Origin of the sequence: Pseudomonas sp. FH1, from assembly GCF_000510895.2 — a bacterium.
GTDB lineage: Bacteria > Pseudomonadota > Gammaproteobacteria > Pseudomonadales > Pseudomonadaceae > Aquipseudomonas > Aquipseudomonas azotoformans_A.
Genome location: NZ_AOHM01000036.1, coordinates 56365 through 171707 on the forward strand (window position 1 = coordinate 56365; position 115343 = coordinate 171707).

The 115343-nt window shown below is 60.7% G+C and carries 96 protein-coding genes, 2 tRNA genes and 1 pseudogene (2 of these 99 only partly in view); 43 read left to right on the forward strand and 56 right to left on the reverse strand.

The window, feature by feature from the left end; genetic code table 11:
* The 4 genes in view from H096_RS12600 to edd are tightly spaced (at most 32 nt apart) and all read right to left on the reverse strand, a layout consistent with a single transcriptional unit that may run on beyond the window.
* Window positions 1-1295, reverse strand: partial view of an ATP-binding protein gene (locus H096_RS12600; RefSeq protein WP_161630237.1) — the 5' portion only. 133 nt of this gene lie to the left of the window's left edge; the window shows 1295 of its 1428 coding nt (coding positions 1-1295); it begins with the start codon at window positions 1293-1295; its stop codon lies off the left edge, out of view.
* 31 nt (window positions 1296-1326) lie between these two features.
* On the reverse strand, window positions 1327-2061 hold the full coding sequence (locus H096_RS12605; RefSeq protein WP_016975493.1) for a response regulator transcription factor: 735 nt from the start codon (window positions 2059-2061) through the stop codon (window positions 1327-1329).
* A gap of 32 nt (window positions 2062-2093) precedes the next feature.
* The gene (locus H096_RS12610) at window positions 2094-3050 is read right to left on the reverse strand and encodes a glucokinase (protein WP_033898534.1); all 957 of its coding nucleotides are present in this window, start codon (window positions 3048-3050) and stop codon (window positions 2094-2096) included.
* Window positions 3047-4873, reverse strand: a complete 1827-nt coding sequence (gene edd / locus H096_RS12615; RefSeq protein ID WP_033898536.1) for a phosphogluconate dehydratase — start codon at window positions 4871-4873, stop codon at window positions 3047-3049. The genes H096_RS12610 and edd overlap by 4 nt, the downstream gene beginning before the upstream one ends.
* A gap of 221 nt (window positions 4874-5094) precedes the next feature.
* Here edd and gap point away from each other — a divergent pair, with 221 nt between their 5' ends.
* The 7 genes from gap to H096_RS12650 all read left to right on the forward strand — a co-directional run bounded on the left by gap (window position 5095) and on the right by H096_RS12650 (window position 13917).
* The gene (gap, locus tag H096_RS12620) at window positions 5095-6096 is read left to right on the forward strand and encodes a type I glyceraldehyde-3-phosphate dehydrogenase (RefSeq protein WP_033898537.1); all 1002 of its coding nucleotides are present in this window, start codon (window positions 5095-5097) and stop codon (window positions 6094-6096) included.
* Window positions 6097-6187: 91 nt separating this feature from the next.
* A complete protein-coding gene (locus tag H096_RS12625) occupies window positions 6188-6706 on the forward strand; it encodes a sigma-70 family RNA polymerase sigma factor (protein WP_033898538.1) in 519 nt (172 codons plus the stop codon).
* A gap of 74 nt (window positions 6707-6780) precedes the next feature.
* A complete protein-coding gene (locus H096_RS12630; protein ID WP_033898539.1) occupies window positions 6781-7749 on the forward strand; it encodes a FecR domain-containing protein in 969 nt (322 codons plus the stop codon).
* 115 nt (window positions 7750-7864) lie between these two features.
* Window positions 7865-10438 carry a TonB-dependent receptor gene (locus tag H096_RS12635; protein WP_033898541.1) on the forward strand — a complete coding sequence of 858 codons (2574 nt, stop codon included), beginning with the start codon at window positions 7865-7867 and terminating at the stop codon, window positions 10436-10438.
* Between the two features lie 133 nt (window positions 10439-10571).
* The gene (locus H096_RS12640) at window positions 10572-11180 is read left to right on the forward strand and encodes a biliverdin-producing heme oxygenase (protein WP_033898543.1); all 609 of its coding nucleotides are present in this window, start codon (window positions 10572-10574) and stop codon (window positions 11178-11180) included.
* Window positions 11181-11237: 57 nt separating this feature from the next.
* Window positions 11238-11639 carry a YbaN family protein gene (locus H096_RS12645; RefSeq protein WP_033898545.1) on the forward strand — a complete coding sequence of 134 codons (402 nt, stop codon included), beginning with the start codon at window positions 11238-11240 and terminating at the stop codon, window positions 11637-11639.
* Window positions 11640-11778: 139 nt separating this feature from the next.
* Window positions 11779-13917, forward strand: coding sequence for a methyl-accepting chemotaxis protein (locus tag H096_RS12650; protein WP_033898546.1), 2139 nt, complete (start codon window positions 11779-11781; stop codon window positions 13915-13917).
* Here the strand turns inward: H096_RS12650 and H096_RS12655 are convergent.
* Window positions 13914-14477 (reverse strand): NAD(P)H nitroreductase, encoded by a 564-nt coding sequence (locus H096_RS12655; protein WP_016975503.1) that lies wholly within the window; start codon window positions 14475-14477, stop codon window positions 13914-13916. The two genes, H096_RS12650 and H096_RS12655, sit on opposite strands and share 4 nt — an antisense overlap.
* 139 nt (window positions 14478-14616) lie before the next feature.
* Between H096_RS12655 and H096_RS12660 the strand changes: the two genes are divergently transcribed.
* Genes H096_RS12660 through H096_RS12670 form a run of 3 tightly spaced genes read left to right on the forward strand, consistent with a single transcriptional unit; the run spans window position 14617 to window position 18240 of the window.
* Window positions 14617-16044 carry a di-heme oxidoredictase family protein gene (locus H096_RS12660; protein WP_033898547.1) on the forward strand — a complete coding sequence of 476 codons (1428 nt, stop codon included), beginning with the start codon at window positions 14617-14619 and terminating at the stop codon, window positions 16042-16044.
* Between the two features lie 31 nt (window positions 16045-16075).
* On the forward strand, window positions 16076-17140 hold the full coding sequence (locus tag H096_RS12665) for an imelysin family protein (RefSeq protein WP_033898548.1): 1065 nt from the start codon (window positions 16076-16078) through the stop codon (window positions 17138-17140).
* A 2-nt stretch (window positions 17141-17142) separates the two neighbouring features.
* Window positions 17143-18240, forward strand: a complete 1098-nt coding sequence (locus H096_RS12670) for a DUF1513 domain-containing protein (protein ID WP_033898650.1) — start codon at window positions 17143-17145, stop codon at window positions 18238-18240.
* 64 nt (window positions 18241-18304) lie between these two features.
* Here H096_RS12670 and H096_RS12675 read toward each other — a convergent pair whose 3' ends face one another.
* From H096_RS12675 to colR, 5 genes are all read right to left on the reverse strand, one after another.
* The gene (locus H096_RS12675; protein ID WP_028617789.1) at window positions 18305-18532 is read right to left on the reverse strand and encodes a hypothetical protein; all 228 of its coding nucleotides are present in this window, start codon (window positions 18530-18532) and stop codon (window positions 18305-18307) included.
* Window positions 18529-19248, reverse strand: coding sequence for a lipopolysaccharide kinase InaA family protein (locus tag H096_RS12680; RefSeq protein WP_033898549.1), 720 nt, complete (start codon window positions 19246-19248; stop codon window positions 18529-18531). The genes H096_RS12675 and H096_RS12680 overlap by 4 nt, the downstream gene beginning before the upstream one ends.
* A gap of 4 nt (window positions 19249-19252) precedes the next feature.
* The gene (locus H096_RS12685) at window positions 19253-19933 is read right to left on the reverse strand and encodes a class I SAM-dependent methyltransferase (protein WP_033898551.1); all 681 of its coding nucleotides are present in this window, start codon (window positions 19931-19933) and stop codon (window positions 19253-19255) included.
* Between the two features lie 189 nt (window positions 19934-20122).
* Window positions 20123-21403 carry a HAMP domain-containing sensor histidine kinase gene (locus H096_RS12690; protein ID WP_033898552.1) on the reverse strand — a complete coding sequence of 427 codons (1281 nt, stop codon included), beginning with the start codon at window positions 21401-21403 and terminating at the stop codon, window positions 20123-20125.
* Window positions 21393-22076, reverse strand: a complete 684-nt coding sequence (gene colR, locus H096_RS12695) for a two-component system response regulator ColR (protein ID WP_003175870.1) — start codon at window positions 22074-22076, stop codon at window positions 21393-21395. The genes H096_RS12690 and colR overlap by 11 nt, the downstream gene beginning before the upstream one ends.
* A gap of 201 nt (window positions 22077-22277) precedes the next feature.
* Here colR and H096_RS12700 point away from each other — a divergent pair, with 201 nt between their 5' ends.
* From H096_RS12700 to H096_RS12710, 3 genes are all read left to right on the forward strand, one after another.
* Window positions 22278-24227 (forward strand): LTA synthase family protein, encoded by a 1950-nt coding sequence (locus H096_RS12700; protein WP_033898554.1) that lies wholly within the window; start codon window positions 22278-22280, stop codon window positions 24225-24227.
* Window positions 24228-24304: 77 nt separating this feature from the next.
* The gene (locus tag H096_RS12705) at window positions 24305-25003 is read left to right on the forward strand and encodes a response regulator transcription factor (protein ID WP_033898556.1); all 699 of its coding nucleotides are present in this window, start codon (window positions 24305-24307) and stop codon (window positions 25001-25003) included.
* The gene (locus H096_RS12710; RefSeq protein WP_033898558.1) at window positions 24993-26291 is read left to right on the forward strand and encodes an ATP-binding protein; all 1299 of its coding nucleotides are present in this window, start codon (window positions 24993-24995) and stop codon (window positions 26289-26291) included. Before H096_RS12705 ends, H096_RS12710 begins: the two co-directional genes overlap by 11 nt.
* Window positions 26292-26802: 511 nt before the next feature.
* Here H096_RS12710 and ltrA read toward each other — a convergent pair.
* The 6 genes from ltrA to H096_RS12740 form a co-directional block, all read right to left on the reverse strand.
* Window positions 26803-28494: a group II intron reverse transcriptase/maturase gene (gene ltrA, locus H096_RS12715; protein WP_071534438.1), complete on the reverse strand. Its 1692-nt coding sequence runs from the start codon at window positions 28492-28494 to the stop codon at window positions 26803-26805.
* 1034 nt (window positions 28495-29528) lie between these two features.
* A complete protein-coding gene (groL, locus tag H096_RS12720; RefSeq protein WP_028617795.1) occupies window positions 29529-31175 on the reverse strand; it encodes a chaperonin GroEL in 1647 nt (548 codons plus the stop codon).
* 50 nt (window positions 31176-31225) lie between these two features.
* Complete coding sequence (locus H096_RS12725; RefSeq protein WP_016975516.1) at window positions 31226-31522, reverse strand: co-chaperone GroES; 297 nt, start codon at window positions 31520-31522, stop codon at window positions 31226-31228.
* A gap of 247 nt (window positions 31523-31769) precedes the next feature.
* Entirely contained in the window at window positions 31770-32246 is a 477-nt protein-coding gene (locus H096_RS12730) for an FxsA family protein (protein ID WP_033898560.1), read from the reverse strand.
* Between the two features lie 66 nt (window positions 32247-32312).
* Window positions 32313-33044: a DUF2470 domain-containing protein gene (locus H096_RS12735; RefSeq protein WP_033898561.1), complete on the reverse strand. Its 732-nt coding sequence runs from the start codon at window positions 33042-33044 to the stop codon at window positions 32313-32315.
* 115 nt (window positions 33045-33159) lie between these two features.
* Window positions 33160-34167, reverse strand: a complete 1008-nt coding sequence (locus tag H096_RS12740) for a DUF481 domain-containing protein (RefSeq protein WP_033898563.1) — start codon at window positions 34165-34167, stop codon at window positions 33160-33162.
* Between the two features lie 145 nt (window positions 34168-34312).
* Between H096_RS12740 and H096_RS12745 the strand changes: the two genes are divergently transcribed.
* The 4 genes from H096_RS12745 (at window position 34313) to H096_RS12760 (ending at window position 39170) form a co-directional block, all read left to right on the forward strand.
* Window positions 34313-34675: an MGMT family protein gene (locus H096_RS12745; protein ID WP_033898565.1), complete on the forward strand. Its 363-nt coding sequence runs from the start codon at window positions 34313-34315 to the stop codon at window positions 34673-34675.
* 43 nt (window positions 34676-34718) lie between these two features.
* A complete protein-coding gene (locus H096_RS12750) occupies window positions 34719-36254 on the forward strand; it encodes an AmpG family muropeptide MFS transporter (protein ID WP_033898567.1) in 1536 nt (511 codons plus the stop codon).
* Window positions 36255-36480: 226 nt separating this feature from the next.
* Complete coding sequence (locus H096_RS12755; RefSeq protein ID WP_033898568.1) at window positions 36481-38196, forward strand: proline--tRNA ligase; 1716 nt, start codon at window positions 36481-36483, stop codon at window positions 38194-38196.
* Window positions 38197-38216: 20 nt separating this feature from the next.
* Window positions 38217-39170 (forward strand): hypothetical protein, encoded by a 954-nt coding sequence (locus tag H096_RS12760; protein ID WP_033898569.1) that lies wholly within the window; start codon window positions 38217-38219, stop codon window positions 39168-39170.
* A 6-nt stretch (window positions 39171-39176) separates the two neighbouring features.
* Here the strand turns inward: H096_RS12760 and dinB are convergent, their stop codons facing one another.
* Complete coding sequence (gene dinB / locus H096_RS12765; RefSeq protein WP_033898570.1) at window positions 39177-40238, reverse strand: DNA polymerase IV; 1062 nt, start codon at window positions 40236-40238, stop codon at window positions 39177-39179.
* Between the two features lie 279 nt (window positions 40239-40517).
* On the opposite strand from dinB, the gene H096_RS12770 reads away from it, so the two are divergent.
* The 4 genes from H096_RS12770 (at window position 40518) to H096_RS12785 (ending at window position 45095) form a co-directional block, all read left to right on the forward strand.
* Window positions 40518-40594, forward strand: a tRNA-Met gene (locus H096_RS12770).
* Between the two features lie 222 nt (window positions 40595-40816).
* Window positions 40817-40893: transfer RNA gene (locus tag H096_RS12775), tRNA-Met, on the forward strand.
* A gap of 279 nt (window positions 40894-41172) precedes the next feature.
* Window positions 41173-43815, forward strand: coding sequence for a bifunctional lysylphosphatidylglycerol flippase/synthetase MprF (mprF, locus tag H096_RS12780; RefSeq protein ID WP_033898572.1), 2643 nt, complete (start codon window positions 41173-41175; stop codon window positions 43813-43815).
* Window positions 43815-45095: an AcvB/VirJ family lysyl-phosphatidylglycerol hydrolase gene (locus H096_RS12785; protein WP_033898574.1), complete on the forward strand. Its 1281-nt coding sequence runs from the start codon at window positions 43815-43817 to the stop codon at window positions 45093-45095. The genes mprF and H096_RS12785 overlap by 1 nt, the downstream gene beginning before the upstream one ends.
* Before the next feature lie 178 nt (window positions 45096-45273).
* Here the strand turns inward: H096_RS12785 and recJ are convergent, their stop codons facing one another.
* Window positions 45274-46983: a single-stranded-DNA-specific exonuclease RecJ gene (gene recJ / locus H096_RS12790; protein ID WP_033898575.1), complete on the reverse strand. Its 1710-nt coding sequence runs from the start codon at window positions 46981-46983 to the stop codon at window positions 45274-45276.
* 96 nt (window positions 46984-47079) lie between these two features.
* Entirely contained in the window at window positions 47080-47622 is a 543-nt protein-coding gene (locus H096_RS12795; RefSeq protein ID WP_033898576.1) for a YaeQ family protein, read from the reverse strand.
* Between the two features lie 149 nt (window positions 47623-47771).
* On the opposite strand from H096_RS12795, the gene H096_RS12800 reads away from it, so the two are divergent.
* The gene (locus H096_RS12800; RefSeq protein WP_033898577.1) at window positions 47772-48971 is read left to right on the forward strand and encodes a CaiB/BaiF CoA-transferase family protein; all 1200 of its coding nucleotides are present in this window, start codon (window positions 47772-47774) and stop codon (window positions 48969-48971) included.
* A complete protein-coding gene (locus H096_RS12805) occupies window positions 48971-49837 on the forward strand; it encodes a TIGR02285 family protein (protein WP_033898578.1) in 867 nt (288 codons plus the stop codon). The genes H096_RS12800 and H096_RS12805 overlap by 1 nt, the downstream gene beginning before the upstream one ends.
* A gap of 170 nt (window positions 49838-50007) precedes the next feature.
* Here the strand turns inward: H096_RS12805 and H096_RS12810 are convergent, their stop codons facing one another.
* Window positions 50008-50292: a DUF3509 domain-containing protein gene (locus H096_RS12810; protein ID WP_033898579.1), complete on the reverse strand. Its 285-nt coding sequence runs from the start codon at window positions 50290-50292 to the stop codon at window positions 50008-50010.
* 314 nt (window positions 50293-50606) lie between these two features.
* On the opposite strand from H096_RS12810, the gene H096_RS12815 reads away from it, so the two are divergent.
* Window positions 50607-50816 carry a hypothetical protein gene (locus H096_RS12815; protein ID WP_033898580.1) on the forward strand — a complete coding sequence of 70 codons (210 nt, stop codon included), beginning with the start codon at window positions 50607-50609 and terminating at the stop codon, window positions 50814-50816.
* An 80-nt stretch (window positions 50817-50896) separates the two neighbouring features.
* Here the strand turns inward: H096_RS12815 and thrC are convergent, their stop codons facing one another.
* From thrC to xerD, 4 genes are all read right to left on the reverse strand, one after another.
* Window positions 50897-52306, reverse strand: coding sequence for a threonine synthase (gene thrC / locus H096_RS12820; RefSeq protein WP_033898581.1), 1410 nt, complete (start codon window positions 52304-52306; stop codon window positions 50897-50899).
* Between the two features lie 103 nt (window positions 52307-52409).
* The gene (locus tag H096_RS12825) at window positions 52410-53714 is read right to left on the reverse strand and encodes a homoserine dehydrogenase (RefSeq protein ID WP_033898582.1); all 1305 of its coding nucleotides are present in this window, start codon (window positions 53712-53714) and stop codon (window positions 52410-52412) included.
* A 129-nt stretch (window positions 53715-53843) separates the two neighbouring features.
* Window positions 53844-54575, reverse strand: a complete 732-nt coding sequence (locus H096_RS12830) for a thioredoxin fold domain-containing protein (protein ID WP_010207987.1) — start codon at window positions 54573-54575, stop codon at window positions 53844-53846.
* A 142-nt stretch (window positions 54576-54717) separates the two neighbouring features.
* Window positions 54718-55614: a site-specific tyrosine recombinase XerD gene (xerD, locus tag H096_RS12835; RefSeq protein ID WP_033898583.1), complete on the reverse strand. Its 897-nt coding sequence runs from the start codon at window positions 55612-55614 to the stop codon at window positions 54718-54720.
* Between the two features lie 107 nt (window positions 55615-55721).
* Here xerD and H096_RS12840 point away from each other — a divergent pair, with 107 nt between their 5' ends.
* Window positions 55722-57530: a sodium:proton antiporter gene (locus H096_RS12840; protein WP_033898584.1), complete on the forward strand. Its 1809-nt coding sequence runs from the start codon at window positions 55722-55724 to the stop codon at window positions 57528-57530.
* Here H096_RS12840 and H096_RS12845 read toward each other — a convergent pair whose 3' ends face one another.
* The 6 genes from H096_RS12845 to ffh all read right to left on the reverse strand — a co-directional run bounded on the left by H096_RS12845 (window position 57531) and on the right by ffh (window position 61598).
* The gene (locus H096_RS12845) at window positions 57531-57944 is read right to left on the reverse strand and encodes an acyl-CoA thioesterase (protein WP_016977715.1); all 414 of its coding nucleotides are present in this window, start codon (window positions 57942-57944) and stop codon (window positions 57531-57533) included. It abuts the gene before it with no gap.
* A gap of 82 nt (window positions 57945-58026) precedes the next feature.
* Window positions 58027-58377: a 50S ribosomal protein L19 gene (rplS, locus tag H096_RS12850; RefSeq protein ID WP_003175895.1), complete on the reverse strand. Its 351-nt coding sequence runs from the start codon at window positions 58375-58377 to the stop codon at window positions 58027-58029.
* 45 nt (window positions 58378-58422) lie between these two features.
* Window positions 58423-59196 carry a tRNA (guanosine(37)-N1)-methyltransferase TrmD gene (trmD, locus tag H096_RS12855; RefSeq protein ID WP_016977714.1) on the reverse strand — a complete coding sequence of 258 codons (774 nt, stop codon included), beginning with the start codon at window positions 59194-59196 and terminating at the stop codon, window positions 58423-58425.
* Window positions 59178-59714, reverse strand: coding sequence for a ribosome maturation factor RimM (gene rimM, locus H096_RS12860; RefSeq protein WP_033898585.1), 537 nt, complete (start codon window positions 59712-59714; stop codon window positions 59178-59180). Before rimM ends, trmD begins: the two co-directional genes overlap by 19 nt.
* Window positions 59715-59719: 5 nt before the next feature.
* Window positions 59720-59971, reverse strand: a complete 252-nt coding sequence (gene rpsP, locus H096_RS12865; RefSeq protein WP_003175899.1) for a 30S ribosomal protein S16 — start codon at window positions 59969-59971, stop codon at window positions 59720-59722.
* Window positions 59972-60221: 250 nt separating this feature from the next.
* On the reverse strand, window positions 60222-61598 hold the full coding sequence (gene ffh, locus H096_RS12870) for a signal recognition particle protein (protein WP_003193965.1): 1377 nt from the start codon (window positions 61596-61598) through the stop codon (window positions 60222-60224).
* Between the two features lie 229 nt (window positions 61599-61827).
* Between ffh and ccsA the strand changes: the two genes are divergently transcribed.
* From ccsA to H096_RS12885, 3 genes are all read left to right on the forward strand, one after another.
* Window positions 61828-62631, forward strand: coding sequence for a cytochrome c biogenesis protein CcsA (gene ccsA, locus H096_RS12875; RefSeq protein WP_175439646.1), 804 nt, complete (start codon window positions 61828-61830; stop codon window positions 62629-62631).
* Window positions 62632-62643: 12 nt separating this feature from the next.
* The gene (locus tag H096_RS12880) at window positions 62644-63882 is read left to right on the forward strand and encodes a transporter associated domain-containing protein (RefSeq protein ID WP_033898587.1); all 1239 of its coding nucleotides are present in this window, start codon (window positions 62644-62646) and stop codon (window positions 63880-63882) included.
* 222 nt (window positions 63883-64104) lie between these two features.
* Entirely contained in the window at window positions 64105-65418 is a 1314-nt protein-coding gene (locus H096_RS12885) for an MFS transporter (protein WP_033898588.1), read from the forward strand.
* A 108-nt stretch (window positions 65419-65526) separates the two neighbouring features.
* Here H096_RS12885 and purT read toward each other — a convergent pair whose 3' ends face one another.
* The 5 genes from purT to H096_RS12910 all read right to left on the reverse strand — a co-directional run bounded on the left by purT (window position 65527) and on the right by H096_RS12910 (window position 68834).
* A complete protein-coding gene (purT, locus tag H096_RS12890) occupies window positions 65527-66708 on the reverse strand; it encodes a formate-dependent phosphoribosylglycinamide formyltransferase (protein ID WP_017139720.1) in 1182 nt (393 codons plus the stop codon).
* Between the two features lie 69 nt (window positions 66709-66777).
* Complete coding sequence (locus tag H096_RS12895; RefSeq protein WP_015885703.1) at window positions 66778-67245, reverse strand: VUT family protein; 468 nt, start codon at window positions 67243-67245, stop codon at window positions 66778-66780.
* A gap of 213 nt (window positions 67246-67458) precedes the next feature.
* Window positions 67459-67674 carry a DUF1289 domain-containing protein gene (locus tag H096_RS12900; protein WP_033898591.1) on the reverse strand — a complete coding sequence of 72 codons (216 nt, stop codon included), beginning with the start codon at window positions 67672-67674 and terminating at the stop codon, window positions 67459-67461.
* Window positions 67671-68195 carry a gamma carbonic anhydrase family protein gene (locus H096_RS12905; protein ID WP_028617818.1) on the reverse strand — a complete coding sequence of 175 codons (525 nt, stop codon included), beginning with the start codon at window positions 68193-68195 and terminating at the stop codon, window positions 67671-67673. Before H096_RS12905 ends, H096_RS12900 begins: the two co-directional genes overlap by 4 nt.
* A gap of 36 nt (window positions 68196-68231) precedes the next feature.
* Window positions 68232-68834 (reverse strand): CoA pyrophosphatase, encoded by a 603-nt coding sequence (locus tag H096_RS12910; protein WP_033898592.1) that lies wholly within the window; start codon window positions 68832-68834, stop codon window positions 68232-68234.
* A 149-nt stretch (window positions 68835-68983) separates the two neighbouring features.
* Here H096_RS12910 and H096_RS12915 point away from each other — a divergent pair, with 149 nt between their 5' ends.
* From H096_RS12915 to nagE, 7 genes are all read left to right on the forward strand, one after another.
* Window positions 68984-69532 (forward strand): NUDIX hydrolase, encoded by a 549-nt coding sequence (locus tag H096_RS12915; RefSeq protein WP_033898594.1) that lies wholly within the window; start codon window positions 68984-68986, stop codon window positions 69530-69532.
* Between the two features lie 20 nt (window positions 69533-69552).
* Entirely contained in the window at window positions 69553-70056 is a 504-nt protein-coding gene (locus H096_RS12920) for a L,D-transpeptidase family protein (protein WP_033898595.1), read from the forward strand.
* Between the two features lie 262 nt (window positions 70057-70318).
* On the forward strand, window positions 70319-71077 hold the full coding sequence (locus tag H096_RS12925) for a GntR family transcriptional regulator (protein ID WP_016977704.1): 759 nt from the start codon (window positions 70319-70321) through the stop codon (window positions 71075-71077).
* Window positions 71078-71087: 10 nt separating this feature from the next.
* Window positions 71088-72194 (forward strand): N-acetylglucosamine-6-phosphate deacetylase, encoded by a 1107-nt coding sequence (gene nagA / locus H096_RS12930; protein ID WP_033898596.1) that lies wholly within the window; start codon window positions 71088-71090, stop codon window positions 72192-72194.
* Window positions 72187-73197 (forward strand): SIS domain-containing protein, encoded by a 1011-nt coding sequence (locus tag H096_RS12935; protein ID WP_016977702.1) that lies wholly within the window; start codon window positions 72187-72189, stop codon window positions 73195-73197. Before nagA ends, H096_RS12935 begins: the two co-directional genes overlap by 8 nt.
* Window positions 73198-73226: 29 nt before the next feature.
* Window positions 73227-75737 (forward strand): phosphoenolpyruvate--protein phosphotransferase, encoded by a 2511-nt coding sequence (gene ptsP, locus H096_RS12940; protein ID WP_033898597.1) that lies wholly within the window; start codon window positions 73227-73229, stop codon window positions 75735-75737.
* Between the two features lie 27 nt (window positions 75738-75764).
* Complete coding sequence (gene nagE / locus H096_RS12945) at window positions 75765-77462, forward strand: N-acetylglucosamine-specific PTS transporter subunit IIBC (protein ID WP_033898599.1); 1698 nt, start codon at window positions 75765-75767, stop codon at window positions 77460-77462.
* 149 nt (window positions 77463-77611) lie between these two features.
* Here nagE and H096_RS12950 read toward each other — a convergent pair whose 3' ends face one another.
* The 3 genes from H096_RS12950 to purL all read right to left on the reverse strand — a co-directional run bounded on the left by H096_RS12950 (window position 77612) and on the right by purL (window position 82409).
* Entirely contained in the window at window positions 77612-77905 is a 294-nt protein-coding gene (locus H096_RS12950) for a DUF6124 family protein (RefSeq protein WP_241495493.1), read from the reverse strand.
* A 291-nt stretch (window positions 77906-78196) separates the two neighbouring features.
* The gene (locus H096_RS12955; protein ID WP_033898600.1) at window positions 78197-78508 is read right to left on the reverse strand and encodes an NGG1p interacting factor 3 protein, NIF3; all 312 of its coding nucleotides are present in this window, start codon (window positions 78506-78508) and stop codon (window positions 78197-78199) included.
* Window positions 78509-78512: 4 nt separating this feature from the next.
* The gene (purL, locus tag H096_RS12960; protein ID WP_033898601.1) at window positions 78513-82409 is read right to left on the reverse strand and encodes a phosphoribosylformylglycinamidine synthase; all 3897 of its coding nucleotides are present in this window, start codon (window positions 82407-82409) and stop codon (window positions 78513-78515) included.
* Window positions 82410-82696: 287 nt separating this feature from the next.
* Here purL and mltF point away from each other — a divergent pair, with 287 nt between their 5' ends.
* The gene (mltF, locus tag H096_RS12965) at window positions 82697-84157 is read left to right on the forward strand and encodes a membrane-bound lytic murein transglycosylase MltF (protein ID WP_033898602.1); all 1461 of its coding nucleotides are present in this window, start codon (window positions 82697-82699) and stop codon (window positions 84155-84157) included.
* Window positions 84158-84216: 59 nt separating this feature from the next.
* Here the strand turns inward: mltF and H096_RS12970 are convergent, their stop codons facing one another.
* From H096_RS12970 to treP, 5 genes are all read right to left on the reverse strand, one after another.
* Complete coding sequence (locus H096_RS12970; RefSeq protein WP_033898603.1) at window positions 84217-84495, reverse strand: PTS transporter subunit EIIB; 279 nt, start codon at window positions 84493-84495, stop codon at window positions 84217-84219.
* Between the two features lie 2 nt (window positions 84496-84497).
* Entirely contained in the window at window positions 84498-87014 is a 2517-nt protein-coding gene (gene ptsP, locus H096_RS12975; protein ID WP_033898605.1) for a phosphoenolpyruvate--protein phosphotransferase, read from the reverse strand.
* A 49-nt stretch (window positions 87015-87063) separates the two neighbouring features.
* Window positions 87064-88284 (reverse strand): carbohydrate porin, encoded by a 1221-nt coding sequence (locus H096_RS12980; protein WP_033898606.1) that lies wholly within the window; start codon window positions 88282-88284, stop codon window positions 87064-87066.
* Window positions 88285-88353: 69 nt separating this feature from the next.
* The gene (gene treC, locus H096_RS12985) at window positions 88354-90000 is read right to left on the reverse strand and encodes an alpha,alpha-phosphotrehalase (RefSeq protein WP_033898607.1); all 1647 of its coding nucleotides are present in this window, start codon (window positions 89998-90000) and stop codon (window positions 88354-88356) included.
* Window positions 90001-90030: 30 nt separating this feature from the next.
* Window positions 90031-91473 carry a PTS system trehalose-specific EIIBC component gene (gene treP, locus H096_RS12990; RefSeq protein ID WP_033898609.1) on the reverse strand — a complete coding sequence of 481 codons (1443 nt, stop codon included), beginning with the start codon at window positions 91471-91473 and terminating at the stop codon, window positions 90031-90033.
* A gap of 239 nt (window positions 91474-91712) precedes the next feature.
* Between treP and treR the strand changes: the two genes are divergently transcribed.
* The 3 genes from treR to H096_RS13005 all read left to right on the forward strand — a co-directional run bounded on the left by treR (window position 91713) and on the right by H096_RS13005 (window position 95984).
* Entirely contained in the window at window positions 91713-92417 is a 705-nt protein-coding gene (gene treR, locus H096_RS12995) for a trehalose operon repressor (RefSeq protein WP_033898611.1), read from the forward strand.
* A gap of 94 nt (window positions 92418-92511) precedes the next feature.
* On the forward strand, window positions 92512-93411 hold the full coding sequence (locus tag H096_RS13000) for an alpha/beta hydrolase (protein ID WP_082461545.1): 900 nt from the start codon (window positions 92512-92514) through the stop codon (window positions 93409-93411).
* 269 nt (window positions 93412-93680) lie between these two features.
* Complete coding sequence (locus tag H096_RS13005; RefSeq protein ID WP_033898612.1) at window positions 93681-95984, forward strand: autotransporter outer membrane beta-barrel domain-containing protein; 2304 nt, start codon at window positions 93681-93683, stop codon at window positions 95982-95984.
* 64 nt (window positions 95985-96048) lie between these two features.
* On the opposite strand, the gene guaA is transcribed toward H096_RS13005, so the two are convergent.
* The 4 genes from guaA to H096_RS13025 all read right to left on the reverse strand — a co-directional run bounded on the left by guaA (window position 96049) and on the right by H096_RS13025 (window position 100655).
* A complete protein-coding gene (gene guaA / locus H096_RS13010) occupies window positions 96049-97626 on the reverse strand; it encodes a glutamine-hydrolyzing GMP synthase (protein WP_016977685.1) in 1578 nt (525 codons plus the stop codon).
* An 80-nt stretch (window positions 97627-97706) separates the two neighbouring features.
* Window positions 97707-99176: an IMP dehydrogenase gene (gene guaB / locus H096_RS13015; RefSeq protein ID WP_016977684.1), complete on the reverse strand. Its 1470-nt coding sequence runs from the start codon at window positions 99174-99176 to the stop codon at window positions 97707-97709.
* Window positions 99177-99280: 104 nt separating this feature from the next.
* The gene (locus H096_RS13020; RefSeq protein ID WP_021492272.1) at window positions 99281-99829 is read right to left on the reverse strand and encodes a hypothetical protein; all 549 of its coding nucleotides are present in this window, start codon (window positions 99827-99829) and stop codon (window positions 99281-99283) included.
* Window positions 99830-99887: 58 nt separating this feature from the next.
* On the reverse strand, window positions 99888-100655 hold the full coding sequence (locus H096_RS13025; protein ID WP_033898614.1) for a sulfite exporter TauE/SafE family protein: 768 nt from the start codon (window positions 100653-100655) through the stop codon (window positions 99888-99890).
* 99 nt (window positions 100656-100754) lie between these two features.
* Here H096_RS13025 and H096_RS13030 point away from each other — a divergent pair, with 99 nt between their 5' ends.
* From H096_RS13030 to leuA, 4 genes and pseudogenes are all read left to right on the forward strand, one after another.
* Window positions 100755-101645, forward strand: a complete 891-nt coding sequence (locus tag H096_RS13030; protein WP_033898615.1) for a LysR family transcriptional regulator — start codon at window positions 100755-100757, stop codon at window positions 101643-101645.
* 9 nt (window positions 101646-101654) lie between these two features.
* Window positions 101655-103034 carry an exodeoxyribonuclease VII large subunit gene (xseA, locus tag H096_RS13035; protein ID WP_033898617.1) on the forward strand — a complete coding sequence of 460 codons (1380 nt, stop codon included), beginning with the start codon at window positions 101655-101657 and terminating at the stop codon, window positions 103032-103034.
* Between the two features lie 3 nt (window positions 103035-103037).
* Window positions 103038-103859: pseudogene (locus tag H096_RS13040) on the forward strand (peptidoglycan DD-metalloendopeptidase family protein).
* A gap of 324 nt (window positions 103860-104183) precedes the next feature.
* Window positions 104184-105863, forward strand: a complete 1680-nt coding sequence (gene leuA, locus H096_RS13045) for a 2-isopropylmalate synthase (protein WP_033898618.1) — start codon at window positions 104184-104186, stop codon at window positions 105861-105863.
* Between the two features lie 62 nt (window positions 105864-105925).
* Here leuA and H096_RS13050 read toward each other — a convergent pair whose 3' ends face one another.
* From H096_RS13050 to pilW, 9 genes are all read right to left on the reverse strand, one after another.
* Complete coding sequence (locus H096_RS13050; RefSeq protein ID WP_033898620.1) at window positions 105926-106717, reverse strand: amidohydrolase; 792 nt, start codon at window positions 106715-106717, stop codon at window positions 105926-105928.
* A complete protein-coding gene (locus H096_RS13055) occupies window positions 106705-107853 on the reverse strand; it encodes a pyridoxal phosphate-dependent aminotransferase (RefSeq protein ID WP_033898621.1) in 1149 nt (382 codons plus the stop codon). Before H096_RS13055 ends, H096_RS13050 begins: the two co-directional genes overlap by 13 nt.
* Before the next feature lie 121 nt (window positions 107854-107974).
* Window positions 107975-109444: a ribosome biogenesis GTPase Der gene (der, locus tag H096_RS13060; RefSeq protein WP_016977675.1), complete on the reverse strand. Its 1470-nt coding sequence runs from the start codon at window positions 109442-109444 to the stop codon at window positions 107975-107977.
* A gap of 134 nt (window positions 109445-109578) precedes the next feature.
* A complete protein-coding gene (gene bamB, locus H096_RS13065; RefSeq protein WP_033898622.1) occupies window positions 109579-110730 on the reverse strand; it encodes an outer membrane protein assembly factor BamB in 1152 nt (383 codons plus the stop codon).
* Entirely contained in the window at window positions 110723-111364 is a 642-nt protein-coding gene (locus H096_RS13070) for a tetratricopeptide repeat protein (RefSeq protein WP_016977673.1), read from the reverse strand. Before H096_RS13070 ends, bamB begins: the two co-directional genes overlap by 8 nt.
* A gap of 41 nt (window positions 111365-111405) precedes the next feature.
* Window positions 111406-112695, reverse strand: a complete 1290-nt coding sequence (gene hisS / locus H096_RS13075; RefSeq protein WP_033898623.1) for a histidine--tRNA ligase — start codon at window positions 112693-112695, stop codon at window positions 111406-111408.
* 23 nt (window positions 112696-112718) lie between these two features.
* Window positions 112719-113828 carry a flavodoxin-dependent (E)-4-hydroxy-3-methylbut-2-enyl-diphosphate synthase gene (ispG, locus tag H096_RS13080; protein ID WP_003175952.1) on the reverse strand — a complete coding sequence of 370 codons (1110 nt, stop codon included), beginning with the start codon at window positions 113826-113828 and terminating at the stop codon, window positions 112719-112721.
* Between the two features lie 2 nt (window positions 113829-113830).
* Complete coding sequence (locus tag H096_RS13085; RefSeq protein ID WP_033898624.1) at window positions 113831-114826, reverse strand: RodZ family helix-turn-helix domain-containing protein; 996 nt, start codon at window positions 114824-114826, stop codon at window positions 113831-113833.
* Window positions 114826-115343: the 3' portion of a type IV pilus biogenesis/stability protein PilW gene (gene pilW, locus H096_RS13090; RefSeq protein WP_033898625.1), read on the reverse strand. Its footprint extends 241 nt past the window's final position; 518 of the gene's 759 nt are visible here — the last part of the coding sequence; the start codon falls outside the window, past its right edge; it ends in the stop codon at window positions 114826-114828. Before pilW ends, H096_RS13085 begins: the two co-directional genes overlap by 1 nt.

Consider the following 115343-nt stretch of genomic DNA (forward strand, 5'->3'; position numbering starts at 1 on the left):
TGCCCGGCCAGGCGGAAGTGCGGTTCGAAGACTTGCTCCAGGCGTTGCTCGGGTACGCCGGGGCCTTCGTCATCCACATGCAGGATAAATTCCACGCCATCGTCTTCGATGCGCAGATGGGCGTTCTGGCCGTACTTCAACGCGTTGTCGATCAAGTTGCCGATGCATCGCTTGAGCGCCAGCGGCTTGCCCGGATACGTCGTCAACGCCCGGCCATGCTGGGTCACGCGACCATTGCCGTTCGGCGCCAGATACGGTTCCACCAGGCAGTCGAGCACATGGTTCAGGTCGACCGGCTCGATGTTTTCGTGGATATCCGTGTCTTTCACGCATTGCAGCGCGCCCTTCACCAACAACTCCAGCTCATCCAGGTCGCGGCCGAACTTGGTTTGCAGGTTCTCGTCTTCCAGCAATTCCACACGCAGGCGCAGGCGGGTGATCGGTGTGCGCAAGTCGTGGGAAATCGCGCTGAACAACTGGCTGCGCTCGGTCAGGTAACGGCTGATGCGCTCGCGCATGGCATTGAACGCCCGCCCCACTTCCACCACTTCGCTGCCGCCACCTTCGGCCACCGGCTCTACGTCGGCGCCCAGCGACATGTCCCGCGCGGCCCGCGCCAAGCGCTTGAGAGGGCGACTTTGCCAGTGCACCAGCAGGCCGATGAACAGCAACAGGAAACCGCTGGTCAGCACGATAAACCACACCTGCTGGGACGGCAGGCCTTGTTCTTCCAGACTGGTGTAGGGCTCGGGTAGTAGCGAGGCGATGTACAGCCATTCGCCGGGCGCGAGCTGGATTTGGGTGACCAGTACCGGCGGGTTTACCGGTTCTAGGGTCAATGCGTAGTGGGCCCATGAACGCGGCAATTCATCGAGTTTGAGACCGGCATTGAAGATGCGCAGGTCTTCGGCGCTGACGAACTCCACCGAGATATGCACATCGGCGCCGAGGGTCTGTTTCAGCACTTCATCGACCGCTTCAAGCACGGCCTGCTTACGCGGGGTCTGCGGCAGGATGGCCATGTCCAGCGGACGATCATTGAGGGTCACGACGAAACGCGTGCCGCCCATGCTGCGCAATTGGTCGAGGACCAATGGGCGATAGGCCACCGGCAATGAACGGAAATAACTCACGCTGGCGGTCATCGAATGCGCCAGGCTGCGGGCGCTGGTGACCAGGCCTTCGAGCTGGGTGGCACGCAACTGCGAGACCCAGATCACGCTGGACAGCGCCTGGGCAAACAACACTGCCAGCAGCGTCAGCAGCAGCATGCGCCCCAGCAAAGAACGGGGCACCGGGAAGCGGCGGCGGCGCTCAGTCAGATGTTCAGTGGGCATTGCCGGCAACCACGCTGGCTGCCAGTTGATAACCGCTGCCGCGCACGGTACGGATCAGCCTCGGGGGTTTTTCAGTGTCGCGCAGGCGTTGGCGCAAGCGGCTGACGGCCATGTCGACGATACGGTCCAGCGGCATCAGGTCACGGCCACGGGTAGCGTTGCCGATGGTGTCGCGGTCGAGGATCTGTTGCGGGTGGTCGAGAAACAATTTGAGCAGGGCGAAATCGGCCCCGGAAAGGATCACTTCCTCGCCATCCACATGGAACAGGCGGTGGCTGATCATATCCAGGCGCCATTCATCGAACACCAACACTTCGCCACCACTGCTGCGTTCCTGGCCAAACTGGCAGCGACGCAACAGAGCTTTGATCCGCGCCTGCAACTCGCGGGGGCTGAAAGGCTTGCCGATGTAGTCGTCGGCGCCCAGCTCCAGGCCGATCACGCGGTCGGCCTCGTCGGAACTGGCGGTGAGCATGATGATCGGCACCTGCGCCTGGCGTGGGTGCTGGCGGATCCAGCGGCAAAGGCTGAAGCCGTCTTCGTCCGGCAACATCACATCGAGGATGACCAGGTCGCATGGCGCCTCGTTCATCGCCTGGCGGAACCCCGCGCCATCCGGCACGCCACGCACCTGGAAACCGGCGCGACTGAGGTAGGTCTGCAGCAATTCGCGGATTTCCTGGTCGTCGTCGACGAGGAGAATCGATTTACTGATTACGCTCACGGGGTCCTCCTTGTTGTTATAAGTGTTGCAGGTCAGGCAAACGCCTGTTCCAACGCGACGCCGGCCCCGGTCAACCCGGAATACGGCGCGGTTACCAACCACACCGGAATGCCCTTGAAGTAGTCGCTCATGCAGCCCTTGTCGGCGAAACTCTTGGCAAAGCCGCTGTTGATAAAGAAGTCGGCAAACCTCGGTATCACCCCACCCACGATGTACACGCCACCGCGTCCACCGGTGGTCAGCACATTGTTGCCGGCGACGCGGCCCAGCCAGATGCTGAACTGGTCCAATACTTCCATCGCCACCGGGTCGCCGGCCAAGCCTGCGGCCGTGATGGCCTCGGGGGTTTCCAGTACCGGCGTGTGGCCGTCGACCGCGCAAATGGCACGGTACAGACGCGGCAACCCGCCACCGCTCAAGGCGGTTTCGGCGCTGACGTGGCCGATCTCAGTGTAGATGTGCTGCCACAGCTGGGTTTCACGCGGGCTGCTCAGGGGCAGGTCGACATGCCCGCCCTCCCCCGGCAACGCCGCAAAACGACCTGCGCCGAGGTCCAGCAGCGTCCCGACTCCCAGGCCTGTGCCAGGGCCAATCACTACCGCCGGGCGCAACGGCTCCGGCGTACCCTCGCACACCACACGGAATTCGTCGGGCTTGAGGCGGGTCATGCCCAGGGCCATGGCCGAGAAGTCATTGACCAGCAGCAATTCATCGACCTGCAACGTCTTGCAAAACGCAGTCTTGCTCAGGCGCCAGTGATTGTTGGTGAACTTAAATTCATCACCGCTCACCGGCCCGGCCACCGACAGGCACACCGCACCGATTTCGCCGATTTGCAGGCCTTCCTCGTTGAGGTAAACCTTGATCGCGTCTTCAGGGCTGGAGTGATCCGCCGTGGCATGCACGCGGATCGAATGCAGTTCCTGATCGCGCCACAACGCGAAACGGGCGTTGGTGCCCCCGATATCACCGACCAGCGCAAGCTTCACTTAAGCGTCTCCAAGGCAGAGGTAAAGGCGCTGGCGCCCTGCTCTGCGGAGCTTGCGGCCAAGCGCATAAATGCAAACAGCTCGCGACCGGCCCCCACGTTATTGCCCAACAGGCCCGTGGCAGGCGCGCGCGCTGCAAATTCGTCGGCGTCCACCTTAAGCTCCAAGGTGCCCTTCACGCCATCCACGCGAATGATATCGCCATCGCGCACCCGCGCCAGCGGCCCGCCGCTCTGGGCTTCGGGGTTGACGTGAATCGCGGCGGGGATCTTACCCGACGCGCCGGACATGCGCCCGTCTGTTACCAGTGCGACTTTAAAGCCACGGTCCTGCAACACACCGAGGAACGGCGTCATCTTGTGCAATTCGGGCATGCCATTGGAGCGCGGGCCCTGGAAGCGCATGACGGCCACGAAGTCTTTTTCCAACTGGCCGGCCTTGAACGCGTCGGCCAGGTCTTGCTGGTCCTGGAACACCACCGCTGGCGCTTCAACAATCTGGTGCTCCGGCGCCACGGCTGACACTTTCATCACGCCGCGACCGAGGTTGCCTTCCATCACACGCAAGCCGCCTTCCGACGAAAACGCTCGGGCCACGGGACGCAGGATGCTTTCATCGAGGCTTTCGATCGGGCCATCGCGCCATATCAGTTCGCCGTCGACCAGGAAGGGTTCCTGGGTGTAGCGGCTCAAGCCAAAGCCTGCCACGGTGTTGACGTCTTCGTGGAGCAGGCCGGCCTCAAGCAGTTCGCGGATCAGGAACGACATGCCGCCCGCCGCCTGGAAGTGGTTGATGTCGGCCTTGCCGTTTGGATACACGTGGGACAGGGTCGGCACCACCTCGGAGAGGTCGGCCATGTCGTCCCAAGTGAGGATGATGCCCGCCGACATGGCGATGGCCGGCATGTGCAGGGTGTGGTTGGTCGAACCGCCGGTGGCGTTGAGGGCGATGATGGAGTTGACGATGGATTTCTCGTCGACGATCTCGCCGATCGGCATGAAGCTGCCGTTGGCTTTGGTCAGGCGCGTGACCTGGTGCGCGGCTTCGCGGGTCAGCGCATCACGCAGCGGCGTGTACGGGTTGACGAACGAGGCGCCCGGCAGGTGCAGGCCCATCACTTCCATCAGCAGCTGGTTGGTGTTGGCGGTGCCGTAGAAGGTGCAGGTGCCGGGGCTGTGGTAGGACTTCATCTCCGATTCCAGCAGCTCTTCGCGGGTGGCCTTGCCTTCGGCATAACGCTGACGCACATCGGCTTTCTGCTTATTGGAGATGCCCGACGGCATCGGCCCGCCCGGCACGAAGATCATCGGCAGGTGGCCGTAGCGCAACGCGCCCATCATCAGGCCGGGGACGATCTTGTCGCAAATGCCCAGCATCAGCGCGGCGTCGAACATGTTGTGGGACAGCGCTACCGCCGTGGACATGGCAATGACTTCACGGCTGAGCAGGCTCAGCTCCATGCCAGGCTCGCCCTGGGTCACGCCATCGCACATCGCGGGAGTGCCGCCAGCGAACTGGCCGACCGAGCCGACTTCGCGCAAGGCTTTCTTGATTTGTTCAGGGAAATGCTCGTACGGCTGGTGCGCCGAGAGCATGTCGTTATATGACGAAACAATTGCCACGTTGGCGGCATTCATCATGCGCAGACTATTTTTATCTTCAGTACCGCAACCGGCCACGCCGTGGGCGAAGTTGGCGCATTGCAGCTTGCCGCGCATCGGACCGTCGGTGGCTGCACCGCGAATGAGCGCAAGGTAGGCCTCGCGGGTGGCGCGGCTACGGGCGATAAGCCGTTCGGTGACCTCAAGAACGCGGGGATGCATGTGTAGAACTCCAGGCTAACGGATGTGGCGACCTGAGTGTCTATGCTGATCAAACGCCCGCAGCGCATGGGATGGCAGGGAGTCGTTTGGATCATCGGACCAGTTGATTCAGGTCACTCGTTGTAGATTGAACAAAATATTGCCACTAAAAAGGCTTGTTTTCTATTTTTATGCGAATAATCTTGTAATTCTTACAACAAATCGACGACAGGCACTTTCCAATGACTCTTCGTATCGCAATCAATGGTTTTGGCCGTATCGGCCGTAATGTCCTGCGCGCACTGTATACCCAAGGCTACCGCCAGGATTTGCGGATCGTCGCCATCAACGATCTGGGCGACAGTTCGATCAACGCCCACCTGCTCAAATACGACACCGTGCATGGCACTTTCGACGCAGAGGTCGCCCACGATCAGGAAAGCCTGACCGTCAATGGTGACCGGATTGCCGTCAGTGCCATTCGCAACCCCGCCGACCTGCCGTGGGCTGCGCACAAGATCGACGTGGTGTTCGAATGCACCGGTCTGTTCACCGACCGTGACAAGGCTGCCGCCCATATTACCGCCGGCGCGCGCAAGGTGATCATCTCGGCACCGGCCAAGGGCGCGGACGCCACCGTGGTCTACGGTGTGAACCACGACATTCTGCGCCAATCCCACCAGATCATCTCCAACGCGTCGTGCACCACCAACTGCCTGGCGCCTGTGGCCCAGGTGCTGCACCGCGAGTTGGGCATCGAAAGTGGCCTGATGACCACGATTCACGCCTACACCAATGACCAGAACCTGACCGACGTCTACCACACCGACCCGTACCGTGCGCGTTCGGCCACCCAGAACATGATCCCGAGCAAGACCGGCGCAGCTGAAGCCGTCGGCCTGGTGCTGCCGGAACTGGCGGGCAAGCTGACCGGCATGGCGGTGCGTGTACCGGTGATCAACGTGTCGCTGGTGGACCTCACCGTGCAGTTGAAGAAAGAAGCCACTGCCGAACAGGTCAATGCGTTGCTCAAGGATGCCAGCCAGCATTCCAAGATCCTTGGTTACAACACCTTGCCGCTGGTTTCCAGCGACTTCAATCACAACCCGTTGTCGTCGATCTTCGATGCCAATCACACCAAAGTCAGTGGCAAATTGCTGAAAGTGTTGGCTTGGTATGACAACGAGTGGGGCTTCTCCAACCGTATGTTGGATAACTGCCTGGCGCTGTGTAACGCCGAATAACCCTCACGGGAAAAGGCTCACAGAAATAGCTACTTGCCATTTGCGTTGATGATAAGCATTATCATTCACTGCAAATCGGTCTGGTATCACTGTGAGCCAATCTCGCTTCAACCACGTTTTTCTCACCCAACGGGTGGTTCTGCTTCGCACCTTGCAGCGGATGGTGAATAACCACAGCACCGCCGAGGACCTGTTGCAGGAAACCTACCTGCGCGTGACTCGGGCCCTGAGCGAGCGGCCGATCGATCACCTTGAACCTTTTGTCTATCAGACGGCGCGCAACCTGGCGCTGGATCATCTGCGCGCGCGCAGGATCCAGGCCCGCACGCTGCAGGAAGATGTCCCGCTGGATGTCCTGCAAAGCGTCGCTGCCCCCATCAGCACACCCGAAGATGCCACCCAGGCCGAGCAAATGCTTGAAGCCTTGAGCGTCAGCCTGGGCCAGTTGAGCGCCCGCCAACAGCAGATCTTCATCCTCAGCCGCCTGCATGGTTGCAGCTACCAAGAGATTGCCGATCAGCTGGAAGTGTCCTTGAGCACCGTGCAAAAGGAACTCAAATTGATCATGGCCATCTGTGTAGGTGTGGCCGAACGGCTGGATCGGCCTTAAGCTTCACCCGAAAGAAGCGTCGACCCAGGCTGTAGGAAAGTTGAATAGAACGTGGCGAAGACCCGAGGAACACCGTGACGGACCCGAATAAACTGCAGCCCCATGAGCTGGCTCATGAGGTGTTGCAAGACACGGCTATGGATCAAGCCCTCGACTGGCTGATCGCCTTGCAGTGCCCGCAACCCGGGCAGCAAGCCGAATTCGAAGCCTGGCTGGCCAGCGATCCCGCCAACGTTCATGCTTTCGCCAAGGCACAGGCCGCTTGGGGAGGCGCGCCGGTGCACAGTGCCGCCGTCGCACTGGCGGTACCGCGCAAGCCCAGCGCCTGGCGCCGCATCAAACCGCATTGGAAACCACTGGCTACCGCCGCCGTGCTGCTGATCGGCTTGTTCAGCTTCAGCAACCTGCCGATACGCCTGCAGGCCGACCACCTCACCGTGGTGGGCGAACGCCAGCGCCTGCAACTGGACGACGGCTCCAAGGTGCTGCTGAACACCAACTCGGCGTTTTCCAGCAGTATCAAGGACCACCAGCGCATCGCCCGCCTGTACCAGGGCGAGGCGTTTTTCGAAATCGTGCCCAGCCACGGCCTGCCCCTGGAAATCGACGCCGGCCCTGTCCGTGCCAGCGTGCGCGATACGGCTTTTGCTGTGCGTTACCTGAATGGCGAAGCCCAGGTGCAAGTGCAACGCGGCGATGTCGACCTGAGCAACACCTTCGATGATGCCCGCGTGCGCCTGAGCGCCGGTGAAAGCATCCGCATCGGGCCCAAGGGCTTCGGCCAGCCGGCCAAGCTGGACGCCAACAAGGACCTGGCCTGGGTGCAAGGACGGCTGATTTTCGAAAACTGCCCGATGAGCGAAGTGCTCGCCGAGTTGCGTCGCTATTACCCGGGTTGGATCGTCAACACCAATGACCAACTGGCCAGTGTCGCCGTCACCGGCAATTATCGCCTCGACCAGCCTCTGGATGTGGTGCGATCCCTGGCCCACATCACCTCGGCCAAGCTGTCGGAATACCCGGCGCTGGTGATCTTGAACTAAATGAGAATTATTTTTACTCGATAGCTGAGGGTGGTACGTCTCGTCTTAGCCAATGCAACTGATTCCTATTTGTTTCAGTTCGCAACTATAAGATTCGTACCCCGGAGCGCTCTCGATGTCCTCTTGTTTCAACCGCCGGTCCTCTTCGCCCGTCCTGTCCTTGCTGACGGCCGCCATTCTGCTGGCCGGTGCGCCAGTGATGAGCGCCACCGCCGCCGAACCTGCTGCGCGCAGTCACGGAAACTACAACTTCAGCATCGAGCAGCAATCGCTGGTCTCGGCCCTCAACGCCTTTACCGCCGTGACCGGCTGGCAAGTCGGCCTGCCCGCTGAGTTGGGCCAGGGTGTGTCGTCCCCTGGCGTGCGCGGCCCGCTGCCGCCGGAAAAAGCCTTGGACCGGCTGTTGGTGGGGACCAACCTGAGCTATCGCAAATTGGGCAGCAACAACATCGTTCTGGAAAAACGCGCAGCGGGCAGCACCCTCAACCTGCAACAGGTGACCATCAGCGCCACCCGCAATGAGCAGGACGTGAGCAGCGTACCGAGCACCGTCAGCGTGCATGACCGCGAAGAGCTGGACCGCCAGAACGTCAATACCATCCGCGAGCTGGTGCGCTATGAGCCCGGCGTTTCGGTCGGTGGCGCCGGCACCCGTGCCGGTAACGCCGGTTTCAACATTCGCGGCATCGACGGCGACCGCATCCTCACTCAGGTCGATGGCGTGGAAGTGCCGGATAACTTCTTCAACGGCCCCTACGCCAAGACCCGTCGCAACTACGTCGACCCGGAAATCGTCAAGCGCGTCGAGATCCTGCGGGGTCCGGCCTCGGCCCTGTACGGCAGCAGCGCCATTGGCGGCGCAGTGAGTTACTTCACCCTCGACCCGGACGACATCATCAAGCCCGGCAAGGACGTCGGCGCCCGTCTCAAGACCGGCTACAGCTCCGCCGATGAAAGCTGGCTGACCTCCGGCACCTTCGCCGGCCGCGTGCAGGACTTCGACGGTTTGCTGCACCTGAGCCAGCGCAACGGTCATGAAATGGAGTCCTACGACGGCAACAACGCCACCGGCCTGGCCCGTACCGGCGCCAACCCGGAAGACGCGCGCACCACCAACATCCTGGCCAAGCTGGGCTGGAATTATGGTGAAGACAATCGCCTCGGCCTGACCTACGAGAAGTACAAGGACGATCGCGACACTAACCAGAAGAACGCCATAGGCGGGCCGTTCAACACTGGCGCCCCCGTCTCCCCCAACCTGTACCGCGCACGCTCGGGCAACGACACCATCACCCGTGAGCGCTTCGGCCTGGAAAACAGCTTCGCGCTCGAATCGCCGATTGCCGACCGCATCAAGACCAGCCTCAACTATCAGATTGCCAAGACCGACCAGACCACCGCCGAGATCTACCAGGCAGGCCGTCGCGTGCTGCGGACCCGCGATACGCTCTACCAGGAAAAACAATGGGTATTCGATGCCCAACTGGACAAGGCCTTCAGCATCGGTGACACCGATCACCAAGTGACCTACGGCACCACCCTCAAGCAGCAGAAAGTCACCGGGTCCCGTGAAGGTGCCGCCACCTGCCTGGCCGTCGGCAGCGGTTGTACCGCCATCGGCGCCCCCAGCCCGTCCGCCACAGACAGCGTGAGAAAGGCCAGCGACTTCCCGGACCCGACCATCAATACCTATTCGCTGTTTGCCCAGGACCAGATCGCCTGGAACAACTGGACCTTCCTGCCCAGCGTTCGCTATGACTACACCCAGCTCAAACCCAAGCTGACCGAGGACTTCCTCAACGCCACCGACCCGAACCGGATCTACCCACACGACGACGACACCAAGACCTGGCACCGTGTTTCGCCGAAATTCGGCCTGACCTACGCGCTGACTGACCACTACACCTGGTTCGGCCAATACGCCGAAGGCTTCCGCACGCCGTCAGCCAAGGCCCTGTACGGCCGCTTTGAAAATATCCAGCAAGGGTACGTGGTCGAGCCAAACCCGAGCCTCAAGCCGGAAACCAGCAAAGGCATCGAGACCGGGATTCGCGGTAACTTCGACGCGGGTAACTTCGATGTCGCAGTGTTCTACAACAAGTACAAAGACTTCATCGACGAGGACAACACCTCTGTCGCCCCCACCGGGACGATCTTCCAGCCGTTCAACATCAAGCGCGCCACCATCAAGGGCATCGAAGCCAAGGGCCGCATGAACCTGGACGCGTTTGGCGCGCCCCAAGGCCTGTACACCCAAGGTGCGGTGGCGTACGCCTATGGCCGCAACGACGAGACCGGCGAGCCCCTCAACAGCGTCAACCCGCTCAAGGGCGTGTTCGGTCTGGGTTACGACCAGGAACAATACGGCGCGCTGGTCAGCTGGACACTGGTCAAGAAACAGAACCGCGTCGACAGCACCACCTTCTTCTCGCCAGACGGCGACAAGTCCAAGGGCCCGTTCAAGACCCCAGGCTTTGGCATCGTCGACCTGACCGGCTTCTACAAGGTCACCAACGACGTGACCCTCAACGGCGGCCTCTACAACCTCACCGACAAGAAGTACTGGAACTGGGACGACGTACGCAGCTACGACGGCGTCGGCGAAGCCGGCGTGACCTCCCCGGCCAACCTCGACCGCCTGACCCAGCCGGGTCGCAACTTTGCGATCAACGTGATCTGGGACATCTGATCCACCCCACTCACCTCGTCGAAATTTCATCGACGAGGTGAGGATTTTTTACTGTGCCGCGTCTTCTTGTTCGTCTAGTTGATAACAGCTCTCTTTAGGGCACCCAGGCGCTCCCCTTCTCAAGGACTTTTTCATGACCGCTTCTCCAACCGCAGAACGCCCAAACCTTCGCTCCCAGCGCCTGAACCAGATCACCAACGAGCCACACACCAAGCTCGACGCCCTGGTCAAAGCCCACGCGCCGTTTGAAACCCAGGCCAATTTCGCGCGTTTCGTGGTCGCGCAGTACCTGTTCCAGTCGGAACTGGTGGCGCTGTACAACGATGCCGAGCTGATCAAGATCGTGCCGGACCTGGCCGAGCGTTGCCGCGCCGAAGCCGCCAAGCTGGACCTGGGCGACCTCGACACCGAAGTGCCTGCACCGGTCGCCGGCGCCGTGAAGAACCCGAGCAAGGCCGAAGCCCTGGGCTGGCTGTTCGTGTCCGAAGGCTCCAAGCTGGGCGCTGCGTTCCTGATCAAGCGCGCCGTGGGCCTGGGCCTGAGCGAAACCTTCGGTGCCCGTCACCTGGGCGAACCGGCCGGTGGTCGTGCCGAAGGCTGGAAGCGCTTCACCCGTACGCTCGATGCCCTGGAATTCAGCGCCGAGGAAGAGGCTGCGGTGGAAAAAGGCGCAATCGACGCGTTTGTACGCTTCACCGTCTTGCTGGAACAAGCGTACGCTAGCGCCCCTGAACTGGCCTGATACCCTGTAGGAGCGGCTTCATCCGCTCCTGCTTCCTCGACTCTGTAAATCGCTCCCATGACCGGCAAAACCCAATCCACCTCGAAAATCGCCCGGATCCTCTTCGGCCTGCTGGCCTACGTCAGCCTGGGCATCGGGTTGGTGGCGATTGTCGTGCCGGGGTTGCCCACCACCGAATTCATCCTGCTCGCCGCCTGGGCCGCCACCAAAAGCTCACCGCGCCTCAGCGCCTGGCTGGAAAACCACCGGCTGTTCGGGCCCATCCTGTTCAACTGGCGCAACGGCAAGATCATCGCCCGCCGGGCCAAAGTCAGTGCCACGGTGAGCATGCTGCTGTGCGCCATCCTGATGCTGGTGATGCTCGATCATGGCTGGCCGATCTACCTCGCAATCGCCGGAATGAGCCTGGGCAACCTGTGGATATGGTCACGCCCGGAACGGCTTGCAACGCCCATATAACGGCGCGTGTAGGGTTTTTCCTACCGCTCATCGCCTCTCTCTCATGAATTGATTCATGACGCCGATGTTTCAGACATAGCGCTGAATGGACTTGGCCTGCACTGCGTGCTTTCCAACAAGTCCATTCGTGAGTGAACCTATGTTCGACACCCTCTCCATTCGCTTGAAAATCGTGCTGCTGTCGGGCCTTTGCCTGTTGGGGGTGATCGCGCTGGTCGTCGGCATCAACATCTACAACACCAACCAGAACGATCAACTGGTCAGCGACTCCAGTTCGCGCATGCTCACCGCCAGCGTTGAGCAATTGCTGCAGGCCAAGGCTGCCGAGCAAGCGGTGCAGTTGCAGAAAACCTTCAGCGATAGCCTGGTGGCCGTGACCGCACTGGCCGACCAGATCAAGGACTTGCGCAAGCTGGCCACCCAGCGCGGGCTTGAAGCTGGGGCGTTGCGCGAGGCGCTCAACCAGAGCCTGAAAACCGCCTTTGACCGTAACAATAAGGTTTTGGGCATCTGGCTTTCATTCGAACCCAATGGCCTGGACGGCAGGGACAGCGAGTTCATCGACGACAAAGCCCGCGTCTCCAACGAAAAAGGCCGCTTCTCCAGTTACTGGAGCCGCGCCGCAGGCGAAGGCCTGAACACCATCATGGTCGAGGACGACTTGACCAAGACCACCCTCAACCTCAGCGGCACGCCCTACAACATTTGGTACACCTGCCCACGCGACACGCGTAACACTTGCCTGCTGGACCCGTACGAAGACACCGTGGCCGGCAAACCCGTGTTGATGACGACCATCTCGCTGCCGCTGATCGTGGACGGCAAGGTTATCGGCGTGGTGGGCGTCGACATCGCCCTGAATGCGTTGCAAGCCACCACTGATATCGCACAGAAAGACCTGTTCAATGGCGCCGCACACCTGGAAATCCTCTCAAGCACCGGCCTGATCGCGGCCTACAGCGGTGAGCCGGCCAAGGTCGGCAAGAACCTGATCGACACGCTTGGCGCCGAAGGCAAGGAAATCGTGCAGTTGCTGGCCAGTGACAACCGCATGATCCGCGAACAGGACGGCACCATTCGTGCCGTGTACCCGGTCAAGCCGATTGCCGACGCCAAAGCCTGGGGCGTGGTGATCAAGCTGCCCAAAGACGTGATGCTCGCCGATAACGCGAAACTGCAAGGCGTACTCGACGACGCCCAGGCCGCCGGCACCCTCAAGGCGCTGCTGGTGGCCGCCGCGGCCGGCTTGCTGGGCCTGCTGCTGATCTGGCTGACCGCCACCGGCGTAACTCGCCCAATCAACAGCGTGGCCGCCATGCTCAAAGACATCGCCAGCGGCGACGGCGACCTGACTCAACGCCTGGCTTACGCCAAGAAGGACGAGTTGGGTGAACTGGTCAACTGGTTCAACCGCTTCCTCGACAAGCTGCAACCGACCATCGCCCAGATCAAGCAAAGCATCACCGAAGCCCGTGGCACCGCCGATCAGTCCTCCGCCATCGCGCGCCAGACCAGCGAAGGCATGCAGGTGCAGTTCCGCGAGATCGACCAGGTGGCCACGGCCTCCAACGAAATGAGCGCGACTGCCCACGATGTCGCCAACAGCGCCTCCAATGCCGCCAGCGCGGCACGCGGGGCCGATCAGTCGGCGCGCGAAGGCATGTCGATCATCGAGCAGAGCACTCGCGACATCACCACCCTGGCCGAAGAAGTCAGCAAGGCCGTGGGCGAAGTCGAAGCCTTGGCGGTCAACAGCGAGCAGATTGGTTCGGTACTGGAAGTGATCCGCAGCATCGCCGAGCAGACCAATTTGCTGGCGCTGAACGCCGCCATCGAAGCGGCACGCGCTGGGAAGAGCGGCCGTGGCTTTGCGGTGGTGGCCGACGAAGTGCGCAACCTGGCCAAGCGCACCCAGGACTCCGTGGAGGAAATCCGCCTGGTGATCGAACGCATCCAAAGCGGCACCCGTGGCGTGGTGGCGACCATGCATTCAAGCCAGAGCCAGGCCCAGAGCAATGCCGGGCAGATCCATCAAGCGGTGCAGGCCTTGGGTAAGATCAGCGATGCGGTGACCGTAATCAGCGACATGAACCTGCAAATCGCCAGCGCCGCCGAACAACAGAGCGCCGTGGCCGAAGAGGTCAACCGCAATGTCTCGGCGATCCGCACTGTGACCGAAACCCTCACCGGCCAGGCCACCGAGTCGGCGGCCATCAGCAGCCAACTCAATGCGTTGGCCAGCCAGCAGATGAAGCTGATGGATCAGTTCAGGGTTTAAACGCCGGTCCAGGCACTGACAAACGCCGCCACATCTTCCTTGGGCGCTGTGCGCGGTGGATTCTGCGGCGTGCCCAGGTAAAGGAAGCCAATCACTTCCTCGTCTGCCGTCAGCCCCAGGCCTTTGGCGACATGGGCCGAATAGGACAGTTCACCCGTGCGCCAAACGGCGCCAATTCCCTGGGCATACGCCGCCAGCAGGATGCCGTGGGCCGCACAGGCGGCTGCCAGCAATTGCTCGGATTTCGGCACCTTGAAGTGTTCCTGCAAACGGGCAATCACCACCACCACCAACGGCGCACGCAACGGGCCGTTCTGGGCCTTGTCGATGGCGGCTTGTGGCGCGTCGGCGTCTTGCAGGCGCGCAGCCTCGGCCAGCAGCGTGCCCATTTGCTCACGGGCGGCACCTTCAACGGTGAGGAAGCGCCAAGGGCGCAATTGACCGTGGTCGGGGGCGCGCATCGCGGCGGCGAACAGCACGTCGCGCTGCTCCTGGGTCGGTGCCGGTTCCAGCAGACGCGGCACGGAAACACGGTTGAGCAAAGCGTCGAGAGCCTGCATTGGCCACCTCCAGAGAAAAATGTGCGGCCATTCTAGCGGGAATGAATCGGATTCGACCAAACGATAATTGCTCTTATTCATTGCGCCCCGCCCTGTTAGACTTTGCGACCTTATTTTTCGCCATCGTCCGGGAAACTCGATGCTCCGTTCGCTTTTTCGCCTGTCCGCAGCCGTGCTGGCCTTTAGCCTGGCAGCCTGCGATGACGCGCCCAGGTTTACCAAGGCCGAGCCGGGTGAATCACGGGCGGGCGGTGCTGCAACGGTGAACAAGCGCGACCAGAATGCGTTTTCCCTGCCCTCGGCCAACCTGTCGCCTACCCGCCGCCTGGATTTCAGCGTGGGTAACAGCTTCTTTCGCAGCCCCTGGGTGATCGCGCCGTCCACCACCACCGCGCGTGATGGCCTGGGACCGCTGTTCAACACCAATGCCTGCCAGAACTGCCATATCAAGGATGGCCGTGGGCACCCGCCGCTGCCCGACGCACCGAATGCAGTGTCGATGCTGGTGCGCCTGTCGATTCCGGATGCGGCGCCCTATGCCAAGCTCATCGAACAGGTCGGCGTGGTGCCCGAGCCGGTCTACGGCGGGCAATTGCAGGACATGGCCGTGCCGGGCGTGCAGCCTGAAGGCAAGGTGCGGGTCGACTACACACCGGTCAACGTGACGTTCAAGGACGGCACGGTGGTCGAGCTGCGTAAGCCGGACCTGCAGATCACCCAGCTCGGCTACGGCCCGATGCATCCGGATACACGCTTCTCCGCACGCATCGCCCCGCCCATGATCGGCCTGGGCCTGCTCGAAGCCATCAGCGACGCCGATATCCTGCGCAATACCGACCCGAAGACCGCCGACAAAGAAGCCATCGTCGGCCGCGCCAATTGGGTCTGGGACGACGCCCAGCAAAAAACCGTACTCGGGCGTTTTGGCTGGAAAGCCGGGCAACCCAACCTCAATCAACAAAATGTTCACGCGTTTTCTGGTGATATGGGCCTCACCACCTCTTTGAGACCCTTCGATGACTGCACCGATGCCCAAGTCGCCTGCAAGCAGGCCCCCAACGGCAATGGCCCCGATGGCGAGCCGGAAGTCAGCGACAACATCCTGCGCCTGGTGCTGTTCTACACCCGCAACCTCGCCGTGCCGGCGTGCCGTGGCGTCAACACGCCGCAGGTGCTGGCCGGCAAGAACCTGTTCTACCAGGCCGGTTGCCAGGGTTGCCACACGCCCGCGTTCACCACGGCGGCCAATGCCGCTGAACCTGAGCTGGCCAACCAAGTGATTCGTCCGTACAGCGACCTGTTGTTGCACGACATGGGCGAAGGCCTGGCCGACAACCGCAGCGAATTCAAGGCCGGTGGCCGCGACTGGCGTACGCCGCCGTTGTGGGGCATTGGCCTGACACAAACCGTGAGTGGCCACACCCAGTTCTTGCATGACGGCCGCGCCCGCAACCTGCTGGAGGCCGTGCTGTGGCACGGCGGTGAAGCACAAGCGGCGCAGCAGCATGTGCTGTCCTTTAATGCCGAGCAGCGCGCTGCGTTGCTGGCGTTCCTGAATTCTTTATAAGCTTCGCCCCACTTACAGAAGGGAGCTCGACATGTTCCGTCCCAAGTTGTTGTTCACCAGCCTGGCCGCCCTCGCCCTCGGCGCCTGCTCGCCGCAAGACCCGCAAGCGGTGACCTCGGCGGCCATCGCCAAGCAAGTGATCCTGCCGACCTACAGCCGTTGGGTCGAAGCCGACCGCCAACTGGCCGTCAGCGCCCTGGCCTACTGCCAAGGCAAAGAGAGCCTGGACACTGCCCGTGCCGACTTCCTGCACGCGCAAAAGGCCTGGGCCGAGCTGCAACCGCTGTTGATCGGCCCGCTGGCCGAGGGCAACCGTTCGTGGCAGGTGCAGTTCTGGCCGGACAAGAAGAACCTGGTCGGCCGCCAGGTCGAGCAACTGGTCGCCAGTCAGCCGCAGATCGATGGCGCCGCCCTGGCCAAGTCCAGCGTGGTGGTGCAAGGCCTGTCGGCCTACGAATACATCCTCTATGACGCCAAGACCGACATCGCCGACGACGCGCAAAAAGCCCGTTACTGCCCGCTGCTGGTGGCCATCGGCGACCGTCAGAAGGCCCTGGCCGAAGAGATCCTGGCCAGCTGGAACAGCACCGACGGCATGCTGGCACAGATGACCAAGTTTCCGAACCAGCGCTACGCCGATTCCCACGAAGCCATTGCCGATCTGCTGCGCGTCCAAGTGACCGCACTGGACACCCTGAAGAAAAAACTCGGCACGCCAATGGGCCGCCAGACCAAGGGCATCCCGCAGCCCTTCCAGGCCGATGCATGGCGCAGCCAGTCGTCCCTGCAAAGCCTCGAAGCCAGCCTCGCCGCCGCCCAGACCGTATGGGTCGGCGTCGACAACAAAGGCCTGCGTGGCCTGCTGCCGTCCGAGCAGAAGCCGTTGGCCGACAAGATCGACGCCGCCTACGCCGCGTCCCTCAAACTCTTCGCCAGCAACCAGCGCACCCTCAATGAATTGCTGGCCGACGACGCCGGGCGCCAGCAGCTCAACGATCTCTACGACAGCCTCAACGTCGTCCACCGCCTGCACGAAGGCGAGCTGGCTAAGGCGCTGGGGATCCAACTGGGCTTTAACGCCAACGACGGTGACTGATGATGCTCAGGCGACAGGCTTTGGCGGTTGGCAGCGTGCTGCTCAGTGCGCTCACGTTGGGCGGCTGGACGCTGTTCAAAGGGAAAGACAAGGGCCCGCTGCTGCTCTCGGCGCGGGATGATGCAGACGGCAAGCACTATGCCGTGGGCTATCGCCTGGACGGCAAGCCGGTGTTTGCCACCCAGGTCGGCCAGCGCTGCCACGACATCATCAACCACCCGACGCTGCCGATTGCACTGTTTGTCGCCCGTCGCCCAGGCACCGAGAGTTACCTGATCGACCTGCGTGATGGCACGCTGCTGCAAACCATCACCTCCAAGGCGAATCGCCATTTCTATGGCCACGCGGTCATTCACAAGAGTGGCGACTGGCTGTACGCCACCGAGAACGACACGACCGACCCCGGCCGTGGCCTGCTCGGTGTGTATAAGTTCGAAGGCGAGCGGCTGGTGCATACCGGCGAGATGTCCACCCACGGCATCGGCCCGCATCAGGTGTCGTGGATGCCCGACGGCGAAACCCTGGTGGTGGCCAACGGCGGCATTCGCACCGAAGCCGAAAGCCGCGTGGAAATGAACCTCAACGCCATGGAGCCAAGCCTGGTGCTGATGCACCGCGACGGCAGCCTGATCAGCAAGGAAACCCTGGACCAGCAGATGAACAGCGTGCGCCATATGGGGATCGCCAGCGATGGCACCATCCTCACCGGGCAGCAGTTCATGGGCGCGTCACAGGAGCGTTCCGAGTTGCTGGCAATCAAGCGGCCGGGCCAACCCTTCGTGGCGTTCCCGGTGGCGGATGAGCAGTTGCAGGCCATGGGGCACTACACCGCCAGCGTCGCGGTGCACAGCGATTTGCGCCTGGTGGCGTTGACGGCTCCACGGGGCAACCGCTTCTTTATCTGGGACATGGACAGTGGCGAGCTGCGCCTGGATGGACCACTGCCCGACTGTGCCGGTGTCGGCGCCGTAGAGGATGGCTTTGTCGTGACCTCGGGCCAAGGTCGTTGCCGGTTCTACGATTGTCGTCAGAAACCGTTGGTGGCAAAGCCGTTGGAATTGCCCGCCGGGCTCTGGGATAACCACCTGCATCTGATCTGAGCTGGCGCACAGCAAAAAAAAGGGCCTCGCATCGCAAGGCCCTTTCCTGGGGGTTTGAATCGTTTCAACTCTGTGGCCTCATCCCTTGAGACATGCCAAACATGAACAGCAACAACTCATGATCAGGCTTGGCTGCGGTGCTCGCCTTGGCGACGCGCGGCAACAGGCATTGCGCGCCACCCTGCGTTGCACTGAGCACCTGTGTGCGAGGCTGTTCCCAGGCCGCCAGCGCCAAGGCTGCAACGCCCAACGCCCCGACCAGGAACAAACCTCGTGCTATTTCTAGCTTCATCTGGTTAAACCCTTGATAGCGCTGCCAAACGCCGTCTCGTAAAAGTAGCTGAGTTTCTTCCAGTCCGTGTCGTTCCACGACGAATGGCGGCGCAGTTGCAGCATGTCATGGGAAGCGGCCCGATAAGCGGTCAAGCGTTGGCGGCATTTCTCGAAATCCAGCAGCGCCACTTCGACGTTGGCCGAGTCGCCCTGGCCGGTCACTCTTACAAAAATGTGCTTGATGTACAGGCAGCCATGCTGCCAGCGCCCACGGTGCATACGCGCCAAGGTGCCAGCAAGCTCCTTGAGCACGCGCTCATGCACAAGCTCGCCGTACTGTTCACGACCACCGGCGGCATACCAGTTTTCGATTTCGTCGAAGCCATCGAGGGCCGCAGTCACCAACAGTGCCTGCCAGTGGTGCTCAGGGTCGCGGCGCGCCTCGCAAAAAACCATCTCGGGTACGCGTACATCCAACAGGCGCAGGCCCTTGATGGCATCCCGCTCACGCAACACAGTGGGACGGCCAAACGGGTGCAACCAACTGCGGTAGATGTGCCCGGTCTGGCGCTTGCTGTAGAGCAAGCGTCCATTGGCACTCATCACGCGTTGCACACCACTTTCACCACCACGCCGACGGTTGGGTTCTTCGACCCACTCGCCTTGCTGGCGCCAGAAATAATCAAAGCGTTCTTCGGGCGCTACATGACTGCCTGCTACGCACTCAACTGCCATCCTGTTACCTCTTGCGCAATACATACACTCGCCACATGGCGTAGAGCGGAATGAAGTCCAGGGACTCCTGAACACGGAAACCGGCTTCTTCGAATTCTGCTTCAACAGTAGCAGCCGGTAACACAAATCTGTTTTGGTAACCTTCCTGCTCACCTTTTTTGCGACGCTGCTCTTCGAGACGCTTGCGTTTCCAGGCTTTGAAATTGCCATCGACCCACAGCGAAACGATCACGCTGTCACGGGTAACGCGCTGAAACTCCCGCAATATCGCCAGTCGGTGCGCCGGATCACCAATGTGGTGCAACAGGCGCATGCAAAAAATGCTGTCGACCGAGTTATCCGGCAGATCGATATCAAACGCAGATGTCTGCAAGGGTCGTACCCGTTTCACCACATCGGCGGGCTGGGCAGCCGTTGCGACCTTCAACATCGACGCCGAGTTGTCGGCGCCAATGATGACGCGATTGGGCTTTTCGGCCAGCAGCGGCCAGAAACGCCCGGCGCCGCACGGCAAGTCGAGCACCAGGCCAGGCTCACCGGCCAACGCCAGCGCACCACGGGCCAATTGCTCGTCGCGTTTGTGGGACAACCGGCGGGCCAGATTGTCCTGATGCTTGAGCAAATACTCTTGGGCGTGTTCGTCGTCGTACTTTTCGGAAAATTCGAGTTTGGTCGGGGTAGACATCGACGGATCTCCAGTTGCTGATGCCTACAACCTTAAGCAGCAGTCTGTGATCAACAGGTCAACCCGTTGTGAAAAACTTGTCCTGTCCAATCCCCATACATTTCAAGACTTTACAGACACAAGCAATGGCATGGGGCCATCTTCGCCGAATGACGGTGATCTCTGGCAGGATAGCGGCAGAGGGTGGAGTCAGGCGTTGACCTGACTTAGTTGCACATGAAAGCGGCAGCCATTGGGCTCCATGGTGCTGAGGCTCACGGTCCAGCCCTGGTTCTCGCAGATGCGCTGGACCAGCGACAACCCCAGGCCCAGGCCTTCTCCGCGCTTCTCGCTGCCGCGTACAAACGGCTCGAACATCGCCTCACGTTTGTCTTCGGGAATACCGACCCCGCTGTCTTCCACCACAAAGCCCGTGGGTTCCAGGGTCAGGCGGATAAACCCGTGTTCGGTGTAGTGCAGGGCGTTGCGCAGCAGGTTGCCCATGACGGCGTGCAGGAAGGTGGTGTTATAGCGCGTGTCCAGGGGGTGACCGGGGTTGTAGATCAGCTCCAGGCCTTTTTGCTCGATGGGCTCGCGCCAGATACCGAGCAGATCATCGGCCACCTGCGCGAGGCTGACCTGCGGCGACATGGCCGACTCATCATGCTGGGCACGGGCCAGCATCAGGAAGGTCTGTACCAGTTCGCGCATCTCTTCGCAGGCCCGGGCGATACGCAGCACCTGGTTGCGCCCACGCTGGTCGATGGCCGGGTTTTCCAGCAGCAGCTCGCAGGAGCTGGCCAATACCATTAACGGTGTGCGCAATTCGTGGCTGACATCACTGGTGAACAACTGCTCACGGGACAGCGCCTGACGCAGGCGTCCCAGGGTGGCATCGAAGGCCACGGCCAGTTCACCCACTTCATCCGCCGCGTAATCCGGTGCCAACGGCGGAGCCAGGCCCAGCAGTTGGTCACGGTGACGCACCTGACGGGCCAGCCGCACGACCGGCGCCATCACTTTGCGCGCCAGCACCCAACCGAGGAATACCGCCAGCGCCAGGCTGAGGACGAAACCCACCAGCACCACGGCAAACAGCACGCGCTCGCGCTCTTCAAAATCGCTTTGATCCTGCAGCAACACGTAGCGCCGGCCGTCGACCACTTCGACCATGGCGTGGTACGACAGCGCTTCGCGGAACACTTCATGGAAGCCGGGCTCAAGGTGGCGCAAATCCTTGGGCAACTCAAAATCCCCAGGGCCACCGCTGAAGTAAAACAGCTGATCCGGCTCGGGCCGGTGCCGCCAGTCTTCGACCGTGTCCATCAGCAGCAAGCGCTGCAGGTCACCGCCCAGGCCCGCCGAGATCAACTTCTCTTCCACCAGGTGCACCGTCGCGACGATGCCCATGGCGAAGGCCCCCGCCACCAACGCACTCATCAACGCAAAGGCGATGATGATCCGTTGGGCAAGGCTTTGCTTAAACTCCATCACGACCCTCGGCCAGGCGATAACCGACACCGTGCACCGTTTGCAGCAACGGCTTGGCGAACGGTTTGTCGATCACTTGGCGCAATTGGTGGACGTGGCTGCGCAGGCTGTCGCTGTCCGGGCAGTCGTCGCCCCACAGGGCTTCTTCGAGAATTTCGCGGCGCAACACGTGCGGGCTCTTTTGCATCAGCACCGCCAGCAGTTTCAGGCCAACTGGGTTGAGCTTGAGCAGGCGGCCTTCGCGGGTCACTTCCAGGGTGTCGAGGTCGTAGCTCAGGTCACCCACTTGCAGGGCGCGGCGCCCGCCACCCTGGGCACGGCGCAGCACCGCTTCGATGCGCGCGGCCAGTTCCGACAGGGCAAACGGTTTGAGCAGGTAGTCATCGGCGCCAGACTTGAAGCCCTGCAACCGGTCATCCAATTGGTCGCGGGCGGTGAGCATGATCACCGGCGTGTCGCGGCGCGCATCTTCACGCAGGCGTTTGCACAGGGTGTAGCCATCGATGCCGGGCAGCATGATGTCGAGCACGATCAGGTCGTAATGCTCGGTGGCGGCCAGGTGCAGGCCCGACAAACCGTCCTGCGCACAGTCCACGGTATAGCCTTTTAGCCCCAGGTAATCGGCCAGGTTGGCCAGAATATCGCGGTTGTCTTCAACCAATAGAATTCGCATGGGCAGTGTCTCCGTACGCGGTAACGGCCGTGTTGGCTCGCGCAGCTTAAGGCCAACTGTGACTCAGGGATAGACCTGGAAGGCCCGTCGATTAAGGTTTTCAACCGATATTTTAGTTGAACGAGATTTTCACTATAGCTTCACAAGTTGACTACAGTGTCAGAGCGAAGATCGCCACCCATTGATATAAGGAACATAGACATGGGGTTTCTCAAAACAGCGCCTATGCGCTATTTGCTGTTGGTAACCGGTGCCTGGCTGGTTGTTTTCCTGCTCACGCGCAGCGTGTTGCTCATCACTCACCTGGATGAAGTCGGTGGCAACCTGTTGCCAGTGTTTGGCGTGGGCCTGCTCTACGACTTGGGTTTTCTGGCCTACGCGGCGCTGCCGTTGGGTCTGTACCTGCTGCTCTGCCCACCTGCGCTGTGGCGTCGTCGTGGGCACCGCTGGTTTTTGCAGGCGGTGCTGACGGTCAGCCTGTTCGCCATGTTGTTCACGTCGGTTGCCGAATGGCTGTTCTGGGATGAGTTCGGCGTGCGCTTCAACTTTATCGCCGTCGACTACCTGGTGTATTCCGATGAAGTGCTGAACAACGTGCTGGAGTCCTACCCGATCGGCAAGCTGCTGAGCCTGTTGGCGATGCTCGCGATTGTGTTGAGCCTGGCCCTGCGCAAACCGTTCAATGCCGCGATGAATGCGCCTTTGCCACCACTGCGTGGCCGCCTGGTCAACGCCCTGGGCCTGTTGGTGGTGGCGGGCCTCAGCCTGCAACTGATCAGCCAGGACAGCCCGCGCACCCTAGGCGGTAACGCCTACAAGAACGAGCTGGCAAGCAATGGCCCGTACCAGTTTTTTGCTGCGTTCCGTAACAACGAACTGGACTACACCCAGTTCTATAAAAGCCTGCCGGCGGACGTGGTTGCCAAACAGTTGCGCGCCGAGCTCAGTGAGCCCAACGCCCGCTTCATCGACAAAGACCCGCTGGATATCCGCCGTGCTATCACCAACCCCGGCACGTTGCGCAAACCCAATATCGTGCTGGTGACCATCGAAAGCTTCAGTGCCAAGTACATGGGCAGCAACGGCGACGAGCGCAACCTGACGCCCAACCTGGATGCCCTGCGCAAACAAAGCCTGTACTTCAATAACTTCTATGCCACCGGCACTCGCACCGACCGAGGCCTGGAGGCGATCACCCTGGCGATCCCACCGACGCCGGGCCGTTCGATCGTCAAGCGCATCGGCCGCGAAAGCGGCTTCGCCAGCCTCGGCCAGCAGCTCAGCGCCATCGGCTACGACAGTGTATTCGTCTACGGCGGGCGCGGTTATTTCGACAACATGAATGCATTCTTCAGCGGCAACGGTTATCGGGTCGTCGACCAGAGCAGCGTGCCCGAGTCAGAAATATCGTTTAAAAACGCCTGGGGCATGGCCGACGAAGACCTCTATAAACAAAGCCTGAAACTGGCCGATGCGGACTACGCCAAGCAGCAACCCTTCCTGCTGCAACTGATGACCACGTCCAACCATCGCCCCTACACCTATCCCGATGGGCGCATCGATATCAAATCCGGCAACGGCCGCGACGGTGCGGTGAAATACACCGACCATGCCATCGGCGAATTCCTGGAGGCTGCACGCCAGAAGCCGTGGTTCGACAACACGATCTTCGTGTTCGTCGCCGACCACACCGCCGGCAGCGCCGGCAAGGAAGACCTGCCGATCACCAACTACCAGATTCCGCTGTTCATCTATGCCCCCAAGCTGGTCGAGGCACGGGAGACCGCGCAACTGGCCAGTCAGATCGACTTGGCGCCGACCTTGCTGGGGCTGATCAACCTGAGCTACGAATCGACGTTCTTCGGTCGCAACCTGTTGCAAGACAACCCGCTGCCACCGCGTGTTGTGGTCGGCAACTACCAGCACCTGGGACTGTTTGACGGCAAAGACCTGGCGATCCTCAGCCCACGCCAGGGCCTGCGTCGCCATGACCAGGCGCTGGGGGAAAGCCAGGAGTTGCGGGTGGGCAGCGATGACCCGCTGATCCTGCGCGCCATCACTTACTACCAGGCCGCGAGCTATGGATTCAAACAGCAATTGCTGAGCTGGAAAGCGCCGAAGGACGTGACGCCGGCAATCAGCGCCCGCTGATCGTCACCCCGAGCCCTTGCCTGCGCAGGGGCAAGGGCGTAACACTTGCGCCCATTCTCCGGCGACGACGCCCTTTCATGTCCGACACCCTGCTGCTGATCGAAGATGACCGCCCTCTGGCCGCACTGACCGCCGAGTTCCTGCGCGCCGAAGGGTTTACCGTGTCGGTGGAGCATCGCGGCGATCGCGCGGCCCAGCGTATCCGTGATGAGCAGCCGGCGTTGCTGATTCTGGATGTGATGTTGCCGGGCATCGACGGTTTTACCCTGTGCAGACAGATCCGCGACCACTACCCCGGTTTGATCCTGATGATGACGGCGCTGGACGAAAACGCCGAGCAACTGACCGGCTTCAACGTTGGCGCGGATGACTATGTGGTTAAACCCGTCGACCCACTGCTGTTGCTGGCCCGGATCCGTTCGCTGCTGCGTCGCCATCCGCAAGCCCCGCGTGCTTATTACCAGTGGGGCACGTTTCGATTGGATCTCAACCACCACTTCGCCTGGCTCGATGAGGTGCCCTTGCAGTTTTCGGTAGCCGAGTTCGAGTTGCTCACGATTTTCGCCCGCCATTGCGGGGTGCTGCTGACCCGCGAAAAGCTCCTGCAAAACCTGCGTGGCCTGGAGTACGACGGGCTCAATCGTTCCGTGGACATGCGCGTGTCGCGTCTGCGCAAGAAGTTGATGAGCCTGGGGTGCCCGGTGACCATCCAGACCATCACGGCCCAGGGCTACCTGTTTGTCGAAATCCCGCAAGGCGCCCAGCATGCTCTCTAACGTACGACCCTGGATGGCAATCGTGGCGGGCACCAGTTGGGGTGCGTTGACGCTTTATCTGTTGTGGCTGTGCGCGAATGCCTCGGTGTTTGTCGGTGAATACAGCTTTTTGCGCTTGATGGCCGGGCCGGGTTATCTGGTGGCGGAGCAGCTCAAGCCGTTACCGGCCGAGCAGCGTGAAGCGAGCATGGACGCGCTGCGTGCGCGCTTCCAGTACCCGATCAGCCTGGTCAAGCTGGACGCGATCGAACTGCCGCCCGAGGCCCTGATCATGCTCAAGCACCAACAACCGGCGCAGAGCAGCGATGAAGACATCACCTACTTTCCGCTCGACGACACCACCCTGATCCAGTTCGGCCCGATGTGGGGAACGGCTGAGGTCAAGGACCTGCTGCAATTCCCGGTGTATGGCATCACCGCGTGCGTGGCTGGCCTGCCGTTGGTGCTGTGGATGTGGCTGGGTCTGCGCGCACGCCGCCAGCGTCGCGCCGATGTGGAAGCCCTCAATGCCTGCCTGGGCACCCTGGCTCGCACGCCCAACGCCATGCTGCCGGCCATGGGCAAGGAATGGACGCCGCTGCTGCAAACCGTGCAACAACATGCGCAGGACATTACGGCCATGAGCGAGCGTCACCGGGAGGTGTCCCAAGCGGTTTCCCACGAACTGCGCACACCCTTGGCACGGATGCGCTTCGCCTTGACCTTGCTGAGCAAAAGCGACGACTCACTCACCCGTACCCGCTTGCAGGAACGCCTGCAAACCGATGTGGAAGAACTCGAAGCCCTGGTCCGCGCCAGCCTGACCTTTGCCCGGATGGCCGGTGCGCCCACCGACTTGCAGCATGAACCCATTCCTATCCGTGACTGGCTGCATCAGGAATTTGCCTTGCTCGACGGGCACCAACGCCGCCTGAGCCTGGACACCGAGCCGGCGGACCTGCAACTGATCGGCGACCGCGCTTTATTGCACTTGATCGTACGCAACCTGTTGAGCAATGCCGTCACCTACGCCCGCGACCAGGTGTGCGTCAGCGCGGCCTGCCAGGATGAACACCATCTTGTGCTGCACGTGGACGACGACGGCCCTGGCATCCTTGCCGAAAACCGCGAAAAGGTATTCGAACCCTTTGTACGGCTGGCCATGGGCGGCGATGAGCCCGGCGGTTTCGGCCTCGGCCTGGCGCTGGCCAGGCGTGCGACCCAATGGCATAGCGGCAAGCTGTCCGTTACGCGCAGCCCTTTGGGCGGTGCACGCCTGACCCTGATCCTGCCCCTACGCCCACGCTAACCCGCGTGTTACAGCCTGTGACAGTGGACCGCTGGCATTCTCCGTAACCTCGCCACCTGATCCAGGATTAGCCCTGTGCCCTGGGTCCTGTCCTTTGGATCAGGTTGGAGAGCCCGTTCATGCGTCCCCCCAAGAAGCATTTGCTCACGTTGATGCTATCGCTGTGTATCGCCGCCAGTTCACTGCTGGCCTGCCACTGGGGGAGGCCCATACCCCGCACAAGCGCATATGTGCCTGCCGAAGGGCCTCTCGACAGTACGACTGCACCGTGGTCCGCTGCACGTGTGCTCTTTATCGGCCAACCCACCCTGGCCCGCGGGATGACATTCAAGAAGCTGTTGCGTCGACACGGGATTGGTTGAGTAGCAGTCGTCCACAAAAAAGCCCCGCCGGCATCACTGCAGGCGGGGCTTTTCAGTTAGCCGGGTAAGGCTGGCTGTCGGGTAAGAAACGGCCATTACTGACCGTCCCTCCCCTAAGAACTGTACGTGCGAGTTTCCCCGCATACAGCTCAAGCCTTTGTAAGCCCTTTCTCAGTTGAAAGAGCCGGTGCCGCACTGTGTAACTGTCGATGACAGTTGGGATGCAACAACACCAGATTGCCCAGCTCGTCGCATCCGCCCTTGTGCCGCTCGATAACATGGTGAATGTTCCACCCGCTTTCGAACGTAATCAACTGCTTGCACATCGGGCAGCGCTTGCTCTGGCCAAGCCACAGCGTCAGCGTCTTCCGCTTCCCCTCGTCCGAGCTTCGCCACGCATATTCCAGCCGTTGCTCGAAGTACATCTCGTCCTCTGGGGCGTATGGGTTAGCCTCCGCCTTGATCTTGGTGTGCCGCTTGATCGGCGTATCGCTGGCGTACAACAAGTGGAGCAGTTTGCCGCTGGGGTGTAGCCCGGAGAATACCCAACTACGTGTTCCCACGCGCTTGAAGTATTTTTCCTTGATCCAACGTTTGCAGCGATTCAGATGTCGCCGCCTGCACCATCGCCATAGCAATTTCCAGATCCTGTAATCCACGTAGTTGAAGGTCTGCTTGGCGACAATCGGCCGATGATAATTGGCCCAACCCCGAATAACTGGATTGAGCTGCTTGATCAACAGGCTGGCCGGTGCCGCTTTGTTCGCTTCAACCAACGCCTTAACCTTGGCCAGAAATGCTTTCACGTTCTTGTGGGCTGGCTTTATCAGCAGCTTGTCACCGTACTTGCGAATATTCTGACCGAGGAAATCGAACCCATCCGATACATGCGTGAACAACGTTTTCTCCACCGCAAGGCTCAACCCCCGCTCGGCCATGAAGGCTTCGACGAGTGGCTTCACCTCGTTTTCCAGCAGCTCTTTCGAGATGCCGGTGATGACGAAATCATCTGCGTATCGCACATAGTTGACCTTGGTCTTGTAGCTGGCTTTGGTATTACGCTGCCCGAACCGAGATTCGAGCTCCTTTTCCAGTCCATCAAGGGCCAGGTTGGCCAATACGGGCGAGATGATCCCTCCTTGCGGAGTTCCCGCCCCTGTCGGATTCAATCGACCGGATTCCAAATATCCCGCTTTCAGCCATTTCCTTAGAACCACTTTGTCCATCGGGACGTTAGTGATCAGCCAGTCGTGACTGATGTTGTCGAAACATCCCTTTATATCGCCCTCCATGACCCACTGCGCAGAATGCTTGCGACCGAGATTGACGAACAATTGCTCGATTGCATCTGCCGTGGAACGGTGAGGGCGAAAGCCATAGGAATTTCGGTCGGCTGTGGTCTCAGACACCGGTTCAAGTGCCAGCAGGTATAACGCCTGCATCGCTCGATCCAGCATCGTCGGAATCCCCAGCGGTCTACGCTGGCCATTTGCTTTGGGAATGTAAATCCGCCGCAGTGGCCGGGGCTTGTAGCCCCTGCGCTCTAACCGAAAAACTGCCTTCCATTTGCTTTCAGGCGTGCTCCAGGTTTCCCCATCGACGCCGGGAGTCCTGCGACCCCGGTTTTCAGTGACCCGTTTAACCGCCAATACCTTGGCGGCAAACGAGCGAACCAGCATACGCTGCAAGGTTTTCACCTGCCGCCATTGCTGATTCTTGGCTGCCTTCGCGATCCGTACCTGTAGCCCTCGCACCTGTCGATGACCTGTTTCCCAGTCTATCGAATGCCAACTGATGGCCAGATGGGAGGACGCAGGTACTTCTATTTCAGACGCACTCATCTTGCTTTTCCTCCAGAGAAGATTTCCCCAGAGGGCAGTAGACGCACGTCGCCCTTGTGGGGGAGTGAGTACACTGCCCCGCAAGGGATTTCTATGAGTTAGACGCAGCCGGTCAAACCGACAAACGTCTGTTCTTGATGGCTTTACAGGCCTTCTCGCGATCAAAGACCAGTCGGAAGTCAGCACCGTTTCCAGTCAGGGCAGAGCCCTTATCCAACCCCATTACAGGGAGGCATTCGCTTTTTCCGACATCCTCTACCCGCATTTTCAACAGTCTTCCTCACGGTCGACCTGCCTTGCCATACAGGCCAATGGCGAAAATACGGGCTTACCGAGTTCCATAACCGTCACAAGGATGGGTTAGGCCCTGCCTATTCACCGATGACTCAATGTCAGCGTGCCCCCAGATGTAAAAGGGACAACCAGTCATGCACCATTTTGGTCAAAGCCTATCAGCAACTTTGGCTCCATGCGGTTGACGGTGTTTATCAGCAGTTCACTTACGTTGGCCATACCAACCAGCCTAGCGTCTCACCCGCGTGTTGCTCGCAGGGTCTGCATGGTGCCTCGCGGCGACCACACACCACAGAATCATGGGACTACATTGTCAGGAAGCTTCGCACCCCGCCGTTACCAGCGACGCACTATCCCTAGGCTACTTTTGGCTGAACAAAAGGTCTCGCGCCCCTCTACCTTGCGGTTTCCGGGTGAGACAATGACAGCTATGGCTTGCGCCCTATAGATAGGAGCAGGCCAGCTCTTTGGACACGATTTCCCATACCTCCCTCGCAGTGATTCAAAATCTGCAAGCTCAGTACGCATATCGTTCTGATGATTTCCAGAGAGAAAATCACGATATATAGGCGACATTACGCCGAATTCTAAGCACCTTGTGAGTGCCGGAAATCCGGGTTTTGACGCCCGGACTTCGGGTTTTTTAAGCTGTTTCTGCGGGAAAGTGATCACCGGTTCAACCGGTGATCACCTAAGATGTAGCCCGCTAGGTGCTTCTACCTATAGCGACTCTCGTCGCACTACATCATGCCGCCCATGCCACCCATGCCGCCCATGTCTGGCATACCGCCGCCAGCTGCGCCTTCAGCCTTCGGCTTGTCGGCGATTGCAGCTTCGGTGGTCAGGATCAGACCGCCGATGGAGGCTGCTGCTTGCAGCGCGGAACGGGTTACCTTGGTAGGGTCCAGGATGCCCATTTCGATCATGTCGCCGTAGACGCCAGTCGCAGCGTTGTAACCGTAGTTACCTTTGCCGTTCTTGACTTCGTTGACCACAACGCTTGGCTCGTCGCCGGAGTTGGCAGCGATCTGGCGCAGTGGTGCTTCAACAGCGCGACGCAGTACGGCAATACCGACGTTCTGGTCAGCGTTGTCGCCGGTCAGGTTGGCCAGGGCTTCCAGAGCACGGATCAGCGCAACGCCACCGCCAGGTACCACGCCTTCTTCAACGGCTGCGCGGGTTGCGTGCAGGGCGTCTTCAACGCGGGCTTTCTTCTCTTTCATTTCAACTTCGGAACCGGCGCCAACCTTGATCACTGCAACGCCGCCGGACAGCTTGGCCAGGCGCTCTTGCAGTTTTTCACGGTCGTAGTCGGACGAAGTCTCGGCAACCTGGGCACGGATCTGGGTGATGCGAGCCTGGATGTCCTGCTCTACGCCAGCACCGTCAACGATGATGGTGTTTTCTTTGGAGATGGTCACGCGCTTGGCACTGCCCAGGTTTTCCAGGGTGGCGCTTTCCAGGCTCAGGCCGATCTCTTCGGAGATAACGGTACCGCCGGTCAGGACGGCGATGTCCTGCAGCATGGCCTTGCGACGGTCGCCGAAGCCTGGCGCCTTGACGGCTGCGACTTTAACGATGCCACGCATGTTGTTCACAACCAGCGTTGCCAGGGCTTCGCCTTCAACGTCTTCGGAAACGATCAGCAGTGGGCGGCCAGCTTTGGCAACGGCTTCCAGTACTGGCAGCATTTCGCGGATGTTCGAGATCTTTTTGTCGACCAGCAGGATCAGCGGGCTGTCCAGCTCGGCAACCATGGTTTCTGGCTTGTTGACGAAGTACGGGGACAGGTAGCCACGGTCGAACTGCATGCCTTCTACAACCGACAGTTCGTTTTCCAGGCCAGTGCCTTCTTCAACGGTGATCACGCCTTCTTTGCCGACTTTTTCCATGGCTTCGGCAATGATGTCACCGATGGAGCTGTCGGAGTTGGCAGAGATGGTGCCTACCTGAGCGATAGCCTTGGTGTCAGCGCATGGCTTGGACAGGTTTTTCAGCTCGGCAACGATAGCGATGGTCGCCTTGTCGATACCGCGCTTCAGGTCCATTGGGTTCATACCGGCAGCGACGGCTTTGTAGCCCTCGTTGACGATGGCCTGAGCCAGGACAGTGGCGGTGGTGGTGCCGTCGCCTGCGTCATCGTTGGCACGGGAGGCAACGTCTTTGACCAGCTGCGCGCCCATGTTTTCGAAACGGTCTTCCAGTTCGATTTCTTTGGCTACGGAAACGCCGTCCTTGGTGATGGTCGGAGCGCCGAAGCTCTTCTCGATGATCACGTTACGGCCTTTCGGGCCCAGGGTCGCTTTTACTGCGTCAGCCAGGATGTTGACACCGGTGAGCATTTTCTTGCGGGCGGAATCGCCGAATTTAACTTCTTTAGCAGCCATGATCGATAATCCTTAAATACTTTGGAGTAACGGGAAAATGAGCGGGAAAATTACGCTTCCAGTACGGCGAGAATCTCGTTCTCAGCCATGACCAGCAGGTCTTCGCCGTCAACTTTCACAGTGTTGCTGCCGGAGTAAGGGCCGAATACAACCTTGTCACCGACTTTAACGGCCAGAGCACGCACTTCACCGTTTTCCAGGGTTTTGCCTGGGCCAGCAGCGACGATCACACCGTGGTTGGCTTTTTCAGCAGCCGAACCTGGCAGAACGATCCCGCCGGCGGTTTTCTTTTCTTCTTCGCTGCGACGGATTACGACGCGGTCGTGCAGAGGACGAAGCTTGCTCATTGTCGATCTCTCCTAATTGTGTTTTTCATCGGCCGGTGTCAGTACCGGCGGGTTGTATTCCGGCTGTGCCGGTCGCGCCTCGCCAAGCAAGACGCGGAAGTCTGTCTGGTGTCACCACCAGAAACCTTGCGGTGACCGTTACATAAGGGCGCATAAGCTTATTACAAGGGGCCTCGGCGTAATTTTTTTGCGTGTGCCGACGGCTCAAAGCAACACGGCACCCAGAGGTGCCGTGCCAGTGAAGCGGTTATTTACTGTCGCGGTGTTCGAACTCGCCTTCGATCACATCACCTTCACGCCCCAGCGGCTGGCGCGGAGCCGGACCGCCACGGGGTTGCAGGTCGTCGGCGAACGCACGCTGGCGAACCGCAGCCTCTTCGGCGCGCTGGCGCATCTTGCCGGCCAGCAGTTTGCGGGTGAACGGCAGCAACATCACCAGGCCCGCCACGTCGCTGATGAAACCCGGCAGGATCAACAGGCCACCGGCCAGGGCCATCATCAGGCCTTCGAGCATGGTCTGGGCGGGCAGTTCGCCGCGATTCAGGCTTTCACGGGCACGCAACGCCGTGGCCAGGCCGGCGACGCGCAGCACCAGGACGCCGAGCATCGAGCCGAGAATGATCAGCAACAGGGCCGGGAAAAAGCCGATCGCACTGCTGACTTGAACGAATACGAACAGCTCCAACACCGGGAACAGCAGAAAGAGCAATAAAAAAGGGCGCATCAAATGGTTCCTCAACGCAAGAATGCCTTGCCAGTCCACCTTAGATGACGTCGCCGTTTCGTGAATTCAAGCGTCAGCGGCTTCTTTTTTCGGCCAGACCTCGGCGTGAGCCAATGAAACCAAGGCTTCGCGTACTTGTGTCGGCGTGTTGCAAGACGCCGCAAACGGCAACCAATATAAGGATTGGCCTATACGCAAGTGCATGCCTTCGCTGTCGATGCCAGCCAACTGGGCAGGCTCGGAGGTCGGCAGGCCGGTGAGGTCGACGTAATGGGCAATGGCCTTGGTGTGATCGCTGTTCATGTGTTCGATCATGCTGCGCTCGGCCTTGCCCGCGAACGGGTTGGCCAATGTCAGCTGGTCGACCCAATGAATCGCGCCAAAGCCGCCGATGTAACGGTGACGCACCGGCTTGAGTACCCAGAAGTCGAAGTCGTGGGCCTTGTGATAGTTGGCTGAATCGGGGAAATAGCGGTAATAACGCTCTGCAGCCGCCTCGATGGCAGCGCCCTCCTCCAGTTTTTCGGCTTCGGCCAGGTAGGTCAGGCGCCCGACGGCCTGCACGTCATCCGCCTCGCGCTCACCCACCAGCAGCGAGCACTTGGGATCTTTCTGCAGGTTGTGGGTGTGCTGGGCAATGCGGCTGATCAGGATCAGTGGGCGGCCCTGCTCATCCAGGCAATACGGCACGACCGAACCGAAAGGGAAACCAGGCATGGCTTTGGACAGTGTGGAGAGAGCCCCACGGTATTCCTTGAGCAACAGCTCTCGGGCGTTCTTGGCAACCTGTGCGCTCAACGTATGACTCCTCGGATAATCAGCCGCCCACGGCCTACGGGGCCTATGGGAATGAATCTCAACGCAAGGTAATCATTATCGGCAAAGGTTGCCAAGCAGGTTTTGTTCGCCCGTGTTACCAGGCCACGCCGAAGCCTGCGGTGTAGCGGGTCTTGCTCAGGCTGCTGTCGGAGTCGCCACTGATGATGTCGCGCTCGGCCTTGAGGTTGAGCGAAGCCCACTCGGTGACTTTGTAGCGCAGGCCCATTTCTGCATCCAGCGAGTATTCGGCCGGGCCGCCGATAGGCTTGCCCACTTCGCCGTTGGTGAAGAACTCGACGGTCTTGCCCACCAGGTAGCGGTTGTAGTTCCACTTCATGGCCAGGGAATAGAAGTTGTCCTTGCCACCGTCGGCGTATTCATAGTCGGTGCGGTTGACCAGCGAGCCCAGGGAGAACGCGCCCAGTTCATCGTCCCAGAACTGATAGCCGGGGCCGGTGCCGACGGTGCGTTGGCGGGACAGGTCTTCAACCTTGTCGCGCTTGTAGGTCAAGCGGCCCTGCCAGAACCAATGCTCGGTCAGGAAGCGGTCGAGGTCGTATTCCAGGGCCCAGTTGTCGGTGGTGGTGACATCATCCTGGAACTCGCGGTTGTACTCGCCCTGCCCGGTGTGACGCCATTGGCCATGGCGGGCGGTGGTCTTGAAGTCGATGTCGTAGTCGTTGGTGTCTTTGTCGGCGCGTTTATAGTCCAGCGCCATGTCCACGTTGCCTTTCCACACCAGGTCTTCGATCACCGGCTTGGGCTTGATGATCTGTTGGATGCTGGCCAAATCGACGGTCTTGGGCGCTTCACCGTTGGCCAGCACCACCTTGCCGTCATCCGCTGCTTTCAGCGACTTGGCCTTCTCGCCGGTGTAGGCGTCCTGCTTGACCAGCAGCTCCTGGTCACTCTCCAGGGTTTTCACCTGTTTCCAGTCCACCGGGATGGCGCCTGCGTAATCGGTCTGGATCAGCAGCTTGCCACCGTCGAAGACCTTGATCTTGCCGGTCAGGCGGTCACCGTTCTTCAACCAGACGGTATCGGCGAGCAAGGGCGTGGAGGCGCTGAAAACAGCGAGGCACAGCAGGGTTCTGGACAACATAAGCGGATCGGGAGCTCAAGGTTGGCAAAAAGGGGCGATTATCGTGTTAGATAGCTAGGACTGACTCAAGGATTTAAGTTGAGTTCAATTCTCATCAACACACTTACAGACCTTTCCTACAATTGTGCCGTCGGTATCAATGGATATGCCCACCTTGAATCAGCCCGCCGAAACGCCACAAAGCCCCGCCGAAATGCGCCGCACCGCGCTCTACCTGACCCTGGCCCAAGTGCCCGCAGGCTGCGTGGTGAGCTACGGCGAGCTGGCTCACTTGGCGGGCCTCGGCCGTGCGGCGCGTTGGGTGGGACGCACCCTCAGCCAACTCCCCGAAGACACCAAGCTGCCCTGGCACCGCGTGCTGGGTGCCGGTGGTCGGATAAGTCTGCCGGTGGGCAGTGCTTCGGGTGACGAGCAGCGGGCGCGTTTGCGCGATGAAGGTGTCAATATCCTGAACAATCGCGTTGATATTCAGCGCCATGGCTGGCGCCCGGTAGAGCACAGCGGTTAGAGTGCGCGCTTTGTTTCCGCAAACCTGAGGCAGACTCCAGCCCATGCCCCGTAAAACCTGGCGCGCCGCGCTCGCTGCCTATGCCAGCCCCTCGACGTTAGTCCTGTTGTTGCTCGGCTTTGCCGCCGGCCTGCCTTACATGTTGGTGTTCTCGACGCTTTCAGTGTGGTTGCGTGAAGCCGGTGTAGCGCGCGAGACCATCGGCTATGCGAGCCTGATCGGTTTGGCGTATGCCTTTAAATGGGTGTGGTCGCCGCTGCTCGACCAATGGCGCCTGCCGTTGCTCGGCAAACTGGGGCGCCGTCGCTCCTGGCTGGTGCTGGCCCAGTCGCTGGTGATCCTCGGATTGATCGGCATGGGTTTTTGCGACCCGCAGAAACACTTGTCCTGGCTGATCGCTATCGCTGTCATCGTCGCCTTCGCCTCCGCGACCCAAGACATCGCGGTCGACGCCTACCGCCTGGAAATTGCCGACGACAGCCGCCAGGCTGCTTTGGCCGCCAGTTACATGTCCGGTTATCGCATCGCCGCCTTGCTCGCCACGGCGGGTGCACTGTTTTTTGCAGAAGGTTTCGGCTCTACCGGCTTCAACTATAAACACTCGGCCTGGACCGGCACCTATGTGCTGTTCGGCGTACTGATGATCCCGGCGCTGCTGACCACCCTGTTCATGCGCGAACCCAATGTGCCACTGCGTACCCAGTTGCAGGCCGGGCGTTACAGCTTCGTGCATCAGTTGGCATCGGTGTTCGTACTGATCGTGTTGCTGGTGTCAGTGCCGGCGATGTTCACCCAGCTGTTCAACACCGATTTCGAAAGCGTGCTGTTCCACGGCATGAGCCTGTGGGACTTGCTCATGGAAGACCGTGCGTTCCTGCGCGCCATCCTCTATATCACCCTGACCTCCCTGTGCCTCTCGGCCATGGGTCGGCGTGGCCTGGCGCCGGTGCTGACGCCGGTCAATGACTTCATCCTGCGCTACCGCTGGCAGGCGTTGCTGCTGCTGGGGCTGATCGCCACCTACCGCATGTCCGACACTGTAATGGGCGTGATGGCAAACGTGTTCTACATCGACCAGGGCTTTACCAAGGACCAGATCGCCGGGGTCAGCAAGATCTTCGGCCTGATCATGACCCTGGTCGGCGCCGGCATGGGCGGCCTGCTGATCGTGCGTTTCGGCATCCTGCCGATCCTGTTCATTGGTGGCGTAGCGTCGGCCGGCACCAACCTATTGTTCGTGATGCTCGCCGACATGGGCCCGGACCTGCAGATGCTGATTTTCACCATTTCCCTGGATAACTTCAGCTCAGGGCTGGCGACCTCGGCATTCGTGGCCTACCTTTCGAGCCTGACCAACCTGAAGTTCTCCGCCACCCAATATGCGTTGCTCAGCTCGATCATGCTGCTGTTGCCGCGCCTGATCGGTGGGTATTCGGGGGTGATGGTGGAGAAGTTCGGCTATCACAACTTCTTCCTGATCACCTGCATGCTGGGTGTGCCGACGCTGGTGCTGATTGCGCTGCATTGGTTTCAGGAGAATCGGCGGGCGAAGTTGAATCCGCCTGCTGTTGAAGAATAACCCTTTAAAGGCTGGCTTTTTGTGGTGAGCAAGCTTGCTTGCGCTGAGGTGCGAAGCGCCCCTGAAAAAGCCGGCGACTGCTACGCAGTCGAACGGGAGCAAGCTCCCTCGCCACAGCAAGCTCTGCTCCTACAGACAGCCCTACATTCTGATGCCTGTACGGCGACAGTTTGCGCCCGTACAATCCAGAGTCATTTCAAGTCCAAGCAACCGACAACGGCCTACCATGCGTACCAGTCAATATTTGCTCGCCACACAGAAAGAAACGCCTTCCGACGCGGTCGTGATCAGCCATCAGCTGATGCTGCGCGCCGGCATGATCCGCAAACTGGCCTCCGGCCTGTACACCTGGCTGCCCATGGGCTTGAAGGTGATGCGCAAGGTCGAAGCCATCGTTCGTGAAGAAATGAACGCTGCCGGCTCTCTGGAAGTGTTGATGCCGAGCACCCAACCGGCTGAACTGTGGCAGGAATCCGGGCGCTGGGAAGAGTACGGCCCTGAGTTGCTGCGCTTCAAGGATCGTCATGGCCGCGATTTCTGCGCCGGCCCGACCCACGAAGAAGTGATCACCGACCTGATGCGCAACGAGCTGAGCAGCTACAAGCAGCTGCCGCTGAACCTGTATCAGATCCAGACCAAATTCCGTGACGAAATCCGCCCACGCTTCGGTTTGATGCGCGGCCGTGAATTCATCATGAAGGACGCGTATTCGTTCCACGCCGACCAGGCATCGCTGCAGGTCACCTACGACCGCATGCACCAGGCCTATTGCAACGTGTTCACGCGCCTGGGCCTGAAGTTCCGCCCGGTTGAAGCGGACAACGGCTCCATCGGCGGCGCCGGCTCCCACGAATTCCACGTGCTGGCCGAGTCCGGCGAAGACGACATCGTGTTCAGCAACGGTTCCGACTACGCGGCAAACATCGAGAAAGCCGAAGCCGTGCCACGGGAAACCTCCCGCCCAGCACCGGCTGAAGAGCTGCGCCTGGTGGACACGCCAGAGACCAAGACCATCGCGGCCCTGGTGGAAAAATTCAATCTGCCGATTGAAAAGACCATCAAGACCCTGATCGTGCGCGCCGAAGAAGAAGGCAAGCTGATTGCGCTGGTGATCCGTGGCGACCACGAACTCAACGAAATCAAGGCCGCCCAGCAACCTGGCGTGGCCAGCCCGCTGGTCATGGCTACCGACGCCGAACTGCGTGACGCCATTGGCGCCGGCGCCGGTTCCCTCGGCCCGCTGAACCTGCCGCTGCCAATCATCATCGACCGCTCAGTCGAGCTGATGAGCGACTTCGGCATCGGCGCGAACATCGACGACAAGCACTACTTCGGCGTGAACTGGGAGCGTGACCTGCCGGTTCCGACCGTGGCCGACCTGCGTAACGTGGTGGCCGGTGACCCAAGCCCGGATGGCAAGGGCACCCTGGAAATCAAGCGCGGCATCGAAGTCGGGCACATCTTCCAGCTGGGTAACAAGTACAGCCAGGCGATGAACTGCAAAGTGCTGGGCGAGAACGGCAAGCCGGTGATCCTGGAAATGGGTTGCTACGGCATTGGCGTTTCGCGCGTGGTGGCCGCTGCCATCGAGCAGAACAACGACGCGAACGGCATCATCTGGAGCGACACCCTGGCGCCATTCCAGATCGCCCTGGTACCGCTGCGCTATGAAACCGAGCAAGTACGCGAAGCCACCGACAAACTGTATGCCGATCTGACGGCCGCCGGTTTTGAAGTGTTGCTGGATGACCGGGACAAGAAAACCAGCCCAGGCATCAAGTTCGCCGACATGGAATTGATTGGCATCCCGCACCGGATCGTAGTCAGTGACCGCGGCCTGGCCGATGGCAATCTGGAATACAAGAGCCGGACCGAAGCCGAAGCCCAACCGTTGCCGGTGGCTGACGTGCTGTCTTTCCTTCAGGCGCGTATTCGTCGCTGAAAACCAGATCAAGAGAAGTCATGTTCAAGCGAAACACCAGAGCCCTGGGGGGCGCCACCTTGTGCGGTGCCCTGCTGGTCAGCGGCTGCGCCAACCAGATGTCGCAACGCAGTGAGCACGAGGAGCGGGTCGAGCGTAAGTTGCTCGACCACAGCCTGCAGATCGATGTAGGCGAACCCAAAGTGCTGGAACTGCCGCAACGCCGGGTACGGATTCACGAGCAGAAGACCTTTGAGGTCACCGAGTTCGAAGTCACCCGTCGTTACGACCGCTACACGCCCTACCAGCCCTGGCGCAAACTCTATGAGATGCCGTTGGGTGCCGTAGCCCTGGTGGCCGGCGCGGGCGCCAATGTGGTGAACGTCTTCGCCCTTGGCAACCTGCCGACCAGCGTGACGCGTGACTGGCTGACCTACGGCGTGGACGGTCTCAACCCGTTCATGAACGTGCAGTCCCACGGCCGTGCGCAACAGAACCTGGCGGGGATCGATGAAGTCCAGCGCGACAAGCGTGTGGAGTATTCGAGCCTGCCCTGGAGCGAACGCCCGGTGCAAGTCACCGCCGGCAAGCAGGTCCATGAGCTGACCACTGACCGTAACGGCGTACTGCGCCTGAACCTGTTGGACAGCCCGTTTGCCGAGCAGGACCTGAACCGCGTCACGACCTTGAAGATCAGCGTGGAAGATGGCCAGGACGACGTACATTCGGACTCCACGCTGGCGGTCAGTAGCACCTTGCGCAACAAGTTGCTGGAAGCCCACGGCCTGATCTACGACGACCTGGAAGACGACGAAGTCAGCCAGTGGGTGCACCGCGTCAAGCGCCTGTCTGAGCTGGGCCTGGAAGAAGAAGCCAGTGAGCTGGAACAAAGCCTGATCGAACTGACCCGCAATGATCCCGAGTTGCAGCAGGAATTCCTGCAAGCGCTGACCAAGGATGCGGGGCGGTTGGTAGCGGATCCTGGGGCTCGCTGAAAATGATTAGTGGCTGAACAGCTCCAGCTGTTCATTGCCACCACTCAGGTCCAGCAACCGCACCCCAATCCCCAGCAACCGCACCGGCTTCCCGCCGCGATTGAACGCCTGCGTCAGCAGCTGTTGATAACTCTCCAGATCCCGCCCTGCCCCCGCCTGCTCCAAGGTGGTCTGGGTAAAGTCATGAAACTTCACCTTAACGAACGGCTTGCCCGCGCGATAACTGCTGTCGATGCGCGCCATGCGTCCGGCCAGGGTTTCCATCAGTTCAGGGAGCTTGGCCAGGCAGCTTGAGAGGTCCGGTAAATCCACGTCGTAGGTATTTTCCACACTGATCGACTGGCGGCGACTGTCGTTCTGCACCACGCGGTCATCGATCCCACGGGCCAGGCTCCACAGCCGCTCGCCAAAACTGCCGAATTCGCGCACCAGCGCCAGCTTGTTCCACTCGCGCAACTGCAGGCAGTCTTCGATCCCCAGGCGCGCCAGCTTGTCCGCCGTGACCTTGCCCACACCGTGCAACTTGCTCACGCGCAACTGCGAGACGAAGTCTTCGACCTGGTCGGGAGTAATCACAAAGAGTCCGTTGGGCTTTTTCCAGTCGCTGGCGATCTTGGCCAGGAACTTGTTCGGCGCCACGCCGGCGGACACGGTAATGTGCAACTGGTTGGAGACACGCCGGCGAATATCCTGGGCGATGCGCGTGGCACTGCCGCCGAAATGTGGGCTGTCGGACACGTCCAGATAGGCTTCATCCAGCGACAACGGCTCGATCAGGTCGGTGTAGTCGCGAAAGATCGTCTGGATTTCCTTCGACGCTTCTTTATAAGCATCCATACGCGGCTTGACGATGGTCAGGTCCGGGCACAGCTTCAAGGCGTGGCGTGACGACATTGCCGAGCGCACGCCATAGGCCCGCGCCTCGTAGTTGCAAGTGGCGATCACCCCCCGTCGGTCGGCCGAGCCACCTACCGCCAGCGGTTTTTGCGCCAGGCTCGGGTCATCGCGCATCTCGATGGCGGCGTAGAAGCAATCACAGTCGACGTGGATGATTTTGCGCTGCGTCATATAAACGGGGTGTGTACCTACGGGTGGCCAGTATCGCATTCACACCTGTATATAGCACCAGTAGTTTGATTCTTCCGCTTGAGCGGTAGGAAAAATCCCAGATGAATTTATTTTCTCAATCGAATTTGGCTTGCTGATAGAGCTGGAACCCTCGGCCAGACTGGGCTGGCGGGGTATCGAGAGGCCTCCTTGGAGAGCTAACCGATTGAACCACAAGCGCTTTTCTTCGATTCACGGGTTGACACACCCGCGTTCCTCTGTAGAATGCCGACACACAGACGCGGGATGGAGCAGTCTGGTAGCTCGTCGGGCTCATAACCCGAAGGTCGTCGGTTCAAATCCGGCTCCCGCAACCAAACATCAAAAAAGGCTACTCGAAAGAGTGGCCTTTTTTGTGTCTGTCAGTTATGCAGGCTGCTTCGCAACCTGGCGCGGGGCAAGCCCGCTCACCACAGCAAGCCCGCTCACGACAAAAACCTTTTCCAATCTGAAACTTAGGTTGCCTGAGCAGTTATTTGACCGATATATCCATTAACAGTTGACACCCCGCCGTTGGGCTGTAGAATGCCGCCCACAGACGCGGGATGGAGCAGTCTGGTAGCTCGTCGGGCTCATAACCCGAAGGTCGTCGGTTCAAATCCGGCTCCCGCAACCAAACATCAAAAAAGGCTACTCGAAAGAGTGGCCTTTTTTGTATCCGGTGAAAAAGTTCTTCTGAAACAATGGCATGGCATCTTTCATGAAACCGCACGCGGTTTGTAGAGTCCATCTCATTGCAAGCTATGCTCAATGCTCAAGCGCTACCCTCTACGACCAATGGCCGCAGTCGCCGCACCCGGTGATACGCGTTAATATTTGTAATTATTTTGTCCATAGGGATTGGTAACTTGGCTGGATACCTCCATCCTGTCGCGCACAATCCACGAGGTGATTGATGCGCGCCAACTCGTCTGAACCACAAGACACTGTCACAGCAGAACAACCGATCACACCCACCCGTTTGCGTTGGCTGGATCTGGTGAGCAAGTACCGGCAACCCATCGGGCTGGCCGTCACTCTATTGTTGTTCGCCATCGCCCTGATCGCCTGCCGCCACCTGCTGCTGGAACTGGACCTCTACGCCCTCCACGATTCGATCCTGGAAGTGCCCAAGCCCGCCCTGCTCGGCGCGTTTGCGGCGGCCGTGGCCGGTTTCGTCATTCTATTGGGCTACGAATTTTCCGGTGCGCGCTACGCGGGCGTGAACCTGCCCGCCAAAACCCTGGCCTTGGGTGGCTTTACCGCGTTTGCCATCGGCAATGCGATTGGCCTGTCGATGCTCTCCGGCGGTTCGGTGCGTTACCGTTTATATGCACGCCATGGCATCGGGGCTTCGGAAGTCGCCCACATGACAGTGTTCGCCAGCCTGGCGCTCGGCACTGCACTGCCGCCGCTGGCTGCATTGGCGACATTGAGCAACCTGCCCGCCGCATCGACCTACCTGCATTTGCCACAGGCCGTACTGGGCGGTATTGCTGGCGCGGTGCTGTTGTTGTCGGCAGTGTTGTGCATCGGCATTTATCGCCGTCGCCTGCCGGAACAACCCTACCCGGATAACCTGTTGGTAAAAGCCGGTCCTCGTACCTTGCGCCTGCCGGGTCGCCGCCTGACCTTCCTGCAACTGATCATTACCGCGCTGGACGTGGCCGCTGCCGCCACTGTTCTTTATATGCTGCTGCCGGAAGCGCCACCGTTCGGTCCTTTCCTGCTTGTTTACCTGTTGGCCTTGGCTGCCGGTGTACTCAGCCATGTCCCGGGCGGCGTGGGCGTATTCGAAGCGATCCTGCTGGCGGCCTTCGCCGACAAACTGGGTGCCGCGCCATTGGCCGCCGCCCTGCTGCTGTATCGCATGATCTATGTGGTGCTGCCGCTGTTGATTGCCTGCGTGTTCCTGTTGGTCAACGAAGCGCAGCGACTGTTCCAGACCCAGCAAAGCCTGCGGGTTGCCTCTGGGCTGGCCGCGCCAGTGCTGGCCGTACTGGTTTTTTTGTCCGGCGTGGTCCTGCTGTTCTCTGGCGCCACGCCCGAAATCGACTCACGCCTGGAAAACATCGGCTTCCTGATTCCCCACCGCCTGATTGACGCCTCGCACTTTGGCGCCAGCCTGATCGGCGTGCTGTGCCTGTTGCTGGCCCAGGGCCTGCGCCGACGCTTATCGGCCGCCTGGATGCTGACCATGGTGCTGCTGTTAGTCGGCGCCCTGCTCTCGCTGCTCAAGGGTTTCGACTGGGAAGAAGCCAGCCTGATGACCATGACCGCGATCCTGCTGGCGATCTTCCGACGCTCGTTTTATCGCGCCAGCCGCCTGACCGAACTGCCCTTCTCGCCGCTGTACCTGGTGGCCAGTGTCTGCGTGCTGGGCGCTTCGATCTGGCTGTTGCTATTCGCCTATCAAGACGTGCCTTACAGCCATCAGCTGTGGTGGCAGTTCACCCTCGACGCCAACGCCCCACGCGGCCTGCGTTCGCTGTTGGGTGCCGCTGTGGTGCTGGTGGTTGTGTCGCTGACCTGGCTGCTGCGCACCGCCCGCCCGGTGATCCACCTGCCGACACCCGACGAACTAGAGCGCGCCAGTAAGATCCTGATGGCCTCGTCCCAGCCCGACGGTGGCCTGGCGCTTACCGGTGACAAGGCGCTGCTGTTCCACCCCAATGATGAAGCGTTCCTGATGTATGCCCGTCGCGGCCGTAGCCTGGTAGCGTTGTACGACCCGATCGGCCCGACCCAGCCGCGGGCCGAGATGATCTGGCAGTTCCGTGACCTGTGCGACATCCACCACGCGCGCCCGGTGTTCTACCAGGTCCGCGCCGAGAACCTGCCGTACTACATGGACATCGGCCTCACCGCCATCAAGCTGGGCGAAGAAGCCCGTGTCGACCTGAAACGCTTTGACCTGGAAGCCAAGGGCAAAGAGATGAAGGACCTGCGCTACACCTGGAACCGTGGCTCGCGAGACGGCCTGTCCCTGGAGATCTGCGAGCCGGGCACCGCGCCGATGGACGAGCTCAAGGTGATCTCCGATGCCTGGCTGACCGGCAAAAACGTGCGGGAAAAAGGCTTTTCCCTGGGACGTTTCAGCGACGACTACCTCAAGCACTTTCGTATTGCGATCATTCGCTTCGAAGGGCGCCCGGTGGCCTTCGCCAACCTGCTCGAGACCTACAACCACGACCTGGCCAGTCTCGACCTGATGCGCGCCCACCCGGATGCGCCCAAGCTGACCATGGAGTTCATGATGGTCGGCCTGATTCAACACTATAAGAGTCACGGCTACGCCCGCTTCAGCCTCGGCATGGTGCCGTTGTCGGGCCTGCAACCGCGACGCGGCGCCCCGTTGACCCAACGCTTGGGTTCGATGGTGTTCCGTCGTGGCGAGCAACTGTATAACTTCCAAGGTTTGCGCCGCTTCAAAGACAAGTTCCAGCCTGACTGGGAACCCCGTTACATGGCCGTGCCCGCAGGACTTGATCCGCTGGTGGCACTGGCCGATACCGCCGCCCTGATCGCGGGCGGCTTGACTGGATTGGTGAAACGCTGATGATTCGACGCTCCTGGCGGTATGTATTAGCCTTTGTAGTGCTGCTCACCCTGGTCCTGGGTGGCGGCTATTGGTACTGGAACCGCCCTGCCCCGCAGCCGACCCTGGAGCAATTGCCCCAGGCCGATGGCTCGGTGATGACCCGCGTCACCCCGTACGGCACGCCGAAAGCCCGCGTGGCCGTGGCCGTGATGGCTGCCGATGTGCTGACCGACAGCCAACTGATTGCCTTGAGCCAAGGCGGCAAGGCGCAGATTGTCCAGGTGATCCTGCCCAAGGACGACTGCAAGCTGCAGGAACAAGCGCTGCAAAGCGCCCTGGGTCAGCTCAAGGGCCCCGCGACGCTGGTCAGCGGTATCGGCCCTGGTGCAAGCCTGGCATGGCGCTGGCTGGCCGCTCAGAACGACGACAAGGCCAACGCCATCTCCGTCGGTTTCGCCATGACCCAGGAAGGTTGCAAGGACCCGCTGCCGAAAACGGCCGCCCACGGCAATTGGCTGGTGGCCTGGAACGACAACCCTGAGGATGATGCTGCCAGTTTCGTACGCGACACTCCGCGTGCCACCACCAGCATCAGCGACTATGACATTCACTACCCGCAAGTGCTGAATAACGAGTTGCGCAAGCAACTGGTGGGTTCGGACAACGGCGGCCTGGCGATTCCGGTGGTTGAAGTCCCGGCCGGCCAAGCGAAAGATACCGTCACCCTGTTCCTCTCCGGTGATGGCGGCTGGCGTGACCTGGACCGTGACGTGGCCGGTGAAATGGCCAAGATCGGCTACCCGGTGGTGGGTATCGACACCCTGCGCTACTACTGGCAGCACAAGACCCCGGAACAAAGCGCCAAGGACCTCACCGAACTGATGCAGCACTACCGTCAGAAATGGGGCACCAAGCGCTTCGTATTGACCGGTTATTCGTTCGGCGCCGATGTGTTGCCGGCCATCTACAACCGTATGCCGGAAAACGAGCAGCAGCGTGTGGACGCAATCATCCTTCTGGCGTTTGCGCGCACGGGCAGCTTCGAGATTGAAGTGGAAGGCTGGTTGGGCAACGCCGGTAAAGAAGCCGCCACTGGTCCAGAAATGGCCAAGCTGCCACCTGAGAAAGTGGTGTGCATCTACGGTGCGGAAGAGGTCGACGAGAGCGGTTGCACGGATAAGACGGCCGTGGGTGAAGCGCTGAAGTTGCCAGGCGGGCATCACTTCGATGAGAACTACCCGGCGCTGGCCAAGCGGTTGGTGGATATCATCGTCAAACACCAGGCCAAAGCCGAATAGCCTCCCCCAATGTAGTTAGCGGGCTTGCCCCGTGCTGGGCTGCGCAGCGGCCCTAAAACCAAACGCCGCATTCTGCCTGACAGAATGCGGCGTTTTTATCAGGGCGGCTTCGCCACCCAACGCGGGGCAAGCCCGCTCACCACAACAAGCCCGCTCACCACAAAAAAACCGCTGAGATTTAGCGAGGTTCGATGTGGGCAATCATCAGCTGCACAGTCTCATTCCCACGAAACTCGTTCACATCCAGCTTGTACGCCAATTCCACCAAACGCACGGTCGGGTTCGGCCAGACCTCACGGTCCACCCCAAAGGCAATGCCATCGAGTTTCACTGACCCGCATTCAGTCTTGAGCAACACCTTCAGGTGCCGCTCACCCACCACACGCTGCTCCACCAACTGGAATACACCGTGAAAGACCGGCTCGGGAAAGTGCTGCCCCCACGGCCCGGCATGTCGCAACGCGCGGGCCAGTTCCAGGTGAAATTCTTCCACCGCCAGGGTGCCGTCCGACAGCAGCCGACCGGTCAGGTCTTCTTCACGCAATTGGCGACGCACTTCAGCATCGAACGCTTCGGCAAACAGCGGGAAATTTTCTTCGGGCAACGTCAGCCCTGCCGCCATGGCGTGGCCGCCGTACTTGGCGATCAGGTTAGGATGCTGGCTCGCAACCACCGCCAGCGCATCACGGATATGAAACCCCTGCACAGAGCGCCCTGAGCCCTTGAGCAAGCCATCACCGGCGTCGGCGAAGGCGATGGTCGGGCGGAAGTAACGTTCTTTCATACGCGACGCGAGAATCCCGATCACGCCTTGGTGCCATTCCGGGTCGAACAGGCACAAGCCGTAAGGCATCGACTCCACCGGCAAGTCCTTGAGCTGGGCCAGGGCCTCGCGCTGCATGCCTTGCTCGATGGATTTGCGGTCCTGGTTCATGCCGTCCAGTTGCGCAGCCATTTCCCGCGCGGCGGCAACGTCGGTGGTGAGCAGGCATTCGATGCCCAGGCTCATGTCATCCAGGCGACCGGCAGCGTTCAGGCGTGGCCCGAGGATAAATCCCAGATCGGTGGAGGTGATACGCGTGGCATCGCGCTTGGCCACTTCCAGGATCGCCTTGATCCCCGGCCGCGCACGACCGGCGCGGATACGCTCAAGGCCTTGATGCACCAGGATGCGGTTGTTGGCGTCCAGGGGCACCACGTCGGCGACGCTGCCCAGGGCAACCAGGTCGAGCAATTCACCAATGTTGGGCTGAGGCTTATTCTCGTACCAGCCCAAGCTGCGCAGGCGCGCGCGCAGGGCCATCAGCACATAAAAGATCACGCCGACACCGGCCAGTGCTTTGCTCGGGAATTCGCAGCCAGGCTGGTTCGGGTTGACGATGGCATCCGCCGCTGGCAACTCATCGCCGGGCAAGTGGTGGTCCGTCACCAGCACCTGCAACCCCGCCGCTTTCGCCGCCGCCACGCCTTCGACGCTGGAAATGCCGTTGTCCACAGTGATCAGCAATTGCGGCTCACGCTGCAGGGCGACTGCAACGATTTCCGGGGTCAGGCCATAGCCGTACTCGAAACGATTGGGCACCAGGTAGTCGACATGGGCCGCACCGAGCAAACGCAGGCCCAGGGTGCCCACGGTGCTGGCCGTGGCGCCATCGGCGTCAAAGTCACCCACGATAAGGATGCGCTGGCGCTGCTCCAGCGCGGTCACCAGCAAGTCCACCGCCGCGTCGATCCCCTTGAGCTGCTGGTAGGGAATCAACCGCGCCAGGCTTTTATCCAGCTCAGCCTCGGACTGCACCCCGCGCGCGGCGTAGAGACGGGTCAACAGCGGTGGCAATTCACCGAGAAACGGCAGGACGGCGGGTAACGGGCGAGGATCGATACGCATGGGAAGCTGGGGAGTTCTCTATTAAAGGAATTGTTGGTTTCAAGCTTCAAGCTTCAAGCTTGCAGCTAATTGCTTGCCGCTTGACGCTGCCACTCTTCAACCGCGTTCGCCGACCAACCACTGCAACTGCACTTCATGCTGGCCACGGTCGTCGGTGACGAACATCGTGCCTTCGCTGATCATCACGTCCCACTTGATGACGCGGGGCATGTCCTTGGCCAGGGTCTCGAGGACTTCCTGAGGCACGGCGGCGATGTGTACGTTTTTCAGGTTATTCGCTACCGGCACGACCTTGCCTTCCCACACGCGCAAGCTGCCGTAGGCCAGCAGGCTGGTGCGCTCGGTGCGACGCGAGCACCAGGTGAGGCGGTCGGCATCGGGCTGGCCGACTTCGATCCAGTGCAGAACCCGATCATCCAGGCTTTTTTCCCACAGGGCTGGCTCGTCTACATCTGACAGTCCGCGCCCGAACGACAGTCGCTCGTTGTACCAGAGGGCGTAGGCCAGCAGGCGCACAGTCATGCGCTCTTCCGTTTCCGACGGATGGCGGGCGATGGTCTGTTTGACACTCTCGTACACCGAGCGATCAAGGTCGGTGAGGTTGAGTTCGAATTTGTAGGTCGTGGACGGCTGGGCCATGAACGGGCTTCTAGAGACAGGGAAAGGCGGCCAGTCTAACCGATGGCGGGGTCATTCAACGAATCGTGCGCTGCATCATCCTTATCCCTGGCCTGCCCGCCTATGTTAAAAGGCATCACATTACCGCTCTTGCGCAGACAAGGATCCTCATGCCGTTCAACGCCAAACCGCTTGCCGGACTGAAAGTCATCGAACTCGGCACCCTGATCGCCGGCCCATTTGCCTCACGTATCTGCGCGGAATTCGGCGCTGAGGTGATCAAGGTCGAATCGCCCGACGGCGGCGACCCCCTGCGCAAATGGCGCAAGCTGTACGAGGGCACGTCGCTGTGGTGGTTCGTGCAGGCGCGCAACAAGCAGTCGCTGACGCTGAACCTCAAGCACCCGGACGGCCTGGCCATCCTCAAGCAGTTGCTGGCCGACGCCGACATCCTGATCGAGAATTTCCGCCCCGGCGTGCTGGAGAAACTCGGCCTGAGCTGGGAAACCCTGCACGCCCTCAACCCCAAGCTGGTGATGGTGCGCCTCTCCGGCTTTGGCCAGACCGGGCCGATGAAAGACCAGCCAGGGTTTGGTGCCGTGGGCGAATCCATGGGCGGCTTGCGCTACATCACCGGCTTTGAAGACCGCCCGCCGGTCCGCACCGGCATTTCCATCGGTGACTCGATCGCCGCGCTGTGGGCGGTGATTGGTGCGCTGATGGCGCTGCGTCATCGCGAAGTCAACGGCGGCCTGGGCCAGGTGGTGGATGTGGCGCTGTACGAAGCCATCTTCGCCATGATGGAAAGCATGATCCCGGAGTTCGACGTGTTTGGCTTCATCCGTGAACGCACCGGCAACATCATGCCCGGTATCACGCCCTCCTCGATCCACACCAGCGCCGATGGCAAGCATGTGCAGATTGGCGCCAACGGCGATGCGATTTTCAAGCGCTTCATGTCCGCTATTGGCCGTGAGGATTTGGCCAACGATCCTGTACTTGCCAGCAATGACGGGCGCGATAGCCGCCGTGATGAACTGTACGGCGTGATTGATCGCTGGGTGAATTCGCTACCGCTGGATCAGGTGGTAGAGATCCTGAATAAGGCCGAAGTACCCGCCAGCCGCATCTACAGCGCCGAGGACATGCTCGGCGACCCGCAATTCCTGGCCAGGGAGATGTTCCTCAAGGCCAAGTTGCCTGGCGGCAAGGACTTCAAGATGCCCGGCATCGTGCCCAAGCTGTCGGACACGCCGGGCAGCTGCGAGTGGGTTGGGCCGCAGTTGGGTGAACATAACAGTGTGGTGCTGGGCGGGCTGGGTTACGACGCTGCCGCGATTGCGCGTTTACGTGAGGCAGGCGCGATCTGATGGTCCGCAGGCTTGCCCAGCTTTTCCTCAGCGTCATGCTCGCCTGGGGCCCGACCGCCAGCGCCGAAGACACGCTGATCTGGTTATTGCGCGACTTGCCACCACTGACCATTTTCGAAGGCCCAAGCAAAGGCCAGGGCGCGCTGGATCAGTTGCTGCCGATACTCATCCAACGCCTGCCGGAATATCGGCACCAGGTGCTGCACGTCAATCGCGCGCGGGGCATGCAAATGCTGCGTGAGCCCACGTTCACCTGTGACCCCTCATTGCTGTGGACGGCCGAGCGGGCCAGATACGTCGTCTTTTCCAGCCAGGCATTTGTGGTCGCCAGCAATGGCGTCACGGTGCGGCGTAACCAGCAAGAAGCCATGGCGCCCTACATCACGCAAGGCCAGTTTGACCTGCAGGCGTTCCTTGATGCCCACAAAACCCGGGTGGGTGCCATCGCAGAGCGCAGCTACGGGCCTGTCATCGATGAACGGCTCAAGCACGCCGATGCGCACAAGCTCGCACTGCATTACGGTAACGACGCTCTGGGTAGCCTGTTGCAGATGCAGCGCCTGGGCAGGCTTGAGGCGGTGTTGGGTTATTGGCCGGAAATCCGCTATCACGCGATGCAACAGGGCATCGCCTCGGACGACCTGATCTTTTACCCCATCCAAGGCTCGGCACCTTACCAACACACGCACATCGGCTGTTCGGACACGCCTCAGGGACGCCAGGCCATTGAGCGGATCAACCAGGTATTGCACGAGATCCCACAAGAGCAGATACAGCAGTCCTACGCCTCATGGCTGGACCCGGTCATGCGCGAACAGTATCTGCGCGATAACCCAAGCTTTTTCCAGGATTCGAAGGAGCCGTGACAAATCGCGGGCAAAAAGAAACCCCGAAGCGTGGGGAGACACTTCGGGGTTAAACGTGGCCTACAAAGACCAGTACAACAAGGCACAAACACCGGAGCACAATGTTTGCTCTTGCTGTTACGAAATCTGACCGGCCACGTTGTAGGAAGTTTCCACAGTTAAACAATTCTTCATGCGGCGGTGGCGCTGCGGGTCTGGGCTGCGTTGCGCAAGGCCGCGATGACCGAGGGCTCCAGGCGCCCCTCAGCGATTTTAATGTCGCGTAGCAGACAGTCCACCACATCCACCAGCACGCGCTTGTCCATCAATTGGGCGCGGTCGACTTCACGTTCGACCACGATGGCGCCAGCAGGATTCTTCACGGTTACCAGGCACTCGTCCTGCACACCAGAGGTGGTCAGCGTAACCTGATAAGGGCTCAGTGCTTCTTCGAGCAATAGGCTGATACTTTCCATCTCGATCACCACTCAATAGTTCGGGAACAATCGTTTCAACGGGAGCTGCATCTATCCTAAGTGACTGTTTGTGACGTAGGAAAGTTCGCTTTATCGTCTTTATGGGGCCGTCAGGGGGTGACGGATTCCAGCATGCGCTTGCAACATGACAGGGAAAAAACGGCGGCACATAACTGCTTACGCAATGGGCGGCTGTTTTGGGGTTGGCCGAGGGCTGAGACCCGAAGTGAATCCTATACTCGGTGAGCGCTGGTAATGCTGCTACGCAGATAAAAGCGCATGTCAAAAGGCCCTTATTGCGAAGGATGAAGACAATGTTGGAACACAACAGAGAACAGGCTGCGCTAGAGAAGATTCACGCTGATATTTCACGCATCTATGCCGAGCAACGCAAACTCAATGCCGAAGCTCACAAGATAACCCGTGAGAACTTCTGGTACCCGTTGGCTGTGGTCATGGCCATGTTCACGGTATTCGGCACGGTATTAGCCATCGTACAAAAAATAATCACATTAGTGGTTTGAGCCAACTGGGCCTGCCAGATACAAAAAAACGCCGCTGACCCAAGGAAGGGAAAGCGGCGTTTTTGTCTGCGCGGTGCGCCTTACAACGGCTTGCCCCGGTTGCCATGCTGGCTCACAAACGCCTGCACAGCCTTCAAGTCATTGGCCAGCACAGTGCAACGCTCTTCACGCTCAAACAAATCGGTCAGGTGCACTGGCAATTCCAGCGCCTTGCCCACACCCGCCTTCTCCACCGCTTCCGGGAATTTGACCGGATGGGCAGTGCCCAGGATCACCATCGGGATGTCCAGGCTGCGACGGCATTCGCGGGCGGCCTTCACACCGATGGCAGTGTGCGGGTCGAGCAACTCACCGGTCTGGGCGTAGACTTCAGCGATGGTTTCGCAGGTCTGTGCATCGTCAACGGCCAGGGAATCGAACAGCTTGCGGGTTTCGGTCCAGCGCTCTTCGTCAACGCTGAAACCGCCACCGCTTTTGAAGGTGTCCATCAAGCCAGCAATGGCTGCGCCGTTGCGACCGTGCATGTCGAACAGCAGGCGCTCGAAGTTCGACGAGACCATGATGTCCATGGACGGCGACAGCGTGGCGTGCAGGGTTTCCTTGACGTACTGGTTGCCGCTCATGAAGCGGTGCAGGATGTCGTTGCGGTTGGTGGCGACGATCAACTGGTTGATCGGCAGGCCCATGTTGCGCGCCAGGTAACCGGCGAAGATGTCGCCGAAGTTGCCGGTCGGCACCGAGAACGATACCGAACGCGCCGGGCCGCCCAACTGCAGGGACGCGTGGAAGTAGTAGACGATCTGGGCCATGATCCGCGCCCAGTTGATCGAGTTCACCGCTACGAGGCGCGTGCCCTTCAGGAAGCTCTGGTCAGCGAAGCTGTTCTTGACCATTTCCTGGCAGTCATCGAAGTTGCCTTCGATGGCGATGTTGTGGATGTTCTCACCAAAGATGGTGGTCATCTGGCGACGCTGCACTTCCGATACGCGCTTGTGCGGGTGCAGGATGAAGATGTCCACGTTTTCGCAGTGCTTGCACCCTTCGATGGCGGCCGAACCGGTGTCACCGGAGGTGGCGCCGATGATCACCACGCGCTCGCCGCGCTTCTCCAGCACGTAATCGAGCAGGCGACCCAGCAGTTGCAGGGCGAAATCCTTGAACGCCAGGGTTGGGCCGTGGAACAGTTCCAGTACCCATTCGTTACCGTTCAGTTGGCGCAGCGGTGCGATGGCGTTGTGGGAAAACACGCCATAGGTCTCTTCCAGAATCTTCTTGAAATCCGCATCCGGAATGCTGCCGGTGACGAACGGGCGCATCACGCGGAACGCCAGCTCGTGGTACGGCAGGCCGGCCCAGGAAGCGATTTCTTCCTGGGTGAAGCGTGGCAGGTTTTCCGGCACGTACAGGCCGCCGTCAGTGGCAAGGCCTGCCAGCAAAACGTCTTCGAAATTCAGGGCCGGTGCCTGGCCGCGGGTGCTGATATAACGCATAGGGGCAAACCTTCGGTTTGGGCTTCAAGCTTCAAGCTTCAAGCTGCAAGTCGAAGCGGTTCTGCTTTCACTTGCAGCTTGCAGCTTGGCGCTTGCAGCTGAATTAATTCAAATGTTCGACGCGAATCCGGACGACCGGCCCAACCACGCCCTGGAGAGCTTCCAGTGCCTGGATGGCATCATTGATGTGCTGTTCGAGCACGCGGTGAGTCAGCAGGATCATCGGCACCTGGCCGTTTTGCTCCTCGACTTCCTTCTGCATGATCGACTCGATGTTGATACCACGCTCCGACAGGATGCTCGCAACCTGGGCCAACACGCCTGGATGGTCCTGGGCCTGGATGCGCAGGTAGTAGGCACTTTCGCAGGCTTCGATCGGCAGGATCGGGTGCGCCGACAGCGAGTCCGGCTGGAAGGCCAGGTGCGGCACGCGGTTTTCCGGGTCGCTGGTCATGGCGCGGACCACGTCCACCAGGTCGGCGATCACCGACGAGGCGGTCGGCTCCATGCCGGCGCCGGCGCCGTAGAACAGGGTCGAACCCGCCGCATCACCGTTGACCATCACGGCGTTCATCACGCCATTGACGTTGGCGATCAGGCGGTCGGCCGGGATCAGCGTCGGGTGCACACGCAACTCGATACCGGCCGGTGTGCTACGCGCCACACCCAGGTGCTTGATGCGATAGCCCAAGGCTTCGGCATAGTTCACGTCGGCAGTGGTCAGCTTGGTGATGCCTTCGGTGTAGGCCTTGTCGAACTGCAGCGGAATACCAAAGGCAATGGAGGCCAGGATGGTCAGCTTGTGCGCCGCATCGATGCCTTCTACGTCGAAGGTCGGGTCGGCTTCGGCGTAACCCAGGGCTTGGGCTTCGGCCAGCACGTCTTCGAAGGTACGGCCCTTCTCGCGCATTTCGGTAAGGATGAAGTTACCGGTGCCGTTGATGATGCCGGCCACCCAGTTGATGCGGTTGGCGGACAGGCCTTCACGGATCGCCTTGATTACCGGGATGCCACCGGCCACGGCGGCTTCGAACGCGACAATCACACCCTTCTCACGCGCCTTGGCGAAGATCTCGTTGCCGTGCACGGCGATCAGCGCCTTGTTGGCAGTGACCACGTGCTTGCCGTTCTCGATGGCCTTGAGCACCAGCTCACGGGCCACGGTGTAGCCGCCGACCAGCTCGATGACGATATCGATTTCAGGGTTGGTGGCAACGGCGAAGACATCGTTGGTAATCGCAATACCGGTCGTTTCGAACTGAGGCTTTGGCGAACGCGTGGCAATTTGCGCCACTTCAATCCCGCGACCTGCACGGCGGGAAATTTCCTCAGCGTTACGCTGAAGTACGTTAAAGGTGCCGCCACCGACGGTCCCCAACCCACAGATGCCTACTTTGACCGGTTTCACTGAAGAACTCCCCATGAAACGGCCGACGCTAGGTCGGCCGTGGAAAACAGCCGCACGACTGCGGCTTGCAATTAACGACCCGCCGACGTGTCAGCGAGCCTTGATCGTCGACGTTTCGACGATACTGATTTATTTGGCACTGAGCGCCAGTTTGGCAACTTGTGGTGCCGGCTGGTAGCCCGGAATCACTTGGCCGTCAGCCAAAACGATGGCCGGTGTACCGTTCACGCCGATGGACTGCCCCAGGGCGAACTGCTTGGAAACCGGGTTGGCACATTTGGCCGCCTTGATTTCCTTGCCATCGACCATCTTGTCCATGGCGGCTTTCTTGTCGGCCGAGCACCACACCGCTTGCAGCTGCTCGTCACCCGGCGAACCCAGGCCCTGGCGCGGGAAGGCGACGTAGCGTACTTCCACACCCAGCTTGTTCAACGCCGGCACTTCGGCGTGCAGCTTGTGGCAGTACGGGCAGGTGGTGTCGGTGAACACGGTGATGTGGGTCTTGGTCTCGCCGATGGCCGGGTAAACCACGGTTTCCGCTACCGGGATGCCGTTGATCAGCTTGGACACGCCCAGGCGCTCGGCTTTCTCGGTGAGGTTGACCGGCTTGCCGTCCTTCAGCTGGAACAGGTAGCCCTGGACGATGTACTGGCCGTCGGCACTGGCGTACAGCACGCGGCTGCCCTTGAGCTTGACTTCATACAGGCCGGCCATAGGGCTGGCGCTGATGCTTTCGATCGGGGTATCGAGTTGCAGGTTGGCCAGGCTCTTGCGGATGGTCTGCTCGGCAGCGTCATCGGCGAAGGCAAAGGTGGAAACCAACGCAATGGCTGCGGCGGCAATAATCTGGGTCAAGCGCATGGGAACTCCTGAAGGCAGATGCAGGGACGGGAGCAGTAGCGCCGATGTGAAAACTCGGGCATGGGCCGTCCCCTTTGCTAACCGGCAAAGCCTACCACAGTTGGGCCGCAGGGCAGCCCGTGGCGGGATAAATTGGCGGTTTTCAGCCGCGTGGGTGATGCTTGGCGTGCATATCCTGCAAACGTGCGCGCGCGACATGGGTGTAGATCTGGGTTGTGGATAAGTCGCTGTGGCCGAGCAGCATCTGCACCACGCGCAAATCCGCACCGTGGTTGAGCAAATGCGTGGCGAAGGCATGGCGCAAGGTGTGCGGCGACAGGGTCTTGCCAATCCCGGCAACCTTCGCCTGGTGCTTGATGCGATGCCAAAACGTTTGCCGGGTCATCTGCTCGCCGCGCAGGCTGGGAAACAATACGTCGCTGGGCCGTCCGCCCAGCAGCTCACTGCGCGCATCACGCATATAGCGCTCGACCCACACAATCGCCTCCTCGCCCATGGGCACCAGCCTTTCCTTGCTGCCCTTGCCCATCACCCGCAGCACGCCCTGGCGCAGGTTGACTTGCTCCAGGGTCAGGCTGATCAACTCGGTCACCCGCAGGCCACAGGCGTATAGAACCTCCAGCATGGCGCGGTCGCGCTGGCCGATGGCTTCGCTGAGGTCGGGGGCGGCCAGTAAGGCCTCCACGTCAGTTTCTGACAGAGACTTAGGAAGAGGCCTACCTAATTGTGGCATGTCGACTTGTAGAGTCGGATCCACCGTTATCAACTTTTCACGCAACAGATAGCGATAAAAGCCACGCACTCCGGAGAGAAATCTCGCCGTGGAACGTGGCTTGTAGTTTTGCTCAAGGCGCCAGGCCAGGTGGTCGAGAATCAGCTCGCGCCCAGCATTGATCAGCTCGAGGTTTTTCTCCTGCAGCCAACCGTTGAACAGGGCCAGGTCACTGCGATAGGCCTGGCGCGTATTGTCCGACAGGCCTTTTTCCAGCCAGAGTGCGTCGAGAAAACGGTCGATAAGCAGGTGATCAATGGCAGGCATGGGCACTCAAGCGACGCGGCACGGGGCTTTGCGGCAATTAATTAGTGAACTGTGATTAGGGTCACTAGTCTTTCATAGCCCGCTACTTCAAGGAACAGGAAGCTTTAATGAACGAACAACAGATTTTGCTGGCCTTTGGCGGCATTGGCGTGGCGGCACTCGGCTGCCAATGGCTGGCCTGGCGCCTGAAACTGCCGGCCATTCTGTTCCTGTTACTGAGCGGGATTCTGGCAGGACCGGTACTGGGCTGGCTCGACCCGCAGGAAATGTTCGGCCCTCTGCTGATGCCACTGGTGTCGCTGGCGGTGGCGCTGATTCTGTTTGAAGGCAGCCTGACCCTGCACCTGTCGGAATGGAAGGAAATCGGCAGCGTGGTGCATCGCCTGGTCACGCTTGGCGCGCTGTCGACCTGGGCGGTGATCACCTTGGCGACCCACTGGCTGCTGGGTTTCGACTGGATGCTCGCACTGCTGTTCGGCACGCTGACCTTGGTCACAGGCCCGACCGTCATCGTTCCCATGCTGCGCGTGGTGCGTCCCAAGGCCTCCATCGCCAACATCCTGCGCTGGGAAGGCATTGTCATTGACCCTATCGGCGCCCTGCTGGCCGTCGTGGTGTACAGCTTCATCATCAGCCGTGCTTCCGGCGATGGCTTGAGCCATAGCCTGCTGACCTTCGGCGGGGTGATCGTCTGCGGTAGCCTGTTCGGGGTAGCTGGCGGCTGGGTATTAGGGCAGATCATGCGGCGGCAGTGGTTGCCGGAATACCTGCATAACCTGGCGACGCTGGCCGGGGTGCTGGGGGTATTTATCGCCTCTAACGAAGTCATGCATGAATCCGGCTTGCTGGCGGTGACCCTGATGGGCATGTGGATGGCCAACATGAAGGGCGTGGATGTGCGGCACATTCTGCACTTCAAGGAGAACCTCAGCGTGTTGCTGATTTCCGGCCTGTTTATCCTGCTGGCGGCACGCCTGGATCTGAACGCCTTGATTGCGCTGGGACCGTTCGTACTGATCCTGTTGCTGATCATTCAATTCATCGCCCGCCCTTTGAATGTCGCGCTGTCGACCGTCGGCTCGAAACTGAATTGGCGGGAGCGCGCACTGCTGGCATGGATCGCCCCGCGCGGGATTGTGGCGGCTGCGGTGTCGGCAATCTTTGCGATTCGCCTGGATGAAGCCGGGCACGCCGGTGCGCTGCTGTTGGTGCCACTGACCTTTGCGGTGATCATCGGCACCGTGGTGCTGCAAAGTGCGACCGCACGACCCTTGGCCCGCCTGCTGAAAGTTGCTGAGCCCGCCCCCAGTGGCTTCCTGATCGTCGGCGCGAACGGCCCGGCACGCATGCTGGGCAAGGCATTGCAGCAACTCGGCAGCCGCGTGCTGCTGACGGACTCAAGCTGGGAGAATATCCGCGCCAGTCGGATGGAAGGGCTTCCCACCTATTTCGGCAACCCGGCCTCCCAGCATGCCGAATCGCACCTGGACCTGGTTGGGCTTGGGCATTTACTGGCGCTCTCCCCGTCCGGCGAACTGAATACCCTGGCCGCGATGCGTTTTCGTCACGACTTCGGCCACCGCCTGTTCACCCTGAGCAGCAGCCAGGAGAGCCGCCGCACCGATAAACACCGAGCCAGCCATGAACACCGTGGCCAGTTGCTGGGCAGTCAACCCTTGAGTTACACCAAGCTCGCCAGCCTATTGGGCCAAGGCGCCGAGCTGTATAGCACGCATCTCACAGAGGGCTTCGGCTGGGAGCAATACCAAACGCTCCATGGGGAACGCGCCACGCTGCTGTTTGCCCGAGATGTCAGCGGGTGGGTGCATGTGGTCACCCCGGACAGCAGTGTGAAGCCCGTAGCCGGCTGGACCTTGCTAGCCGTGATCCAACCCGAGAACCACACAACCGGCTGATCAGTCGGCAAACCCAGGCAATACCGGTACAGGGCGTTTGTCGGCGTCAATCGCGACAAAGCTGAACACGCCCTGGATCGCCTTCTCGCGACCATCGGCGCTCATGCTCTCGACGAACACTTCCACTTCAACCTTGAGGCTGGTGTTGCCGACCTTGATCACGCGGCCGATCAGCTCAACGATGGAGCCGGCCGGGATCGCGTGGTTGAAGTCGATGCGGTCGGTGGAGACTGTCACCAGCGGCAGGCGACAGAAACGGGTGGCCGTGATGAACGACACTTCATCCATCCAGGCCAGGGCGGTGCCACCGAACAAAGTGTTGTGGTGGTTGGTGGTCGGCGGGAACACGGCCTTGGTCACGTGGGTCACGGACAGGTCGGTGCGGCGCTGGATTTCTTCGAGGCGGGTGGTCATGGACAAATACCGGCAGATAGACAAATTTCAGGCACAAAAAAGCAGCCCGTAGGCTGCTTTTTTCTGCATCGGGAAGCTGGACTTAAGCCAGTTTTTCCTTGATGCGAGCTGCTTTACCGGACAGGTCACGCAGGTAGTACAGCTTGGCTTTACGTACGTCACCGCGACGCTTGACGGCCATGCTGTCGATTTGCGGGCTGTAGGTCTGGAAAGTACGCTCTACGCCAACACCGTTGGAGATTTTACGAACAGTGAAAGCACTGTTCACACCACGGTTACGCTTGGCAATTACCACGCCTTCGAACGCTTGCAGACGCGAACGGTCGCCTTCCTTCACTTTCACCTGAACGACAATGGTGTCGCCCGGGGCAAAGGTAGGGATCTCTTTGGTCATCTGCTCTGCTTCGAGTGCAAGGATGATTTTGTTAGTCATGCTGTGCTCCTAAGGTAAGTCAATGGACCTACCATCGATACGTTGTTAACTATCGTCCCGCGCGAGGATGTATTCCTCGAGCAGCTTCTTCTCTTCTCCAGAAAGCGAGCGGCTTTCCAGAAGATCGGCGCGTCGTTCATAGGTCCGACCAAGGGACTGCTGTAAACGCCAACGCCGGATGTGTGCGTGATTGCCACTTAGCAATACGTCGGGAACACGCTGATCCGCATACACCTCCGGTCGGGTGTAGTGCGGGCAATCCAGCAAACCATCCGTGAAGGAATCTTCCTCCGCGGAGTCCGCATGCCCTAAAGCTCCAGGCAGCAGTCGTGTAACCGCATCTATCAGGACCATCGCCGGCAGCTCGCCGCCAGACAGGACATAGTCCCCAATCGACCACTCTTCATCGACATGAGCTTCAATAAACCGCTCGTCAATGCCTTCATAGCGACCGGCAATCAGGATCAGTGCTTCCTCATTCGCCAGTTCGCGGACCCCAGCCTGTTTCAGCTGACGGCCTTGAGGGGACAGGTAAATTACCTTCGCCTTCTCCCCGGCGGCAGCCTTGGCCTGAACCAACGCGTCTTCCAGGGGCTTGATCTTCATCACCATGCCCGGACCACCGCCAAATGGGCGATCGTCTACAGTGTGATGTCGATCCGTCGTGTAGTCTCGCGGGTTCCAACAGGTGAGCTGCAACAGCCCCTGTTTCACCGCCCGACTGGTGATGCCGTACTCGCTGATGGCGGAAAACATCTCGGGAAACAAACTGATCACTTCAATGCGCAAATTAGCCACGCTTAGAAGTCCGCGTCCCATTCCACCTTCATCTCGCCCGCGACCAGGTCGACGGCCAACACGCATTGCGCCGTATAGGGCAACAGGCGTTCGCGATCATCCAGGCTGCCAGCGCAAGGCTTGACCACCATTACATCATTGGCGCCGGTTTCCAGAAGATGATCGATTTTCCCGAACAATTGCCCGAGTTGATCAATAACCTTCAGACCTTCCAGCTGGTACCAGTAGTACTCGCCGTCGGTCAATTCAGGGAACAGGTCTCGCGGCACGCAGATCTCATAACCGGCCAGAAGACGAGCTTCTTCACGGTCATCAAGACCCTTGAGCTTTGCGACCAGGAACTTATCGCTCCCGCGTCCACTGACCAGCTCAACCTGCTTCACACTACCTTCGCGCTTGAGCGTCCAGGTCTTGTACTGCAACAGGTTTTCAGTCGGATCAGTAAAGGAATACACCTTCACTTCGCCGCGAACGCCATGAACAGAGTAAATCTTGCCGATAACGATCAAATCATCAGCAACAGCTGGCGTCGCGTTCATATTGCTCAGGCTGCGGCCTTAGCCGAGTCCTTCAACAGTTTTGCAACGCGCTCGGATGGCTGTGCACCCACGCTCAGCCAGTAGGCTACGCGCTCTTGGTTCACGGACAGACGAACTTCTTGACCACGAGCAACAGGGTTGAAGAAACCAACCTGTTCCTTGTGCGAACCGTCACGCGGGTTGCGGCTGTCGGTTACGGTCAAGTGGTAAAACGGGCGCTTTTTGGAGCCGCCAAGGGCAAGACGGATTGTTAGCATGTGAACATCGTTCCTGTAGTCGGTGCTGCAAATCTAAATGCACAGCGGGCATAGGTGCCCGAAAGGCCGCATATTCTAAGGAATATCCGGACTTTTGCAAATGTCTTTTTCTGGCGCCTATCAGCGTGCCACTCAGATCTGCTATAGAGCCGTCGGTTAAAACGGCGAGTCAGCGCCCGCCAACGGCGGGTTTGCTGGAGATCCCACGTCCTTGTGGGTCGGAGCAAAAGCGGGCTTTTGCTCGAATTCTTTACATTTTGGGCATACCGCCGCCGGGCAACATACCGCCCATGCCGCGCATCATCTTGGCCATTCCGCCTTTGGCGGAGAATTTCTTCATCATCTTCTGCATCTGCTTGTGCTGCTTGATCAAGCGACCGATGTCCTGCACCTGGGTGCCGGAACCCATGGCGATCCGACGTTTGCGCGAACCGCTGATCAGCTCAGGGTCGCGGCGCTCGGCCGGGGTCATGGAATTGATGATGGCTTCCATCTGCTTGAACTGCTTCTCTGCCGCACCCTGGGCATTGCCCATCTGCGCCAGGTTCACACCGCCGATGTTCGGCAGCTTGTCCATCAGGCCGCCGAGGCCGCCCATGTTCTTCATCTGTTGCAGTTGGTCGCGGAAATCTTCGAGGTCGAAGCCCTTGCCCTTCTTCAGTTTCTTGGCCAGTTTATCGGCCTTGTCCTTGTCGAGGGTGGCTTCGGCCTGTTCGATCAGGCTGAGCACGTCGCCCATGCCGAGGATGCGCGAGGCGATACGCTCAGGATGGAAGGGTTCGAGCGCTTCGCTCTTCTCGCCCATACCGATGAACTTGATCGGCTTGCCGGTGATGGCACGTACCGACAGCGCGGCACCGCCACGGGCGTCACCGTCGACCTTGGTCAGGATCACGCCGGTCAGTGGCAGTGCATCACCAAAGGCCTTGGCGGTGTTGGCCGCATCCTGACCGGTCATGGCGTCGACCACGAACAGCGTCTCGACCGGGTTGATCGCGGCATGCAGCGCCTTGATCTCGCCCATCATCTCTTCGTCGATGTGCAGGCGACCGGCGGTATCGACGATGACCACGTCGATGAATTTGAGCTTGGCTTCTTTAATAGCCGCGTTGGCGATGTCGACCGGCTTCTGGCTCAGGTCGGACGGGAAGAAGGTCACGCCCACTTCGCCCGCGAGCATTTCCAGCTGCTTGATAGCGGCCGGACGGTAGACGTCAGCCGACACCACCATCACGGACTTCTTCTTGCGCTCTTTAAGGAAGCGCGCCAGCTTGCCAGCGGTGGTGGTCTTACCCGCACCCTGCAGACCGGCCATCAGCACCACGGCCGGTGGCACGGCGCTGAGGTTCAAATCTTCGTTGGCCGCGCCCATCAGGCTTTCGAGCTCAGCCTGGACGATCTTCACGAACGCCTGGCCCGGTGTCAGGCTGCGGGACACTTCGGTGCCTACCGCGCGCTCTTTGACCGAGTTGACGAAGTCCTTCACCACCGGCAAGGCGACGTCGGCTTCCAGCAACGCCATGCGCACTTCGCGCAGGGTGTCTTTAATATTGTCCTCGGTCAGCTTGGCCTTGCCGGTGACATGGCGCAGCGTCTGCGAGAGACGGTCAGTCAGATTTTCAAACATGCGCGATCCTTTCAGGCCCTATTCATAGACCGAGGTAATGGCGGCCCAGGCTGTGGTAAATCGCTATTAAAAACAGCGCTCGGCGAGCCTGCGGCGTGGGCAGGTCGCGGATTATAGCGAAGACTGCCGCCATGCACACCCGCTGTCTGGCTTGAGAGTCTTTCGTGTTACGCGGGGGTATGCCAAACTCAGCGCCTTTCGGGCTTGCCTAACAGGATTTATGCTCCCTTTGTCACCCAGTTTGCTACCCAGCCTCGCCGCCGCCATTTTGTATGCCGCTGCGACTCTCTACCAGGGCACTCGTCTGGCCCAAGGCGCCAAGGCGGACAAACGCCTGCTCGTCGGCTTGGGTGTGCTCGCCCTGCTGGCCCATGCTGCCAGCCTGTTTACCCATTTGATGACCCCCGTAGGCCTGGGCCTGGATTTTTTCAGTGCCGCCAGCCTGATCGCAGCCGCCGTCATCGCATTGACCCTGCTGGCCTGCTACCGGATTCCCGTCGAGAACCTGCTGGTGCTGCTATTCCCGCTGGGCATGCTGACGGTGCTAATGGCGCAATTCGCCCCGACCGGCACGGTGCAGGTGATTGATGAAGAACCTGGCATCCTGGCGCATATCCTGCTGTCGATCCTGGCCTATGGCATGTTCACCATCGCGGTGTTCCAGGCCCTGCTCCTGCTGTTGCAAGACCACCAGCTCAAGCACAAGCACCCCTCGGGGCTGATCAAGAACTTCCCGCCGCTGCAAACCATGGAAAGCCTGCTGTTCGGCTTCCTGTGGGCCGGTTGGACGCTGCTGTCGCTTTCGCTGATCTCCGGCTGGCTGTTCGTCGAAAACCTGTTCGCCCAGCACTTGGTGCACAAAACCCTGCTGGCGTGCCTGGCCTGGGTGGTGTTCAGCGTGTTGCTGTGGGGCCGCAACCGCCTCGGCTGGCGCGGGCACAAGGCGATCCGCTGGACCCTGGCCGGTTTCTGCCTGCTGATGCTGGCCTATTTCGGCAGCAAGCTGGTCCGCGAATACATCCTGCATATCTGACGGGCAGCCATCATGGACAACTTGCCCCTGGAGCCGATGCTCGCGGTAATCGCCCTGCTGGTCTTATGGGCCGCACTGTTCACCGCCATCGAAGCAGCGCAACAACACCTGCTGGCCCTGCGCCCCGGCACACGCCAGGGTGACAAGGCCGCCGCCCGCCTGAGCTTCCCGCGTAACAGCCTGATCTTGTGCAACAGCCTGTGTCGCGCCGCCGTGGTGATCCTCTGCACGCTGCTGGCTATCTACGCCTGGGCGCAGAATGGGCCTTGGCTGGGCTGGATGATTTCCTGCGCGACCCTGCTGATTCTGGCCGACTACCTACCCCGCGCCCTCGCCGTCCGCCATCCGCAGGCCGTGCTGGGCTTTGGCAATACGCTGTTGGGCGTGCCGTTGAAAATTCTTTACCCGCTGGCCTGGCTGCTCAATGGCATCAGCCTGTTGCTGCTGCGCCCGTTCGCACGTAAATCCGGCATCGTGAAAAAGAGCGACGAGCCGCTGCCCGATCATGACGACGAGCCGGAAGCCGAATCCGACGAAGGCCGCACCCCCGGTATGCCGGGCATCCACGCCCTGGACAACATCACCGTCAACGACATCCTGGTACCGCGCAGCGAAGTGGACGGTATCAACCTGGATGACTCGATCGAAGAAATCATCGAGCAACTGCGCACCTCCCAGCGCACGCGCCTGCCGGTGTTCCACAGTGACATCAACCAGGTCCAGGCGGTGCTCAATACCCGGCAGATCCAACACCTGCTGCACGACGCCAGCCTGACCAAAGAGGCCTTGCTCGCCGCCTGCCACGAACCCTACTTCGTCCCGGAAAGCACGCCCCTGCAACTGCAACTGCTGAACTTCCACAAGCAGCAGCGGCGCCTGGGCATGGTGGTGGATGAATACGGCGAAGTTCTGGGTATCGTGACCCTGGAAGATATCCTCGAAGAAATCGTCGGCGAATTCGAAAGCGAACAGAGCGCCGACAACCCGCACATCGAGCCCCAGCCGGATGGCCGCTACATCATCGATGGCGCCGCCTCTATCCGCGAGCTGAACAAAAGCCTGAACTGGCACCTGCCCAGCGACGGCCCCAAGACCCTCAATGGCCTGGTCACCGAAGCGCTGGAGACCATTCCCGATTGCGCGGTGTGCCTGAAAATCGGGCGCTATCGCCTGGAAATCCTCGAGACCGAGGACAACCGCGTGAGCAAGGTGCTGATCTGGCACACCAGCCGGATGCCGGTCGCCGTTTAACCCCCTTGTTGGATCCGCAAACCCCTTCCTATAATCGGGGCGGCTTACCAGAGCCGCGCCCGACCGCGTGCTACCCGCACCCAGCGTGTCCAGGCACCGCTTTATCGTGTCTGACCGGTGTTCGCTCCCATCCCGAGCCTTCCCGCGCACAACCCTGATCCATGGGTGTTCGACCAATAATAATCCGCGTCCAAACGCGCAATGACCATCAGGGACACCACCATGAGCACCACGTATAACGAGGCCGCGCCCGCCGCCGCCCCGACCAACTCGACCGCACGGGTCGCCACGGCGAGCATCGTCGGCACCGCCATCGAGTTCTACGACTTCTATATCTACGCCACGGCCGCTGCGCTGGTGATCGGCCCGGTGTTCTTCCCGCAGACCTCCGGCACCGCACAGATGCTGGCGTCGTTCCTGACCTTCGGTATCGCCTTTATCGCCCGCCCGCTGGGTTCGGCGCTGTTCGGCCACTTCGGTGACCGCATCGGGCGTAAATCCACACTGGTGGCGTCACTGCTGCTGATGGGCGTATGTACCACGCTGATTGGTTTGCTACCTGGCTATGACAGCATCGGGGCCTGGGCGCCGATCCTGTTGTGTGTGCTGCGCTTCGGCCAGGGCCTGGGCTTGGGCGGTGAATGGGGCGGCGCGGCGTTGCTGGCGACCGAGAATGCGCCCAAGGGCAAACGCGCCTGGTTCGGCATGTTCCCGCAGCTGGGCCCTTCGATCGGCTTCCTGGCCGCCAACGGCTTGTTCCTGATCCTGGCCATGAGCCTGAACGACGAACAATTCCGCAGCTGGGGCTGGCGCATCCCGTTCATCCTCAGCGCTGCGCTGGTGATGGTTGGCCTGTATGCACGGCTGAAGCTGCATGAGACGCCAGTGTTCGCCAACGCCGTCGCCAAGGAAGCGCCGGTCAAGGTGCCGCTGGTGGAACTGTTCAGCCAACATTGGCTGCCGGTGTTGCTGGGCGCTGCGTCGATGGTGGTGTGTTATGCGCTGTTCTACATCACCACCGCATTCTCCCTGAGTTACGGCGTTTCAACCTTGGGTTACAGCCGCGAGACCTTCCTCGGCCTGCTGTGCTTTGCGGTGCTGTTCATGGGACTGGCGACGCCATTGGCGGCCTTGGCCAGCGACCGCTACGGGCGCAAGCCGGTGCTGATTGTCGGCGCGATCCTGGCGATCCTGTCGGGCTTCACCATGGAGCCGCTGCTGACCCACGGTTCTACTTGGGCCGTGGCGCTGTTCCTGGCGCTGGAGCTGTTCCTGATGGGCGTGACCTTCGCGCCGATGGGCGCCATGTTGCCGGAACTGTTCCCGACCCGTGTGCGTTATACCGGTGCTTCGGCGGCGTATAACCTGGGCGGGATTGTGGGCGCGTCGGCCGCACCGTTCTTCGCGACCAAGCTGGTGGCGATGGGGGGGCTGAGTTATGTCGGTGGGTATGTGTCGGCAGCGGCGTTGCTCAGCTTGATTGCTGTGCTGTGCCTGAAAGAGACGCGGGATAATGACTTGAACAAGGTCGTCTGATAGACCGAATCACCTGTAGGAGCGAGCTTGCTCGCGAAAAAGGTACATCCGACGCCGCAATGCGCCTGAAATGCCTTCGCGAGCAAGCTCGCTCCTACAGGGCCTGCCTTACAGCTCTACTACAACAGCCTTCGAAGCACGGGTCGCTTTAGCCCGAGCCGCTTCAATCGACTCATCCCGCGCCAACGCCACACCCATCCGACGCTGGCCATTCACTTCCGGCTTACCAAACAGACGCAACGCAGTGTCCGGCTCGCTCAGCGCAGCGCCGAGGTTGGCGAACGCGGTCTGGGTCGACTGCCCTTCCACCAAGATCACCGCCGAAGCCGAAGGCCCGAATTGACGGATCAACGGAATCGGCAGGCCCAGGATGGCGCGCGCGTGCAGCGCAAACTGCGACAGGTCCTGAGAAATCAGGGTTACCAAACCAGTGTCATGCGGACGCGGCGATACTTCGCTGAACCACACCTGATCACCCTTGATGAACAACTCCACACCAAACAGACCACGACCGCCCAGGGCCTCGGTCACCGCTTTGGCGACGCGCTCGGATTCGGCCAGGGCAATCGGGCTCATGGCCTGCGGCTGCCAGGATTCCTGGTAGTCGCCCTTCTCCTGACGGTGGCCAACCGGTGCACAGAACGTGGTGCCGCCGATGTGACGCACGGTCAGCAGGGTGATTTCGTAGTCGAAATCGATAAAGCCTTCGATGATCACGCGGCCTTTACCGGCACGGCCGCCTTCTTGGGCGTAGTCCCAGGCTTTCTGCACGTCATCAGCGCTGCGCAAGAGGCTCTGGCCCTTGCCCGACGAACTCATCACCGGCTTGACCACGCACGGAAAGCCCAGGTCTTGCACGGCCTTGCTGTAGTCTTCGAACGTATCGGCGAAGTGGTACGGCGAGGTCGGCAGGTCCAGCTCTTCAGCGGCCAGGCGGCGGATGCCTTCACGGTTCATGGTCAGCGAAGTGGCGCGCGCGGTCGGGATCACGGTGAAGCCTTCGGCTTCCAGTTCTACCAGGGTGGCGGTGGCGATGGCTTCGATTTCCGGCACGATGAAGTGCGGTTTCTCGGCCTCGATCACCGCACGCAGCGCGGCGCCGTCGAGCATGTTAATCACATGGCTACGGTGCGCCACCTGCATGGCCGGCGCATTGGCGTAGCGATCCACGGCAATCACTTCAACGCCCAGGCGTTGCAGTTCGATTACCACTTCCTTGCCCAGCTCACCGCAGCCACACAGCAAAACGCGGGTCGCGGTTGGCGACAATGGAGTTCCGATTCGGGTCATCTCAGGTCCTCAGGGGAGCGGATCATTGGGAGAAAGGCGGGCATTTTACATGAACTGCAGCAATTGGCCTCAGTTGGCGACGGCGCGCTTGCGGATGCGCCAGGCCATGATCAGCCACACCACCGTGACCCCGGCGAATTTCGACACCAGCGCAGTGCCCGCTACCGCAGGCGTCAACGCGCCGATCAGGCCAAAGAAGATAAAGGTATCGAGGGGAATGCTCAGCGCCGAACTGATCCACAGGCGGTCGTGCAACGGGCGCTTGGTGATGCTGAACACCAGCCAGTCGATGCACTCGGACACCGCAAACGCCGTGGCACTGGCCAGGGCAATGGCCGGGTCGGACGTGACGTACGACAGCACCAGCGCGGCCAGCATGGCGATGATCGCGCCGTGGCCGAAGCGGGTTTGCACCATGTCGCGCAGGATAAAGACCAGGCCGCCCCAGGCGGACCAGATGACGTCCAGGTGCGGGGCGGTGGAGAAGGCGAAGTTGATCAGCACGACGCTGCTGATATAGGCGATCAGGAAGAGCATGGGTGATGGACCTGTGGGCAATGCCGCACAGGGTAATGCACCGCAACCTTTGTGGCGAGCGGGCTTGCCCCGCGCTGGGCTGCGCAGCAGCCCTACAACCTGCCACCGGGACATATCTGGCACACTGCGGTGGGCTTATTGGGGCGGCTACGCCACCCAACGCGGGGCAAGCCCGCTCGCCACAAAAAAACACTTGTCACAGAAAGCCTACAGTCAGACGCTGCTTTTTCCGGGCATCATCCACACCAACCCACTCGCCTTCGCCCGCTCATGGCACAACCCCAACACCACCCTACGCTCAGCATTGTCCATGCGGCTCCAACGCGTAATCTCATCCACGGTCCGCTGGCAGCCGGTGCAAATATCGTCATCGTCCAGCGCACAAATGCTCACGCACGGCGAGGCGACGGGGCGTTCAGTCGGGTTCATTCTTCCTGCTCGACCAGGTCACGCGCATAACGCTGCGAGTTGTGCACATAGTGCGCGGCGCTGGCTTCGAGCATGCGTTTCTGCGCGTCGGTCAATTCACGCACCACCTTGCCCGGCGAGCCCATCACCAGCGAACCATCGGGAATTTCCTTGCCTTCGCCGATCAGCGAATTGGCGCCGATGATGCAATGCTTGCCAATCTTGGCGCCATTGAGGATCACCGCGTTGATGCCGATCAGGCTGTAATCATCCACCGTGCAACCATGCAACATCGCGTTGTGGCCAATGGTCACGCCGGTGCCGAGGGTCAGCGGGTAGCCCATGTCGGTGTGCATCACGCTACCGTCCTGCACGTTGCTGTTCTTGCCGATCAGGATCAGTTCGTTGTCGCCACGCAACACCGCGTTGAACCAGACATTGGCGCCCTCCTCCAGCTTGACCTTGCCCACCAGCGTGGCATTCGGCGCCACCCAGCTATGTGGATGCGTCTCGACGCGGGCGTCGCCCAGGCGGTATTTCATGGTGTTTCCTCACGGCGTTGCCATTCAAGCGATGGCTTAGATATTGATGAAACTCTTGGGTGGTTGGTGCAGGCTGATCTGGGCGTCGTCATAGAGCAGATTGATCAACTCGACGATCATGATCGCCGTCAGCCCCCAGATCTTGTATTCGCCGAATCGATAGCTGGGCACGTACCAACTACGGCCCTGGTAATCGATCCTGTGGGTATGTTCGCGCGGGTCCTGTCGGAAGAAGTCCAAAGGCACACTGAAGACGGCAGCAATTTCGGCATCGTTGGCCAGGTATTCGACGTAATCGGGGATGACGCCGACATACGGCGTAACCCGAATGCCATGCAGGGAGATCAACGGGCTGAGCGGGCCGATGACTTCCACCAGGCCGGGCGGCAGGCCAATCTCCTCTTCAGCCTCGCGCAGCGCGGTGAAGATCAGGTCCGGGTCTTCGGGGTCACGGCGCCCGCCGGGAAAGGCCACTTCGCCACCATGGGTCGACAGGCCACTGGCGCGCAGGGTCAGGATCAGCTCAGGTTCGTCACTACGGGTAATCGGCACCAGCACCGCGGCCTCGGGGAAACGCCCGTCGGTCTCAAGCGTATGGGGGGTGTGATTGCTTACCCGGCGAAGTAGCTCGTCCAGCATGAGTCATCTCGGTCTGTTGGCTACCTTGCATCATGCACCAAAGCTCGCGGGTGCCCAACCCCAAAACCCGCGCCGTGTCGCTAAACGACAACTTGTTGCAGCGCCCTGCCCGTCACGCCAAGATAGACGCACTTTCCAGGAACCCCAGCATGAATTTCTGCAGCCAGTGCGGTAAACCGGTTACCCAGCGCATCCCCGAAGGCGACGGCCGCCTGCGCTTTGTGTGTGATCACTGCTCGACCATCCACTACCAGAACCCCAATATCGTCGCCGGCACCGTGCCCGTGTGGGGCGATAAAGTGCTGCTGTGCCGCCGTGCCATCGAACCGCGCCTGGGCTACTGGACCCTGCCCGCTGGCTTCATGGAAAACGGCGAGACCGTGGAACAGGCCGCGATGCGCGAAACCCTGGAAGAAGCCTGCGCCCGCGTGCACAACTTGAATATCTATACGCTGATCGACGTGCCGCACATCAATCAGGTGCATATTTTCTACCGCGCCGACCTGCTCGACCTGGACTTCGCCGCCGGCCCCGAGAGCCTGGAAGTGCAGCTGTTCGACGAAGCCGACATCCCTTGGTCCGAGCTGGCTTTCCGCACGGTCGGGCGTACTTTGGAATACTTTTTCGCTGACCGCAGGCAACAGTCGTTCCCGGTGCGCAGCGAGGCCGTGCCACCCATGGGCAAGCCCACGCCATGACACGAGGGATACCGTCTTTGATGCGTTGGGTGCTTGCCCTGCTCTGCCTGTCGTTCACCACGCTGTCGCCAGCCTCCACGGTGCAAACCATGGGCGGCAAGCCTGTGGAAAAAGTCCTGGTGCTCAAGTCCGCCCATCAGTTGCAGTTGATCAACGACGGCAAACCGTTCAAGACCTACCGCATTTCCCTGGGCAAGAACCCCAAGGGCCACAAGCTGATCGAGGGCGACCGCCGCACGCCAGAGGGCCTGTACTGGATCGACTGGCGCAAGACCAGCGACCGCTTCAACCTGGCCATGCACATCTCCTACCCGAACATCAGCGACGCCGCCCGCGCTCGCCGCGAAGGCGTGAAGCCCGGCAGCATGATCATGATCCACGGCACCCCCGACACCGAGGATTACCCGGAACAGTGGTTCCACACCCTGGACTGGACCGACGGCTGCATCGGCATGCGCAACGTGGACATGCGCGAAGTGTGGAACCTGGTCAAAGACGGCACCCTCATCGAGATTCGTCCGTAATCCCGTACCGTTCGTAAAATAATTCGAAAAAAATTCCTGCCCTGCCCCGCGTCCGCCGGTGAATACCAGTTCACCCCCGCGGCTGCGCAGTTCTGCACGTGATAAAGACCTATCTAATACCACTTGATACCAGGCCCCTTTCCAGGGCCCAGAAACCAATGCTTGCACCGTCTTGGCTGCATTGACATGGTATTTAAGTGGTATTAATTTCCGACCCATACCGGGCGACAACACTCCAATAACCGCATCGGAAACCTGAACGATGAATCCCATCCTGGCCCTGCGCCCCGACGACAAACAATCCACGCCGCTGTACCTGCAATTGGCGCGCAAACTGGAAGCGGCGATCCACGCCGGCCAGTGGACGTCCGAGCAGGCACTGCCGTCAGAACGCGTACTCAGCGAGCAATTGAGCATTTCGCGCGTCACCGCACGCAAAGCGTTGGAAGTGTTGTTTGCCCAAGGGCTGATCCGCCGCAACCAAGGTTCCGGCACATATATTTCGCCACGCCTGGAACAGCCGCTGTCGCGCTTGTCGGGGTTCAGCGAGATGCTGCGGCTCAAGGGTTTTGTGCCCAGCTCCCAATGGCTGGAGCGTGAGCTGACTCAGCCGACCCACGAAGAGATGATCCGCCTGGGCCTGTCGCCCGCCGACAAAGTGGCGCGCCTCAAGCGCTTGCGTAAGGCGGATGACACGGTGATGGCGATTGAAATGACCACCATGCCCGCCTCGGTGCTGCCACAGCCACAAGCCATCGGCCACTCGTTGTACGAATACCTGGAAGGCATCGGCAAACCGGTGGTGCGCGCCCTGCAGCATATCCAGGCGATCAACGCCTCGGACGAGTTCGCCAAGTTGGTCGGCATCGCACCCGGCACCGCCATGTTGCTGATGACCCGGGTCGGCTACACCGCCGACAACACGCCGATCGAAATCACCGACACCTATTGCCGCAACGACTACTACGACTTCGTCGCAGAACTGCGTCGCCACGACTATTCCGCTGAACTGCGAATTTAGAGAACTGCCCATGTCCGAAGACAACATCCTCACGCCCAGCGGCTGGATTCACGGCCGCCTGGTGCACGCGCACGGCAAGGTCGTCGCCATCGAAGGCACACCGTGCGACCCGGCTGAAAACGATCTGCCCTACCTGCTGCCGGGCTTTATCGACCTGCACGTGCACGGCGGTGGCGGCGCGGACATCATGGAAGGCCGCGATGCCTTCGAGACCATCACCCGCACCCATGTGCGCTTTGGTACCACCTCGTTGCTGGCCACCACCATGACCGCTCCGGTGGAGGAAATCTCCCGTGTACTCGGCCAGCTCGGCACCTTCTGCGAGCAACGTCCTACCGGCAGCGCCCGTGTACTCGGTGTGCATCTGGAAGGGCCCTACATCAATCCCGGAAAACTCGGCGCCCAGCCCAACTTCGCCCACACCGCGTTGATGGCCGAAGTGGAAGCCTACCTGCGCCTGGCGCCGATCCGCGTGATCACCATCGCCCCGGAAATCGCCGGCCACGATGCCCTCATCCGCGCCCTCAGCGAACGCGGCGTGCGCATGCAGATCGGCCACACCCTGGGCAGCTACGAAGAAGGCGTCGCCGCCCTCGCCGCTGGCGCCACCAGCTTTACCCATTTGTACAACGCGATGAGCCCGTTGCATCACCGCGAACCGGGCATCGTCGGCGCCGCGTTGGCCCACGCCCAATACGCCGAATTGATCCCGGATCTGCTCCACGTGCACCCCGGCGCCATGCGCGTGGCGTTGCGCTCGATCCCGTGCCTGTACTGCGTCACCGATTCCACCGCCGCCGCCGGCATGCCCGACGGTGAATACAAGCTGGGCAGCCACACCGTGACCAAATGCCTGGGTGGCGTGCGCCTGGCCGACGGCACCCTGGCCGGCAGCACGCTGACCATGGACCAGGCGCTGCGCAACCTGGTGAAGATCGGACTGCCCATCAGCGAAGCCTCACAACGCCTGTCGCAATTTCCTGCGGACTACCTGGGCCTGGAAGAACGCGGCCGCCTGCAACCCGGCAGCTTTGCCGACTGCGTGCGCCTGGACCGCTCCCTGACACTCACCGACGTAATGGTCGAAGGAGAAACCATTGACTTCAAAAATGCTTGAAGAGGCCCTGGCCTCCTGCGACGCCGTCGCCGCCCAACTGCAACGCCTGGACCCGGCGCTGGAAGAAATCGCTGGTCGCTTGCGTCGCCAGCCGCCGCAAGTGGCGATGACCATCGCCCGTGGCAGCTCGGACCATGCCGCCAGCTATTTCGCCTACCTGACCATGCAGCACGTCGGCATTCCGGTGGCGTCGTTGCCGATGTCAGTGGTGACCTTGTTGCAGGCGCCGATGAAAGTCAGCGGCCAAGTCGCGTTTGGGTTTTCCCAGTCGGGCCAAAGCCCGGACCTAGTCAACAGCCTGCGCTTGTTGCGCAAGCGCGGGGCCCTGAGTATTTCGCTGGTCAACGCCGAAGACTCGCCCTTGGAAGCCGCCTGCGAATTCCATGTGCCGCTGTGCGCCGGGCCGGAACACAGCGTGGCCGCGACCAAAAGTTTTATCGCCACCCTCAGCGCCAGCGCGCAGTTGATCGGCCACTGGAATCAGGAAACCGAGTTGCTGCAAGCCTGCCGCGCTCTGCCCGATGACCTGCGTGCCGCCGCCCAGCAAGATTGGACGGTTGCCATCGACGCCCTGCGCGACTGCCAGCAATTGATGGTCATCGGTCGCGGCGCCGGTTTCGCCATCGCCCAGGAAGCTGCACTCAAGCTCAAGGAAACCTCGGCGATCCAGGCCGAAGCCTTCAGCAGTGCCGAAGTGCGCCACGGCCCGATGGCCCTGATTGGCGACAACTACCCCTTGCTGGTGTTCGCCCCACGCGGCGCCGAGCAGGCCGGCCTGCTGAGCCTGGCCGCCGACATGCGCCAACGCGGCGCCCGCGTATTGCTGGCTGCGCCGGACGATATCGTCGAGCGCGACCTGACCCTGAGCCGCGCCGAACACCCGACCCTGGACCCGATCCTGGCGATCCAGAGTTTCTACGTGATGGCGGCAGGTTTGGCAGAGGCCCGGGGCATGGACCCGGACCAGCCGCGTCACCTGAGCAAAGTTACCCGCACTCACTGAGTCGCGCTTTCCTGATGAGTACCGTGCCCATGTCCTACAACAATAATCAATTGACCCTCAGCGCCCCGCTAAGCGGGCCCGTGTTGACCCTGGGCAACGTTCCCGACGAAGTGTTCGCAAGCCACGCCATGGGCGATGGTATTGCCATCGACCCCCTGAACGATTGCCTGCATGCACCCTGTGACGGCGTGATCATCCATGTCGCGCGCACCGGGCACGCCCTGACGATTCGCGCCGAGAACGGTGCCGAGGTGTTGATGCATGTGGGCATCGATACGGTGGAACTGAACGGCGAAGGCTTTGCGTTGCTGGTGAAGGAAGGCGCGAAGGTGAGCAAGGGCCAGGCGTTGGTGCAGTTTGACCTGGACCGCATTGCGCGCCAGTGCAAAAGCCTGGTCAGCCTGATCATCCTGACCAATGGCGAGCGCTTTGAATTGCGTTCGGTGGCCGGGCAATCGGTCAAGGTGGGTGAGCCGTTGTTGCAGGTCGTGGCGCGTTCGACGGCAGCGGTTCAAACCGCTGTGGATAACTCGGACGCTGAAGTCAGCGCCAGCGTGCGCATCACCCATCGCGGCGGTTTGCATGCGCGCCCGGCGGCGTTGATCCGCAAGACGGCCCAGGGTTTCAGCAGCCAAGCACAGCTGCATTTCGGTGAAAAATCAGCTTCGTGTGACAGCTTGATTGGCTTAATGGGACTGGGTATTGGCGAAGGGGATGAGGTACGTGTGAGCTGTCGCGGCAAAGATGCCGACGCCGCGTTGCAGGCCTTGGTCGCGGCGTTGTCCGCCGCCATCAAGGAAGAACACCACGCGCCTGTTATTGCTGCACCTCGTCGGGCAAATACCGAGGCCGGCGTGTTGCAAGGTGTGTGTGCTGCACCGGGCCTGGTCTGCGGGCCGTTGTTCCGCCTGACCGGTATCGAGCTGCCGGCAGACACCGGCGACCACGCCGCCGACGAACAACTGCAACGCCTGGACACCGCCCTGGAGCAAGTACGCGGCGAAATCCGCATGACTCTGGATCAAGCGCGCCAGCGCAAGAACGTCGAAGAAGAAGACATCTTCGCCGCCCACCTCGCGCTGATGGAAGACCCTAACCTGCTGGAAGCCGCGACCGGTTCGATTGAACAAGGCAGCGCAGCCACCCACGCCTGGCGCGATGCAATCCAGGCGCAATGCGCGGTACTGCTGGCCCTAGGCAAACCGCTGTTTGCCGAACGCGCCAACGATCTGCGGGATTTGCAACAACGGGTACTGCGTGCGTTGCTGGGTGAAGCCTGGCATTTCGAATTGCCCGCCGGGTCGATTGTCAGCGCCCATGAACTGACCCCGTCTGACTTACTGCAACTGAGTGCGCAACAGGCCGTCGGCATTTGCATGGCCGAAGGCGGCGCCACCTCCCACGTGGCGATCCTGGCGCGCGGCAAAGGCTTGCCCTGCGTGGTTGCGTTGGGCGCCGAAGTCCTCGACGTGCCGCAAGGCCAACGTGTGGTGCTGGACGCCGCCAACGGCCGCCTGGAACTGGCGCCCAGCGACGCACGCCACGCCGAAGTCCACCAGATTCGCGACGCACAGAAACTGCGTCGCCAGCAGCAACAGGCCCAGGCCCAACAGCCGGCGCGCACCACTGATGGCGTGACCATCGAAGTCGCCGCCAACGTCGCCTCCAGTGCTGAAGCCCAAGTAGCCTTTGAAAACGGCGCAGATGGCGTCGGCCTGCTTCGCACTGAGTTTCTCTTCGTCGACCGCCGCACTGCACCGGATGAACAGGAACAACGCCACGCCTATCAGGCAGTGCTCGATGCGATGGGCGACAAGTCGGTGATCATCCGCACCATCGACGTGGGCGGCGACAAGCAACTCGATTACCTGCCGCTGCCAGTCGAAGCGAATCCGGTGCTGGGCCTGCGCGGCATTCGCCTGGCCCAGGTGCGCCCGGAAGTGCTCGACCAGCAACTGCGTGCGCTGCTGCAGGTCTCCCCACTGGAGCGCTGCCGCATCCTGCTGCCGATGGTCAGTGAAGTGGATGAGCTGCTGCAGATCCGCCAGCGCCTGGATGAGTTGTGCGTAGAGCTGGAACTGACCCAACGCCCCGAACTGGGCGTGATGATCGAAGTGCCCGCCGCCGCGCTGATGGCCGAGCAGTTGGCCAAGCACGCGGACTTCCTGTCCATCGGCACCAATGACCTGTCCCAATACACCCTGGCCATGGACCGCGACCACGCCGGCCTCGCCGCGCGCGTCGATGCGCTGCACCCGGCGCTGCTGCGGCTGATCGCGCAGACCTGTGCAGGCGCTGCGAAACACGGGCGCTGGGTCGGCGTGTGCGGCGCCCTCGCCTCCGACCCGTTGGCCACGCCGGTGCTGATCGGGCTGGGAGTCAGCGAGCTGTCGGTGAGCCCGCCGCAGATTGGAGAGATCAAGGACCGCGTCCGCCACCTGGACGCGGCGCAATGCCGGCAATTGAGCCAAGGGCTGCTCGACCTGAGCAGCGCCAAGGCCGTTCGCCAAGCCTGTCAACACCACTGGCCGCTGAGCTGACAACAACAAGAAAAAAGGAGACTCGCCATGTACCAACATTTCATCGAAGGCCTGCAACGCCTGGGCCGTGCACTGATGCTGCCGATCGCGATCCTGCCGATCGCCGGCCTCTTGCTGCGCCTGGGTGACACCGATCTTTTGAACATCGCGGTGATGCACGACGCCGGGCAGGCGATCTTCGCCAACCTGGCGCTGATCTTCGCTATCGGCATCGCCGTGGGGTTTGCCCGCGACAACAACGGCACGGCAGGTTTGGCCGGTGCGATTGGTTACCTGGTGATGGTCTCCACGCTCAAGGTGATGGACACGACCATCAACATGGGCATGCTCGCCGGTATCGCCAGCGGCCTGATGGCGGGCGGGCTGTATAACCGCTTCAAGGACATCAAGCTGCCGGAGTACCTGGCGTTCTTTGGTGGGCGACGGTTTGTGCCGATTGTTACCGGGTTCAGTGCGGTCGGATTGGGCGTGATCTTTGGTTTGATCTGGCCGCCGATCCAGCACGGCATCAACAGCTTCGGTGTGTTGTTGATGGAAAGCGGCAGCCTGGGTGCGTTTGTGTTTGGCGTGTTCAACCGCCTGCTGATCGTCACCGGTCTGCACCACATCCTCAACAATATGGCGTGGTTTGTGTTCGGCACCTTTACCGATCCTGTGACCGGCGCGGTGGTCACTGGCGACCTCACCCGTTATTTTGCAGGCGACCCGAAAGGCGGCCAGTTCATGACCGGCATGTTCCCGGTGATGCTGTTTGGCCTGCCGGCTGCGTGTTTGGCGATGTACCGCAATGCATTGCCGGAGCGCCGTAAAGTGATGGGCGGGATTTTCCTCTCCATGGCGTTGACCTCGTTTCTGACCGGGGTGACCGAGCCGATTGAGTTCGCCTTCATGTTCCTGGCGCCGTTCCTGTACCTGATCCATGCCGTGCTGACCGGCCTGTCGATGGCGGTCACCAATATGCTGAATATCCACCTCGGATTTACCTTCTCCGGTGGGTTTATCGACATGGTGCTGGGTTGGGGCAAGTCCACCAATGGCTGGCTGGTGTTCCCGGTTGGCTTGGCGTACGCGGTGGTCTATTACAGCGTGTTCAACTACTGCATTCGCCGCTTCAACCTGAAAACGCCGGGGCGTGAAGATATCCAGGTGGTGCAGGCTGAGGTGATGACGGATAACCAGCGCGCCACGGCCTACATCCAGGCCTTGGGCGGCGCAGAGAACCTGCTGAGCGTCGGCGCCTGCACCACGCGTCTGCGGTTGGACATGGTTGATCGCAACAAGGCCGTGGATGCGGAGTTGAAAGCGCTGGGCGCCATGGCGGTGGTGCGGCCGGGGAATGGCGGGAGTTTGCAGGTGGTGGTGGGGCCAATGGCCGATAGCATTGCTGATGAGATTCGCTTGGCCATGCCTTCGTTTGTTGCCAATGCGCCGGCGACGGTTGCGCCTGTGGATAAGCCGGTGGCGGTGAATGTGCAGGAAGCCGAGAAATGGCTGAATGCCTTGGGTGGCCGGGCAAATGTTCGCCAGTTGGAAGCGGTGGCGATGACGCGGTTGCGGGTGGAGTTGGGGGATGATTCGGTGTTGTCCGAGGCTGACCTGACTGCGCTGGGTTGCCAAGGCGTTAGCCAACTGGATAGCGGTGTTTGGCACTTGTTGATTGGTGACAAGGCGTCGGGGTTGGGTGAAGCGTTAGAGCGATTGGTCGCTCGCCCGATCAACGCCTGATCACCCTGTGGCGAGGGAGCTTGCTCCCGCTGGGCTGCGCAGCAGCCCCTTGTTCAGAACACCCTTTTTTCAGACAGAACTCTGTGGCAGGTTTTGGGGGCGCTTCGCGCCCCAACGGGAGCAAGCTCCCTCGCCACAGAGTGGTGTGGTCAGTTACTAATCGGCACATCCTGTAGGTCCAAAACCCGATCGACCATCAGTTGGATGCCTTCCACCATCCGATGAATTCCCAGCACAGCATCTCGCTGCGGGCCGTCGACGTCAAAAGCCAGATTGCCCGCCAGCGCCTGCACGGATGCCAGGTCTTGGGAGGCGTTGGCGAGCAGGGTTTCGCTGTTCAGATTAGGTAGTACGGTGAAGATTTGGTCGGCGGATGAATCACCCGCTTGGCGGGATTCGGCTTGAGGCAAGGTCGAACCAAATAGCAAGTTGTCGCTGATCATCATTAAACTCCAGATGGAATAGGCTCCTGGTGATTTTTCAGGCTTGCAGTCCCGGTCACTGAATTGCCAGCGACTGGCGAAGGTTAGTGAGGCGAGTTCCGAGGGACAACCTGAAAGGTTTGTCGGAAAGGTCTGCGGCGCCTGTACGGACGCCATCGCCGGCAAGCCGGCTCCTACAGTTGAACGCGCTCCCTCTGTAGGAGCCGGCTTGCCGGCGATGGATTTCACAGACAACAAAAAACCCGCTGACCAAACTGGCCCAGCAGGTTTCTTGTTTATGCAGCCTGCGAATCAAAAATCCGCCAACTGCCACACCTCATACGCCGGTGTCTCATACGGGTGACTGAGTTTGAGCGCAGCCACAACAGCCACAATCAATTCATCCGTCACCACCAGTTCCACCTTCCATTCTTCAACCACTTCAACCTGGCCCACCTGCCCGAGAAACGGCTGGCTGCCGTCCAACGCGCGGAATTGGCCCTGGCCCAGCACTTGCCAGGCGCAGTTGTCGTAGTTGCCGATACGCCCGCCGCCGGCTGCGAAGACGGCGGTTTTCACCGTCTCCACATGGCTGCCAGGCACAAAGAAGGCGAGCTTGTACACCGTCTTAGTTCACCCACACGCGAGCGTTACGGAACATGCGCATCCACGCGCCGTCTTCGTTCCACTCTTCCGGGCGCCACGAGTTCTGCACGGCGCGGAATACACGCTCCGGGTGCGGCATCATGATGGTCACGCGGCCGTCGCGGCTGGTGAGGCCGGTGATCCCGCGCGGCGAGCCGTTCGGGTTGGCCGGGTAGCTCTCGGTGACCTTGCCGTGGTTGTCGACGAAACGCATGGCCACGCAACCGGACAGATCGGCTTCCAGCAACGCTTCTTCGCTTTCGAACTCGGCATGGCCTTCACCGTGGGCGATGGCGATTGGCATGCGCGAACCGGCCATGCCTTGCAGGAAGATCGAGTTGGACTCTTGCACCTGCACCATGGCGACACGGGCTTCGAACTGCTCGGAACGGTTACGCACAAAGTGCGGCCAGAACTCGCTGCCCGGAATCAGTTCGCTGAGGTTGGACATCATCTGGCAACCGTTGCACACACCCAGGGTGAAGCTGTCGTTGCGCTCGAAGAAGCCTTGGAACGCATCGCGGGCACGGCTGTTGAACAGGGCCGACTTGGCCCAGCCTTCACCGGCACCCAGCACGTCGCCGTAGGAGAAACCGCCGCAGGCTACCAGGCCTTTGAACTCGTTGAGGTCAACGCGACCGGCGAGGATGTCGCTCATGTGCACGTCGATTGCATTGAAGCCGGCGCGGTCAAACGCGGCTGCCATTTCCACCTGGCCGTTGACGCCCTGCTCACGCAGTACGGCAACCTGTGGGCGGATGCCTTTCTTGATGTAAGGCGCGGCGATGTCCTGGTTGACGTCGAAGCTGAGCTTGGTGCTCAGGCCCGGATTGTCTTCTTCCAGGATCACGTCGAATTCCTGCTCGGCGCAGTCGGCGTTGTCACGCAGGCGTTGGATCTGGTAGCTGGTCTCAGCCCACTGGCGTTGCAGCAAGCGGCGCTGACCGGCAAACACCGTGTCACCGTTGAACGAGATGTTGATCTCGCCGTTGTTGATCGGTTGGCCGATCACGGCTACGCAGTCGTCCAGGCCAGCAGCGCTGAATTGGGCGAGTACGTCCGGGGTAGCGTCCTGGCGAACCTGGATCACCGCACCCAACTCTTCGTTGAACAGGATGCCGTTGATTTCGGATGCATCCTCGGCAACGCTGTCGAGCACGATGTTCAGGCCGCAGTGACCGGCGAAGGCCATCTCGACAACGCTGGTCAGCAAACCACCGTCAGAACGGTCGTGGTAGGACAGCAGGTGACCGTCGGCGTTGAGGCCCTGGATCACGGCGAAGAAGGCTTTCAGGTCTTCGGCGTCATCGACGTCCGGTGCCTGGCTGCCGAGCTTGCCATGGGTTTGCGCCAAGATGGACGCGCCCATGCGGTTCTGGCCACGGCCCAGGTCGATCAGGATCAGATCGGTGGTGCCTTTGTCCATGCGCAGTTGCGGGGTCAGGGTCTGGCGGATGTCGGTGACCGGTGCGAAACCGGTGACGATCAGCGACAGCGGCGAGGTGACCGTCTTGTCGACGCCGTCTTCGTTCCAACGAGTGGCCATGGACATGGAGTCCTTGCCCACCGGAATGGTGATGCCCAGCTCAGGGCACAGCTCCATACCGACTGCTTTAACAGTGTCATACAGACGTGCGTCTTCACCGGGGTGACCGGCAGCGGACATCCAGTTGGCCGACAGTTTGATGTCAGACAATTTACCGATACGCGACGCAGCGATGTTGGTGAGAGTTTCACCAATGGCCATGCGGCCCGACGCCGGAGCATCGAGCAGGGCCAGCGGTGTGCGCTCGCCCATGGCCATGGCTTCACCGGTGTAGACGTCGAAGCTGGTGGCGGTGACGGCAACGTCGGCCACTGGAACCTGCCACGGGCCGACCATTTGGTCACGGGCAACCAGGCCAGTGATGGTGCGGTCGCCGATGGTGATCAGGAAGCTTTTGCTCGCCACGGCCGGGTGGTGCAGCACGCGTTCGATGCTGTCGGCCAGTTCCAGTTGGCTTGGGTCGAAGTCATCGCCCAGCTCGGTTTCGCGCACGGCCGAACGGTGCATGCGCGGCGCTTTGCCCAGCAGCACTTCGAGCGGCATGTCCACCGGGCTGTTGCCGAAGTGGCTGTCGGTAACCGTCAGTTGTGGCTCGGCAGTGGCTTCGCCGACTACCGCAAACGGGCAGCGCTCGCGCTCGCAGATGGCCTGGAAGCGCGCGAAGTCTTCAGCGCCAACGGCCAGCACATAGCGTTCCTGCGATTCGTTGCTCCAGATTTCGTGCGGGGCCATGCCCGGCTCGTCGTTTGGAATGTTGCGCAGTTCGAAACGGCCACCACGGTCGCCATCGTTGACCAGTTCCGGGAAGGCGTTGGACAAACCACCGGCGCCGACGTCGTGGATGAAGCTGATCGGGTTCTTGTCACCCAACTGCCAGCAACGGTCGATGACTTCCTGGCAGCGACGCTCCATCTCTGGGTTTTCGCGCTGTACGGAAGCGAAGTCCAGGTCCGCCGAGCTGGTGCCGGTGGCCATGGAGGAAGCCGCGCCGCCGCCCAGGCCGATCAGCATCGCCGGGCCGCCAAGCACGATCAGCTTGGAGCCGACCAGGATCTCGCCTTTCTTGACGTGTTCTTCACGGATGTTGCCCATGCCGCCGGCCAACATGATCGGCTTGTGGTAACCACGCACTTCATCGCCACGCGGGGTGGTGATGGATTGTTCGAAGGTACGGAAGTAACCGGTGAGGGCCGGACGGCCGAATTCGTTGTTAAATGCAGCGCCGCCCAGCGGGCCTTCGATCATGATGTCCAGCGCGGTGACGATGCGTTCAGGCTTGCCGTACGGCACTTCCCATGGCTGTTCGAAACCTGGGATCTGCAGGTTGGACACGGTGAAACCGGTCAGGCCTGCCTTTGGCTTGGCGCCACGGCCGGTCGCACCTTCGTCACGGATTTCGCCGCCGGAACCGGTGGCTGCGCCTGGGAACGGGGCAATCGCGGTCGGGTGGTTGTGGGTCTCAACCTTCATCAGGATGTGCACCGGCTCCTGCACCGCGCCGTACTGGCGGGTCTCAGGGTCCGGGAAGAAACGACCGGCGACGGAGCCGACGATCACCGAGGCGTTGTCCTTATAAGCCGACAGAACGCCTTCGCTGTGCATCACGTAGGTGTTCTTGATCATGCCGAACAGGCTTTTTTCCTGGCTTTCGCCGTCGATGTCCCAACTGGCGTTGAAGATCTTGTGACGGCAGTGCTCGGAGTTGGCCTGGGCAAACATCATCAGTTCGATGTCGTGCGGGTTGCGCTTCAAGCCGTTGAAGGCGTTGACCAGGTAGTCGATCTCGTCTTCGGCCAGGGCCAGGCCCAGTTCGGTGTTGGCCTTCTCGAGGGCGGCGCGGCCACCGCCAAGCACGTCAATCGCGGTGAGCGGCTTGGGTTCGGCGTGGCTGAACAGGCCGGCAGCCTGTTCCAGCTGGCTGACGATGATCTGGGTCATGCGGTCGTGCAGGCTGCTGGCGATCAGCTCGGCTTCGGCATCGCTGAACTGGCCGGCGACGTAGAACGCGATACCACGCTCCAGGCGCTGGATTTTTTCCAGGCCGCAGTTGCGGGCGATATCGCTGGCCTTGCTCGACCAGGGCGAGATGGTGCCGAACCGCGGCAGAACCAGGAACAAGCGGCCATTAGGCTCTTGAACCGGAACGCTTGGGCCGTACTTCAGAAGGCGTGCCAGCACTTGCTGTTCGTCGGCGGTCAACACGCCGGTAACGTCGGCGAAGTGAGCAAATTCAGCGTACAGGCCTGTAACAGCTGGAACCTTTTGGCTCAGTTGCTCAAGGAGTTTGCTGTGGCGAAAGGCAGAAAGGGCAGGAGCGCCGCGCAGGATCAACATCTTCGGGACAGCCTCGGGAAGGGGGTGTGCTTTGAGGCCGTGCATTCTAGCGTAAACCGCCGCCAACGGCACCCGAAACGCTACCGGTGGCTGCTGCCGGACGTCAGTTGGCCGGATTACACCCCTTTCGAGGGGGTATACCCGGCATTCGGCGCAGTTATTTTAACCGTCACAATCGCGCGCCAAGCCCCGTTTCTGCGGGCTGCAGCACAGTTTTGCCGGTGCTAGCAGACAAGACCCGCGCTGTCGAGATATGGCGCCGTGGGCCGTTTGCGTATACTGCGCAGATGTTCTCCCCAACTGCTTTGCGCCCGCGATGCGCCAAATGGCTCATCGCCACCGGACTCTTCCTGATGCTCAGCGCCTGTGTTGATAAACCCAGCACGCTCGAGCGAATCAAGGAGGATGGCGTATTGCGGGTGGTCACCCGGAACAGTCCGGCGACCTATTTCCAGGACCGCAACGGCGAAACCGGTTTCGAATACGAACTGGTCAAGCGCTTTGCCGATGACCTGGGCGTGAAGCTTGAGATCGAGACCGCCGACAATCTCGACGACCTGTTCGGCCAACTGGGCAAACCCAATGGCCCGGTTCTCGCAGCCGCCGGCCTGGTCAGCAGCGAGCAGCGCCAGACGCAAGTGCGTTTCTCCCACCCTTATCTAGAAGTTACCCCGCAGATCATCTACCGCAACGGCCAGTCGCGTCCGACCAACGCGGCCGATCTGGTGGGCAAGAAGATCATGGTGCTCAAGGGCAGCACTCACGCCGAGCAACTGGCAGAGCTTAAAAAGCAGAACCCTGCGATTGAATACGAAGAATCCGACGCCGTTGAGGTGGTCGACCTGCTGCGCATGGTGGACGAAGGGCAAATCGACCTGACCCTGGTGGACTCCAACGAAGTGGCGATGAACCAGGTGTACTTCCCCAACGTGCGCGTGGCGTTCGACCTGGGCAACGCCAGCAACCAGAGCTGGGCGGTGGCCGCCGGTGAAGACAACAGCCTCCTCAACGAGATCAACAGTTACCTGGATAAAGTCGAGAAGAACGGCACGTTGCAGCGTCTGAAAGACCGCTACTACGGGCATGTCGATGTCCTCGGCTATGTGGGCGCCTACACCTTCGCCCAGCACCTGCAGCAGCGTTTGCCCAAATACGAAAAACACTTCCGCGCCTATGCCAAGGAAGAAAAGGTCGATTGGCGCCTGCTGGCTGCCATCGGCTATCAGGAATCGCTGTGGCAACCGGCCGTCACTTCCAAGACCGGCGTACGCGGCCTGATGATGCTGACCCAGAACACCGCCCAGGCGATGGGCGTGTCCAACCGCCTGGACCCCAAGCAAAGCATCATGGGCGGCGCCAAATACCTGGCCAAGATCAAGGATGAGCTGGACGACAGCATCGCCGAGCCGGATCGCACCTGGTTTGCCCTGGCGGCCTACAACGTCGGCACCGGTCACCTGGAAGATGCGCGCACCTTGGCCAAGCGCGAAGGTCTGAACCCGAACAAGTGGCTGGACGTGAAGAAGATGCTGCCGCGTCTGTCACAGAAGCAGTGGTACAGCAAGACGCGCTACGGTTACGCCCGTGGCGGTGAGCCGGTGCACTTCGTGGCGAACATCCGGCGTTACTACGACATTCTCACCTGGGTGACCCAGCCGCAGCTGGAAGGCAACCAGGTGGTCGAAGGCAATCTGCATGTGCCGGGTGTGGATAAGACCAAGCCGCCGGAAGACAACCCGAAACTGTAAGAACATTACCGAACCCGTTCACCACATAAAGCCCCTTCACATCTTGATCTTCAGCTGGCTTAGAGGCCGGTCAGCAGATGCACCACGCCGTCTGACAACACCATCACGCCCCCCACGCCAGCCAGATTTAACGCCGTAGCATCCACCTTAGCCGCATCCTGCAACTGCACCCTCACCCGCGTCAGCGCCACACGCTGCTGCGACTTGAGGTTATCCGCCCCACCCAACGCATTCAGCACCTCGGCCGACAGCAGGTTCTGCGTTGGCGCAACGACCGTCTCGGCAATCAAATCCGGCGTCAGGGCTTTCCAGAACGCCCGCTGTAATTTCTCGAACATACTCAGTGCTCCACGACAGGTGAGGTTTCAACGGTAGCCGCGCGATACTGGCGCAAGGCCTCACGCACCTGGGCGGCTTCTTCCAGGCCCAGGACCTGGCGGGCGATGATCTGGCAGTCGGCCAGGTCCAGCTCGCGCACGGTGGCCTTGATGGTGGGGATCAACGGCACGCTGACCGACAACTCGTCCACGCCCAGCCCGATCAGCACGGGCACGGCCAACGCTTCGGACGCCAACGCGCCGCACACACCCACCCACTTGCCATGGGCGTGGGCGGCCTTGACCGTGGTGGCAATCAGGCGCAGCACCGCCGGGTGGAAACTGTCGGCCTGGCTGGCCAGGCGCGGGTGGTCGCGGTCCATCGCCAGCGTGTACTGGGTCAGGTCGTTGGTGCCAATGGAGAAGAAGTCCACATGGGGCGCGAACACATCCGCCATCAGCGCGGCGGACGGCACTTCAATCATGATGCCCAGCTTTGGCAACTCGGTGAGCCCCAGCGCCAGCGCTTCCTCTTCAAGGATTTTGCGCGCCAGGTGCAGCTCCGAGAGCAGGCTGACCATCGGCAACATGATATGCAGCCGCGCAAAACCAGCGCTGGCGAGGATCGCGCGCAATTGTTCGCGCAACAGTTCCGGACGCTCCAGGCACAAACGAATGCCGCGCAGACCGAGGAAGGGGTTGGTCTCGGCGTCCATCGGCACATAGGCCAAGGGTTTGTCGCCACCGACGTCGAGGGTGCGCACCACCAGGTTGCGTTCGGTGCCCAGGGCACGGGCGATCGCGGTGTAGCTCGCTGCCTGTTCGTCGGGACTTGGGGCACGGTTGCGATCCAGATACAAGAACTCCGATCTCAGCAGGCCGACGCCTTCCCCCCCGAGGATCAGGGACTGCTCGACTTCCTGCAACGAAGCCACGTTGGCAGTGACTTCGACGTGATGACCATCGCGGGTGGTCGCAGGTAAAGACGCCTGCGCCACATCGCGCTGATGGCGCAGCACCTGTTGTTTACGCGCAGCGTCCAGTTGCTCGATTTCGGCCAGGTTCGGCTCCAGGTGCAGCTCGCCTTTATCGGCGTCGAGCAGCACCTGCTTGCCATTGGCCACCGCCAACACCTGGGCCGGAACACCACAAATAGCCGGCAGGCCCAGGGCGCGGGCGAGGATTGCGACGTGGCTGGTCGCGCCGCCCCCGACAGTGACAAACCCCAGCACCTTGCGGGTATCCAGGCTGGCCGTCTGCGAAGGCGTGAGTTGCTCGGCGATGAGGATCGCGCGCTCCGGCAAGTCCCAGGCGCTGTCTTGGATGCCCAGGATCAGTTTCAGCACACGCTGGCCGACGTCGGCCAGGTCTGCCGCACGCTCGGCGATCAACGCATTGCCCAAACCCTCGAAGAGTTTGACGGTCGCAAGCGTTGCACTGTTCCAGGCAAAGGCCGCGCTCTTGCCTTCCGCCAGCAGGCGGTGGGCGTGTTCCAGCAAGGTCGGGTCTTCGAGCAATTCCTGATGGGCGCGGAAAATCTCGGCCTGGGCGCTGCCGGCCGCCTTGTCCTGCAACACCTGCAACGCTTCAGTGGCGGCGAGCAGGCCACGGGTCAATGCAGCACGTTCAGCAGCTTCGCCCGTGCCTTGCTGCGTGATGACCAACTCGGGCTCGGTCACTTGAACGACCTGACCCAACGCCGAACCCGGCGATGCACACACGCCCCGCAGTAAGGTCGCCGGCGACTGCGTTGCGGCTGGCTCGGCAACACTCGCCACTGCCTCGCCACAGCCTTCAGCCAACAAGGCCACCAACGCCTTGATCGCCGCCTCGGCGTCCTCGCCCGCCGCGCTCACTTGCAAGGTATCGCCCTGCACGGTTTGCAACGCCATGATCGCCACCAGCGATTTGGCGTTGGCGCTCTGGGTTTGCTTGTGCAGGTAGATGCTGGCGTTGAAACCTTTCGCCGCCTGGGCGAATACCGCGGCTGGGCGCGCGTGCAGGCCGTTGGCGTTGGGCAAGGTCAGCGGCTTGGAGAACAATGCATCGCCCTCCTCTTCGTCCGCTGCTTGCACGGCCTCAGTTGGGGATAACTGCAACAGCGGCTGGCCCGTTTCCACCAGGCCGTCCGCCAACAGGCTGAAGGGCTCGCCGCTGACCACCAGCATCAAGGTCAGCAAACTGCGTGCGTTGAGCGCCACGTAGTCGGCATCGAATTCGATCAACGGCTGCCCGGCCTCCACCCGCTGGCCTTCCTGCACCAGCCGGGTGAAGCCCTGGCCTGCCAGGTTCACGGTGTCCAGGCCGATATGCATCAGCACCTGAACGCCGTTGTCAGCGGTGACACTGACCGCATGCCCACTGTCCTGGATGTTGCTGATCACCCCCGCCAGCGGCGCGCACAGCGTCTGCGACGTGGGGTCGATGCACAGGCCATCGCCGATCAGGCGGCTGGAGAACACCGGGTCCGGCACCTTGTCCAGCGCCAGCAGCACACCCGATAAGGGCGCCAGCAATTCCAGGGGTTGAGTTGTGGTCATGACTTCACCTGCTGTTTTGTTCTGTAGATATCATTGAGCGGAGGAAGGATTACTTCCACCAGTACTCAACCTGCACACCAACGTTCGACCCATGCCGCGCCGTGCCATAGGAGCCGGTATCGGACAACGCCGACCCTGCCGCCAATTCATTCGCCGCACGCTTGGCCGCTTCGTTCCAGGTTGCATAGGTGTAGTACAAGCGCACTTCCGGCCGCGCCCAAAAATCCGGGCCTTTGGGCGACCATGTGGGAGCGAAGGTAAATTTGCTCAGCTTGCGGGTGCCGCCCGTGGCATCGACCTGGTCATGCCCAAGCTCGGTGACCAGTTTGAATTGCTCGCTGATGGCATACGCCGGGCGCACGCCGATGGACATCCAGGTCTGGTCCTGGCTGCCAGGACGGATGTCCTTCTGGTACACCGCTTCGACCTGACCACCAAAACGCGGGGTCACCTGCCAATCGAAAAACTCCACGGCGCGGTAACTTTTGCTGCTGTTGTCGAGGAAGGTATTGCCGGTGTAGCCCAGGCCCGTGCCGGGGCCTTCGCCGTACTGCAAGGCGAACTTGTTCTTGCCGCCGAGGAAAGGTTTTTGCACGTGCTGCGCGGTGATCGCCCAACCGCTGTTGGTGTCGCGCCCGCCGGCTTTTTCGATATAGCTCAAGCCCAGTTCCAGCTCGCCGCCGGGGTTGGTCTTGAAGCCCGCGACGTTGAAGTCGTGACGGGTGGCGTATTCCTTCTGGTACAGGTTGTCCTTGCGGGAAATCGCGTAGCTGTACTTGAGGTCGCCGATCAGCACGTCCTCGATACCGCCGCCCGTGGCACTCTGGTTCCAGTAGTAGAAGTCGGAGATATGGATGTCGTTTCGTTTGTAGTAACGCCGGCCGGCCCACAGCGAACCGCCATTGAGGCTGGGCAGGTTGGACCACTGCGCATACATCTGCGGCATGCGCGCCGAGCCGTTGTTCTCGCCCTGGAACTTCAGCTCGCGGTCGTACTTGTTGTAGAGCGACGCCATGGCATCGACGCTGAGTACCGAACCGTCATCGAGGGTGAGCAAGTCCTGGCGCAGTTCCAGCTCGGCGTATTGCTCGCATTCGTTACCCAGGCGGTATTTGGATTGCGCCCCCGGCAGTTGGAAACATTGCTGTGGACCGCTGCCCGTCGAGGTGCCCGCGCCGCTGCGCAGGTAACCGGCAAATTCCAGGGCTTGAGCGCCAAACGGCAGGCTCAGACAAGACGCAACGAGGCCCAGCTTTATTGTTGTTTTCATGAAGCACTCCGATATTTTTATTATGGTTTTTGAAGCGCCCCGTGCTCCCACACGGGGTTGCAGCAGGTCTCAGTCCTTGAGGTGCAGCACAAACGATTCGTAGGGGCGCAGCGTTACCGTGGCGGTGCGTTGCGGGCAGTCGGGGTAGTTGCTGATCAGCAGGCGCTGTTCGCTGGCCGGGTTGATCAGGTTGTCCGGCAGCTGGATTTCGCAGGGCGTGCCGTAGAAGTTGTTCAGCACCAGCAGGCGCTCGCCATGGCCCTCGCGCAGGTAGGCCCAGACTTGCAAATGGTCTTGCAGCAGTTGGCGGTACACGCCTTCCTGGATCAGCGGTTCGTGACGACGCAAGGCGATCAGCGCGCGGTAGTGATGCAGCACTGAATCCGGGTCATCCAATTGGCTTTCGACGTTGATCTGCGCCGCGTTGGCCGGAATACCGATCCACGGCTCACCGCTGCTGAAACCGGCGTGTTCCCCGGCACTCCACTGCATCGGCGTACGGCCGTTGTCGCGGGACTTCTGCATGATCGCCGCCATGCTCGACGCCTCGGACTCCCCCGCATCGCGCTTGAGGCGGAAGATGTTCAAGGTCTCCACATCGCGGTACTGCGAGATGCTGTCGAAGCCCGGATTGGTCATGCCCAGCTCTTCGCCCTGGTACACATACGGTGTGCCTTGGAGGAAGTGCAGCGCCGTCGCCAGCATCTTGGCCGAGACCACACGATGCTCGCCGTCATTGCCGAAACGCGAGACCACCCGTGGCTGGTCGTGGTTACACCAGAACAGCGCGTTCCAACCGCCACCGGCCTGCATGCCCAACTGCCAGTCAGAGAAGATCTGCTTGAGTTGCAGGAAGTCGAAGTCGGCTTTCACCCACTTTTGCAGGTTCGGGTAATCGACTTTCAGGTGATGAAAGTTGAACGTCATCGACAGCTCTTTCGACTCTGGCCGCGAGTAGCGGATGCAGTGTTCCAGGCTGGTGGACGACATCTCGCCGACGTTGATCAGGTCATGCCCTTCGAAGACTTCACGGTGCATTTCCTGCAGGTATTGGTGCACGTTCGGGCCGTCGGTGTAGAAACGGCGGCCGTCGGTGTTGTCTTCGGGGAAGTCGGCGGGTTTGGAGATCAGGTTGATCACATCCAGGCGGAAACCGCCCACGCCCTTGTCGCGCCAGAAACGCATCAGTTTGAACACTTCGGCGCGCACCTTGGGGTTGTCCCAATTGAGGTCGGCCTGGGTGTGGTCGAACAGGTGCAGGAAGTACTGACCGGTTTGCGCCTCGTACTCCCAGGCCGAACCGCCGAACTTGGATTCCCAGTTGTTGGGCTGGTCGCGCCAGATGTAGAAGTCGCGGTACGGGTTGTCGAGGCTGCTGCGTGCCTGCTGGAACCATTCGTGCTCGATGGAGGTGTGGTTGACCACGATATCCAGCATCAACTTGATGCCGCGCTTGCCGGCTTCGCTGATCAGCAGGTCGCAATCGGCCATGGTGCCGTAGCTGGGATCGATGGCGTAGTAGTCGCTGATGTCGTAGCCGTTGTCCCGTTGCGGCGAGCGCAGGAACGGGGTGATCCACAGGCAGTCGACGCCCAGCCATTTGAGGTAGTCGAGTTTGTCCACGATGCCCAGCAGGTCACCGGTGGCGTTACCCGCGTGGCTGTGGAAGCTTTTCGGGTAGATCTGGTAAATCACCGAGTGTTGCCAGTCTTGCATGGTGGACTCCTTCATTGTGAAAGCGCTGGTTCAGGCGACGCGATAACCAGGGCGCACGATCTTCATGCTCAACGCACAGGTCAGAACAAACGGCACCACGATTGCGATGACCATCCCGATCACAAAACTCGGGATGTACTGCGGAATGATCGAGATGAAGCCAGGCAAGCCACCGACGCCAATGGCCGAGGCCTGCACCTTGTTCAGCGAGAGGAAAATGCTGCCCAGTGCCGAGCCCAGCAGCGCGGCATAGAACGGGAACTTGAAGCGCAGGTTCACGCCGAACATCGCCGGCTCGGTGATGCCGAAGTACGCAGAAATCGCAGAAGTGGACGCCATGCTTTTGTCCCGCGCATTGCGGGTCATGTAGAACACGCCGAGCGCTGCGCTGCCTTGGGCCAGGTTGGACATAACGATCATCGGCCAGATGAAGGTGCCGCCCTGAGTAGAAATAAGCTGCAGGTCCACGGCGAGGAACATGTGGTGCATGCCGGTGATCACCAACGGCGCATACAGCAGACCGAAAATCGCGCCGCCGACCATCGGTGCCAGGTCGAACAAGGTGACCACGCCTTCGGTGATCAGGATGCCCAGGTGACGGGTCACCGGGCCGATAATGGCCAGGGCGAGCACGCCGGTAACGACGATGGTGGTGATCGGCACGACCAGCAATTGAATCGCGTTGGGCACTCGCGCCCGCAGCCATTTCTCGATCACGCTCATCACATAGGCGGCCATCAGGATCGGCAGGATCTGCCCCTGGTAGCCCACTTTCTCAATCTTGAACCAACCGAAAATATCGAAGTACGGCAGGCTCTGGCCGTCGAGACCGGCGACCGCCTTGCCGTAGTTCCAGGCGTTGAGCAGGTCTGGATGCACCAGCATCAGGCCAAGCACGATGCCGAGGATTTCACTGCCGCCAAAGCGCTTGGCCGCCGACCAGCCCACCAGCGCTGGCAGGAACACGAACGAGGTGTTGGCCATCAGGTTGATCAGGCTCCACAGGCCATCCAGGTTCGGATAGGCCTCGAGCAGCGTCTGGCCCTCGATGAACATGCCCTTGGCGCCCATCAGGTTGTTCACGCCCATCAACAGGCCGGCAATGATCAGCGCGGGCAGGATCGGCATGAACACGTCGGAGAACACCCGCACCAGACGCTGCATGGCGTTGGTCTTGTCGGCGCCCTTCTTCTTCACGTCGGCGATGGTGGCGGCGGCGAGGCCGGTCTGCTCGCGCAGGGCGGCGTAGACCTTCTCCACTTCACCGGGGCCGATTACCACCTGGAACAGCCCGCCGGTGAAGAACGAACCCTTGACCAGATCCACCTGGTTCAGCGCACTGCCGTTGACCAGGCTCGGGTCCTTGAGCGCCAGGCGCAGGCGGGTGACGCAGTGGGCAGCTTGCTCAAGGTTGTCTGGGCCCCCGAGGTTCTCGAGAATCTCGCGGGCGATAGTCGAATAGTCGTGGCTCATGCTTGGTTTCCACTTTGATTTTTTTATTTGGGGGGCAGTCATTGGCAGCACGCCGAGGGCAAAAGTACTCGTCTGTACGAGTTAAAGCAACAACTCGTCTGTACGAGTTGCATATTGTTTATTTTTTGTAGTCCCGCGCATCGCTACAAGCCGCATAAATCCAAGGGTCTAATAGACAAACACCGGCTCTGCCACTAAGGTCTCTGCCTTGACCGCAACCCCGGCAAAGAGCCATCCCCATGAGTAAATACAACCAGATCTACACGGATCTGCTTGCCAGCATCACCACCGAACGCCTGCAGCGCGGCACACGCCTTCCCTCCGAAACCGAACTGATGGACAGCTACCAGGCCAGCCGAGGCACCGTGCGTCGGGCCATCGAGCAGTTGCAGGAGCGTGGGTTTGCGCAAAAGATCCACGGCAAGGGCACCTTCGTGTTGTCGCCCAACCCGATCGAGTTCCAACTGGGCGGCATCGTCAGCTTCCACGAAACCCACGCCGACCTGGGTGATGACGTACGCACCGAAGTGGTCGAATTCACGCAGTTCCCGCTGGAAGGTTCGCTGCTGCAACACATCGAAGCCGAACCCGGCACCCTGATCACCCGCATCAAACGGGTACGGCGCATCGGCGGTAAACGCGTGATCCTCGACATCAACCACTTCGTCGCCGAGGTGATCCCGGGGTTGGACCGCTCGATTGCCGAACAGTCGATCTACGCATTTATCGAACAGACGTTGCAGCTGCAAATCGCCTACGCCCAACGCACCATCGAGGCTCTGCCGCGCGGCAAGGACGACCAGACACACCTCGACCTCGAAGGTCAGAGCCATGTGATCGTGGTGAGTAACCAGACATTCTTGCAGGATGGGCGGCAGTTCGAGTACACCGAGTCGCGGCATACGTTGGATAAGTTTTACTTCTCGGATATTGCGCGACGGTAAGCATCCGTCGGGAAGATCATTGTACTGCGATTCTCTTGGCCTGCCCTGCCGCCAATGCCAACGGCTCCCTCGCCAAGGTGTGTTGTGAAACATGATGAGTAGACACTTTCGCTATCAACGAACATTGGCCGGCTTCTACAAAGCCTGTGTGCTGATGATCAGCGCGATCCTCATCGCCTGCCAGTCGCCGCGCGAGGCACTGCAACAACTGGCGCAAGAGCGCGGCCGGCAAGTAGAGGTCCTGCCGGGGCAGGACTTTCCCCTCCTCATACTTGCGCCGCAAACCGCAGAAAAGACACCTCGCCTGCGGGTCTACCTGGAAGGCGATGGCCATGCCTGGTCGACGGCCACCCAACCCAGCCTGGATCCGAGCCCGCACAATCTGTTGGTACCACGGCTGGCGGTCGATGACCCGACACCGAATGCGTACCTGGCACGTCCCTGCCAGTTCGTCATGGCTGCAGCCTGTCAGTCGGCACTCTGGACCCATCGCCGATTTTCTCAGGACGTGGTCACTCGCCTCAGCCAGGCGCTGGACCAATTAAAACAACGGTACGGGAATAGCGAGTTCGAACTCGTGGGGTATTCAGGTGGCGCCGCTCTCGCCTTATTGTTAGCGGCGCAACGCAATGATGTGACCCAGGTGCAAACCTTGGCTGGCAATCTCAGTCCACGTCTGTGGGCGACGATGAAAGGGCTGTCGCCACTCGACGGTTCACTGGATCCGCTGGACTACCGTGAGCGGCTCGCCTTGTTACCCCAGCGTCACCTCATCGGCGAAGCAGACCCGATTATTCCAAGTGGGCTGGCGGATAGATACCAACAGGCGCTTGATTCGCCCTTCTCCGAATACGTGCATATACGGGGAGCAAGCCATGATAAAGGGTGGGAAGCGGTGTGGAGCCGATGGGTTGAAACGCCATTGATCCATGAAAATACTGAGATTGAGGACAAGCAGGGCCGCTTGAAAACATCCGAATACCTTTCCCACTAGCGCCCAAACCTTACGCGACCACAACGACGAGCTAAAAGTTCCATTTATTGCTGATCAGCCACGTATAACCGCAAAAAATAACGGCAACGTCGCATTTCTTAGCTTTTTTCTCTTCAGCGATCCTTTTTATGATGAATTGTCCTACAAGCATCGTGTAGATTCGCACGCGCTTGAATCAGCCATTCACTGACAAGCTGGCAGGGATGCCTAAAACAGACGCTGACGCGTGGGTTGTTCCCTGCCAGTTTCTGCCCTGTAAGGATACTGCCTTGAACACTTCCCACCTGCGCCGCTCGTTGTTGGCGCTGTCCGTCGCGGCGACCACAGCCACGGCCCATGCCGCACCCGCACCCGACTTCAACTACGACCTGAGCACAGGGGCCTACAGCAGCTTCGGTGATGTGTTCAATAACGCCACCTTCACCGGAACGTCGCAAAACGCAGGTGTGGAGCTAACCAACGTGACCTTGGCGGGCAACCTGGTCAACCAGGGCCAAATCAACCGAACGGCTGCGACCCCCACCGAGTTCCCCTCCGGTATCGCCATGACCCTCAACTCAAACGTCGGTGGCGACCTGATCAATAACGGCGACATTACGGTGAGCGGCAACGCCGTCGTCGGGCTGGACCTGTACCAGGCGAAGATCGCGGGTGAAGTGAACAACAACGGCAACATCACTGTGACGGGCGCAAATGCCGAAGGCATGCTGATCACTTCGACCCAGGCGCGCATCAATAACTCGGGCACTATCACCGCGCGGGGTATCGACTCTGAGGGGATCGACATCGAGAAGGCACTCTTTACGGGGCAGATGACAGGCGCACCCTTCCTGAGTGATATCAACACCAGCGGGACTATCTCCGCCGACGGGATCGGTATCCGCTTTCGCAGTCTCGACACCTCCGACGACTTCAGGATCTTCTCTATCAGGCAGACAGGTGGCCTGATCGAAGGCGGCACCGCAGCCATTCTGGCGGACGACAATAGCTCCCCGTCGTATTTCTACTGGCAGGGTGGTCAGGTCAAGGGCGACCTGCTGGGCCTGAGCGGTGTGCTGGTGCAAGGGGACGCGATGTTCGATGGCTCGACCATCCGCGCCGGCTTCGTCGACATCGACGGCGGCCGCCTGACGCTGCTTCGCCCGCAGACCACGATAGTGGGCAACCTCGACATGGACAGCAACACTGCGCGCCTGCGCCTGCTACTGGATAACAACACACTGCCCAATGCGCCGATCCTGAAAGTCACCGGTAATACCTTCTTCTCTCCTGGCAGCCAGATCGAACTGCAGGCGCGCTCCGACGACTTCCGCACCTCGGCCGGGGGCACCCGCTACACCCTCATCAACTCCGGTACCTGGGAAGCCCCGCAGAACCTGTCTGTGGTGTCCTCATCGGCACTGCTCGAGGTGAAGAACTTCGGCATTGAAGGCCAGGACGTGAAAGCCCTGGTGGCCACCCGCAGTGATGAGGTCATCACGCAAGACCTGCTGGGTGCCCGTGGTTCGCACAACGCGGTGGACTCCATCAAGCCGTTCAAGAACACGGTCATGGGCCTGATGGACGAAAGCGACCCGGTATTCCAGCAATTCGCCAACGCCGCCACCAGCCAAGAGCTGGCCAAACTGGCCGAAACCCTGAGCCCGGACGTCAGCCGTGGGGCGGTCAACGCCGCCACCAACAGCCAGAACCTGGTCGCAGGTGCCATCAACCGCCGCGCCAGCAAAGCGCGTAGCGGTCTGTCCTCCGGTGACGTCCTGGCAGAACAAGGCGTATGGCTGCAAGCGCTGTCCAGCGATGCCAACCAAGACAGCCGCCACGGTGTCGACGGCTACGACGCCAACACCCACGGCATTGCCGTGGGTGCCGACGGCAAGCTCAATGCCCAGACAACCGTGGGCCTGGCTTACAGCTACATGACCAGCGACGTCAAATCCGACCTGGGTAGCAAGACCGACGTCAGCGGCCATGCACTGACCTTGTACGGCAACTGGGCCCGCGACAACTTCTTTGTCGACACCTCGCTGATGTACGGCTGGAACGACAACGAGTCCAAACGCTACATCGCCGGTACCCGCGCCAAGGCCGACTACGACAGTGAGATCTTCGGCGTCAACGCGCTGGCAGGCTATACGTTCCAGCTCGACAAGCAGTGGCTGCTGGAACCACAGGTCGGTGCGCGCTATGCCAACATCTCGATTGATTCGTACCGTGAAAAAGGCAGCTCAGCGGCCCTCAAGGTCGGCAGCCAGCGCTATGAAATCGGCGAAATGGGCCTGGGCGCCCGTCTGGCGGCCGCGTTTGACCTGGGTGTGGGCAGCTTCGAACCGGAAGCCAAGCTGATGGCCTGGCACGACTTCATCGGCGACAAGGCCAACACCACCTCCACCTTTGTACTCGGCGGCACCCCCTTCACCACCACCGGCGCAACGCCGGCGCGCGACAGCTACGAGCTGGGACTGGGCGCTAACTACCGCGTCGGCGCGTGGAGCGTGGGCGGGACGTACAACTACCTGACCAGCAGTGGTTTCGACGCTGACACCTTCACGGCGAACGTGCGTTACGATTTCTGATCAACGTGTTTGCCTGAAATGAAAAAACCGGCCTAGGCCGGTTTTTTCATACAGCGCTGCGGGATCACTCCCACTCAATCGTCGCCGGCGGCTTGCTCGACACGTCATACGTCACGCGCGAAATACCTTCGATCTCATTGATGATACGACCGCTGACAGTTTCCAGCAGTTCGTACGGCAGGTGTGCCCAACGCGCAGTCATGAAGTCGATGGTTTCTACCGCACGCAGGGCAACGACCCAGGCGTAACGGCGGCCATCGCCAACCACGCCAACCGATTTCACCGGCTGGAACACCACGAATGCCTGGCTGACTTTGTGGTACCAGTCGGCTTTGCGCAGTTCTTCGATGAAGATGTGGTCGGCGCGACGCAGCAGGTCGGCGTATTCCTTTTTCACTTCGCCGAGGATGCGCACACCCAGGCCCGGGCCTGGGAATGGGTGGCGGTAGACCATGTCGTACGGCAGGCCGAGTTCCAGGCCCAGACGGCGGACTTCGTCCTTGAACAGTTCGCGCAGCGGTTCTACCAGCTTGAGGTTCATTTCCTCAGGCAGGCCACCCACGTTGTGGTGTGACTTGATCACGTGGGCCTTGCCGCTCTTGGCGCCAGCCGACTCGATCACGTCAGGGTAGATGGTGCCCTGGGCGAGGTACTTGATGTTGTCCAGTTTGTTGGACTGGGCATCGAACACGTCGATGAAGGTGCGGCCGATGATCTTGCGCTTCTTCTCTGGGTCGGACTCGCCGGCCAGGTTGTTCAAGAACTGATCTTCAGCGTTGGCGCGGATCACCTTGACGCCCATGTTCTCGGCGAACATGGCCATCACTTGCTCGCCTTCGTGCAGGCGCAGCAGGCCGTTGTCGACGAAGACGCAGGTCAGTTGGTCGCCGATGGCTTTGTGCAGCAGGGCAGCAACTACCGAAGAGTCAACGCCGCCGGACAAGCCGAGCAGTACGTTGTCGGTGCCGACCTGGGCGCGAACCTGGGCGATGGCGTCTTCAGCGATTTTCGACGGGGTCCACAGGGCTTCACACTCGCAGATGTCGAGGATGAAGCGCGACAGGATGCGGCCGCCTTGCTTGGTGTGGGTCACTTCCGGGTGGAACTGCACGCCGTAGTAACGACGCTCGTCGCTGAACATGCCGGCGATCGGGCAGCTCGGGGTGCTGGCCAGGATATGGAAGTCTTCCGGCATCTTGGTGACCTTGTCACCGTGGCTCATCCACACGTCGAGGCCGAACAGGCCGTCGGCGTCGACGTGGTCTTCGATGCCGTCCAGCAGGCGGCTCTTGCCAACCACGTCGACACGGGCATAACCGAATTCACGCAGCTCGGAACCTTCAACCTTGCCGCCCAGTTGCTCGGCCATGGTCTGCATGCCGTAGCAGATGCCGAAGACCGGGACGCCCAGGTCGAATACGGCTTGCGGGCAGCGCGGGCTGTTGGCTTCGTGCACGGACTCTGGGCCACCGGCGAGGATGACGCCTTTCGGTGCGAATTCGCGGATCGCTTCGTCGTCCATGTCGAACGGATGCAGTTCGCAGTACACGCCGATTTCACGCACGCGACGGGCGATCAGCTGGGTGTACTGGGAACCGAAATCGAGGATCAGGATACGGTGGGCGTGAATGTCGAGGGCCATGAAGTCAGTCTCGTCTAATGAATCAGAAACAACTCGGGGCTGAAGAACAGCCCCGGTTACTTAACATTTTGCTGGAAGCATCAACCTACGCGGTAGTTTGGCGCTTCCTTGGTGATCTGCACGTCGTGGACATGGGATTCAGCCATGCCGGCGCCGGTAATCCGTACGAACTCTGGCTTGGTGCGCATTTCTTCGATGTCGGCGCTGCCGGTGTAGCCCATCGAGGAACGCAGGCCGCCCATCAGTTGATGGATGATCGCGCTCAGGGTGCCTTTGTACGGCACACGGCCTTCGATGCCTTCCGGAACGAGCTTCTCGGCGCCTGCCGAGGAGTCCTGGAAGTAACGGTCGGAAGAACCTTGCGCCTGGGACATGGCGCCCAGCGAACCCATGCCGCGGTAAGCCTTGTAGGAACGGCCCTGGAACAGTTCGATCTCGCCTGGCGCTTCTTCAGTACCGGCGAACATCGAGCCCATCATCACGCAGGAAGCACCGGCTACGATGGCCTTGGACAGGTCACCGGAGAAACGGATGCCACCGTCGGCGATCAACGGAACGCCCGTGCCTTCAAGGGCAGCGGCGACGTTGGCGATGGCGCTGATTTGCGGCACGCCCACACCGGCAACGATACGGGTGGTGCAGATCGAGCCCGGGCCGATACCGACCTTGACCGCATCCGCGCCCGCTTCGGCCAGGGCCTTGGCGGCAGCGCCGGTGGCGATGTTGCCGCCGATCACTTGCACGTCAGGGAAATTCTGTTTGACCCAACGCACGCGGTCGATCACGCCTTTGGAGTGACCGTGGGCGGTGTCGACCACCACCACGTCAACGCCGGCAGCGACCAGGGCCGAAACGCGGTCACCGGTGTCTTTACCGGTGCCGACCGCCGCGCCAACGCGCAGACGACCCTGGTCATCCTTGCTGGCCAGCGGGTAAGCCTTGGCTTTTTCGATGTCGTTGACGGTCATCATGCCTTTGAGGGCGAATTTGTCGTCGACGATCAGCACGCGCTCGATGCGGTGCTTGTGCAGCAGTTCGCGCACATCGTTCTTGTCGGCGCCTTCCTTGACAGTGACCAGACGCTCTTTGGGCGTCATCACTTCACGGACGGTAACTTCAAGACGGTTCTCGAAACGCACGTCACGGGAAGTGACGATGCCGACCAGGTCGCCATCGTGTAGCACCGGAACGCCGGAGATGTTGTGCAGGCGGGTCAGGTCGAACAGGTCACGCACGGTGGCGTCGGCTTCGATGGTGATCGGATCTTTCACCACACCGGCTTCGTAACGCTTGACCTTGCGCACTTCGGCAGCTTGCTGCTCGATGGTCATGTTCTTGTGGATGATGCCGATGCCGCCTTCCTGAGCCATGGCGATGGCCAGACGGGCTTCAGTGACGGTGTCCATGGCAGCGGAAACAAGGGGAATATTCAGCTCGATGCCACGGGTTAGGCGGGTCTTGAGACTGACTTCGTTAGGAAGCACCTCGGAATAACCGGGCACTAGGAGAATGTCGTCGAATGTCAGAGCTTCTTGGCTGATACGCAGCATCGCGGGGGCTCCCGAGCGGGAAAATGGAAGCGCGCCATTATATACATGCACCCTGCCGGGCTCAATGTAAAACTCTGACAAACTTGGGAATACTGATAGATGGGTTACAACTCGACTTTGACCCAACTCATCTTCTGGTCCAGCCAATCGGCGAATTCGTCGATAAAACTCTGCTTGAACCCGGCCTCAGCCCAGTTATTGAAGATGAATCCCAGGTTGGAAAACCCACATTCCTGTAGGAACAGGAACCCGTTGATGTCGTCTTCATGCCCACACAGCGGGCAGGTGAAGTTGTCGGTGTGGCCGGGCATCCAGTCTTCGAGGCTTTCGAACAGGGCTTCGCCGACTTCCTTGCGGCATTCCGGGCAACCGGCTTCTTCGAGAAAGCCCTTGGCGGGTGTGTAGATGCAGCGCTTGTAGATGATCTCCAGGCCGTTGATCGGCTCGTTGAACGGCAGCGCCTCGGGGTACAACACCACGGCGCGGGCGCCGTCGGCCAGGGCATAGCCCATGCGGTTGCCGGTGCGGCCGCAAGTGGTCAGCTCTTCCTTGATGATGTTCTTGCGCACCAGCCAACGCACGATTGCCCGGGCGCGGGGTTCGTGGACGGGCAAAGTGGAGATTTTCGGGACAAGGATGCTTTGGGAGTTCATGGTTCAAAGTGCCAAATAGATTTCTGCGGCAGGCAGCTTAATCTTTGGCACCCGCAGGTCAAGTGCTCAGGTATCGCCCAATCAACGCAATACCACTGGCCAACACCAGCCAGGTCACCAATCTCACAAACGCCTCCCGCGACATGCGCAGGGTCAATCTACGAGCAAACCAGAGTCCCAGGGCCATCGCCGGCAACAGGCATACAGCCAACATCAACAACGGCCAATCCGCATACACCCCGGCAATCAAGAACAGGCTCAGGCGCACCACTGTGCTGCAACTGATCAACGCACTCTGGGTGGCGCGCGCCGCGTCCTTGGGCAGGCGGCTGTTCAGATAGATCGCATAGAGAAAGCCGCCACTGCCAAACAATGCGCCGAATAAACCACCGACGGTGCCCATGGGAACCGACCAACCCGCCGCCATCTGCGTCGGGCGCGCCTTTACCGCCAGGCTGTAGAGGGCGTAGGCACTGATGAACAAGCCCATCAGCAACAGCAACAAATCCGAATGCAGGTTGAGCAAAAACACCACGCCCAATGTGCAACCAATCGCCATGCACGGCAGCAAGCGCAGCAATTCCGGCTTATTTACGTCCTGCCGCGATTGCAGCAGATTGCCAAATGCCGCGACAAAATCCAGCAGCACCAACAGTGGGATGATCTTCGACAGCGGCATGAACAGGATCAGCAGCGGCCCTGCCACCAATGCGGTGCCAAATCCCGCGATACCGAACACGATATAGGCCACGACAATGCCCAGGCCGATTACCAGCCAATCCACACCGCCAAACGACCATTGGCTCATCAGCTCAGCCGGGTTCATGGGTTATTCCTTATTCGAGATAGCCATCACTTTAGCCAGCGGCGAGGGATGCGACTAATATCTTCAAAGCCCTCCACCCATCTCGAAAAGGCATGACGTGTGATTTCCACCCGCCAACTGCGTTACTTCGTCGAAATCGCCGACAGTGGCAGCTTCAGCGCCGCCGCCGAGCGTTTGTTTGTGGCGCAGTCCGCCTTGAGCCGACAGATCAAGGAGCTGGAAACCCAGCTGCAAACGCCCCTGTTTGAGCGGACTGCACGCCAACCGCGACTCACCGCCGCGGGTGAAGCCTTCTACCCGCGAGCACGCAACCTGCTGAGTGAGCTGATCAAGGCCAGTGAAATGGCAACGCAAGTGGGCAACGGCGAACTGGGCACGCTGCGCCTAAGCCACTCAAGTACCGTGCCGATGAGCGGCCCATTGCTGCAAGGCATCAGCACCTGGCTGGAACGCTGCCCAGGGGTGTCGATGGACATCGTCAAACTGTCCTCCGAAGCGCAGTTGGAAGAAATCGCCGACGGTCGCCTGGAGGTCGGGCTGTTGCGCCTGCCTGTGTTGCGCCAGCGCGAGGGCGTGCGAGTCGTACCTTTATATCGCGAGCAACTGTTGCTGGCAGTGCCGCCGAATCATCGGCTGGCACGCAGCAATGCGCCCATCGAACTGGAGCAATTGAAGGACGAAGCGTTTATCTCGATCCCCCATCCCCAGCGTGGCGGCTTGAGTTATCTGTCAGCCGAGCTGTGCATGCGTGCAGGATTTTTCCCCAAGGCCGCGCGGGTGATGTCACGCAAGACCACCCAGTTGCAGTTGATCCAGGCCGGCTTTGGTATTGCCTTGTTACCAAAATCCATGCAGGACATCGCCCCTGCCACTGTGCACTTTTTGCCCCTGGCCGACCCGGACTGCCTCAGCACCGTGGCCCTGGCCTACGCGCAGAAGCCGAGCGCGCTGGTGGAGCAATTCTGCCAAACCTTGCACGAATGCCTATAAACTGCCGCCATGATTAAAGATCCTTTTGCCCGTCTGGGCCTGGACCGCGAAGTCCTGACTGTCAGCCAGCTCAACGGCCGTGCGCGGGTGTTGCTGGAAGACGTGTTCACCAATATCTGGGTCGAAGGCGAGATCTCCAACCTCGCCCGCCCGGCTTCCGGCCATGTGTATTTCACCCTCAAGGACAGCGGCGCCCAGGTGCGTTGCGCGCTGTTTCGCAACAACGCCGCGCGGGTGCGGCAGGCGCTGAAAGATGGCCTGGCGGTGAAGGTGCGCGGCAAAGTCTCTTTGTTTGAGGGCCGGGGTGATTACCAACTGATCCTCGATACCGTGGAGCCGGCCGGTGATGGGGCATTGCGCCTGGCGTTCGACGCGCTGAAGGAAAAGCTCAGCGCCGAAGGCCTGTTCAGCGCTGAACGCAAAGTGCCACTGCCAGCGCACCCTCGGCGCATCGGCATTATCAGTTCGCCGACCGGCGCGGTGATCCGCGACATCATCAGCGTGTTCCGTCGCCGTGCGCCAAACATTGAACTGACCCTGATCCCCACCGCCGTGCAAGGCCGCGAAGCCATCCCACAGATTGTGCGCGCACTGAAACTGGCGGATGCACGCGGCTTCGATGCGCTGATCCTGGCCCGTGGCGGCGGTTCGCTGGAGGACCTCTGGTGCTTCAACGAAGAAGCCGTGGCCCGTGCGGTGGACGCCTGCGTCACGCCAATCGTCAGCGCCGTCGGGCATGAGACCGATGTGTCCATCAGCGACTTCGTGGCCGACGTGCGCGCCCCTACGCCCTCCGCCGCAGCCGAATTGCTCGCGCCGGACGCCAGTCATCTGGTGCGTCAGGTTGAAAACCTGCATCGCCGCCTGGTGATGCTGATGCGCAATCGCCTGAGCCATGACCGCCTGCGCTTGGAAGGCATGGCGCGACGCCTGCGTCACCCTGGCGAACGTCTGCGCCAGCAGGCCCAGCGCCTGGATGACCTGGACATGCGCCTGCGCCGCGCCTTCGAGCGTAGCCTCAATACCCGCCGCGAGCGCCTGATCCGCCTGGAAACCCGCCTCGCCGGCCAACACCCCGGTCGCCAACTGGCCCTCTTGCGCCAACGCTTGGACAGCCTCGCTGAACGGCTGCCCCGCGCCATGCGCGAAGGCCTCAAGGCGCGGCGCCTGCAACTGCAAAGCCAGATGCAGACGCTGCACGTGGTCAGCCCATTGGCGACCCTGGGCCGTGGCTACAGCATCTTGCTGGACGAGCGCGGCCAGGCCATTCGCAACGCCGCGCAGACCCACACCGGCCAGCGCCTCACCGCGCGTCTCGGTGAGGGCCAATTGCAAGTGCGGGTGGAAGACAACCACCTGACACCCGTCACCCTTTCGTTATTGGATTGATTGATGCCACGTCTCTTTAGTGTGTTGATGCTGCTGTGCCTTGCCTTTAATGCCCATGCCGATAGCTACATCACCCGCACCTTGAACAAGCCGGTGCCGGGCGGCGTTGCCGTGGTCGAACTGGGCCCTTCCGCCGCCGCGCCCAAGGCCACGTACCTGGGCAAGCCAGTGCTGGTGGTGAAGGAAGCGGACAACTGGCTGGCGATTGTTGGCATCCCGTTGACGGTCAAGCCCGGCAACGAACGCATAAGCAGCGGCGGGCGCAACCTGCCGTTTATCGTTGGCTAAAAGAAGTACCCGGAACAGCGCATCACCCTGAAAAACAAAAGCCAGGTAAACCCCGATCCGGCACAGCTGAAACGCATCGAGGCGGAGCTGGCGGTGCAGATCAAGGCTTACCGCAGTTTCAGCCCGAACCTGCCGAGCAACCTGGTGTTGGACAAACCGGTAAACGGGCCGCTGTCGAGCAAGTTCGGCGTACGACGTTTCTTCAACGGTGAAGAGCGCAATCCCCACTCGGGCCTGGACTTTGCCGTGCCGGCCGGTACGCCGATCAAGACGCCGGCCAACGGCAAAGTGATTCTGGTGGGCAACTACTTCTTCAACGGCAATACCGTGTTCGTCGACCACGGCCAGGGCTTTATCAGCATGTTCTGCCACATGTCGAAGATCGATGTGAAAGTCGGTGACCAGCTCACGCGTGGCGCGGTGGTGGGTAAAGTCGGAGCCACGGGCCGCGCGACCGGGCCGCACATGCACTGGAACGTCAGCCTGAACGACGCACGGGTCGATCCGGCGATCTTTATCGGCGCATTCCAACCCTGAAACGCTCGATTGCGCGCCTGATAATGGGTGCGCAATTAAAGCAAGCCCTCTACACATATTTAGGCACAAAATCTCGTTTCCTACACAGATAGCAGAACTTCTCTCAATTTTTAGCGACTGCTTGCCATCTTTCACCCCGACGGTTAGGGTTGGGCTTATGAAAACCTCTCACACCCTCATTCAGCTCCGCCAGCACCGCAGCCTGTGCCTTGTCAGCGCACGACTGCCAGGCTGAATCGATCTGCCTCGTCTTTACGTTTTATCCCCAAAAACAGTTCTACGGCAGGCCGCCTTTTCTCGGCCCCTACAACAAAGGATTTCCCGATGAGCATGCTCAAAGACCCGTCTTCGAAGTACCGCGCGTTCCCGACCATCGACATCCCGGACCGCACCTGGCCGTCGAAGACCATCACCGAAGCGCCGATCTGGTGCAGCTCGGACCTGCGTGATGGCAACCAGTCGCTGATCGAGCCGATGGACGCGGTGAAAAAGCTGCGTTTCTGGAAGACCCTGGTTGCCGTCGGCGTGAAGGAAATCGAAGCATCGTTCCCTGCCGCCTCGCAAACCGACTTCGACTTCGTACGTACCCTGATCGAAGACAACCATATCCCCGAGGACACCACCATCCAGGTGCTGACCCAGGGCCGTGAAGACTTGATCGCACGCACCTTCGAATCCCTGCGCGGCGCCAAGAAGGCCATCGTGCACCTGTACAACGCCACCTCGCCGTCCTTCCGCCGCATCGTGTTCAACCTGGACAAGGACGGCATCAAGGCCATCGCAGTCAACGCGGCCAAGCTGTTCGTCAAGTACGCCGCCCAGCAGCCGGAAACCCAGTGGACCTTCGAATACTCCCCGGAGACCTTCAGCGCCACTGAGCTGGAGTTCGCCAAGGAAGTGTGTGACGCGGTGATCGAGGTGTGGAACCCGACGCCTGAGCACAAGATGATCCTCAACCTGCCGGCCACCGTGGAATGCGCCACGCCGAACATCTATGCCGACCAGATCGAGTGGTTCGGTCGCCATATCAACCGTCGTGACAGCGTGATCATCAGCCTGCACACCCACAACGACCGTGGCACTGGCGTAGCCGCCACCGAGCTGGGCCTGATGGCCGGTGCCGACCGTGTCGAAGGCTGCCTGTTCGGCAACGGCGAGCGTACCGGTAACGTCGACCTGGTCACCGTGGCACTGAACATGTACACCCAGGGCCTCGACCCGCAGCTGGACTTCTCCGACATCGACGGCGTGCGCAAGGTCGTCGAGGAGTGCAACCAGATCCAGGTTCACCCGCGTCACCCGTACGTTGGCGACCTGGTGCACACCGCGTTCTCTGGCTCCCACCAAGACGCCATCCGCAAGGGCTTCAGCCAGCAGAAAGACGACGCACTGTGGGAAGTACCGTACTTGCCGATTGACCCGGCCGACATCGGCCGCAGCTACGAGGCGGTGATTCGCGTGAACAGCCAGTCGGGCAAAGGCGGCATCGCCTACCTGCTGGAGCAGGAATACGACATCAGCTTGCCGCGTCGCATGCAGATCGAGTTCAGCCAGGTAGTACAGGCCGAAACCGACCGCGTGGGCCTGGAAATGACCGCGCCGCAGATCTACGCCTTGCTGCAGCGTGAATACCTGCAAGCCAACACCCCGTACGCGCTGGTCAGCCATCGCCTGCAGGAAGAAAACGGCAACAGCTTTGTCGAGGTGGAAGTCTCCGGCAAGGGCCAGGGCGAAACCAATCTGCACTGGAAAGGCAAAGGCAACGGTGCGCTGGAAGCGCTGGTGGCTGGCCTGCCGATCGGTGTGGAGATCATGGACTACAACGAACATGCGATTGGTGCAGGCACCAACGCCAAGGCAGCGGCCTACATCGAGCTGCGGGTGAACGGTGAGCGTCCGGTGCATGGCGTGGGTATTGATGAAAACATCACCACGGCCAGCTTCAAGGCGCTGTTCAGTGCACTGAACCGGTCGTTGAGCCAGCAGGAAGCCAAAGCGGCGTAACTGGCTGCTGAAATGCGAAAGGCCCCTGGATGAGAGTCCAGGGGCCTTTTTCGTTACCGGGTTTAAGTGAACTCAAATGTATCGGCGTCCAGGTTCGCGGGAAACCGCATGCGATATGCCGCCAACTCCGCCGCATCCAGGCTCACCTGAAATACGCCGTCCGCCTCCCCTGCACTGAGCAAGGTCTCACCCTGGAAATCCAGCACCTGGCTGTCACCGGTATAGGCAAAGCCCTTCCCATCCGTGCCCACCCGATTCACTGCCGCCACATAGCACAGGTTTTCAATAGCCCGCGCCGGCAGCAACCGGTTCCAGTGTGAACGCCGCGCACCCGGCCAGTTGGCGGTGTACAGCAGCAGGTCGGTGTCCTGGGCGTCGCGGCTCCACACCGGGAAACGCAGGTCGTAGCAAATCAACGGGCGAATACGCCAACCCTTCAATTCGAACTGCACCTGGCGTTCGCCCGGCGTGTAGTGATTGTGTTCACCGGCCATGCGGAACAGATGGCGCTTGTCGTAGTGCAACACCTCGCCATCCGGCCGCGCCCACAGCAGGCGGTTGCGGTGACTGCCGTCGGCGGCCTGGATGATCACACTGCCGGTGATCACCGCGTTGTACTTCGCCGCCTGGGCCTGGAGCCAATGATGGGTCGGGCCGTTTTCAGGCTCTGCAAGGGCTTGCGACTCCATCGAGAAGCCGGTGGTGAACATCTCCGGCAACACAATCAAATCGGCGCCTTTGGCTTGCTCCAACAGCAGTTCGAAATGTTCGAGGTTGGCCTGGCGGTCATGCCAGGCCAGGCTGGTCTGGACCAGGGCGATATTCAGGTTCGGCAGTGCACTCAGATCACGCATAGTTTTTCCGCCGCTTGGCGCAGCGTTTCCTCGCGTTTGGCAAAGCACAGGCGCACCAGGCGCTGGCCTTGGGGTGGGGTCTGGTAGAACACCGAGACCGGGATGGTGGCCACGCCGTGTTCGCGGGTCATCCAAAGAGACATGGCGACGTCATCCAGGTCCGGGCGGATCTGTGAGTAATCCACCAGTTGGAAGTAGGTACCGGTCACTCGGGTAAAGCTGAAACGGGACGGCGCCAGCAGATCGCAGAACAGGTCACGCTTGGCCTGGTAGAAGGCCGGCAGCTCGTCGACATGCTCCGGGTGTTCAGCCATGAAGTCGGCCAGCGCGTATTGCAGTGGGGTCACGCCGCAGAAATTGACGTATTGGTGCACCTTGCGCAGTTCGGCGGTGAGGGCTGGCGGTGCGACGACATAACCGGTTTTCCAGCCAGTGACGTGGTAGGTCTTGCCGAAAGAGCTGACCACGAACGCGCGCTGATACAGCTCTTCATGGGCCAACACGCTGACATGGGCCACGCCGTCAAAGACCAAATGTTCGTAGACTTCATCGCTGACCAGGTAGATATCGCGATCACGGATCAGTTCGGCCAATTGGTCCAGCTCGGCGCGGCTGATCAAGGCACCTGTCGGGTTGTGCGGGGTATTGAGAATGATCATGCGCGTGCGCGGTGACAGCGCCGCCTTGATCCTCTCGAAGTCGAGGGCAAAGCCATTCTGGCTCAGTTGCACATGCACACAGCGGCCACCAGCCAACTCCACCGAAGGCTCATAGCTGTCGTAGCTGGGGTCGAACACGATGACTTCATCGCCAGTACGAATCACCGCCTGGATTGCGCAGAAGATCGCCTCGGTGGCGCCAGGGGTGATGGTCACTTCACTGTCGGCATTAACCGTGGCGCCATAACTGCGGGCGATCTTGGCGGCCACTTGCTGACGCAGCACCGGCAGGCCGGTCATAGGCGCATATTGGTTATGCCCGAGGGCGATATGCTTGCCCACCGCATCGAGCAAAGCCTGGGGGCCATTGAAGTCCGGGAAGCCCTGGGACAGGTTGAGCGCGCCGGTTTCAGCAGCGAGTTGCGACATGGTGGTGAAAATGGTCGTGCCGACATTCGGCAGCTTACTGGTGATCATCGAAAGGCCCCTGCAGGTGAGCCCCAAGTTTTAAGCTGCCAACTGCACCGGGTCAAGGCACAAACCACCGCGCACAAAAAAGGGCTCCAAAGGAGCCCTCCCTCACAACTCGAAGCTGCCGTTATTTCTTGTCACGGCGCTTCTTGTCGGCCTTCTTGTGGTGAGTCATCAAACGACGCTTCTTGTTCACCTGACGGTCAGTCAGTGTGTTCTTGTTGCCTTCGTATGGGTTCTCGCCACCCTTGAACTCGATACGGATCGGCGTACCGACCAGCTTCAAGACACGGCGGTAGGTGTTTTCCAGGTAACGCACATAGGACTTCGGCACCTTCTCGATCTGGTTACCGTGGATCACGATAATCGGCGGGTTGGCACCACCCAAGTGGGCGTAACGCAGTTTGATCCGGCGGTTGTTGACCATCGGCGGCGCGTGCTCGCCAACCGCGTCTTCCAGGATCTGGGTCAGGCGGTTGGTCGGCCAGCGGGTGACCGCGGACTTGAACGAGTTCTGTACGGACGCGTAGAGGTTGCCCACGCCGGTGCCGTGCAGTGCCGAGATAAAGTGGATATCGGCGAACTCGACGAAGAACAGGCGACGTTGCAGCTCGATCTTGACGAAATCGCGCTCGCTTGGCGTCATGCCGTCCCACTTGTTGATCGCGATCACCAGTGCCCGACCGGCCTCCAGGGCAAAGCCCAGCAGGTTGAGGTCGTGGTCCACCACGCCTTCGCGGGCGTCCATCACGAAGATCACCACGTTGGCGTCTTTGATCGCCTGCAGGGTTTTCACCACCGAGAACTTTTCAACTTCCTCGTGGATCTTGCCGCGCTTGCGCACACCAGCGGTGTCGATCAGCGTGTACTTTTCCTCGTTGCGTTCGAACGGGATGTAGATGCTGTCGCGGGTGGTGCCGGGTTGGTCGTACACGATAACCCGGTCTTCACCGAGCATACGGTTGACCAGCGTCGACTTGCCGACGTTAGGGCGGCCGATGATGGCGATCTTGATACCGTCTTTTTCGCTCGGGCCAGGAATGCGCTTGGCTTCCTCACCTTCGGCAACGATTTCCTCTTCGCCCTCTTCTTCCTCGACATCATCCTTAGGGAAATCGCGCAGGGCAATTTCCAGCATCTGGGTGATACCGCGACCGTGGGCACCGGCGACCGGAATCGCATCGCCCAGGCCCATCGGGCTGAATTCGGCACGGGCCGCTTCAGGATCGATGTTGTCGATCTTGTTCGCGACCAGATAGGAACGCTTGTTGCGCTTGCGCAGGTGCTCGCCAATCATTTGGTCAGCAGCGGTGTAGCCCGCACGGGCGTCCACCAGGAACAACACGACATCGGCTTCTTCAATGGCCAGCAGCGACTGCTCGGCCATCTTTTCGTCCATGCCATGCTCGTCACCGGAGATACCACCGGTGTCGACAATAATGTAGGAGCGCCCTTGCCACTTTGCCTCACCGTATTGGCGATCACGGGTCAGACCGGACAAGTCGCCGACGATGGCGTCGCGAGTCCTGGTCAGGCGGTTGAACAAGGTGGACTTGCCGACGTTAGGTCGGCCCACCAGGGCGATTACGGGAACCATGCGGCTCTCCACTTCGTTATTTCAGAAAATACAAAAGCCGCTGCAGGGCAGCGGCTGGTGCTCGGGGCAGCATAATCAAATGCCGCATGCCCCGCCGAAGCGGGGCCGCCTGGGTGTTACCCCAAGCATAGTTCTTACTTGATGGTCAGGGCTTCCAGCTTGCCGCTGTTGCCAAACACATAAAGCATGTTACCCACGACCAGCGGACGCGCACGCAGGCCGTCGCTGTCGATACGCTCGCGACCTACGAAGCGACCGTCCACTTGGCTCAGCAGGTGCAGGTAGCCTTCGAAGTCACCGACTGCGACGTAGCTGGAGAACACTTCCGGTGCCGACAGTTGACGGCGAGCCAGGGAGTCGTTGCTCCACAGCGCGGTAGTAGAGCGTTCGTCGACACTTTCAACGGTGCCGGACGCCAGGCTTACATAGACGCTGCCAAACCCTTGGGCGACACCGGCGTAGCTGGAAGCATCACGCTGCCAGTTCACACGGCCGCTCTGCAGGTCCAGTGCCGCAACACGGCCCTGGTAGGTAGCGACGTAGAGGGTTTCACCGGACAGCAGCAGGCCGCCGTCGATGTCCACTACACGGTCCAGCTCGGAACGACCTTGCGGGATGGCCACACGGGTTTCCCAGGCCGGCACGCCGTTCTGGGTATCCAGGGCGACCACTTTACCGGTCGACAGACCTGCAACGGCCAGATTGTTGGTCACAATCGGACCACTGGTACCGCGCAAGGTCAGCACCGCTGGAGTGCTGTCGTACAACCAACGCTGTTCGCCGGTGCTGGCGTCGAGGCCGATTACACGATCGTCCTGGGTTTGCACCACGACGATATCGCCGTTGGTAGCAGGCGGTGCGAGGACTTCACTGGTCACGCGAGCGCGCCATTTCTCTTCACCGGTGCTGGAGTCCAAGGCCACGACTTCGCCTTTCAGCGTGCCGAGCATCACCATGCCGTAACCCACGCCGACGGCGCCGGAGACTGGCAATTCGAGGTCTTTCTTCCACTTCACGTCACCGTTCATGCGATCCATGGAGATCACAACGCCGGTCACGTCAGCGGCCACAATGTTGTCACCGTCGATTGCCGGAACCAACATGTTGTAGGTTTCGCCCTGACCGTCACCGATGGAACGGCTCCACTGCTTCTGCAGGACCACTTCTTCCTTGAAGCTGGTCAGCTCCGCAGGAGGCAGTTCTTTTTTACTGTTGCTGCTGCAACCCGCGGCCAGAACGGCCAGAGCCAGCAATGCTGCATGTTTCCAACGGATCACGTCACGCATCCCCTTTGGCCAAGTCGTCCAGCTTGATTTGTAAGCCACCGACCGCTGCTTCATCAGACAGCGCCGCCTTGGCTTTTTGGTACGCAGCATTGGCTTCGTCGGTACGACCCAATTGGACCAACAGGTCGCCCTTGAGCTCTTCGCGAGTGGCTACAAATGCCTTGTCAGCATCGCCGTCGAGCAGTTTGAGTGCTTCGTCGGCCTTGTTCTGTGCCGCCAGTACCTGAGCCAGGCGCTGACGTGCGATTTCACCCAGGGTCGGGTTGGTCGGCTTGTCGGCGATAGCCTTCAGCTCTGCAGCGGCGTCGTCCAGCTTGCCGGTGTCGACCGCGACTTTCGCGACGAACAGGCTGCCGTATTGGGCGTAGGTGCTACCGCCGAATTCGTTCTTCAGCTTACCGGCCAGGTCTGCAACCTGCGCAGGATCGGGCTTACCGTCCGGCGTCAGGGTGGTTTCCAGCAATTGCTGATAGAGGATCGAGGCGCCTTGGGACTGGTTGGCCTGATACTTGGTCCAGGCTTGCCAGCCGAACACCACCACTAAAGCCAGCAGACCGCCAGTAACCAGGGGCTTGCCGTTACGCTGCCACCAGTCCTTGAACTCGGCCAGTTGATCATCATCAGAACTCGACACCCCAATACTCCTTAATCGCTAAATTCGGCTGTTCGACAGCTTCAACCCTGCACAACGCAGGTGGCCAAGTGCGCAGCGAGCGCATCAAAGGCAATGTTCTGTTGCTCGCCCTGGCCACGCAGGGGTTTGAAACCTATCACTTGCTGGGCCAGTTCGTCTTCGCCGAGGATCAGCGCATACAGCGCACCGCTCTTGTCGGCCTTCTTGAATTGGCTCTTGAAGCTGCCGGCACCGGCATTGACCTGCAGGCGCAGGTTTGGCAGTTGGTCGCGGACCTTTTCGCTCAGGGCCAGGGCAGCCAGTTCGGCGGCCTCGCCAAAGGCGCAGAGGTACACGTCCACCTGACGGGCGATCTCTTCCGGGACCTGCTCCAGGGTTTCCAGCAGCAGGATCAGCCGCTCGATGCCCATGGCGAAGCCCACGCCCGTGGTCGGCTTGCCGCCCACCTGCTCGACCAGGCCGTCGTAACGGCCACCGGCACACACGGTGCCCTGGGCGCCGAGTTTGTCGGTGACCCATTCGAATACGGTCTTGCTGTAGTAGTCGAGGCCGCGTACCAGCTTGGTGTTGATCACGAACGGAATACCGGCCGCTTCCAGACGAGCCTTGAGGCCCTCGAAGTGGATACGGGACTCGTCGTCCAGGTAATCAGCCATTTTCGGCGCGTTGACCAGCACGGCCTGGGTGTCGGCGTTCTTGGTATCGAGGACGCGCAACGGGTTGGTCTTCAGACGGCGCTGGCTGTCTTCGTCCAACTTGTCCAGGTGGGCGGACAGGTACTCAACCAGGGCCACTTTGTAGCGACCACGGGATTCGCTGGTGCCCAGGCTGTTGAGTTCAAGCTTGACCGCGTCGCGGATGCCCAACAGGCCCCACAGGCGCCAGGTCAGCACGATCAGCTCGGCGTCGATGTCCGGGCCGTCGATGTTGAACACTTCCAGGCCGATCTGGTGAAACTGGCGATAACGGCCTTTCTGTGGACGTTCGTGACGGAACATCGGGCCGATGTACCACAACTTCTGCGGCTGGCCGGCACCGGTGAGGCCATGCTCAAGCACAGCGCGAACGCAGGCGGCAGTGCCTTCCGGACGCAGGGTCAGGGAGTCGCCGTTGCGGTCTTCAAAGGTGTACATCTCTTTTTCGACGATGTCGGTCACTTCACCGATGGAGCGCTTGAACAGCTCGGTGAACTCGACGATCGGCATGCGGATCTGCTTGTAACCGTAGTTATCCAGCAGACGCGCGACAGTGCCCTCGAAATAGCGCCACAGCGGCGTCTGTTCCGGCAGGATGTCGTTCATGCCACGAATGGCTTGCAGAGACTTGCTCACATCAAATCCTTAAATTCGTTCAATCAGCCGCGCGCGATCAGCGCTGCGTCAGCCGCGACCTTTTCGGCCGCTTTCTCGCGGATCAGCTTTTCCAGCTCATCCACCAGATTGTCATTCGTCAACTTCTGCGACGGCTTGCCGTCGATGTAGATCAGGTTCGGCGTACCACCGGTCAGGCCCACATGGGCCTCTTTGGCCTCACCCGGCCCGTTGACCACACAGCCGATCACCGCAACATCCAGCGGCACCAGCAGGTCTTCAAGGCGCAATTCCAGATCGTTCATGGTTTTCACCACGTCGAAGTTCTGCCGCGAGCAGCTCGGGCAGGCAATGAAATTGATGCCACGGGAACGCAAACGCAGGGATTTGAGAATGTCGTAACCGACTTTCACTTCCTCTACAGGGTCTGCTGCCAGCGAGATGCGGATGGTATCGCCAATCCCTTCGGCGAGCAGCATACCGAGACCCACCGCAGATTTCACTGTGCCTGAGCGTAAACCGCCTGCTTCAGTGATACCCAGGTGCAGCGGCTGCACGATTTCCTTGGCCAACAGGCGGTAGGCTTCTACTGCCATGAACACGTCGGAGGCCTTTACGCTGACCTTGAAGTCCTGGAAATTCAGGCGTTCAAGGTGTTCAACATGGCGCAGCGCCGATTCAACCAGCGCCGCCGGAGTCGGTTCGCCGTATTTCTTTTGCAGGTCTTTTTCCAGGGAACCGGCGTTGACGCCGATACGGATTGGAATACCACGGTCGCGGGCAGCATCAACCACTGCACGCACACGGTCTTCACGACCGATGTTGCCCGGGTTGATACGCAGGCAGTCCACACCCAGTTCGGCCACGCGCAAAGCGATCTTGTAGTCGAAGTGAATGTCGGCAACCAATGGCACCTTGACCAGTTGCTTGATGCGGCCAAAAGCTTCGGCAGCGTCCATGTCTGGCACGGAGACGCGCACGATGTCCACGCCCGCAGCTTCCAGACGATTGATCTGGGCAACGGTGGCGGCCACGTCATTGGTGTCGCTGTTGGTCATGCTTTGTACCGCGATGGGGGCGTCGCCACCCACCGGCACCGAGCCGACCCAGATCTTGCGCGATACGCGACGTTTGATTGGAGATTCGCCGTGCATGACTATTGTCCCAACTTCAGGCGAGCGGTCTCGCCACTGGTGAACGGCGCCACGTCCACAGGCTGGCCGTTGTAGGCCACTTGCGCGCCACGGGCAAAGCCCAGACGCAGCGTCAAAGGAGGCTTGCCGCCCTGATCGAGCGTATCTCCCTTACGCTTCAGACCGCTGAACAGCACTTTGCCGTTGCCATCGGTGACTTGCGTCCAACAGTCAGCGACGAAGGTAATCTGTACACGGCCATCACCGGCGATCAACGCAGGGGTGGTGGGCGGGGAAATCGCAGGGGCTGTCGGCGTAGTTGTCGGCGCCTGCACGGGTGCGGCCGGTGTATGGGCCTGAGAAACCGGGGCAGCCGGAGTGTGGGCCGGCGCAGTTGGCGTCGCAGGTGCCGGTACAGCAGCGGTCGCGGCTGGCGCGGTTTCCGGTGCTGGCTGCTCGGTGGCAACCGGCGCTTCAGGTGCAGCCTGGCTTTCGGCAACCGCCTGGTCTTCAGGCTCATCCAGCGGATGAATCTGAGTGGTGCCGTCGGCGCTTTCGACTTCGACGTGCTCCATGGCATTGCTGGTCAGGTCCTTGGTGCGCTGGGAGGTCTGGTCTTGCCACCAGACGAAACCGCCACCAATGACCGCGATCAGCAGCAACAGGCTGACAATGCGCAAAATCGTGTGGGAAACCCGCACTGGCTCTTCGATACGCCCCAGGCCGTGGACATTGCTGCCCTGGGAGTCGGTGCCGGTGAATTGGTCGAACTCCTGGACCAGTATGGCCTGGTCGATCCCCAGCAATTTAGCGTAGGCGCGGATATAGCCGCGGGCAAAGGTGTGCCCAGGCAGCTTATCGAACGCGCCAGCTTCCAGGTTGCCCAGGGACGTCGTGGTCAAATTGAGCTTGAGGGCCACTTCCGCCAGCGACCAACCATTGCTTTCGCGGGCCTGACGCAAGGTGTCGCCTGGGTTTACGCGATTAGCTGCTACAACTTCCGGGTGCGCCGCTTTCATCATTGCTCCGACAGGTATTGCTGATATTCCGGCGTACCGGGATAGAGTCGTTCGAGTTGCTGGCCAAAACGTGCGGCCGTGTCGCGTTCTTCATGAACCGTCGCCAGGCGCACACCGAGCAATAGACTACGTGCATTTTGCCCGCTGAGCAGGCTAAAACGCTCGTAATAGTCACGTGCCGGCACATAATGCCTGTCATCAAAGGATAACTCAGCCATTTCGAGCAACGCCCGAGGCTGGCGACCGTTCAAATGCAGGGCTTTTTCCAGTTGCTGGCGGGCGCTGTCACGCTGACCGAGGCGCATCGAGGTCACCCCAAGGTTCTCGAACACCCGCGAACGCTCAGGATAGAGGGTATCGGCGCTGGCTTGCTGGAAATAAAGGGCGGCCTGGTCATATCGTTTCTGCTCGAACAGAAAGCTGCCGTAATTGTTCAGCAGCCGCGGGTCGGCAGGACGGGAGGCCAGGGCCTTGTGGAAATACTGTTCGGCCAGTTCAGGCTCGGCCTGGGCCTGGA

Coding starts and splice junctions, on each gene's coding strand:
- recJ (WP_033898575.1), bottom strand. CDS start 46,983: ATGCGTATCGATCCTCGCCCGTTACCCGCCGTCCTGCCGTTTCTCGGT.
- ptsP (WP_033898605.1), bottom strand. CDS start 87,014: ATGACCACAACTCAACCCCTGGAATTGCTGGCGCCCTTATCGGGTGTG.
- H096_RS12710 (WP_033898558.1), top strand. CDS start 24,993: ATGCTCTCTAACGTACGACCCTGGATGGCAATCGTGGCGGGCACCAGT.
- xerD (WP_033898583.1), bottom strand. CDS start 55,614: ATGCCTGCCATTGATCACCTGCTTATCGACCGTTTTCTCGACGCACTC.
- H096_RS12755 (WP_033898568.1), top strand. CDS start 36,481: ATGCGTACCAGTCAATATTTGCTCGCCACACAGAAAGAAACGCCTTCC.
- H096_RS12675 (WP_028617789.1), bottom strand. CDS start 18,532: ATGAAGCTAGAAATAGCACGAGGTTTGTTCCTGGTCGGGGCGTTGGGC.
- H096_RS12925 (WP_016977704.1), top strand. CDS start 70,319: ATGAATCCCATCCTGGCCCTGCGCCCCGACGACAAACAATCCACGCCG.
- H096_RS13085 (WP_033898624.1), bottom strand. CDS start 114,826: ATGAAAGCGGCGCACCCGGAAGTTGTAGCAGCTAATCGCGTAAACCCA.
- groL (WP_028617795.1), bottom strand. CDS start 31,175: ATGGCTGCTAAAGAAGTTAAATTCGGCGATTCCGCCCGCAAGAAAATG.
- H096_RS12680 (WP_033898549.1), bottom strand. CDS start 19,248: ATGGCAGTTGAGTGCGTAGCAGGCAGTCATGTAGCGCCCGAAGAACGC.
- H096_RS12655 (WP_016975503.1), bottom strand. CDS start 14,477: ATGCAGGCTCTCGACGCTTTGCTCAACCGTGTTTCCGTGCCGCGTCTG.
- H096_RS12750 (WP_033898567.1), top strand. CDS start 34,719: ATGCCCCGTAAAACCTGGCGCGCCGCGCTCGCTGCCTATGCCAGCCCC.
- rimM (WP_033898585.1), bottom strand. CDS start 59,714: ATGAACGCGACGCCAGCTGTTGCTGATGATTTGATCGTTATCGGCAAG.
- nagA (WP_033898596.1), top strand. CDS start 71,088: ATGTCCGAAGACAACATCCTCACGCCCAGCGGCTGGATTCACGGCCGC.
- H096_RS12885 (WP_033898588.1), top strand. CDS start 64,105: ATGAGCACCACGTATAACGAGGCCGCGCCCGCCGCCGCCCCGACCAAC.
- H096_RS12935 (WP_016977702.1), top strand. CDS start 72,187: ATGCTTGAAGAGGCCCTGGCCTCCTGCGACGCCGTCGCCGCCCAACTG.
- gap (WP_033898537.1), top strand. CDS start 5,095: ATGACTCTTCGTATCGCAATCAATGGTTTTGGCCGTATCGGCCGTAAT.
- H096_RS12950 (WP_241495493.1), bottom strand. CDS start 77,905: ATGATCAGCGACAACTTGCTATTTGGTTCGACCTTGCCTCAAGCCGAA.
- colR (WP_003175870.1), bottom strand. CDS start 22,076: ATGCGAATTCTATTGGTTGAAGACAACCGCGATATTCTGGCCAACCTG.
- H096_RS12705 (WP_033898556.1), top strand. CDS start 24,305: ATGTCCGACACCCTGCTGCTGATCGAAGATGACCGCCCTCTGGCCGCA.
- trmD (WP_016977714.1), bottom strand. CDS start 59,196: ATGGGACGCGGACTTCTAAGCGTGGCTAATTTGCGCATTGAAGTGATC.
- purT (WP_017139720.1), bottom strand. CDS start 66,708: ATGACCCGAATCGGAACTCCATTGTCGCCAACCGCGACCCGCGTTTTG.
- mprF (WP_033898572.1), top strand. CDS start 41,173: ATGCGCGCCAACTCGTCTGAACCACAAGACACTGTCACAGCAGAACAA.
- H096_RS12920 (WP_033898595.1), top strand. CDS start 69,553: ATGCGTTGGGTGCTTGCCCTGCTCTGCCTGTCGTTCACCACGCTGTCG.
- H096_RS12895 (WP_015885703.1), bottom strand. CDS start 67,245: ATGCTCTTCCTGATCGCCTATATCAGCAGCGTCGTGCTGATCAACTTC.
- H096_RS13000 (WP_082461545.1), top strand. CDS start 92,512: ATGAGTAGACACTTTCGCTATCAACGAACATTGGCCGGCTTCTACAAA.
- ispG (WP_003175952.1), bottom strand. CDS start 113,828: ATGCACGGCGAATCTCCAATCAAACGTCGCGTATCGCGCAAGATCTGG.
- treP (WP_033898609.1), bottom strand. CDS start 91,473: ATGAGCCACGACTATTCGACTATCGCCCGCGAGATTCTCGAGAACCTC.
- H096_RS12910 (WP_033898592.1), bottom strand. CDS start 68,834: ATGCTGGACGAGCTACTTCGCCGGGTAAGCAATCACACCCCCCATACG.
- leuA (WP_033898618.1), top strand. CDS start 104,184: ATGAGCATGCTCAAAGACCCGTCTTCGAAGTACCGCGCGTTCCCGACC.
- H096_RS12760 (WP_033898569.1), top strand. CDS start 38,217: ATGTTCAAGCGAAACACCAGAGCCCTGGGGGGCGCCACCTTGTGCGGT.
- H096_RS12840 (WP_033898584.1), top strand. CDS start 55,722: ATGAACGAACAACAGATTTTGCTGGCCTTTGGCGGCATTGGCGTGGCG.
- H096_RS12650 (WP_033898546.1), top strand. CDS start 11,779: ATGTTCGACACCCTCTCCATTCGCTTGAAAATCGTGCTGCTGTCGGGC.
- ffh (WP_003193965.1), bottom strand. CDS start 61,598: ATGTTTGAAAATCTGACTGACCGTCTCTCGCAGACGCTGCGCCATGTC.
- mltF (WP_033898602.1), top strand. CDS start 82,697: ATGTTCTCCCCAACTGCTTTGCGCCCGCGATGCGCCAAATGGCTCATC.
- H096_RS12810 (WP_033898579.1), bottom strand. CDS start 50,292: ATGGAAAGTATCAGCCTATTGCTCGAAGAAGCACTGAGCCCTTATCAG.
- ltrA (WP_071534438.1), bottom strand. CDS start 28,494: ATGAGTGCGTCTGAAATAGAAGTACCTGCGTCCTCCCATCTGGCCATC.
- dinB (WP_033898570.1), bottom strand. CDS start 40,238: ATGACGCAGCGCAAAATCATCCACGTCGACTGTGATTGCTTCTACGCC.
- nagE (WP_033898599.1), top strand. CDS start 75,765: ATGTACCAACATTTCATCGAAGGCCTGCAACGCCTGGGCCGTGCACTG.
- guaA (WP_016977685.1), bottom strand. CDS start 97,626: ATGGCCCTCGACATTCACGCCCACCGTATCCTGATCCTCGATTTCGGT.
- xseA (WP_033898617.1), top strand. CDS start 101,655: ATGATTAAAGATCCTTTTGCCCGTCTGGGCCTGGACCGCGAAGTCCTG.
- H096_RS12640 (WP_033898543.1), top strand. CDS start 10,572: ATGACCGCTTCTCCAACCGCAGAACGCCCAAACCTTCGCTCCCAGCGC.
- H096_RS12785 (WP_033898574.1), top strand. CDS start 43,815: ATGATTCGACGCTCCTGGCGGTATGTATTAGCCTTTGTAGTGCTGCTC.
- H096_RS12730 (WP_033898560.1), bottom strand. CDS start 32,246: ATGCGCCCTTTTTTATTGCTCTTTCTGCTGTTCCCGGTGTTGGAGCTG.
- H096_RS12645 (WP_033898545.1), top strand. CDS start 11,238: ATGACCGGCAAAACCCAATCCACCTCGAAAATCGCCCGGATCCTCTTC.
- H096_RS12665 (WP_033898548.1), top strand. CDS start 16,076: ATGTTCCGTCCCAAGTTGTTGTTCACCAGCCTGGCCGCCCTCGCCCTC.
- H096_RS12880 (WP_033898587.1), top strand. CDS start 62,644: ATGGACAACTTGCCCCTGGAGCCGATGCTCGCGGTAATCGCCCTGCTG.
- bamB (WP_033898622.1), bottom strand. CDS start 110,730: ATGCGTGACGTGATCCGTTGGAAACATGCAGCATTGCTGGCTCTGGCC.
- H096_RS12980 (WP_033898606.1), bottom strand. CDS start 88,284: ATGAAAACAACAATAAAGCTGGGCCTCGTTGCGTCTTGTCTGAGCCTG.
- thrC (WP_033898581.1), bottom strand. CDS start 52,306: ATGCGTTATATCAGCACCCGCGGCCAGGCACCGGCCCTGAATTTCGAA.
- H096_RS12745 (WP_033898565.1), top strand. CDS start 34,313: ATGCCCACCTTGAATCAGCCCGCCGAAACGCCACAAAGCCCCGCCGAA.
- H096_RS12660 (WP_033898547.1), top strand. CDS start 14,617: ATGCTCCGTTCGCTTTTTCGCCTGTCCGCAGCCGTGCTGGCCTTTAGC.
- H096_RS12700 (WP_033898554.1), top strand. CDS start 22,278: ATGGGGTTTCTCAAAACAGCGCCTATGCGCTATTTGCTGTTGGTAACC.
- H096_RS12725 (WP_016975516.1), bottom strand. CDS start 31,522: ATGAGCAAGCTTCGTCCTCTGCACGACCGCGTCGTAATCCGTCGCAGC.
- H096_RS12915 (WP_033898594.1), top strand. CDS start 68,984: ATGAATTTCTGCAGCCAGTGCGGTAAACCGGTTACCCAGCGCATCCCC.
- H096_RS12670 (WP_033898650.1), top strand. CDS start 17,143: ATGCTCAGGCGACAGGCTTTGGCGGTTGGCAGCGTGCTGCTCAGTGCG.
- rplS (WP_003175895.1), bottom strand. CDS start 58,377: ATGACTAACAAAATCATCCTTGCACTCGAAGCAGAGCAGATGACCAAA.
- H096_RS12635 (WP_033898541.1), top strand. CDS start 7,865: ATGTCCTCTTGTTTCAACCGCCGGTCCTCTTCGCCCGTCCTGTCCTTG.
- H096_RS12830 (WP_010207987.1), bottom strand. CDS start 54,575: ATGCGCTTGACCCAGATTATTGCCGCCGCAGCCATTGCGTTGGTTTCC.
- treC (WP_033898607.1), bottom strand. CDS start 90,000: ATGCAAGACTGGCAACACTCGGTGATTTACCAGATCTACCCGAAAAGC.
- H096_RS13020 (WP_021492272.1), bottom strand. CDS start 99,829: ATGAACTCCCAAAGCATCCTTGTCCCGAAAATCTCCACTTTGCCCGTC.
- ptsP (WP_033898597.1), top strand. CDS start 73,227: ATGTCCTACAACAATAATCAATTGACCCTCAGCGCCCCGCTAAGCGGG.
- edd (WP_033898536.1), bottom strand. CDS start 4,873: ATGCATCCCCGCGTTCTTGAGGTCACCGAACGGCTTATCGCCCGTAGC.
- treR (WP_033898611.1), top strand. CDS start 91,713: ATGAGTAAATACAACCAGATCTACACGGATCTGCTTGCCAGCATCACC.
- H096_RS12805 (WP_033898578.1), top strand. CDS start 48,971: ATGGTCCGCAGGCTTGCCCAGCTTTTCCTCAGCGTCATGCTCGCCTGG.
- H096_RS13025 (WP_033898614.1), bottom strand. CDS start 100,655: ATGAACCCGGCTGAGCTGATGAGCCAATGGTCGTTTGGCGGTGTGGAT.
- H096_RS12900 (WP_033898591.1), bottom strand. CDS start 67,674: ATGAACCCGACTGAACGCCCCGTCGCCTCGCCGTGCGTGAGCATTTGT.
- rpsP (WP_003175899.1), bottom strand. CDS start 59,971: ATGCTAACAATCCGTCTTGCCCTTGGCGGCTCCAAAAAGCGCCCGTTT.
- der (WP_016977675.1), bottom strand. CDS start 109,444: ATGGTTCCCGTAATCGCCCTGGTGGGCCGACCTAACGTCGGCAAGTCC.
- H096_RS12740 (WP_033898563.1), bottom strand. CDS start 34,167: ATGTTGTCCAGAACCCTGCTGTGCCTCGCTGTTTTCAGCGCCTCCACG.
- H096_RS12685 (WP_033898551.1), bottom strand. CDS start 19,933: ATGTCTACCCCGACCAAACTCGAATTTTCCGAAAAGTACGACGACGAA.
- H096_RS12690 (WP_033898552.1), bottom strand. CDS start 21,403: ATGGAGTTTAAGCAAAGCCTTGCCCAACGGATCATCATCGCCTTTGCG.
- H096_RS12795 (WP_033898576.1), bottom strand. CDS start 47,622: ATGGCCCAGCCGTCCACGACCTACAAATTCGAACTCAACCTCACCGAC.
- H096_RS13055 (WP_033898621.1), bottom strand. CDS start 107,853: ATGATCACCAGTAAGCTGCCGAATGTCGGCACGACCATTTTCACCACC.
- purL (WP_033898601.1), bottom strand. CDS start 82,409: ATGTTGATCCTGCGCGGCGCTCCTGCCCTTTCTGCCTTTCGCCACAGC.
- H096_RS13050 (WP_033898620.1), bottom strand. CDS start 106,717: ATGCGTGATCTGAGTGCACTGCCGAACCTGAATATCGCCCTGGTCCAG.
- H096_RS12800 (WP_033898577.1), top strand. CDS start 47,772: ATGCCGTTCAACGCCAAACCGCTTGCCGGACTGAAAGTCATCGAACTC.
- H096_RS12845 (WP_016977715.1), bottom strand. CDS start 57,944: ATGACCACCCGCCTCGAAGAAATCCAGCGCCGCACCGACCTGTCCGTG.
- H096_RS12815 (WP_033898580.1), top strand. CDS start 50,607: ATGTTGGAACACAACAGAGAACAGGCTGCGCTAGAGAAGATTCACGCT.
- H096_RS12970 (WP_033898603.1), bottom strand. CDS start 84,495: ATGTTCGAGAAATTACAGCGGGCGTTCTGGAAAGCCCTGACGCCGGAT.
- H096_RS12905 (WP_028617818.1), bottom strand. CDS start 68,195: ATGAAATACCGCCTGGGCGACGCCCGCGTCGAGACGCATCCACATAGC.
- guaB (WP_016977684.1), bottom strand. CDS start 99,176: ATGCTGCGTATCAGCCAAGAAGCTCTGACATTCGACGACATTCTCCTA.